The following is a 115,343-nucleotide window of genomic DNA, read 5'->3' as shown; positions in this document are numbered from 1 at the left end:
AATCATCAGAATAAACTTAAATTCAATTAATTCTCTCTTTACAAAAAACAAGGATTCTTTATGTCAGATATCAAACACGCAAAACTTTTAATTTTAGGCTCAGGCCCTGCTGGTTATACAGCTGCCATTTATGCAGCACGTGCAAACTTAAAACCAGTATTGGTAACGGGTTTGCAACAAGGCGGCCAGCTTACCACAACAGATGAAATCGAAAACTGGCCAGGTGATTTTGAGATGACTACTGGTTCAGGTTTAATGCAACGTATGTTGCAACATGCAGAAAAATTTGAAACAGAAATCGTCTTCGATCATATCAATCGCGTCGATTTATCCTCTCGTCCATTCAAACTTTTTGGCGATGTGCAAAATTTTACTTGTGATGCGTTAATTATCGCAACAGGCGCCTCTGCACGCTATATTGGCTTACCGTCAGAAGAAAACTACAAAGGCCGTGGCGTTTCTGCTTGTGCAACCTGTGATGGTTTCTTTTATCGTAATAAACCAGTCGGTGTAATTGGTGGTGGAAATACTGCGGTAGAAGAAGCGCTTTACTTAGCCAATATTGCAAGTACAGTGCATTTAATCCACCGTCGCGATAACTTCCGTGCGGAAAAAATCCTTATCGACCGTTTATACAAAAAAGTAGAAGAAGGAAAAATCGTTCTTCATACCGACCGCACTTTAGATGAAGTGTTGGGTGACAACATGGGAGTAACCGGATTACGTTTAGCCAACACAAAAACTGGGGAGAAAGAAGAACTCAAATTAGATGGTTTATTCGTGGCGATTGGTCACTCGCCAAATACGGATATTTTCCAAGGACAATTAGAATTGAATAATGGCTATATCGTTGTAAAATCTGGTCTTGAAGGAAATGCAACAGCTACTTCTGTGGAAGGCGTATTCGCAGCAGGCGATGTAATGGATCACAATTATCGCCAAGCCATTACCTCTGCGGGAACTGGTTGTATGGCAGCCTTGGATGCAGAACGCTATTTAGATTCTCAAGAGGTATAAATTCTCTAACTAATTCCCCTCTTTTAAAAGAGGGGAACTTTTTCTATATCACGATAAAACTATGAACAAACTTCGCCAAAAATATTTACAAAAATGGCTTCGCGCACAACAAGAACCTATCAAAAAATTAATGCGCGCAAACATTGTCTTAGCTACGCTTTCTACACTCATTTTAGTCGCGCAAACTTATTTTCTTGCGACTTTGCTCGATAAACTGATTATGCAAAATGTGCCTCGTGATGAACTCATTCCTTATTTTATTGGATTAATTGCTTGTTTTGGATTGCGCGCTGTCATTTTATGGATACGAGAAAAAATTGGATTTCAGAGTGGCAAAATATTACGTCGTCATATTCGCCAAAAGATTCTCGATAAAATTCATCTCGTGGGACCTGCCACAATTAACCAAAAACCAGCGGGAAGCTGGGCAAGCCTCATGCTAGAACAAGTAGAAAACCTACATAATTTCTATGCCCGTTTTCTGCCACAGCAAAGTCTTTCAGTCATTGTTCCCCTTGTGATCTTAATTGCTGTCTTTCCATTGAACTGGGCTGCAGGTTTAATTTTAATGATCACCTCGCCACTTGTTCCCGTCTTTATGATCCTTGTTGGTATCGCTGCAGCAGACAGTAGCCAAAAAAATATGGATACCCTTTCTCGCCTCAGCGCCCAATTTTTAGATCGCTTACGCGGTTTGGAAACCTTACGTCTTTTTAACCGCACTTCTGAACAAACAGCGCATATTGAAAATGCCACTGAAGATTTCCGTGAAACCACAATGGATGTGCTAAAACTCGCTTTTCTCTCTTCTGCTGTATTAGAATTTTTTACCTCTATTTCCATTGCCCTCATGGCGGTCTATTTTGGTTTTAGCCACTTAGGTCAAATTGAATTTGGTACCTATAACACCCCACTTACACTTTTCACAGGTTTCTTTTGTTTAATTCTTGCACCTGAATTTTATCAACCCTTACGCGATCTGGGCGCTTATTACCACGACCGCGCAGCGGGTATTGGTGCCGCAGATGCCATTGTTGATTTCTTAGAATCCGATTATTTAACCGTTCATCAAAATGAAAAAACAATTTCTTTGGAAAGTGCGGTTGAAATTTCTGCCGAAAATTTAGTGGTACTTTCGACACAGGGTTCAGCATTAACCAAGCCGTTAAATTTCCAAATTCCAGCAAATCACAATGTTGCGCTTGTAGGACAAAGTGGCGCAGGGAAAACCTCATTAATGAATGTAATTTTAGGCTTTTTACCTTATGAGGGTTCTCTCAAAATTAATGGACAAGAACTTCGCGAAAGCAATCTAGCTGACTGGCGCAAACATATTGCCTGGGTAGGACAAAATCCATTGTTATTACAAGGCACAATTAAAGAAAATCTTCTGCTTGGTGATATTCAAACAAGCGATGAGAAAATTCACCATGCTTTAATCCAAGCCCAAGCCACCGAATTTATAGATAAACTCGGTTTAGATTATGAAATTAAAGATGGAGGATTAGGCGTTTCTGTGGGACAAGCGCAACGTCTTGCTATTGCACGTGCATTATTACGCAAAGGTAGCCTACTATTACTTGATGAGCCAACAGCCAGTCTCGATGCCCAATCTGAAAGTCTCGTCCTTCAAGCATTAAATGAAATGAGTTGCTACCAAACAACATTAATGATTACACACCGCATTGAAGATTTAAAACAATGTGATCAAATTTTTGTCATGCAGCAGGGCGAAATTGTCCAACAGGGGATTTTTGCTGAATTACAAAATGAAGGTTTCTTTGGAGAACTTCTTGCACAACGAAAACAGGATATCCAATAATGCGCACATTACTTCCGTTTATACGTTTATTTAAATTCGCCAAATTTCCTCTTATTTTAGGCTTGGTGCTGATGATTTTAGGATTAGGATCCAGCATGAGCTTACTTACCGTTTCAGGCTGGTTTTTAGCCGCTACAGCCATTGCAGGACTAGGCACTCTATTTAACTTTTTCTACCCTTCAGCCAGTGTGCGAGGTTTAGCTATCGGACGAACCGTCATGCGCTATTTTGAAAAAATAGTGACGCATGATGCAACATTCCGAATTTTGTCAAAATTACGCGTACAAGTATTTGAAAAAATCATTCCTTTAAGCCCAGGGGTATTAAATCGTTATCGTAACAGCGATTTGTTAAATCGTTTAGTATCCGATGTGGATACACTTGATAGCCTCTATTTACGTTTACTTGCGCCATTTTTCACTGCTGCATTTGTAATCATTGCCATGACGATTGGACTTAGCTTTGTCAATATTCCACTCGCACTTGGTTTAGGCTTATTTTTGTTAATTTTATTAATAATTATCCCAACTGTTTTCTATCGACTAGGTCAGGAATTTGGCGAACTCTTAATCCAAGCACGCGCGACCTATCGAACCCAGTTTTTAGAATTTATCCAAGCACAAGCCGAGCTTTTATTATTTAATGCAGAAGATAAATTAAAAGAGAAAATGACAGCCACAGAAAAAACATGGCAGGAAGATCAAGCCAAAGAAGCAAAATTAAGTGGATTTTCTACCGCGCTTGTTCTGTTTCTAAATGGTTTGTTGATTTCTGGCATGCTATGGTTTGCAAGTAACGCCGATTTTGGCACAGATGAATACCGCACGGCTTATATTGCACTGTTCACTTTTGCTGCGCTTGCCGCCTTTGAGATCATCATGCCATTGGGTGCTGCATTTTTACATATAGGTCAAGTGATTGCTGCAGCAGAGCGTGTAACCGAAATCATTGAGCAAAAACCGCTTGTTAAGTTTAATGGTAATGAGGAATTTGAAACAAAAGTGCGGTTGATTTCTACGAAGGATTTAAGTTTTTCCTATCCAGGGCAAGAAACGCTTGTATTAAAAAATCTTACATTAGATTTAGAACAAAGCCAAAAAATTGCTATTTTAGGCAAAACTGGAAGTGGGAAATCTTCACTCCTTCAACTTTTAGTGCGCAATTATGATGCGAATCAAGGTAAGCTTTTATTAGCAGAAAAACCAATTTCAGCCTATTCAGAAGAGACATTACGCCGCCAAATTTGTTTTTTAACTCAACGTGTTCACGTATTCAGCGATACACTTCGTCAAAATTTACAATTTGCAAGTGCGGATAAAATTTCTGATGAAAAAATGATTGAAGTGCTACATCAAGTTGGTTTAAGCAAATTACTTGAGCAAGAAGGAAAAGGTTTAAATCTTTGGCTTGGTGATGGTGGTCGTCCTCTTTCTGGTGGGGAACAACGCCGTTTAGGTTTAGCACGTATTTTACTCAATAATGCGCCAATTTTATTATTGGATGAACCGACAGAAGGCTTAGATCGCGAAACTGAACGTCAAATTTTACGTTTAATTCTGCAACATGCCGAAAATAAAACCCTAATTATGGTCACTCACCGTCTAAGTTCAATTGAACAATTCGATAAAATTTGTGTAATTGATAACGGAAGATTAATCGAAGAAGGAGATTACAATAGCTTAATCAAAAAAGAAAATGGTTTCTTTAAAAGATTGATTGAGAGGGTATAAGAAAAGGAAGTTGGGCGGAAACCTTCCCAGCTTCTTCTCGGCACACAGTAATTCCGACTTTGGCTGCTTCCTTCCGGACCTGACCGAGTAAACCAGACACCGTTGCGAGAGACCGAGAAGGTTTCCATTGATATCGCAGAGCGACTGCGGACTATTATGCAAGAATTACCATATTATTGCAAAGATTAATTCTCTTTAATTACAAAAGTGCGGTTAATTTGCTGAGAATTTACACCATATTCCAGGAGTTTAATAATATGAACTATCTTCAATACTATCCCACTGATGTCATTAATGGCGAAGGTACACGTTGTACTTTATTTGTCAGTGGCTGTACCCATGGTTGTAAAGGTTGCTACAACCAAAAAAGCTGGTCATTTTCAGCAGGTGTATTATTTGATGAAGCGATGGAACAACAAATTATTAATGATTTAAAAGACACTCGCATTAAACGCCAAGGGTTGACGCTTTCAGGTGGCGATCCACTTCATCCCCTCAACGTAGAAACATTATTGCCATTTGTGCAACGCGTAAAACGAGAATGTCCCGATAAAGACATTTGGGTTTGGACGGGTTATAAGCTGGATGAACTAGACGAACAACAACGTGCTATGTTGCCTTATATTGATGTGTTAATTGATGGGAAATTTATTCAAGAACAGGCTGACCCAAGTTTAGTTTGGCGGGGTTCAGCAAATCAGGTTATTCATCGATTTAAACTATAATATTACCGATACGCCATTATTGCGTCTTTTTATTTCGCTCTAAAGATTTATGCTGAATCTGCACTATTTTTCCTTTTGCCTGAAAATATTCTCCAAGTTGTTGTGCTATATAAACAGAGCGATGTTTCCCACCAGTGCATCCAATAGCAATAGTTAAGTAACTTCTATTATTTTTTTCTAAAAGCGGCAACCATGTTTCTATATAATTTCGTGTAAGATAAATAAATTCATTCACTTCTGTATGACTATTTAAAAATGCCGCCACAGGCGCATCTAATCCTGTCATTGGGCGAAGTGCCGGATCCCAATGTGGATTGGGTAAGAATCGCACATCAAAAACATAATCTGCATCAAGCGGAATACCATATTTAAACCCAAAAGATTCTATAATAATTTTAAGTTCTTTTTCGCCATACCCACAAATAAACTCTCGTAATTTTTCTGCAAGCGTATGTGTCGAAAGATGTGTCGTATCAAGAATGAAATTAGCATGTTGGATTAGTGGCTCTAAATATTGATATTCTGCATCAATCGCAACTTCAAGGGACAGATCTTGAACAGAAAGTGGGTGTAAACGCCGAGAATCACTATATCGACGAATCAACGTACTGCGATCCGCCTCTAAGAAAATAATCCTAACCTGATGATGATTTTGTAATGTTGAAAGTGTTTGCTCTAACGTCGTCGCAGAATTTGGAATATTACGAATATCTAGACTAATCGCTACTGAAGATTGTGACTGAGAAAGAATCTGAGTTAATTGAGGTAGTAAATCAAAAGGGATATTATCCACACAATAATAGCCCATATCCTCCAAAGCGCGTAGTGCCACAGACTTTCCCGCACCAGAACGTCCGCTAATAATGATAATATCCATATGCCCTCCCACTCTTTATTTCTTATTCATTATTCTCAAAAGAGATATTTTCTGAGCTATCTGAAATTTCAAAAACCTGCCAAATTTCCTCTGCACTTTTTGCTGAACGTAACTGCTTCAAAAGATTTTTATCCGTTAGTCTTTCAGTTAAGAAAGATAAAATTGGCATATAGGTTGCGCACTGATTTTCAGGTACCAATACCGCAAATACAAGATCAACAAATTTACCATCTGATGAATCGTAATCAATCGGTGTATCTAATTGCATAAATACAGCTATTGCTTTGTCTGATAATGTTACAGGAATTTTAGCTTTAGGCATGGCGATACCATTTCCTAAACCTGAATTACCTAATTTTTCCCGTTCAAAAAGACATTCCAAACAAACTTGTTCACCTTTCTCATCATTAACTTGCTCAATGACAAAATGCGCAATAGATTCAAATAATCGTTTTTTACTGGAAAAACTTACCCCCTGACGAATATTCTCAGGGCTTAATAACTCGGTAACGTTCATCTTTATAACTTAAACTGATCACCAAGATAAACACGTTTAACATGCTCATCATTCATAACAGCCTCAGGCGTACCTGTCGCAATAATTTTACCTTCTCCAACAATATAAGCGCGTTCACACACATCTAAAGTTTCACGTACATTATGATCAGTAATTAGCACACCTAATCCGCGATTACGTAAATCAGTAATAATTTTCTTAATATCAGATACTGAAATAGGGTCAACACCAGCAAAAGGTTCATCTAATAAAATAAATTTAGGATTAGCGGCTAATGCTCGAGCAATTTCTACACGACGACGTTCCCCACCAGATAAAGATTGGCCGAGACTATCTCTAATATGACTAATATTAAATTCTTCGATTAATTCATCCGCTCTTTCACGGCGTTGCTCAGCGGTTAAATCTTTACGAATTTCTAAAATAGCCATCAAATTTTCATAGACGGTTAAACGACGAAAAATAGACGCCTCTTGGGGTAAATACCCAATACCTCGCTGGGCGCGATTATGCATTGGAAGTAAACTAATATCCTCACCATCAATCACAATCTTACCTTGATCTTGGCGAACGAGTCCCACCACCATGTAAAAAGTCGTCGTTTTTCCCGCACCATTCGGCCCAAGTAATCCCACAATTTCATTTGAATTAACTTGAAGACTAACATCAGATACCACTTTACGGCTTTTATAGCTTTTCGCTAAATTCTCAGCAATCAAAACTGACATGATTACTTCCCTTTCGCTTTTTGTAATTGAGACGGAATTAACACAGTAGTCACTCGTGATTTCGCACCACCATTGGCTCTAAGTTGCTGTTTCTTCACATCATAAGTGATAAGTTCACCATTAATTTTACTATCTAATTGTTTCAACTCAGCATTACCTGTCAATGTTAAAAACTCCGTACCAAGATCATAGTGCACCTTATTAGCCTTCCCATCAACAGGTTTCCCATCGTCAAGTAATTGATGAAATGTAACAGGGCTACCAAAAGCATCAACAGTTTCTTTTTTACCTGAGTTTTCTGGTGGACGTGTAATCACAACCTTACTTGCTTTAATTAAAATCGACCCTTGAGTTATCACAACATTATCCGTAAAAGTCACTACACTCTTTTCCATATCCAACGCTTGATTATCCGAAACGATATTAATCGGTTGATTGGTATCATCTTTAAGCGCAAAAGCCGATATGGATGTCATCATTAACGTTGTGAGTAAAAATATTTTATTATTTACGAACTTCATAATATGTTTTCACCTGTTCTTTTAAAGTAGCAACTTGTTGACGTAAATTGCCAACCATTTTTAATCCTGTTGAACTAAAATTTTGTCCATTAATCTTGACCATTGAGTCTGATGTCATATCCTGTGTTTTCAAATTGACAATTGCCATCTGAGTTTCTACACGCTGCAAATGAGAAGTTGGTTCCAAACTTTCCGCCACAACATCTCCCTCTAAATACAGCATTTCATCTTTTGTGAGCTTGGCTTTTTTAGCACTCAATTTCCAACTCTGTGATGCCAAAGCATGAGCAACATCCTTTGCTTGACTAGTATTAGATGAATTAACATCGAATAAATAGACTAATGGCATCTCAAAATCAGTATGTCCATCTACAGTATAATGTTTCACATTATCCGCAAGAGAAACATATTGTTTTTTCCCTTCTGGTGAAAACACTGTTGTTTCCATTTTATTGCCAATATAATCGGGGCTATCTGGCTTTTTCACCAAATTTGATAAATCAGGTGCATCCCGATTCAGTGAATAAAACCAACCTAGTAAACCAAAAGCAATAATACTTAAAATTACATTCCAACGAATATTCATTTTTTCTACTTTATTATCTGGATAAGTGCGGTTAAAAATATTGATAGCACTTGATTAAGTGCTCACAAAGCTAATCTTCCAGCATCAATGATTTCAGCATTTGATAAATATCTCGATATGCTTTTGAAGGTTTATTTTGTTCCCGCTCTTTCTGTGCAGAACGAATCAAATTACGTAATTTCTGGCGATCAGCTTCTGGATAATTATTTAATAAATTCGTCAATGCTATATCACCATTTTCGATCAACTCATCACGAATTTTTTCAATTTTATGTAACATCGCTTGCTGCTGATTATGCTTATTTTCGATTTTATCTAACGCTTCACGAATTGGGGCAACATCAATACCACGAAATAATTTTCCAATATATTGCAATTGACGACGGCGAGCCTCTTTTTGTAAACGCTGGGCAAGCTCAATGGCATCAAGCAAAGATTCATCAAGGGGAATTTTAGCTAAATTTGCTTTGGTTAAATTCACAATTTTTTCGCCAAGTTGCTTTAAATCTTCCGCATCTCGCTTAATTTCACTTTTACTTACCCAAATAATTTCTTCTTGCGCCTCATCTTCCCAATCAAAAGCTTCTTTTTTCTTACGTTTCGCCATTTTTTGTCCTTTATAAAAATTGGGGCGCATTTTACCATAAACTTTGAAAATAAGATAAAATGTTGCAAATTTTTAACAGGAAAAAACAATGAAAGCACCCGAAAATCAAACCGCACTTTTAAAAGCGCAGGAGCAAGAATTACGTCACGCTGTTAGTTTTGCAGTTGAATTAGCCCAAAAAGCTGGAGCCAGTGCAGAGGTGGCTGTAACCAAAGTAAGCGGCTTATCTGTTTCAACACGATTGCAGGATATTGAAAATGTGGAATTTACCAATGATGGCGCACTAGGTATTTCCGTTTATTTGGGACAACAAAAAGGTAATGCTTCTACCTCTGATTTAAGTGAAAATGCCATTAAAAATACTGTAGAAGCGGCACTTTCTATCGCAAAATATACATCACCCGATGATTGTACAGGACTTGCTGATGAGCAATTAATGGCCTTTGATGCGCCTGACTTAGCACTTTACCATCCTGCTAATATTGATGTAGAAAAAGCAACAGAACTTGCTCTCCGTACAGAAAAATCTGCTCTTGAAGCAGATAAACGAATCGTAAATAGCAATGGTGCAAGCTTTAATTCTCACACGGGTGTAAAAGTATATGGTAATACCTACGGTATGTTACAAAGCTATTTATCCAGTCGCTATTCATTATCTTGCTCAGTCATTGGGGGTGTAGAAGGTGCATTAGAAAATGACTACGAATATACAATTTCCCGTGAGTTTGATCGACTTCAATCACCGACTAGGGTCGGTGAAACTTGTGCGAGAAAAGTAGTTTCACGCCTAAATCCACAAAAGCTTAATACATGTGAAGTACCCGTCATTTTTTTAAATGATGTTGCAACTAGTATTATTTCGCATTTAGCGGCATCAATAAGTGGCGGTAGTTTATACCGAAAATCAAGTTTTTTACTTGATCGACTAGGAACATCCATCTTACCTGAATGGTTTAATATTAGCGAACGCCCCCATTTATTACGTGCACTGGCTTCAACGCCTTTTGATAGTGAAGGAGTCCGCACACAAAATCGTGAAATTATTGAGAATGGTATATTAAAAACCTATTTATTGACCAGTTACAGTGGAAAAAAACTCGGAATGCCAAGCACAGGTCATGCTGGTGGGATTCACAATTGGCTTATCCAACCAAATTTAACCGGAGGATTAACCGCACTCTTACATAAAATGGACAGAGGTCTATTAGTAACGGATGTTATGGGACAAGGAGTAAACCTTGTGACAGGTGATTATTCTCGAGGTGCATCAGGATTCTGGATTGAAAACGGTGAAATTCAATACCCTGTCGCTGAAATTACAATTGCAGGTCAATTACAGGATATGTTGAAAAACATTGTTGCCGTATCAGATGATATAGAACATCGTTCAAACATACAAACTGGCTCAATTTTATTAGAAAAGCTGAAAATTTCTGGAAACTAAAAAATATTTAATATTGATAATTATTCTTATTGACAGAGGTTAAAATTCTGATAAGATACCCACCATCTGTTAAGCGATTGCAGGTTGCTCCAACAGGTAGAGTAGAAAGTAAATTCGTTAGGGTTCAAAAGGCTGAAGATTAATCTTCAGCCTTTTTTATATTTCATCTTCCATCTCTAAATCTATCTTAAAAGAATCCAAGTTATTTATATTGAAATATGGAATAACACTCAGCGAGAAATTCTGATACACATGGCATAACGATCAATTTTTTTGTAGAATAGCAAACGATTACATTCCTTTTAAATTCACAAGGACATTTTATGAAAAAACACCATGTTGATGTTTTAATTGCAGAAAGCGATGTTCACTCTCGTATTGCAGAGCTTGGGGCCGAAATAACAAAACATTATCAAGAAAAACAAGTCAATAACCTTGTTGTTATCGGACTTTTACGTGGCTCATTTATGTTTATGGCTGATATTGTACGCCACATTCATTTACCTATAGAAATTGAGTTTATGACTACTTCCAGTTATGGAACAGGGATGACAACAAATCATGATGTGCGTATCACAAAAGATCTTGATGGCGATATTAAAGGTAAACACGTATTAATCGTAGAAGATATTATTGACACGGGTTACACACTTGAAAAAGTACGTGATATTTTGAATTTACGTGATCCTGCAAGTCTTGCTATCTGTACCTTGCTTGATAAACCCTCTCGTCGCGAGGTTGAAGTGCTGGTAGAATGGATAGGTTTTGAAATTCCGGATGAATTTGTGGTGGGATATGGTATCGATTATGCACAACGTCACCGTAATTTAGGCTATATTGGCAAAGTGGTTTTAGAAGAATAATGCTCATCAAGCAAGTGCGGTCAAAATTTATAATGAATTTTGACCGCACTTATTTTTTAACGTTTCGCTTTCTTAATAAACTTCATCAAACGTTTACGCTTACGCAATTGGTTCGGGGTAAGTTTATTTTTACGCCCCGCAAATGGATTCGAACCTTCTTGGAAAAGAAGACGAATTGGCGAGCCAATAATTTTCAAACTCTTACGATAATAATTAGATAAATAACGTTTATAAGAATCCGGTAATTTATCCATTTGGTTACCGTGAACCACTATAATCGGCGGATTATAACCGCCTGGGTGAGCATATTTTAATTTAATTCGACGACCGCCAATCATCGGTGGTTGGTGTTCATCCGTTGCCATTTGCAAAATACGAGTTAAAAGCGAGGTCGTCATTTTTTGAGTCGCACAAGCATACGCTTCTTTAATCGAATCAAAAAGATTACCCACACCACTTCCGTGCAATGCGGAAATAAAATGCACGCGAGCAAAATCAATAAAATCTAAACGACGATCAAGCTCAGATTTAACGCGGTCTTTCACATCTTGATCTAAACCATCCCATTTATTCACAACGATCACTAAAGAACGACCTGCATTTAAAATAAAGCCGAGCAAAGATAAATCCTGATCAGAAATGTTTTCTCTCGCATCAATAGTCAGTAATACAACATTAGCATCCTGAATCGCTTGCAAGGTTTTTATCACGGAGAATTTTTCAACAGCCAAATGCACCTTACCGCGCTTACGCACACCCGCCGTATCAATCAACGTATATTGCTGCCCATCACGCTCCATTGGAATATAAATACTATCGCGTGTCGTGCCTGGCATATCGTAAACCACCACACGATCTTCACCTAAAATACGATTGGTTAAAGTGGATTTACCCACGTTTGGACGACCAACAATGGCAATCTTAATATTTTTATCTTGCTCTTCTTCTGATTCTTCTAACGCCTCATCAAGCAATGCCGTATCTTCTTCTGAATCAAAATCGAATTCTTGTTCCCATTCGTCTTGTTCTTCCTCAGAAGTGCGGTCATTTTCATCGGAGTTTTCCATTTGCTCCGCAAAAGGCGCAAGTACTTGTTCCATTAACTGAGTGACACCACGGCCTTGTGAGGCTGCGATTTGCTCAATTTCTCCTAAACCTAACTGATAAAATTCAGCACAATGAGAATCCGCATCGATACCATCGGTTTTATTTGCCACCACAATCGTCGTTTTGTTTTGACGTTGACGTAAGTAATTAGCGATACCAATATCCGCTGCAGTTAAACCCGCTCTAGCATCCACAAGGAAAAGAACAATATCGGCTTCATCAATAGCAAGCAAAGATTGCTCCGCCATTTTTTCTTCTACGCCCTCTTCGGTTCCATCAATACCGCCAGTATCAATAACAATAAACTCATAACCAGCAATATGAGCATGGCCGTATTTTCTATCACGAGTTAAACCAGGAAAATCAGCGACTAACGCATCTCGTGTACGAGTAAGGCGATTAAATAATGTGGATTTTCCCACATTCGGGCGACCAACAAGGGCCACAACTGGAGTTGCCATAAAAAATCTCTTATTTTGTCAAAAATGGCGGCCATTATATCGGAAGTTAAAGGATTGGTAAAAAATGATTTCATAAAGAAAATAAAAAGCCACAGGATACAATCCTATGGCTTTCTAAACACTGTTTATTTATCTATAACCTAACGTTATAATAATGTCGCTTTCAAGTCATCACCTTGAAAGCGAGTGTTGCGCTTTTTCGCAACGTTTGAAGAGGATAAGAAAATGATTAAAGTCATTATCCTTGTCGTACTACTATTATTAGTGAGTTTACCGACTTACTAATAACACGACATACTAGGGAGTAGCAGCTCCCTAGTTCTTCAAATCTTAAAAGATTACTTTATTTTTGTCAAGGATGAAGCAAATTTCAGATACAAAAAAAGCACCGTTAGGTGCTATCTTTATTTATCTTAATTGGCGGAATGGACGGGACTCGAACCCGCGACCCCCTGCGTGACAGGCAGGTATTCTAACCAGCTGAACTACCACTCCGAGATAAGATATTAATTTTAAATTGGCGGAATGGACGGGACTCGAACCCGCGACCCCCTGCGTGACAGGCAGGTATTCTAACCAGCTGAACTACCACTCCGCTAAGTGGTGCGTATCATAATGACGAACATAAATCTCGTCAATCTTTTTTTATGATTTTTTTATTGTATGATTAAATCCTAAACGATTAGTGAATAACCTCTTTGTCTAAACGTTTATCCCATAAACAATTATCACCGCTTTTTTTATTAATCATTTTAATAAATTCTAAATGCGCCAATAATTCATCTTCACTCGGTTGTAATACTTTCAAATTATGCGAAATATTCACCGCACTTCGTAAAGCTGCATTTTTATTACCTGACATGGTTCGAATAAAATGTGATTCATTCACATCATTTTCATCAAACAAACTAGTTTGGCCGCCTGTCATTGCCAAATAAACATCAGCTAAAATTTCAGCATCTAGCAACGCCCCGTGTAGCGTACGTTTACTATTATCAATATTCAAACGGTCACAAAGTGCATCTAAGCTATTACGCTTGCCTGGATACATTTGACGCGCCATCTGTAGCGTATCTGTAACTAAGCAAATTTCATCAGTTTTCACATTAAGATTCAACTTACGAAACTCATAATCCATAAACCCCACATCGAAGGGCGCATTATGAATCAATAATTCTGCGCCTTTAATATAATCCAAAAATGGCTGTGCAATCTCATTAAATGAGGGTTTATCTGCCAACATTTCATCTGTAATGCCATGAATTTTAATTGCTTCAGGATCAACAGGACGATCAGGCTTAATATAAAAGTGAAAATTATTGCCAGTATAACGACGATTAATCATTTCTACCGCACCAATTTCAATAATACAATGTCCTTCATAATGCGCCCCTAATTGATTCATCCCCGTTGTCTCGGTATCCAGTACAATTTGGCGATTTGGATTAACCATTTGTTCAACCTATTTCTTTCCTTTAAAATGAGGGCCATTTTACACAACAACCCTTTTGTTATGCAAAAACAGATTGAAATTTTTACTGACGGCTCCTGCTTGGGCAATCCTGGCCCGGGAGGAATTGGCATTGTCTTACGCTATAAGCAACATGAAAAAACCATTTCCAAAGGCTACTTCAAAACTACAAATAATCGTATGGAACTTCGTGCTGTCATTGAAGCATTGAATATTTTAAAAGAGCCCTGCCAAATCACACTTTACAGTGATAGCCAATATATGAAAAACGGGATCACAAAATGGATTTTCAATTGGAAAAAAAATAATTGGAAATCAAGTCAAGGCAAGCCTGTAAAAAATCAAGATTTATGGCAAGCGCTGAACGAAGCCATTCAACATCATCAAATCAATTGGCAATGGGTAAAAGGCCATGCAGGACATCGTGAAAATGAAATCTGTGATGAATTAGCCAAAAAAGGGGCTGAGAACCCAATATTGGAAGATGAAGGATATTTTGAGACCTCAATATAAATACACAATAAATACACAGCTTCGATGTATTTTTATACCACTTCACTTAAGCAAACGATCACTAAAGCATTCATTTGAATACAAAATAAACAAAAATAGATAAAAAATGTGATCTTGATCAGATTTTTGGAAATTAAGCCTATAGGAGTGATTGACACAAAAAAAGGAATTTGGAATGATTTGCACGTCTATTTAGGCGGTTGGACTGCCATATAGGGAAAAAGTTCAATCATAGATAGTAAAACAACCATAAGGAATACAAATTATGAAAAAAACACTTGCAGCATTAATCATTGGTGCATTTGCAGCTTCAGCGGCGAACGCGGCAGTAATCTATAATAATGAAGGTACTAAAGTTGAATTAAACGGTTCTTTACGTATCAACTTAGAAAAATCTAACCAAGATGGTATTAATAAATCAGGGAACTTAAAACGTCATACTCATTCAGGATTGAAAAATGATGGTTCTCGTTTTGAAATTAAAGTACGTCATGATTTAGGTGATGGCTATTACGCATTAGCACGTACTGAAGTACGTTTTGATGGTGATGAAAAAGGTCTTAAAAAGAAAGACAACGATGGTTTTGGTAATTTAACTACGAAACGTGCTTATGTTGGTTTAGGCCACAAAGAATTTGGTCAAGTAACTTTTGGTCGTCAAGTAACTATTGTTGATGACGTAGTAACAGCAGAAGACAAAACATACGGTCTAATTGAACCAGATGATTACGTATCAAAAGCAGGAAAATCTGTTGTTCGTTACGACTACTATGGTATTGAAGGTTTACAATTAGGGGTTGGTTACCAATTTGCAGAACAACGCAAAGATAATAATGAAGTACTTGAAGGTTCTGTTCAAAACTCAAACCAATTTGGTGCTTTATATGAAAAAGATGGCATAATTGCTAAAACTGTGTTTGGTAGAACAAATTACAAAACTGGCAATACAGAAACTAAAGAACATAGAGATGGCGTTGTTGCTAGCTTAGGTTACGAGTTCAATGGTGTAACTCTTTCTGTGGATAGTGGTTACGCAAAAACCAAATTTAAAGATACCGATAAAAAAGAAACTCGTTTCTTTGTATCACCAGGTTTCCAATATCAAATTACTGACTTAAGTAAAGTATATGGTAACTATAAATATGAACAAGTTAAAAACACAGATAGTTCTAAAGATAAACAACACGGTTTCTTACTAGGTATTGACTATAAACTTCATAAACAAGTAGTAACCTACTTAGAAGGTAAATATCAAGTTACTAAATCTTATGACAAAGATGGTAAATACGTAGACGATAGCAAAGTTAAAGATAAAGCTATTGGCGTAGGTATCCGTGTATACTTCTAATTAGTTGATTAAAAACTACTGTATAAAAGGCGAATCAAATGATTCGCCTTTTTTATGTAATAAAAAATCTATTTATAACGAAAGTGCGGTAATAAAATAGTATTTTATTACCGCACTTTTTCCTATATTTTCACAGGCTTAACAATTTCGCTCGGATAGCACCCTAAAATCTTTAAATAATTACTATAATTTTTCAGCTCTTCCAAGGCTTGTTGCGTATCAGGATGATGAATATTCGCCTCAATTTCTAAATAGAACATTTCTTCCCATGGTTTACCATAGATTGGGCGAGATTCTAATTTTGTCATATTAATGTGGTGTTTTTTAAATACCAATAAAGCATCAACTAATGAGCCCACCTGTTGTGAAGTCGTCATCAACAATAGGGTTTTTGTTGGGATCTGAGAAGAAACCTCTCGAGGTGTCTTAGCAACCACAATAAAACGTGTAATATTATTTTCTTGATTAGCAATATTCGTTTTCAGAACATTCAAACCATATAATTTTCCACCGTCTTCATTACCCAATGCCGCAATATTAGGTTTATTCAAACTTGAAACTAATTGCATCGCATGGGAACTACTTTCGCAATATTCAATATGAACACGCTCAAGACTGTGAATAAATTGGCTACATTGTTGAATAACTTGAGGATGGCTATATAAGGTATCAATTTGGCTTAAATCTGTCATATCATTGACTAATACGCAATGTTTAATTGGATAAGCCAACTCTCCCACTAATGAAAGCTCCGTATGTTGAAGTAAATCATAAACTTCATTAATCGCACCCGAAGTAGTATTTTCTAAAGGAAGGATACCAAAATCAGCCTCACCATTTTGTACTTTTTCAAATACTTGCTCAAAAGATTGACAGCCTAATTCAATAAATTGTTTTTGGTAACGTGCCGCATAATTCCTTGCCGCAAGATTAGAATAAGACCCACGTTTCCCTAAAAATGCAATATGTAAATTTTGGCTACGCTGTTCATTTAATTTATTTTGTAGGTAAACTTGCTGCGTTAATACTGAATCTTCAATGATTTTTTGAAAAATTGATGTGATATATTGAGCCTCAAGTTGATAGTTCTCATTTTCAGCAAATTGAATCAATTCTTGCAAAAGTGCTTGTTCACGCTCAACATCTCGTAAAGCCTTTTGAGTGACTTCTTTGCTTCTTACAACATCAAAAGCTAAGCGATGACGTTCTGACAGCAACTTCAACAAACTACGATCAATTTGTGTAATTTGTTGCCGAATTTCTGATAATTCTAATGCCATAATGTTTTCCTATAAAATCTTCCCGAAATTAACCGCACTTTTTCGCTTTACAATTAAAATGCGTACTAAATAAAAAAGCTATACTTCTTATCAGAAATATAGCTTTTTCAACAAAAAAAGAACTAAATCAATACTTGAACAGGCGCTACATACCCTTGCGGTACTTGAGCTTTATCTTCAAAGGTGACAAATTCCCACGCTTCTTGATTAGCTAAAACGGCGCGAAGCAATTTATTATTCAAACCATGTCCTGATTTATAAGCTTTGAAATCACCAATGATGTTATAGCCTGCCATGTAAAGATCGCCGATCGCATCTAACATTTTATGGCGTACTAATTCATCTTTGAAACGTAATCCATCCTCGTTAAGAATACGATAATCATCTAATACGATGGCATTATCAAGGCTACCACCTAATGCCAAACCTTGAGATTGAAGATATTCAATATCCTTCATAAAACCAAAGGTTCTTGCTCGGCTTATTTGATGAACAAATGCTTGAGCCGAAAATTCCATATCATAATTACGTACGTTTTTACCAATCGCAGGATGATCAAAATCAATAGTGAAATTTAAACGAAAACCATTATAAGGCTTAAATTCAGCCCACTTATCACCGTCTTCTACACGTACATATTCTTTAATACGAATAAACTTCTTCGCTGCGTTTTGTTCTTCAATACCCGCATCCAATAACAAATAAATAAATGGGCTCGCACTCCCATCCATAATAGGAATTTCTGGAGCATCGACTTCAATAATAATATTATCAATACCAAGGCCTGCTAACGCAGCATTTAAATGCTCAACTGTTGAAATACGCACACCTTGCTCATTTATTAAGGCAGTACAAAGCATAGTATCACGCACAGAATTAGGATCAGCTGGAAATGCCACAGCTGGATTTAAATCTGTACGGTAATATACAACCCCTGTATTTGGCATTGCAGGGCGTAAAGTTAATGTTACCTTTTTGCCACTATGCAAGCCTACACCAGTGACCTTAATGCTTTGTTTTAATGTTCTTTGTTTAATCATATTATTTACCCTTAATTTCAGGCAATACTACATCAATTTGATGAATTTTCATCACGTTGTGCTGCAGGGTTAAAGAAAGCATTGTTTTTAAACATATCTAAACGATCTGTAATAGGTTTATCAAGCGGACGATGATATTCCTCTTCTACTGTTTTAGTTTCTTCAACCGGTTCCGGACGACGAATATCTGGCACAATATTTACATCTTGTGGCTGGCGCACTGGGCGAACAACTTGAATTGGCTCATTAACTGAGATATCTCCTAATCCTGTTGCAACAATAGTCACTCGGATTTCGTCCGTCATTTCAGGCACTAAGCTGGTACCAATCACGACAGTAGCATCTTCAGAAGCAAAACTACCCACCGTTTCACCGACAATATTAAATTCTTCGAAAGAAAGATCCATACCAGCAGTGATATTCACCAAAATACCTTTTGCATTTGAAAGATCGATTTTCTCTAATAAATCATTACGTACGGCAATACGAGCGGCTTCTTCAGCACGCCCTTCACCCGCAGAACCAACAGCAGAACCAAAGCCAATCATTGCTTGTCCCATTTCTGACATAACAGTTCTTACATCAGCAAAGTCTACGTTGATTAAACCTGGTGAGGTAATCATATCTGAAATACCCATTACAGAATTACGTAATACATCGTTTGCTGCAGCAAATGCATCAATTAATTTAGCGTTTTTAGGGAGAACTTTTTGAATTTGTTGATTTGGGATAATAATCATTGAATCAACATATTGTGCTAAATCTTTAATACCCAATTCAGCAAATTGCATACGTTTTTTGCCTTCAAAAGCAAACGGCTTAGTAACAACCGCTACAGTTAAAATACCTAATTCTTTTGCAATTCTCGCTACAACAGGCGCAGCCCCCGTACCTGTACCGCCCCCCATACCAGCTGCAATAAAGACCATATCTGCACCTTCAAGCATTTTACGGATTTCTTCTTGATCATCTTCCGCTGCTTTACGGCCAATATTTGGATTTGCCCCTGCACCTAAACCTTTAGTCGTCTCTCCACCAATTTGTACAGTTTGTTGAACATGGCTTTTACGTAGAGCTTGTGCATCAGTATTTACTGCATAGAAAATAATGCGGCCATGCTCTTCCGATGTTAATGTGCTTTCCCCTAAGTAGGTACCACCCATTTCTTGTTTCACCATATTCATAACCATATGGTTAACGGCATTACCGCCACCGCCTCCCACACCTACGACTTTAATCAGTGCGCCGGACTCGTTAAAATTGTCGTACTCAGGGTACTCAGGGTATAGCATTGATGTTCTCCGTTATGATCAGACAAACTGACCCAATATATAAAACCTAAATTCTCTTTATTGTAGATGAAAAATCAAAATAATCAAAATTCTGACCGCACTTTATTGACAATTTTTTTAATTCCTTGCCAAATTGGCTGCCAAACACCACTCTCTGAATCATCACTACCCGAAATTAAATCATCATCACTATTGCTTTGATTATATTGTAATAATCCTACTACTGTAGAATATTGTGGACGACTCACATAATCCGTTAAACCAGTAATATTTAACGGGCTACCAATACGTACTTGGCAATTAAATACATCTGAAGCACATTCTTTTAAATCTTCAATTTGTGCGCCACCACCGGTAATCACAACACCTGCAATTAATTCAAATTTAATATGTTTTGCTTCTAATTCTTTCTTTAATTTATCTAATTCATCTTTTACTACACCTAAAAGTTCAGTATAACGAGCAGATGTAATTAAGGATAAATCACTTTTAGTTAAAGAACGAGGTGCTCGACCACCAATACTTGCCACTTCAATTTTTTTATCGCCATGTAAACGTGCTGGATAAAATGCACTTGCATAATTAACTTTAACACGCTCAGCTTCTGCACGTGAAATGGTACAAGCGTGTGCAATATCATTTGTCACAATATTCCCAGCATAAGGAATTACCTTACTAAAACGCAAAGCACCATTAGTGTAAACCATGACATTCATTGTACCTGCGCCAAAGTCAATTAAGCATACCCCTAAATCTTTTTCATCTTCAGTTAATACTGAATGGGTAGCAGCAAAACCAGAAAATACAACTTTATCAACCTGTAAACCACAACGTTCAACAGCTTTTTTTAAGTTATTTTGCCAATCTTGATGGCAAGCAATTAAGTGCACTTGAGCTTTTAATCGAACACCTTGTAAACCAAGAGGATTCTTGATATTAAATTGACGATCTACTGCATATTCTTGTGGAATAATATGTAATAAAGATAATCCTTCTGGCAATTTAATCGAACTTGCAGTGTGAAGTGCCGCATCAATTTCATCTTGTGTTACTTCGCGATCAGAAATAGGTACAAAGCCGCTTTCATTTAAGCTTTGAATATGCTCACCTGTAATTGCTAAAGTCACACTCATAATTTGGCAGTCTGCCATGGATTCAGCGCCTTCAATCGCACGTTGAATCGAATTGACGACAGCATCAAGATCAGTAATACTGCCACGATCAATACCTTTTGATGGGCAACTTCCCATCCCAAGAACATTTACCACGCCATCAGGGAAAACTTCCCCAACAACTGCGACAACTTTTGACGTGCCAACTTCTAATCCTACAATCGTTTTTGCTTCCACACCTTTAACCATTTTTGCACCTAGTTATTTTTATTTATCTGCCATACCTACAGCAGCACCTGCCGTATATCGTAAATCTACATAATCTATTTTTTTATTTTCAGGTACATCAATTTGTGGATAAATCGTTACAAAGCGCTCCAGTTTCGATTTCCACTCACCTCTGCCTAATCTTAACACAATATCATTATCAAGCGTAACCTGCCATGCACCACGCTCATCAATTGTCATGCCTTTTGCCATTAAATTCTTGGCTTTAAAATCAGCATAAATTTGATTCCATGCCTCCAAAACTTTTAAGCTTTGATAATCTGGCCCTCCTAAATAAGGTAACGTTTGCTTATTCAACCTTTCAAAAGGAAGCTGAAATACAACACCATCTTGTGTGACTAACTGGTTATGATTCCAAAATGCTACAGGCTGATATTCAGTTACCCAAATGCTTAAACGATTTGGCCATATTTTCCGAACAACTGCATTCTTAACCCAAGGCAAAGCTTCTATTTGAGCCTGAATAGGCTCAACATCCTGTCCCCAGAAGCCTTTTAACGATCCCATTTTTAATAGGCTTTCTTTTATATCTGCATCTGTCGTAAATGTTTTCTGCCCCATAAGTGCAAATGCCCCCATGGGTTTGTCATCCATTTTTTCTAAAAGTGTTTGCCAATTAATATATACGCTAAACACAAGCAAAGCGCCTAACAAAGCAAAGAAAGCCCGGATGTGAAAATAATACTTGGACTTTTTTTCGCCAAAACGAATATTCTGTGGTGTATTCCCTTTCAGAATGTTCATATTATGCACTTAACTCCAAAATTTTCACGACAAGTTGCTCAAAAGAAATCCCGACTGTCGCAGCTGATTTAGGAAATAAACTATGACTAGTCATACCTGGGTTTGTATTCACTTCCACTAAACGGAAATTGCCTTTTGAATCACACATGACATCAATACGGGTCCAACCACGACAACCTACTGCATCATAAGCACGTTTCACTAATAGCGCTAATTCTTGTTCACGTTCAGGCGTTAAGCCTGCAGGACAAAAATATTGTGTATTATCTGAAATGTATTTTGCCTGATAATCATAAAACTCTCCTTCAGGTACAATACGAATAGCAGGTAAAACCTTTCCATCTAATACCGGTACAGTTAACTCATCTCCAGCAAGCCACTCTTCAATTAAAATTGTATTATCAAATTTAAGGGCAAATTCTACCGCACTTTTTAGGGCTTCTACGGTTTTCACTTTTGTTAATCCCACACTAGATCCTTCTAAAGACGGTTTTACCATTAATGGTAAGCCCAGTCTTGCCACAACCTCTTCAGAATTAAGATTATTAAAAGTTTCACGCGTAACCACTTCCATTTCAGCGACAGGTAATCCAAACGCCCTCCATAGCATTTTTGTACGCATTTTATCCATCGTCAACGCAGAAGCCATCACGCCACAACCAGTATAAGGCAAACCAATTTGCTCTAATAAACCTTGCATTGTGCCATCTTCACCACCACGACCGTGTAAAATATTAAATACTCGATCAAAACCATCATTTTTAAGATTTGCAACTGGGTATTCTTTAGGATCTACTGGATGAGCGTTATACCCCTGATTCAACAAAGCTTCTAATACTGCTTTCCCCGATTGAAGAGACACTTCACGCTCAGCAGATGTACCGCCTAGTAATACAGCAATTTTTTCTTTTTTTAAGTTCATTTTTTATCCTGTTCGTCATTACCTAGGGAAAATATATCCTAGATTTCTTTCTATTCTATTTCATGAGAAATATAGCTGTTCCTCAACAGAGGATGATTATAAATAACCAAGAGCCTATATTAATTTTTCCAAGATTCAGCCAAACCACGAGAAATTTTACTCACACTTCCCGCACCTTGCGCTAGAATTAAATCACCGTCTTGAATAATTTGATCAAGCACATCGCCTAATTGTGATGTATCAGAAACTAAAATTGGATCAACTTTTCCCAAATTACGAATAGAACGGCAAAGTGATTTACTATCCGCACCGACAATTGCGGCTTCTCCTGCTGCATAAACATCAAGCATAATTAACGCATCAACTTGAGAAAGTACCTGAACGAAATCATCAAATAAATCTCGAGTACGAGAATAACGATGAGGTTGGAAAATCATCACAATTCGTTTATCGCCCCATCCTTCTCGTGCAGCTTTAATGGTTACACCAACTTCTGTTGGGTGATGTCCATAATCATCTACTAAACGTACTTTTCCATTAGGACGAATAAATTCACCTAATTGATCGAATCGACGACCAGCCCCTTGGAAATCAGCTAATGCTACTAAGATGGCTTCATTATCAATGCCTTCTTCTTTTGCTACCGCCAATGCTGCCGTTGCATTTAAGGCATTATGTTTACCTGGCACATTTAATAATACATTGATACGTTCACCATTTGGACAAATCACTACATAATGCCCTTGGAAACCAGTCTGTTCATAATCTTCAATGCGATAATCCGCATGCTCACTGAATCCATAGGTAATTACTTGACGACCAACTTTTGGCACAAGTTCCATTAATACAGGATCATCAGCACACATCACGGCTAAACCATAGAATGGTAAATTATGTAGAAACTTCACATAGGTGGCTTTCATTTTCTCAAAATCGCCTTCATACGTATCCATATGATCGGGTTCCATATTAGTCACCACTGAAACCATAGGTTGCAAATGTAAAAATGAAGCATCACTTTCATCCGCCTCCGCAATTAAATAGCGACTCGCACCAAGATGCGCATTTTTACCCGCAGATTTTACCAATCCTCCATTTACAAAGGTTGGATCAAGTTTTGCCTGGGTATAAATCATGGAAATCATAGCAGTAGTAGTCGTCTTCCCGTGTGTTCCTGCAACAGCAATACCATGACGAAAACGCATAATTTCAGCTAGCATTTGTGCGCGTTGAATAACTGGGATACGTTTCTCCTTAGCAGCAATAAGCTCAGGATTATCTTCATGAATCGCACTTGACACAACAACAACACTTGCGCCTTCTATATTCTCTGCCGCATGACCAATATAAATTTGCGCCCCAGCTTGCACTAAACGTTGAGTAACAACGCCATCGGCAATATCTGAACCAGAGATTTGATAGCCCTCATTTAATAAAATCTCAGCGATACCACTCATTCCCGCACCACCAATACCAATAAAATGGATTTGTTGTACACGGCGCATTTCAGGAATAATTTTTCTAATTTCTTCGTGGGAATGTTTCATTTATATTTCCTTTTTGACCTATTGGCAAAATACTAAAGTGCGGTTAAAAACTCACAATGTTTTTGTTATTACTTTGAATTTTCAATGATTACATCTGCAACTCGTTGCGCTGATAATGGTGTTGCCATTTCTTTTGCTTTGATTGCCATTTGCAATAAATTTTCACGTGAGAAATTTTTTAAATAGTTCACCAAAATATCAGGCGTTAAATCAACTTGCTCCACAATTTTTGCGGCACCAACATCAGCCAAATATTTAGCATTCAAATATTGCTGGCGATCTTTATGTTGGAAAGGTACAAAAATAGCTGCTGCACCAACTGCAGCAATTTCGCAAACCGTTAATGCACCTGAACGACAAATCACCACATCTGCCCAAGAATAAGCTTCTGCCATATCATCAATAAACTCTGTTATTTTAACTCGATGAGCATTTTCTGCATAAAGCGCTTTCACTTCATCTACTGCACCTTTCCCTACTTGATGGCGAATATCTAATTTATTCTCGAGTTTAGAGAAAACTTTTGGTAACGTATGATTCAATACTCTCGCCCCTTGGCTTCCCCCTACAACTAAAACGCGTAATTTATCTCCACGTTCAGAAAAACGAATTTCAGGATTAGACATCTGAAATAAATCTTGTCTAACAGGATTCCCAACAACCTCTGCATTTGGAAAAGCCGTTGGAAAAGCCTGCAATACCCGCTTCGCAATTTTAGCTAACCATTTATTCGTTAAACCCGCTATCGCATTTTGTTCATGCAAAATTATCGGTACACCACAAAGTTTTGCAGCAATACCGCCAGGACCTGACACATACCCTCCCATGCCAAGCACGGCATCAGGTTTCTCATGTTGAATAATTTTTTTTGCTTGTAGGATTGCGCGTAAAATAGCAAAAGGTGCAGTAAGTAAGGCTTTTAAGCCTTTACCACGCAATCCTGAAATTTGAATAAAATAAATTGGAATACCGTACTTAGGTACAAGCTGGGCTTCCATCCTATCTTTTGTACCTAACCAACAAATATCCCATCCTTGTTTCTGTAAAGTTTGTGCGACAGCTATTGCTGGAAAAACATGTCCGCCAGTCCCACCGGCCATTACTAATAATTTTTTATTTTTCATCTTTATGTCTCTAATCATCACGCAAACGTGCCTGGCCAGCTCGGAGTAGGCGATTTTCATGATCTATACGTAATAAAATACCAATCGTTGCTGACATAATAATAATACTAGAGCCACCATAGCTGACAAGAGGGAAAGTTAAACCTTTAGTTGGTAACATACCAAGAGCCATACCTAAATTGACAAATCCTTGGAAAAAAATCCAAAAGCCAATTCCTAATGCAAAAAAACCTCGAAAACGTTGCTCTAATATCAAAGACTCTTTACCAATTTTCAAAGCGCGAAATATAAGTAATCCCAATAAAGTGACAACAATAATAATACCAATCAAGCCAAACTCTTCGCCAATAATCGCCATGATAAAGTCTGTATGCGCTTCGGGTAAATAATCTAGTTTTTGAATTGAATTACCCAGTCCCTCACCAGTAATCTCACCTCGACCAAATGCCATAAGAGAATTAGTTAATTGGAAACCTGTACCGTATGGATCTTTAAAAGGATCTAAAAAACCTGTAAATCGTTTCAAACGATAAGATGCTGAAATAATCAACCATGCACCTAGTACCCCCCCTGTAGCCACTAATAAAACAAATTGAAAAAAGTGTGCGCCAACAATAAATAGCATACAGAAAGTTATTACAAAGAGCACCACGGTACTTCCCATATCTGGCTGAACCAACAGGAACATCCCCATTACACCCATAACAATAAATGGCTTCACCGCACTAAATTTACGACCACGTACTTCATCATAACGACGAGTAAAATAGCTTGCTAAAAAACAAGTTAGGGCTAATTTTGCAAATTCTGCAGGCTGAAAATTCAAAATACCTAAAGAAATCCAACGTTTAGCACCGTTTACCGAAGTGCCAATAAATAACACAGCTACGAGCAATACTACCGCAACCCAGAAAATTTTTGCATGCCATCTTTCTAACCTTTCAGAAGGTAAATACAACATGCTGTAGCAAGTTGCTAAAGATAAGCAGACATAGAGTGCATCACGTTTGGCAAAGTAAAACGGATCATTGAATAGTCTTGAGCTATAAGGAATGGAAGCGGATGTCACTGCAATAAGACCAATCAAAAGCAAAATTACAAATAGCCAGAATAGAGCACGATCATATAATAGTCCTTGTGGGGTAATACGAGTCCACTCATCGTAATTTTTTTTGAGCTTTTGTAATAATTCCATATATTCTATACGTTATTAAGTTGAGCCAAACGTGTAAATTCTTCACCACGTTTTTCAAAAGAGGTAAACTGATCTAAACTTGCACAAGCAGGAGACAATAATACCATATCACCTACACACAATATAGGGCGTAAAAATTCAATTGCCTGCCCCATTGTTTCAAATAAGTGACTTTGTGGAGAAAGTTTCGCTAATTGTGAACCATCTCGACCAAAACAATAACAAATAATGTGTGGTTGATTAATTAATTCAGCTAATTCTGAAAAATCAGCTCCTTTTCCATCACCGCCTAACAACAAATGCAATTTGCCTTCCACATAAAGGCCAGATAATGCGGCAACTGTACTCCCCACATTTGTTGCTTTAGAATCATTAATCCAACGAATGCCATTAGCCTGATACGCTAATTGAAAACGATGGTCTAGCCCTTTGAAATGACGAAGTGCGGTACGAATTGAATCTAAATTAATACCAACAGCTTGTGCCAATGCCGTTGCCGCCAAAATATTCATATAATTATGGCGACCGACTAATGTTGCTTCTTCACAAGGCAAAATTACTTCATCTTTTGCCATTAAGTATTGCTTGCCGTTTTCCGTTTTTAGCCAATAATCTGCTGACTTTTCCGCAAAAGAAATGGTTTGTTTCGCTTGATTTTCATCTTCACCAAAAGTCAGCTTATCCTCATTATTCAAAACGCCGACCTCAGCATTATGATAAATGCGTAATTTTGCTTGGCGATAATCTTCTAAATCCACATAACGATCCATATGATCTTCAGTCACGTTTAAGACAGTTGCAGCCGCAGATTTTAAGCTGTAAGTTGTTTCAAGCTGAAAACTAGACAGCTCTAATACATAAAGTTCACAATCTTCATTCAACAATGACAAAGCGGGAATCCCAATATTTCCCCCCATACCAACTTTCACACCAGCAGCTTTCGCCATTTCATAAACCAAGGTAGTCACAGTACTTTTTCCATTTGAACCGGTAATCCCGACAATTGGCTTCGTCGCCGCACGGCAGAATAATTCAATATCACCAATTACTTCTACGCCAGCTTTAAGTGCGGTTTGAATTTCAGGTGTTTTTACCGCAAGCCCTGGGCTGATAACGATCATATCGCTTTCCAGTAACCATTCCTGATTTAAACTACCAGTATGAAGAGGGATATTTTGAGGAAGTTTATCAACACCAGTAGGATTTTTTCGGGTATCAATCACTCGAATATTAGCCTGTTGGGATAAGAGATAATCCACGCAAGAAAGACCTGTTTTGCCAAGCCCGATGATAGTAATATTTTTGTTTTGATAGGCGTTCATTTTCTTTCTTCTTAATTGCTATAAATTCTAAAATTATATTATGGATGGAAATATAAATTTCCTTTACTAACGTAAAAAGGTCGCCCTTTCAAAAACTGAAAGAGCGAACCTAGCTATATTTATTAACGTAACTTCAAGGTTACCAATCCCATCAACACCAACATTAAGGAAATAATCCAAAACCGAATAATGACTCTTGGCTCTGGCCATCCCTTCAATTCAAAATGATGGTGAATCGGTGCCATTCTAAAAATGCGTTGTTTGCGTAACTTATAAGATCCCACTTGCAAAATAACAGAGAGCGCTTCAACAACAAACACCCCGCCCATTATCACAAGCAAAAATTCCTGACGAACTAGGATTGCCACGACACCAAGCGCGCCGCCTAATGCAAGGGAACCTACATCGCCCATAAAGACTTGTGCTGGATAAGTATTGAACCATAAGAATCCTAGCCCTGCACCAACAATGGCTGTACAAAATACAACCACCTCAGAACTATATTTAATGTATGGGATGTGCAAGTATTCTGCGAAATTCACGTTACCCGTCGCCCATGCAATTAACGCAAACGCACCTGCGACAAGCGCGGTTGGCATTATCGCCAATCCATCCAAACCATCTGTTAAATTCACCGCATTACCGGTTCCAACAATCACAAAGTAAGACAACACAATATAGAACAAACCTAATTGAGGCATAATGTCTTTAAAGAATGGAATCACTAAACGGGTGGCATCAGTGTCGTGGCCAAGCCAATAAAGCCAAAGGATTGCCACTAATGCCACAACAGACATCCAAAAATATTTCCAACGCGCAATCAAACCATCCGTGTTTTTACGGGTAATTTTACGGAAATCATCCACAAAACCAATTGCACCATATCCAAATAATACAAATAAGCAAACCCAAATATAAGGATTAGCAAGATTTGCCCATAATAACGTACTTACGCCAATAGAGAATAAAATCATCACTCCGCCCATAGTGGGGGTGCCTTTTTTTGCAAAGTGACTTTCAGGACCATCATTTCGCACTTCTTGGCCAAACTTTAAGATCTGTAAACGTTTGATCACTTTTGGACCAATCCAAAGTGAGATAAAAAGTGCGGTTAATAATGCAAGAATTGCACGGACGGTAATATAAGAAATCGCATTAAATGCGGTTTCATAACGAATAAGATATTCAGCAAGCCAGACTAACATTTAATTTTATCCTTTAATGAATAAATCACATCTTCCATTTTCATTGAGCGCGAGCCTTTTCCTAGCACCACGACTTTGTTATTTTGTTGTAATTGTGTTTCAATCAATGGCACAAGAAAATCAACCATTTCCACCTTATCAGTAAAATGCTTACCCGAAACAGCCTCAGAAATAACCGCACTTTCGTTGCCATAAGAACAAACTAAATTTAAATTTGCCGAGTTGGCATGTTGTCCTACTTCACGGTGAATAGCGAGAGAGTTTTCCCCCAACTCTTTCATATCACCGACACACAAAATACGGAAAGCTTCATAACTTTTTAGGACATCAATGGCAGCACACAGAGAATCTTTATTTGCGTTATAAGTATCATCTAATAACAATAAATTAGGCGTTACTTGAATTGGGAATAAACGTCCTTTCACTTGTGAACGTTGTTCTAATCCAGCTTTTACATCCGTAAGGGTTGCACCGACATTCATCGCAAGTGCGGTAGCAGCCAAGGCATTTTTTACATTATGTTCACCAAGGTAAGGTAAGTTAATCTCCATTTCACCTTGTGGGGAAATAAGTGTAAAAGTGGAGCCTTGAGCAGTATGATGAATATTTTTTGCAGAATAATCTTTACCGTTGAAATATTGAATTTCATGTTCACCGATTTCTTTTTGCCAAAAATCTAAATGGTTATGTTCTGCATTAATAATCGCCACGCCATTCGATGTTAAACCACGATAAATCTCACCTTTAGCTTGTGCAACGCCCTCTAAAGAACCAAAGCCCTCTAAATGCGCAGGCGCAATATTATTAATCAATGCGGCATCAGGTTGAGCTAATTTTGTGGTGTAATCAATTTCACCTTGATGATTTGCACCAAGTTCGATCACAGCGAAACGATGTTTTTCTGTTAAGCGAAGAAGGGTTAAAGGCACACCAATATCATTATTAAAATTACCATTGGTAAAAAGTATTGCTTCCGAATCACCAGCAGTATGTTGCAAAATACTCGCCGTCATTTCTTTTACCGTAGTTTTACCAGAAGACCCTGTCATCGCGACAGTACGCGGATTAATTTTCTCACGTAACCATTTTGCAAGTTCGCCCAAAGCAATTCGAGTATCCTTAACCACCAGTTGTGGAACAGAAATGGAAGAATTTTCTTGCTGAACAACAACGGCTACCGCACCTTGTACTACCGCTTGTTCAAGATATTGGTGAGCATCAAACTTTTCGCCTTTCAACGCAAAAAATAAACTATTTGATACACTTTTTCGGGTATCTGTATTAATTTCTTCAACTTGCACATTTTTATCGCCAATTAATTTAGCTTGAAGAATCTGTGCTAATTGTTCAGTAGAGAGTTTAATCATAATTTAATTGTTATTATTTTACTTTAAAAAATCATGTGCTACATCTTGATCAGAAAATGAAATCACTTCATTACCAATAATTTGATAATGCTCATGACCTTTACCCGCAATTAAAATTACATCATTTTCAATAGTACTTTCAATTGCAAATTGGATAGCTTGTTCTCTATCAGGAATAATACCCACTTTATCCATATTAATAAAACCAGAAACAATATCATCCTCAATTTGTTTATAAGGCTCTGATCGCGGGTTATCTTTTGTCACGATAACTTTATCAGCAAATTGTTCTGCCACTTTTGCCATTAATGGACGTTTACCTCGATCGCGATCACCGCCACAGCCAAAAATGCACCATAATTCACCTTGACAGTGCTCCCGTGCTGCAAGTAATGCCTTCTCTAATGCATCAGGGGTGTGAGCATAATCAACGATGACCGTTGGCTTGTTTGGATACTGAATCATTTCCATTCTTCCACATACTCCTTTCAAAGATTTCGCCGTAGCGAGTAAATTTTCCAATGGGTAACCAAATGATAATAACGTGGTCATCACTAATAACAAATTGCTTACATTGAAAGCACCGATTAATGGACTATGCAATACGCCATTACCCCAGCTAGATTCAAAAGTAATCTCTGCGCCTTGAGCATGATAGTGGATATTTGTTGCCTTCATCCATTGATGTGAGTTTGCTTGGAAATCGGTGCTTGTACTAACTGCAATCGCATCAGGCAATTCACTTAACCATTGGCAGCCAATCTCATCATCCACATTAATCACTTTAATTTGCGTATCTAATTCGGTGAATAAGCGTTTTTTAGCGGAAGCATAATTTTCCATTGTTTGATGATAATCAAGATGATCACGAGTTAGATTTGTAAAAATAGCGGCCTTAAAATGTAATGCTTCTACTCGATATTGGGCTAAACCATGTGATGAAACCTCAATTGCAGCGAAATCGGCTCCATCTTGTCTAAATTTGGCAAGGGAAGACTGAAGTTCTACCGCAGACCCTGTCGTATTCTTAGCCTCAACTACGGCACCTAAAAGTCCATTACCAATTGTTCCCATTACTGCCGCACGATGGCCTAATAGCTCCGCCCATTGTGCTAATAATTGAGAAATAGTAGTCTTGCCATTTGTCCCAGTTACGCCAACAAGCGTTAATTTCTTAGAAGGCGAATCATAAAAAATATCTGCCAACAACGAAAGATGGCGTGCAAGTTGATAAAACTTAACTACTGGCACATTCCCAATAAATATTACTGTTAAATGCTCGCTAGATAATTCCGTCTCAGAAAGCACCGCACTTGCACCAAAGTGAATAGCCGAATCAATAAATTGATTTCCATCGACTTGATGTCCTTTTATTGCTACAAAAAGATCCCCTGTTTTAACTTTACGGCTATCCAATACCATATTATGGAGTTCTATCTCATCCTTTAATTCAGGTAAATCAAAAAGTGCGGTGAGTTTTTTCATTATTTTTCCTTAATTCATTTTTTCATTCTTACGCTCACCAACATATACAATGCGTTTCGCACTTTTCATTGTTTTTTCTGTTGGTTCCGCATCTTGTGGAATTCCGTTAGCACGTAATGCATAACCCATAATACTAGAGAACACAGGAGCTGAAACCGCACCACCATAATATTCCCCAGCTTTTGGATCGTTAATCAAAATGACTAAGGCATAACGTGGATCACTAATTGGTGCAATCCCCGCTGTGAATGCAACGTATTTATTCACATAATGACCATTCTCTAATTTACGTGCTGTACCCGTTTTTACACCAACACGATATCCTTCAACCATCGCTCGCTTATTTTTAATCGCTACTTTTTCTAAAATACCGACAATATCCTTCGTGATTTTTTCAGAAAAAACTCGTTTCCCTATTACAGGTGGATCAACTTTTGTAATAGAGAGTGGACGATAAATACCGAAGCTACCAAGCGTTGCATAAGCTCTAGCTATTTGGAGTGGTGTTGCAGTAATACCATAACCATAAGAAACCGTTGCACGTTCAATATCCGCCCAACGTTTACGATTGGCATTTAAAATCCCAGCCTGTTCACCAATCAATCCCAAATCTGTCGACTTACCTAAACCTGCATTTTGATAGGTTTCCATCAAGGCACTTGGGGGCATACGTAACGCAAGGCGACTTACACCACGGTTACTTGAATTAATTAATATTTCATCTAATGTTTGTTGCGCACGTGGTGCTACGTCTACAATTTCTTTTCCACTTACTGTAAAAGACCCCGTATTAATAACTTCATCACGACGAACTACACCACGTTGAAGTGCAGTTAACACAACTAAAGGCTTTACAGTAGAACCCGGCTCAAAGGTATCCGTAATAGCACGATTACGCATTAATTCTGATTTAACGCCAACACGATTATTCGGGTTATAGGATGGCGCAGTAGCCATGGCTAATACTTCTCCTGTACGAACATCAACTAATACAGCTGTACCTGATTCAGCATTATTTTCTGATACCGCTTTTTTAATTTCACGATACACCATAGATTGTAATTTTTCATCAATACTTAACGTAACATCTTGCGCATCATATTTTTTTTCATCAGAAATGTGTTCAACAATGTTACCTCGCTTATCTTTACGTACTGTGCGTGAACCATCTTTCCCCACAAGCATGGTATTAAAACTTTTCTCTATCCCTTCTATACCATTCCCATCAATATCAGTATAACCAACTAAATGTGCAGCTTCTTCTACACGTGGATAAAAACGACGATGTTCAGTTTCTAAGAAAACGCCTTTAACGTTTAATTTTTTAATATAATCTGCTTTATTTGACTCTACTTGACGAGCCAAATACAAATAACCTGATTTTGAATTTTTCTCAATTTTTTTAATCAAGTCATTGCTACTCATTCCTATCTCTTGTGCTAATGCATTAATACGCTCTTTATCCGCTAAAGCATCTTCTTTTAACATCGTTTTGGGATCAGCTACTATTGCACTCATCGGGACACTTACTGATAATAATTGCCCATTACGATCTAAAATTGAACCACGCACTGAAAGAATTTCATCTTTACGTAACGAGCGTTTATCTGCCTCGCCAGATAAGGTATCAGCATTAATAGATTGGACATAACCAGCACGAGCTACCAATGCACACAAACCAAGAAAAACAAAAAATACCGAAATAATATAACGTCCACGCATAAAACATTTATCAAACACCATTTTCGGTTTGTTATGTTTCACGGCTTCAGGTGCGGTTAATTTTCTAATTGTTTTTTTAGACTTATTTGATTTACGAGAAGAATTGAATTTAACCATCTTTTTACCTATTATTCTCTAATCTCAACTTCTTGTTCTGTCGTTAAAGGTTTCATTTTTAAAGTACCTACAGCAATAGATTCTACTCTTGTGCTATCCCCTTCAGTCGCTTCCTGCACCTGTAAATTTCGATATTCATTTTCAAGCGCTTGCCGTTGTAAAATAAGTGCACCATTTTCAGAAATTAACTGACGTGTTTTATGCGTCACCCAAATAGCGCCCATTGCGGATACCAAAATTGCTATTAATAAGAAAACAATTAACTTATTTGAAGAAAATAAATCTTCAACTAAAATCTGCTGTAACGGATAACGAGGTTTATTATTTTCAGACATCACTAAATTCTCTCCGCTACACGCAATACTGCACTTCTTGAACGAGGATTTGCTTGAATTTCCGCCTCACTTGGTTGAATTGCTTTACCAATTAGTTTTAATTTCTGATTACGTTGAATTTGGTCTTCTCGCAATGGTAAACCTTTAGGGATATCCTCACCTTTACTTTGTTTTTTCATAAAATGTTTCACCATTCTATCTTCCAAAGAATGGAAACTAATAATTGATAAACGCCCTTCTGGCGCTAACATGTCTAAAGCAGAATTGAGTACACTTTCCAATTCGTCTAGTTCTGAATTGATGAAAATACGAATGGCCTGGAAACTACGAGTCGCAGGATGTTTATGTTTATCTTTAAAAGGTACCGCTTGTGAAATAAGCTCAGCTAATTGACTAGTACGTGATAAAAATTCTGTGCCATTTTTGGCCGCACTTTTGTTGTAATCAACAATAGCAGTGGCAATACGTTTAGCAAAACGCTCCTCGCCAAAAGTTTTCAAAACCCAAGTTAAATCCTCAACCGATACTTGTTTTAACCATTCTGCTGCTGATAAACCTTGAGTCGTGTCCATACGCATATCAAGTGGGCCATCTTTCATAAAACTAAAACCACGTTCTGCTTCATCAAGCTGGGGAGATGACACGCCAAGATCAAGCAAAATACCATCAATTTTGCCAACCAAATTTAATTTTTCACAAATTTCAGGAATATGAGAAAAGCTGTTATGTTCAATCTGAAAACGTGGGTCTTGAATTTTTTGAGCTTCAGCAATGGCTCTAGGATCGCGGTCAACGCCAATAAGACGACCATTTGGGGATAATTTAGAAAGGATTAAGCGAGAATGTCCACCACGGCCAAAAGTACCGTCAATATAAATTCCATTTTCCTTCAATGCCAAGCCATTCACGGCTTCGTGAAGTAAAACTGTGATATGTTCAGGTGAAGAAAAGGAATTTTCGGTATCCATAAATACAATATAAAAGTAAAAAACGGTGAATCATTTTCTATAATGAGAAATCTTTCAGAGCCTCAGACGCAAAGTCTGCACTTGAACCAATTTCCATATCTTCTTCAATTTGAGCATGCCATTCTACAGCACTCCAAATTTCAAATTTATTAAGTTGTCCTACTAACATTAAACCTTTTTCTAATTTTGCATGTTGGCGTAATGGTCCACTAAGCAAAATACGGCCCTGAGCATCCATCTCACATTCAGTGGCATGACCAAGCATTACTCGTTGCAAACGGCGTTGGGTAGGATCAAAATTAGAAAGTTCGAGAAGTTTTTGTTCGATTTTTTCCCATTCATCAAGGGGATAAAGTAAAAGACAAGGTTGGCGAATATCGACGGTACAAACCATTTGCCCTTGGTTCTTTTCAAGAATTTCAGAGCGATAGCGGGTTGGGATCGCTACGCGTCCCTTAGAATCTAAATTAACCGCTGTTGCACCACGAAACATATTACGCCTTCAAAATTAAACTTATTTTGAGAAATTTTTCTAAAAATCTCCACAAAACACCACTTTTCTCCACATCTACGTAAGTTTATAATTTGTTTGCTTAAGTTGCAAGCGATTATCCCTGATATAACCCTATTTTTTATCAAAATAAAAAGCCGTTTGAGAAAATATCCCAAACGGCTTTTTTCAACCAGATGTTCTTAATTAATTATTCACATAAGCTTCTTCGTCACGATCACCGAATGGTTTAAGTAACGTAAAGAATAATATGATACATACTACTGTTGTTGCCAAACCTAAATATACTGACAATTGATAATCTAAGTGGAAACCAATTGGATTGTAATATAAATAAGTTGCACACACTGTGGTAATAAACCAAGCAGGAATAGAAGCAACCCAATGGAATTTATGATAACGATATAAATATGCAGCTGCTGTCCATAACATTACCATTGCTGTCATTTGGTTTGCCCAAGTGAAATAACGCCATAATACGCTAAAGTCAATGGTTGAAACAAAATAGCCTAATACGAATAGTGGTACAGCAATTAATAAGCGTTTAGATAATGAACGTTGGTCAATATGGAAAATTTCCGCTAATTGTAAACGAGCAGCACGGAATGCGGTATCACCAGAAGTGATAGGTAAAACAACCACACCTAACACAGCAAAAATACCACCAACAAAACCTAAGAAATGTAATGAACTGTCATATACAACTTTAGATGGTGATCCTGCAGAAATTGCATCTTGTAATGCTTGTGGATTTTCATAGAATGCGAGACCAACCATACACCAGATTAGCGCAATTACACCTTCAGCAATCATTGCACCGTAAAAGATAAAACGACCTTCTTTTTCATTTTCAGCACAACGCGCCATTAAAGGAGTTTGAGTTGCGTGGAAACCAGATAATGCACCACAAGAAATAGTTAAGAACAACAATGGCCAAATTGGAACATCACCCTTCACTTGGAAGTTTTGTGTGAATTTCTCTAAAGTTAAACCTTGACCATCTGCATTGATAGTACGGAAGAACTCAATAGGATCAACAGCACTAAAGTGTGCAGAAACTAAGCCATACACCATACCCACAGACATAAATAGCAATAATGCGCCAAAAAGCGGATAGATTCGACCGATAATTTTATCGATCGGTAATAAAGTCGCAAGAATATAGTAAGCAAAGATAATAATCGTCCAAACTGCAACAACAGTTGCTTTATCCATTCCCCATACTTTGATACCACCGGCTTCAACTGCATGATGAACAGCTTCAGCATCACCTAATTGTAACGCTCCTTGAGATGCGCCCAATAAGTCCATGGTAATCGTACCCATTAATTGAGCTGGGCTTGATACAAACACAACACCTACTAATAATAAAAGTACAAGCGCTAATGTGTTAATAAATACTTTTACAGGGCGACCTAAGAATTTACCGGCTAAATATGGCATTGTTGCACCACCATGACGGATACTCAACATACCGCAGAAATAATCATGTACTGCCCCAGCAAAAATACAGCCTAGTACAATCCATAACATCGCGACAGGTCCGTATAATGCACCAAGAATAGGGCCAAAAATTGGGCCAGTACCAGCAATATTCAACAATTGAATTAACCAAATCTTAGTTTTTGACATTGGCATATAATCCACACCATCATTTATTTGATAGGCTGGTGTTTGACGTTTTGGATTAATGACAAAGATTTTTTCGATAATTTTTCCATAAATAAAGTAACCAAGAATAAGAATGGCTACACAAAAGAAAAACCACAACATAGAAATACTCCTCAAAAGATGGGTAATAATATTTAGATATACTCTAAATTAGCGGCCGTATTCTATGTCAAATTGATAGAAATCAAAAATTGAATTTAAGAGTTTTTTTAAAATTTGTGACTTTTATCACATTTATTAATAACACTATTTACATTAAAAGAATAAAACAGATTGATACTCTCAAAGTTAAATACACCCTCCACAGCTCCCGCAGCGCCAATCGGCCTGATTTACTGCTTGATAAAATGCTCTCATTATATTTTCCTCTAAAGGAATATTATGCTCAATAAATACATCAGAAAGCCATTCAATATTTTCAACAATCCAATCATCCTCACCCAATCCCTCGCGATAAAGCTCATCTTCAGGATCCATAAAATTATAAATATTTTCTGTTCCCATATCTTTATCTTGGCGCTCTCGAGGTAACACGACGGGTAAACCAAGATATTTAATTTCCCAATGTCCCAAACATAATGTATGTCCCTTAGATGACCAGTTAACTTGGAATGGATTATTATTCATGTTGAATTTTTATAGAAAAAGTTGAAATGTGTAATGAGTATAGAATGAAGTAAAGAAAATTCCCATACTAAGTACCGGGTATTATTTCAACTAAAATTCACTTATAAATGACACTTAGGCTAATATTTTGCCCAAAACAAAGTGCGATTAAAAATATTTCTTTTTTAACCGCACTTTGATCTTATGAAATTATCGTTTAAACATTCCGCCTAAACCACCAAGACCGCCCAAGCCTCCGCCCATTAAGCCTTGCATTCCACGCATCATTTTAGCCATGCCACCTTTACGCATTTTCTTCATCATACGTTGCATTTCATCGAATTGTTTAAGTAATTTATTGACATCTTGCACTTGAGTGCCAGAACCTAATGCAATACGACGACGGCGAGATCCTTTGATAATATCTGGGTTGGCACGTTCTTTTAAGGTCATAGAGTTAATGATCGCTTCCATTTTGACAAACATTTTGTCATCCACTTGATTTTTAACGTGATCAGGCAAATTTTTTGCACCGGGTAATTTCTCAAGCATAGACATCATGCCACCCATTTTTTTCATCTCGATAAGCTGTTCTCTGAAATCATCTAAAGTGAAATCATCGCCTTTCTTGAATTTCTGCGCCATTTTTTCTGCTTTTTCACGGTCAACAGAACGTTCAAGATCTTCAATCAGTGAAAGCACATCGCCCATACCCAAAATACGGGAAGCGATACGGTCTGGATGGAACGGCTCAAGCGCTTCTGTTTTCTCACCCACACCCAAGAATTTGATTGGTTTACCAGTGATTTGACGAATTGATAACGCCGCACCACCGCGTGCATCACCGTCCACTTTTGTCAAAATAACACCTGTAAGCAGCAATGCTTCATTAAAGGCTTTTGCCGTATTGGCTGCATCTTGACCAGTCATCGCATCTACGGTGAAAAGGGTTTCGATTGGATTTAACGCTGCATGGACTTGCTTGATTTCATCCATCATTTCTGTATCAACGTGCAAACGCCCTGCCGTATCCACAATCAATACATCGTAGAATTTCAGTTTTGCATCAGCAAGTGCCGATTTAGCAATATCAACTGGGTTTTGTTTAACATCCGATGGGAAAAAATCCACGCCAACGGACTGAGCCAAAGTTTCAAGCTGCTTAATCGCAGCTGGGCGATATACGTCGGCAGAAACTACTAACACTTTCTTTTTATGGCGTTCACGCAAGAATTTTGCTAATTTACCCACGCTGGTGGTTTTACCCGCACCTTGTAAACCCGCCATTAAGATAACCGCTGGTGGTTGAGTTGCTAGGTTTAAACTCTCATTCGCTTCACCCATGGCTTTTTCAAGCTCACGCTGAACGATTTTTAAGAACTCTTGCCCCGGCGTTAAGCTTTTATTGACTTCTTCCCCAAGCGCGCGTTCTTTTACTTTTGCGATAAATTCACGCACCACAGGTAAAGCAACATCTGCTTCAAGTAATGCCATACGCACTTCGCGTAAGGTTTCTTTAATATTATCTTCCGTTAAACGGCCTTTTCCCGTGATATTGCGTAAAGTTTTAGAAAGGCGATCCGATAAATTATCAAACATAACTCGTAATCCTGTTTTTTTCTAAAAAAATTGCCTTGATTATACCGAAATTTAGGCGTTTTTCATCATTTCAAATAAATTTATAGCGAATTGTGTGTGAGAACGATAAAATACGAACCATTCCCAAACAGAGAAAAGAAATTATGTGGTTTGCTATTTTTTCGATTTTATTTTATCTAATTAGTGTGTTGATGATCGCTCCTTTACTTACGTCCGTAGAAAACACACAACATTCTCCGAAAAAAACACCGTTGTTTTTTACCTCACTTTTTGCGATAGCATTACACGGTATTACGCTTTTCCCTTCCTTGAAGGAATTAGCTGAAGAGCATACATTCACATTAATTCAAATTAGTTCATTAATGAGTGTTAGCATCTCTGCCCTTGCAGTATTTGCTATTTTATCAGTGAATTCTATCTGGTTCGTTTTACCTATCGTCTTTGCCTTTTCAATTTTTAACTTAATTTTGGCAACATTTATACCAAGTCATTTTATTCAATTACTCAATCAAGATTCTGCGATGTTATTTCATATAGGCTTATCAATATTTACTTATGCCGTATGCTTTATTGCCATGCTTTATGCAATCCAACTCAATTGGATTGATCGTTCATTAAAAGCCAAAAAAACCAACTTTTCTCCGATTATACCTTCTTTAATGACCGTAGAACGTCATTTTGCAAGGGTATTTGCTTTTGGTGAATTATTATTAACACTGACATTAATTTCAGGTATTTATCATTCTATCAATGCATTAACTGCGGAAAATATTCACAAAGCACTATTTTCATTTTTTGCTTGGATAGTCTTTGGCATCGCACTTTTTGGTCATTGGAAAAAAGGATGGCATGGAAAAAGGATGATAATTTATGCAATTTCAGGTATTATCTTACTCACGATTGCTTATTTTGGCAGTCGGCTGATTTAAAAATAAGGGCGAATTCAAATTCGCCTTTATTATTCCATAGGGCATAACTTATTACATAAACTTAATTAGCTAGACTAATTTATGCTTCAATAAATTACGCCCTATGATGTGATTAACGAACAAAAGGATTTTCCCTTGGACAATATTCCCCTTAGTACTTTATTTATTATTCTCATTATCTGTTTAGTGTTATCTGCATATTTTTCTGGCTCAGAAACCGGACTACTCTCTCTCAATAAATATCGTCTTCGTTTTCTATCCGAACAAGGCAATAAAGGCGCACAAAAGGCAGAAAAACTGTTAGAAAAGCCAGATACCTTGTTAAGCTTTATTCTTATTTTTAATAACCTTGTGAATATCAGCGCATCAGCGATTGCGACCATGATTGGTATGCGTTTATACGGTGATGCGGGCGTGGCGATTGCAACAGGTTTGCTCACTTTCGTGATGCTTGTATTTTCTGAAATTTTCCCCAAAACGGTGGCTGCAATGCACGCGGAAAAAGTCGGTTTTGTTTCCAGCCACATTTTGACGGTATTACTTAAAATCTTCTATCCGTTAGTTTGGCTGATGAATATTTTTACCAAATCATTAATGCATTTGGTGGGATTAAAACCCGATATGCAAAAACAAGTAATTAGCCGTGAGGAACTTCGTAGTATCGTATCAGAAGCGGGTGAAGCGACACCTGATGAACAACATCCACAAATGTTGCTTTCTATTTTAGATATGGAAACTGTCACCGTTGATGACATTATGGTTCCGCGCAACGAAATTGGCGGCATTGATATTGATGATGACTGGAAAGCCATTATGCGCCAACTCAATCACGCAGCACATAACCGCGTTGTGCTCTACAAAGGCAGCCTTGATGAACAAGTGCTTGGTATTTTGCGCGTGCGTGAAGCATTCCGCTTACTGCTTGAAAAAAATGAATTTACCAAAGAAACCTTAATTCGTGCCGCTGATGAAGTGTATTTCATTCCTGAAAGCACGCCATTAAAAACTCAACTTGCGAATTTCCGTGCAAATAAAGAGCGCATTGGCTTAGTGGTGGATGAATACGGCGATATTAAAGGGCTTGTAACTTTGGAAGATATTTTGGAAGAAATCGTTGGTGATTTTACCACTTCCACCGCCCCAAGCATTGACGAGGAAGTAACGCAACAATCCGACGGTTCCATGATTATTGATGGCTCTGCCAACCTACGCGATCTCAACAAAATGTTTAACTGGGAATTGGATACTGAAGATGCCCGCACGTTTAATGGTTTAATCCTAGAACACTTAGAAGAAATTCCCGATGAAGGAACAGTTTGCGAAATTGATGGCTTGCAAATTACCATTCTTGAAGTGGGCGATAATATGATTAAACAAGCGAAAGTCGTCAAACTTTAATAATAAAAACTCAAACAAATTGAACCGCACTTTTGACTTAGATCATAAGTGCGGTTCTTTTTTTGCGCATTTTTTAGAAAACATTTTTATAATTATTTATAGGTATATCTTAATAGAAAAAGAAAGATATGGAACACGAATATCAACGGGCGGTGACTCGCGTGTGCGTACAAACGGCACTGCTCTTGTTACAACATGGGGCAGAAAGTACCGTGGTGGTGCAAATGGCGCAGCGTTTAGGCATAGCACTTGGCGTAGAAAACGTAGAATGTGCGCTTACGGCAAATGCAGTGGTGCTGACGACCTTATCTGATAATCATTGCATCACCACCGCACGAAAAAATACGGATAAAGGCATTAATATGCAAATGGTTACTGATGTTCAGCGCATTGTGATTGCCGTTGAACATCATTTGTATGACTTAGAAAGCGCACAAAGAAAACTGGATCAATTAAAACCGCTAAAATATAACCGATGGTTAGTGGTATTCATGATAGGCTTATCTTGTGCAGCATTCGCCCATTTATCTGGCGGAGACTGGGTGATTTGTGGCATCACCTTTGTGGCTGCAGCCATTGCAATGTTTGTGCGACAAGAATTTTCTAAACGGCACTATAATCCTCTAATTGTCTTTTCCATCACCTCTTGTGTCGCCTCGCTGATTTCCGGCGTGAGCTTAAAATATAACTTAGGCAACGATCCTCAAATTGCTTTAGCGTCTAGTGTGTTATTACTGGTGCCGGGGTTTCCGCTGATTAATTCTTTGGCAGATATATTAAAAGGTTACGTCAATATGGGATTAGGCCGTTGGACGATTGCGACAGTTCTCACTTTTGGCGCATGTCTTGGCATTGTATTCGCTTTAAGCGTATTACATATTACAACTTGGGGGCATTAAAATGTTATTAGATATAACAATATTTATATTGAAATTACTCGATGATATGTTATTTGCCGCAATTCCAGCTGTGGGCTTTGCTTTAGTATTTAATGTACCGCCCAAGGCCTTAAAATATTGTGCAATTTTAGCCGCACTTGGGCATGTGACACGCACATTATTACTGCATATTAATATGCCTATTGTATTTGCCACTTTCTTTGCCACTTGCGTAATTGGTTTTTTAGGCGTGCATCTTTCCCATCGTTATTTAGCCCACCCCAAAGCCTTCACAGTTGCCGCAATTATCCCGATGATCCCCGGTGTTCATGCCTATAAAGCAATGATTTCAATGGTACAAATTCATCATTTCGGCTTTTCTGATGCTTTATTTGAACAAATGATTAGCTCCTTTATTAATACCAGTTTTATCCTAGGAGCAATAGTATTTGGATTAGCTTTGCCTGGATTATTGTTTTATCGACAAAAACCTGTGGTGTGACACTAAAATAGTTCAACAAAAAACCGGCCTAAGCCGGTTTTTGTACTATTCTTGTGATTTTTTCTTAAGGTATTCATAAAGCTCATCTTTAATCCGTAATTTTTCTTTTTTCAAAGCCTCAATTTCCATATGAGTGGCGAGCTGAATGTTTTCCTGCATATTCTTAATTTCATGATCTAATTCGTTATGCTTTTCAAAAAGACGATCGAAATAAGCATCATTACTTTTAAGTTTGGTGATTAATTCTCGGTATTCGGGAAACATAGCATTGCTCCTATAGTGGTTTTAACTGGTTTCAGTTTACTACATTCGCCCCAAATAAACAGAAAACAATCTTAAAAATTTGACAACGATCACAAAATTTATTTTTCTCAAATAATCCTTTACTCTTTTGCTTTTTTATTTCTTCCAGCACCTAAAATCAGCATCGCTAACAAACTAAGGATAATTCCCAAACCAGCACCAATACCCGTTGAGATAACATAAGGTTTCTCTGCCATCACAAGATTAGGCTGTTGAACAAAATGAAATGCCACCAAATTATTATCTAACGGTTGAACAGATTGCATCATTTTCAATTTGTTTTCCCAAGAAACATCAATTTTGGCGTCGGCAGCATTTTTCACTTGTTCGAATAACGATTTCCATTTTGTAATCAATTCATTATTTAATGTTTGGCGCGCTTGATTATTCACATAACGAATATATTCCACAAAAAGTTGATCTACTTCTTCACGCTCAAAAGAAGACAGGGTTAATTGATCAAGATTATTTTCTTGGGAAAATTTAAAATGTGAGGCAATTTGCTGAATCGTTTGATTTTCAACTTTAGCTCTTGCTTTCACAAAATCAGATTGATTTAAAAACGCCATTAATTGAGCGGGAGAACTCAGAATTTTTGTAAATTCATGATAGGCAGAATTGGTCGCTTTGCGTTCAATCTTTGTGGCATCCACTGCATCCGCATCACCGCTAACTAAACTATATGTAGAAAAAAGAGAAAAATAATTACCCAATTCACTCATTTTTGGTGTTTCAAATTGCGCACTAACCTGCCATTTTGTCGGATGAAAATGAGCCCCAGCAAAACCAAGCCCACCACCAATAATCATAAATAGAAAAGAAAGAATAAATTTTCTCATAACCCACCTAAAAATTTGATTAAATTAGCGCGAATTTTAGCACAAAGTGCGGTGTATTTTTCTTTATTTTCAGAATCTCGCTTTTCACTAGGCTTTTAACTGGTTTATTTCAACAACGTGCGATAGAATAAAACCATTTTCATTTCAACGAAAAAAGTAAGGAAATACCATGATCGATCCAAATTTACTCCGTAATAATTTAGCGGAAGTCGCAGAAAAATTAAAAATAAAACGTAACTTTATTCTTGATACAGAAAAACTCACCTCATTAGAAGAACAACGCAAGAACTTACAAGTCACCACAGAAAACTTACAAGCTGAACGTAATACTCGTTCCAAAGCCATTGGCGCTGCTAAAGCACGCGGTGAAAATATAGAACCATTATTGGCTGAAGTGGATAATATGGGCAACCAATTGACTGAAGCAAAAGCACAACTAGATGCGGTACTTGCGGAAATCAATCAAATTGCATTAAGTATTCCAAATCTACCAGCAGATGAAGTGCCATTAGGCAAAGATGACACCGAAAATAAAGAAATCTTACGTTGGGGTACACCGCGTACATTTGATTTTGAAGTGAAAGATCATGTCACTTTAGGTGAAGAAGCAAATGGCTTAGATTTTGCCGCAGGGGCTAAATTAGCGGGCGCTCGTTTCGCTGTGATGAAAGGTCAAATCGCCAAAATGCACCGTGCATTAGCGCAATTCATGTTAGATCTTCATACTGAACAACACGGCTATTTAGAAACCTATGTGCCTTATTTAGTGAATCACGCCACACTTTATGGTACAGGGCAATTACCAAAATTTGGCGAAGATTTATTCCATACTTTAGCCTTAGAAGGCGAACAACCTTACGCATTAATTCCAACTGCAGAAGTGCCCGTCACTAATTTAGTGCGAGACGTGATTATTGATGAAGCAGAATTACCAATAAAAATGACCGCACATACCCCATGTTTCCGTTCAGAAGCAGGTTCTTACGGTCGTGATACTCGTGGTTTAATTCGTATGCACCAATTTGATAAAGTGGAAATGGTACAAATCGTTGATCCAGATAAATCAATGGAAGCACTTGAAGAATTAACCAGTCACGCAGAAAAAGTATTGCAATTATTAAATTTACCATACCGTAAAGTTTTACTTTGCACAGGCGATATGGGCTTTGGTTCTTGCAAAACTTACGACTTAGAAGTTTGGGTGCCTGCACAAAATACTTATCGTGAAATTTCTTCTTGCTCAAATATGTGGGATTTCCAAGCCCGCCGTATGCAAGCACGCTGTAAAGCAAAAGGCGATAAGAAAACGCGCTTAGTACACACATTAAATGGTTCTGGCTTAGCTGTTGGTCGTACTTTAGTAGCCGTGCTTGAAAACTATCAAAATGCCGATGGTTCAATCGCTGTGCCAGAAGTGTTACGTCCATATATGGGCGGATTAGACGTTATCGGAAAATAATCCTTCTATAAAATAAAAAAGCGTGGATTTTAAAATTTCCACGCTTTTTTATTAAGCTATTTCAACAACGACATCGGATTCTGATTTAGGGTTTAATTCCCCCACTTCATATAAATCAATCCCCGCTTCTTTGGCTATTTCAATGACCGTTTGAACGCTATTAGGCTCAACTGCCACTAATAAACCGCCTGATGTTTGAGGATCACACAAAATCGCTTTTTGTTCTTCTGTCAATACCCCAACTTTATGCCCATAACTGTCAAAATTACGCCCTGTTCCACCAGGTACGCAACCTTGAGCAATATAATCTTTTACACCGTCCAAGGTTTTAATTTTGTCCGAAAAAACTACCGCACTTAAATTTGAACCTTCACAGATTTCAATTAAATGACCAAGTAAACCAAATCCTGTGACATCTGTCATTGCTGTTACGCCCTCCACTTGGGAGAATTGGCTGCCAATAGAATTCATTTGGCACATAGCGACCGTGGCTAAACCTTGATGTTCTAGCTTAAGTTTTCCTTTTTTCTCCGCCGTCGTCAAAATACCAATACCAAGCGGTTTCGTCATATAAAGCTTACAACCTGATTTTGCAGAAGCATTACGTTTCACTTTTTCAGTGTCAATCACACCTGTCACGGCTAACCCAAAAATAGGTTCAGGCGAGTCAATGGAATGTCCTCCCGCCAAAGCAATACCCGCTTGATGGCAAGCAAAGCGACCACCATCAACGATTTTCTGTGCAACTTCTGCAGGTAATACATTAGTTGGAAAACCTAAAATTGCAATGCCCATAATCGGCTTACCGCCCATGGCAAAAATATCACTGATGGCATTAGTTGCGGCAATTCGTCCAAAATCAAAAGGATCATCCACAATAGGCATAAAAAAGTCGGTGGTACTGATAATTGCAGTTCCATTACCAAGATCATACACCGCTGCATCGTCTGCTGTTTCATTGCCGACGAGCAAATTTGGATCATAAAATTTTTCCAGTTCTGAATGTAAAATTGTCCCTAACACCTTAGGCGAAATTTTACAACCTCAACCCGCACCATGACTGTATTGCGTCAGCCGAATTTTTTCTTCCATTTTTATTTACCTTGTTGAATATCCATTTTTGAGAATATGACTTTCAAACCCTATTCTTAATCATAAAGATCTTCGCCATCTTTCCTTGTACGCAATAATTGCAAAATCCAAACATATTGCTCTGGCGCTGGCGTAACAAAAGATTCTATTTCTTCGTTCATTGCTCGAGCTGATTGTTCAGGATCATCACTTAAATTCATTGCTGAATGAATTTCCATTTCATATTTACCAGTTTCAGCGTTATAACGAGGAAACATTGGAATGACCACGGCTTTAGAAAGTTTTGCCATTTTATTTAATCCCGGCAATGTCGCTTTATAAGTCCCAAAGAAATCAACAAATACGCTTTGCTCGGCTCCAAAATCTTCATCGGGTAAATAATAACCCATTTCGCCTTTACGGACATGATTTAAAAAAGGTTTAATACCATTTTGGCGGGCATGCATTTTTCCACCGAAACGTTGACGTGTAATCGTCCAAAGCCAATCCACCAATGGATTACGGTGTGGATTATACATAGAAGTCATTGGCATGCCTTGAGTGTGCAAAATAATGCCCGAGGCATCAATCGCCCAGCCATGTGGCACCATAAGAATAATATTCTGGCCTTCAGCTTTTGCCTGTTCGATATGTTCAAGACCAATAAATTCGCTACGTTTTTGCAAATGTTTCTTTGAACGGATAGCAATCTCACCAATACCAAACATAACTTGTGCAACAACCGCAAACATTTTATCAATGACTTGCTCACGTTGTTGTTCAGTCCAATGAGGGAAACAATATTGCAAGTTAGTTTGTGCACGCGTACGCTGTTTCTTTGCTTTATGCCCAATCCATACACCTAATTTTCCAGCAAATTTATCGCGCAAACGAAAAGGCACAAATGCTAACAACAATAAAAAGAAAATACCGAGCCAAATTCTCCAATATTGAGGCTTTAAATACGACCATGAAAAGTGCGCTTCATAGCCCACTCTCGCCGTCAAACGTAAATTTTGTTGATTATCCGACATAATAAAATGAAATTAATTTTAACCGCAATTTTGAGTGCTTTCCGAACTAAAAATGAAACCAGCCTTGATCGTAAACCATTTTAGCCGTCATCATAAAAGACATGATAACAACCATAGGTCGAATCAAGGTTTTACCTTTCGTCATCACCATTTTGGCGCCTAAATTTGCGCCTAAAATACTCCCAGCCATCATCACGAATCCCACTTTCCAAAGAATTTGTCCCCCCAATAAGAAAAGCGCAAAAGAAGCAAGATTCGAAGTGAAATTCATCACTTTTGCATGTGCCGTCGCTTTCGGGAGATTAAATCCTAGCAAAGTAACACAGGCTAAACTCATGATTGAGCCAGTTCCTGGACCAAAGAAACCATCATAAAAACCTAAAAATGGGCTAACTAAAAGACCAAATAACATGTAACTTAAACGCTGTTTACGATCTTCATAACCTAATTTAGGGGTAAATAAAAAATATAGACCAATAGCTAAAATCAAAAAAGGCAGAATTTTTTTGAAAATTGCTACATCAATTGATTGAATTAACAATGTACCTAAGGCAGAACCTAAGAAAACCCAAATCAAAATAAACCAAATATCGCGTAAATTGACCGCTCTTTTTCGCAAGAAATAAAGGCTTGCTGATAATGCGCCTCCCATAGCTTGCAATTTGTTAGTGCCTAACGCCATTGCTGGTGGCATACCTGTCATGAGCAACGCTGGAATGGTGATTAATCCACCACCGCCAGCAATTGCATCGATAAATGATGCGACAAAACCAACACAAAACAATATTGCTAAAAGATCAATGCCGATATCCATATTAATTTACCTTAATTCTATTCTAACCATTCACTCCGATTCGGTGAGTTCAAAATTTGTTGGCACAAAAACGGCTCAGGTGGTGTAACTTTAGGTTTGCTCACTGAAGCACCTGGTTTTGGTGGTTCAAACCAAGAATATAATTCGTCTCCACAACCATCACCGGCAGGCACTGGGGCTTGATTTTCACAATAAGGCGCATCTGCTGGGCAAGTTAAACGAACATGAAAATGAGAGTCATGTCCATACCAAGGACGAACTTTGTGTAACCAATCACGATCATTGCCAGCGGTTTGGCATAATTTTACCTTAATCGCAGGATTAACAAAAATACGTGTTACGCTTGGATCTTGCGCGGCTAACTTGATTAACATCGCATGATTGCTATTCCACACTCGCTCATCTACTCGTTGTGTATTTCTATCCACAACTAATAAACCTTTGCCATCAGAGTTCAGCGCATCGGCGTCTGACATTTCACCCATTCTTAACCAAATATCTGCATCTAATCCCATCTGATGGCTAGCATGGCCAGTTAAAAATCGTCCGCCACCAGGCATGGCAATATCGCCTACTAACATCGTTGGCAACCCAGCAGCTTTAGCGCGTTGTCCCAAACGTTTAAGATACTGAATCATATTTGGGTGGCCATAATAGCGATTGCGATTCATACGAATCACTTGGTAACCTTCCCCTTTCGGCGGTAATGCTTGCGCCCCAATAATACACCCATTGGTATAACTACCAATAGGTTTTGCTTTCCCATCGTCACTTGGAATGGGACGTTTCACTTTTTGCCAATCTAGAGGAGAGGCAACAACGTTAATAGAGAAAAGTGCGGTAAAAATTATGGATGTTTTTAATAAAATTTTATTCATTCTAATATTATCATCAATAGTTTCATCGTCGATAAATATACCCACGATAAAAAATAACTCCCCTTTGAGGAACATTCATTGCTCAAAGGGGTAACATCAAAGCTTATCTATGAGATAGCGACCTAGCCTTAAATATCACATTAAGATCACTTACACTGCGCCTTAAAACGTAATAAATGATCTAATAAGACAATCGCCATCATGGCTTCTGCGATGGGTACAGCACGAATACCCACACAAGGATCGTGTCGACCTTTTGTTACAACCTCTACGGCTTCACCATTAAGATTGATTGAACGACCAGGAATAGTAATACTTGAAGTCGGTTTTAGTGCAATCGTGGCGATTATCGGTTGACCAGAACTAATTCCCCCTAAAATGCCACCTGCATGATTGCTTTCAAATCCATCGGGGGTCATTTCATCACGATGTTCACTTCCACGTTGCTCAACCACCGCAAAACCATCACCAATTTCGACGCCTTTTACTGCATTAATTCCCATTAATGCATGGGCAAGATCCGCATCTAAACGGTCAAATACTGGCTCACCTAATCCGACTGGAACATTTTCAGCGATAACGGTAAGTTTAGCGCCAATAGAATCCCCTTCTTTTTTAAGTTCACGGATCAATTCATCGAATTTTTCTACCGCACTTTCATCAGGACAAAAGAATGGATTGCTGTTTACCTTTTCCCAATCAATGTCTCCGATGGTCTGCGGAGCAATTTTCACATGACCAATTTGACTTAAAAAACCCCGCACTTCAATACCAAAATGTTCGCGTAAATATTTTTTCGCAATCGCTCCCGCTGCAACCCTCATCGCTGTTTCACGTGCTGACGAACGCCCACCGCCACGGTAATCACGGATTCCATACTTTTGCTGATAGGTAAAATCTGCATGACCTGGGCGGAAACGATCTTTAATATCACCATAATCTTGCGAACGCTGATCACCATTTTTAATGATCATCCCAATACTTGTGCCTGTCGTTTTTCCCTCAAACACACCAGATAAAATTTGAACTTCATCATCCTCACGACGCGGCGTAGTATATCGAGATGTCCCTGGTTTACGACGATCTAAATCTGGTTGAATATCTTTCTCAGATAATTCGAGATTTGGCGGTATCCCATCAACGATACAGCCTAATGCAATACCATGTGACTCCCCAAAGGTTGTCACACGAAAAAGTTGTCCGATTGTGTTACCTGCCATATTATTTCTCTTTAATTAGTTTTAGTTAATTTTTCCATATTAATAAATGGAATCTCTTCACCCGTGTCGTTATTTTTAATAAAGATATCCAATTGATTGAAAGCAATGTCTATATTATTTTCTTTAAATAATTGATTTACACGGCGATTTAATAAATCTAGCGTATCATTACGATCTGAAACCTGTCCGACATAAACTCGTAACTCATGGTCTAAAGTGCTTGCACCAAAATTTAAAAACAACGCTCTTGGCTCAGGCTCTTTTAAAACGCTCGGCAATTCATTAGCAGCTTGTAACAACAAACGTTTTACTAATTCTAAATCGGAGTTATAAGCAACCCCCACAGATATAACTAAACGAGTAATGGTATTTGATAATGCCCAGTTCGTCACTTGCCCTGTTACAAACGATTTATTCGGCACAATCACTTCTTTTCTATCAGGATCAATCATTGTAATTGCACGAATACGGATTTTCGCTACCGTACCGGTGACACCATTTATGGTAACGGTATCGCCCACTCGAATTGGGCGTTCAAACAATAAAATAATCCCAGATACAAAGTTTGCAAAGATTTCTTGCATACCAAAGCCCAAACCAACTGAAAGGGCTGCAAACAACCATTGCAATTTAGACCACGACATGCCTAATGTAGCAAATGCCCACGCCCCGCCAACCGCAACTAAAACATAAGTTAATAATGTAGTAATAGTATAAGGCGTGCCTTGTGAAAGTTTAACCCGTGAGAAAATTAGTACTTCTAAAATACCTGAGATATTGCGTACTAACACATAAGTAATCCCTACAATAACCAAGGCAACGAGAAGATTAAATAAAGTGATACTTTCCATCACTGTGCCAGCTTCAGTAGTTGTTGTTTGCTGCCATAAGGTAACTTCACGCAAATAACTTGCCACCGTTACAAGATCTGACCAAACATAGTAGAAAATGCCAAACAAAGCAGTCCAAATGAAAAGATCCGCAAAACGCAATAATTGGCTACGCACTTCATTCAGCGCTAAGCCTTCTTCTTTTTCATTAAGAACAAGCTCATCGGATGTTGATCCTTCATTGATGCTTGCCCGTTTCTGATTACGTTTTTCTTCTAAACGGCGATGAGCCAAGCGACGAGAGGATACAGTAATACCACGATAAATCACTTGACGAATTAACCACCACACACACCATGCGATATAAGAATTAATCAGATGCTGTATTAAATTCAACGCAGTGTAATAGTATCCCAAGGCAACTAATATCACTAAGCCAACAGGAATAATCTGTAAACCGAATTGAACGATTTTGACAATAATGTGGTTATGGCTTTTTTTCTCATCTTCGTAAGAACGTAACACATTTTTGAAACGTGGGGCGATGATAATAATGCAGAACAGCAATGAAACTATTGTATTCACCTGTCCAATCACATCATTTGCTAACCCATAATCGGTCACGTTACTAAATACTGATGTATTCAGTAACAACACAACCGCTACAACAATACGTTTAATTACACTTTGAAAACGCACCGCACTTTGTTGAGAAAATTCAAAGTGATGGACAAAAATCCCATTTGGGCGGAATAAAGAAAGCCAAAACGTGAAGAACCACCAATAGCCCGCCATACTAAACGACCAATCCCAAAACTCAGTTGGATTTTTCACAAAAAAGAAACCAATCATTTGACAAATGGCTAAAAACCATAATGTCCCTGAAAGAGTTAAAAATGCAGTCAATAATATAGCTAATGGAGTATTCCATTGATTGTCATATTTCAAACGATTAATTTCACTATTAATTTTGGCTAAACGCTGTTTAATACGTTCTTTAAAGCGAAAAATCGCACCGCCTACAACAAACAGAGCAAAGAAATACATCAGCAAATAAGGTAAATTACTATAGTTGGTTGGAAAACCAATTTTCTTCACAATACCATCTACTTGAGCAACAAATATATGTGGTAATTCACTAAACCAATCTAAATTAATAGGATTATTACTTTTAACCCAAAAACTTTGTTGATCTAATTTAGCTTGGACTTGATCACTTATTTGAGTAATTTGCTGCTGAGTAAGCTCTAATGAAATAGCTAAATTAAGCTGGCTATTCAATGATTTAATTAAGTCAGATAAAACTTTCCGACGCTCAGTTAATAAATTCGTTAATTGAATCTTCTCTGTATTACTAAATTTTTCGCCTTCATCTGATTCTACTTTAAGAATATAAGCATCTAAATCGTAAAGCTCATTACGTTTTTGAGTAATATCAAAAATCTGAACCCTCAAATCCGCAATTTGTTTTGATAAACCTTGAATATTTAAATTAGTTGGTAATTTTTGTTTTTGTTGCTGAATAATACGAGAAAGTACCAATGTACCTTGTAAAGCGCTAATTTGTTCATCAATCGTATGTTGAGTTTGAGTAAGACTCTCCAACACATTACGCATTCTCAAGTCATCTTGCGTCAAGATATTAGTTTTCTCAGTTTGTTGTAGCAAATATTGACTCAAGTCCGCATTACGCGCCAATTCTTTCTGAATATAGGCATTTTTTGCACTATTTAGTTGCTGTTGCTGAACTTGTTCCACTTGGTTTTGAGTTTGCGCTAAGTTTTTCTGATTAATCACTTCTTGGATCGCCACAATTTGTTGCTGTAGCACCTGTAAACGAGCATTTAACAAATCATAGCGACTTTGATAAAGCAATGTCAGCTGATCACTATTTTTCAATAAATCTTGGTTGTAAGCGTTTTTTAAATCAATCAGCTGTAATTCTATTTGATTTTTTTGACGTAAAGTTTTTGTAAGATTGCTATCGGCTAATTGTTGATTAATTTCTTGTGTACGTTTCAAATTCTCAGTAAGACTGGTTTGTGCACGCTCAGATACAGAACTTTGCCCCGCTAATTGAGTATTCGCTTTACTTAGTGCTGTTTGCGTTTCCTGCTGTTGAGCACTAAGTTTGCTTAATGCAGCCTGTAAATCTGCTAAATTTTGTGCTTGATAATCGACTGATTTAGATTGTTCTAACTGCTTCTTAAACGCTAATAAATCCGCATTATTTTTTTTAATTTCACTGTCAGCATGGGCTAAAACATCATGTAAATCTTCATTATTTTTTTGTTGAGTTTGAATGAGTTGCAATAAATCTAAAGAGGTTTGCAATTCATTAATAAGTGCTGTTTTTGCACCACCATCAGCCATTTTTTGCACATCAGCCAAATCTGCGGTGAGCTCTTGCTCCGTAGGTAATAATATATTGCTTTTATTTGCAGCCAATGCTGGATGCACCATCGCCCAACCAATTAAAGCTGTAGCTAAAAGTGCGGTGAAAAAACGTGATGTTTTCATAATTTACCTGTATTTTTTATTGTTCGTTTATTTGTTTTGCTAACCAATCGGCAAGCACTTTACGTGATATTTTTATTGCGCCAGCAGATAGATCTACTGGCAATTCATAATAAGCTATTGGCTGTTTAAAACGAGCCAATTTATCTTGTAAAAATTCAGTGAGTTTTTCGACCGCACTTTGATTAAAGGGTTCATTCAAAGCAACAATCGCAACTGGGCGATAGCCAAATTCATGATCGGCTTTAGGTAAAACAAAAACTTGTTTCACCATAGAATTTTTCAGCATCACTTGCTCTATTTCTTCTGGCTGAATATTTTCACCGCCAGAAATAAACATATTATCAAGTCGTCCGATAATAACCAGCTCGCCCTCTTGCAAAATACCTTTATCTTTTGTCTGAAGCCAGCCGTCACTACTCGTTAATGGAAAAATTTGTCGTTCTTTCCAATACCCCATTGCCAAACCCGCGCCTTTTAGCCAAACTTCATCGTGCACCAAACGATATTCTCGACCTAATAACGGTTGGCCTACGCCTTGTTTTTCATCAGATTTTTTGGCAAAAACCGTAGACGCCATTTCTGTCATGCCATAACCAGAATACGTTTCGATACCATATTTCACCATTTTTTGTGTAAGTTCTGTCGGAATATGCGCACCGCCCAGTAAAATATGGCGTGTAGCAAATGAAATGCTCGGATTTTTCTGTAAATAATCTAATAAACGCTGTAATTGTGTTGGTACAAGAGAAACGTGAGTCGCCTCCAATAATGAAGCGTAAAAATCCGTTTTCGGAAAATGCAATTCAGCACCACAACTCAACCAACGCCAAACAATACCTTGTCCTGAAACATGATATAACGGCAAGGAAAGTAGCCAAGAATGTTCGCTATCAAACTTCATCAATTCGCATACGCCCTTCGCATTATCTAAATGCGCTTGAACATTATGTACTACCGCTTTTGGCAAACCTGTCGAGCCAGACGTGAGCGTCATTGTCGCAGGGCGAAAGAAATCAGCTTTTTGGATTACAACATCGGCTTTTGGCAAATCCCTCAAATCTTCATCATAAAAACAAAAATCGATGTGATGAACTTCACACAACTCAGCAATTTTTTCTTGAGGGAAAGCCGGATTAATACCTAGAATTTTTGCACCAAATTGGATTGTGGCAAGATATAAAAATAAAATGTTTTCTGTATTTTTTCCAATAAAAGCAACCGCACTTTCAGGATTTACACCTTTATTTTGTAAAAAGGAAACAGTTTGGTTCACTTTCTCGGCTACTTGCGCCCAATTAAAAATATCGCCCTGTGCAGTGCGCAAGGCGATTTTATGAGAAAACTTAGGTTGGATAGCAAATGCTTGCCAAGGATACATCATTAATTTACCGTGAAATATGCCCGCACTTCGTCAATTAAACTTTCAGGCAAATCCATTGATTGCATTGCGCCTTCCAACATCAGCATTTTACGACCGCTGTTTGTATTAGTAATAACCCAATAAGGCGTATCTGGAATTTGTTTGGGTTTTGTATGATTGCCGGTCATTAACAATGTCGCTTCATCACGCGCAAAATAAACTCGAGTACGGCCTTGTAAAGATTCTGTGGCTTGTGCAAAACTCTCAGGATTAGTGCGATAAAGCACGCGTAGAATAGCTAAGAAACGCGTAACAGCTTTGCCTTCTTCTTGAAATTCTGTCGAGTTCAACAACGTTTGAACTTTTTCTACGATCTGATTAATCGCAGTTATCGGCTGTTTTTTGGTCGGTTTTACACTTTCTGACTTAGCAGGTTCAGTCAGTACTTCCACTTTTGATTCTGTTTTTTCGTTATTTTCAGCCGGAACAAATGTTAAGTCATCGGCGAAAACACTCGCATGTGCCGGTAAATTAAGCAAACGGCGTAAAATATCCGAAGCACTTTCCCCAATAGAGCGGGTTTGGCTCGCAATGTATTGGTATAATTCTTCATCAACTTCAATGATCTTCATTTTTTTCTCTCTGTTTGCTAGAATTTTTTTAATTATAGCGACTTCTTTACAAATTCTCACGCAAAAATTATGGCAAATTCATTGCTCAATTATCAATTTAATCAAGTAAAACAAACGATTAATTCTCCAACTTTAGTTTTTATTCATGGTTTGTTCGGGGATATGAATAACCTTGGCATCATCGCCAGAGCTTTTAGCGAAAATTACAATATTTTACGCGTAGATCTGCGCAATCACGGACATAGTTTTCATTCGGAAAAAATGACTTATCAACTTATGGCTGAAGATGTTATTGCAGTCATTCGCCACTTAAATTTACCCAAAGTGATATTAATTGGCCATTCTATGGGGGGAAAAACCGCCATGAGAATCACCGCACTTTGCCCTGAATTAGTCGAAAAATTAATTGTAATTGATATGTCTCCCCTGCCTTACGAAGGATTTGGACATCAAGATGTGTTTAATGGCTTATTCGCTGTAAAAAATGCAGCCCCTCAAACTCGTCAAGAGGCAAAACCACTCTTAGAAAAGGAAATTGACGATCAGGATGTTGTGCAATTTATGCTGAAATCTTTTGAGCCCAGTTCACCTAATTATTTTCGCTTTAATCTCACCGCACTTTTCAATAATTACGCTAACATTATGGATTGGGAAAAGGTACATGTACTCACGCCGACGCTGTTTATTAAAGGCGGAAATTCTTCTTATATAAAAATAGAGAATAGCGACAAAATTTTAGAACAATTTCCTCATGCGACGTCTTTTACTATTAGTGGTTGTGGGCATTGGGTGCATGCTGAAAAGCCTGAATTTGTTATACGTGCGATAGAGCGGTTTGTAAATAAGAATTAATTAATTTAAATGAGAATACTTTTGTAGTATACTCCCACATAATTTAGGGTATATCCCCTATTTATAATCAATTCATTAAATTTTAAAAGGAAAGAAAAATGGCAGTTGTTGGTCTATTTTATGGCAGTGACACAGGCAATACCGAAAACATCGCGAAAATGATCCAAAAACAATTAGGTAATGACTTAATCGATATTCGTGATATTGCCAAAAGTAGCAAAGAAGATATTGAAGCATACGATTTCTTACTTTTCGGTATTCCGACTTGGTATTACGGTGAAGCACAAGCTGACTGGGATGATTTTTTCCCAACGTTAGAAGAAATCGATTTTACAGATAAACTCGTAGGTATTTTCGGCTGTGGCGATCAAGAAGACTATGCTGATTATTTCTGTGATGCTATCGGCACCGTGCGTGACATCGTAGAACCGCACGGCGCAATCATTGTGGGTAACTGGCCAACTGAAGGTTATACTTTTGAAGCATCAAAAGCATTATTAGAAGATGGGACTTTCATTGGGTTGTGTATTGATGAAGATCGCCAACCTGAACTCACAGCAGAACGTGTAGAAAAATGGTGTAAACAAATTTACGATGAAATGTGTTTAGCCGAGCTCGCTTAAAATTTTTCACATAAAAGGAAGGGAACTTTATGTCTGAAGAAAACATTAAATTACTTAAAAAAGCTGGATTAAAAATTACTGAACCTCGTTTAACCATTCTTGCTTTAATGCAAAATCACAAAAATGAGCATTTTTCTGCAGAAGATGTATATAAGATTTTACTTGAACAAGGTAGTGAAATTGGGCTTGCAACGGTTTATCGTGTACTTAATCAATTTGACGAAGCACACATTTTAATCCGTCATAATTTTGAAGGAAATAAATCAGTATTTGAATTAGCTCCGGTCGAGCACCACGATCACATTATCTGCGAGGATTGCGGAAAAGTATTTGAATTCACTGATAATATTATTGAGCAACGCCAACGCGAAATTAGCGAACAATATGGTATTAAATTAAAAGCTCACAGTTTATACCTTTACGGTAAGTGTAGTGACATCAATAAATGTGATGAAAACTCAAATAAATAATCTCAGCAAGGCGACTAAAAGTCGCCTTTATTTTTTCCATTTATCAATTTCAATAAAAATACCCAATCACTTCTCTAACCAACTTCATTGGTCAGTTTTTGAATCTAAATGTGATTCTATAGGCAATAAACTTGTTATTGCTTACGCCAAATTGTTCCATTCGCACCATCTTCTAATACGATGCCCATAGCGGTAAGCTCATTACGCGCAGCATCTGCAGCTGCCCAATCTTTAGCTGCACGAGCTTCGTTGCGTTGTTTAATCAGTGCTTCAATTTTTGCTACTTCATCATCGTTAGAACCTGCTTGTAAGAATTTCTCTGGTTCTTGTTGAAGTAATCCTAAAATCGCCCCCAATTCACGCAAACGAGCGGCAAGTCCATTGGCTTTCTCAGAATCCTCTGTTTTTAACTTGTTAATTTCACGCGCCATTTCGAATAAAACAGAAAGTGCATTTGGCGTATTAAAATCATCATCCATTGCTTCACGGAAAGTTTCTACAAAATGTTCTCCGCCAAAAGCAACCGCACTTTGATCCGTTCCGCGTAAAGCCGTGTATAAACGTTCCAACGCACCTTGCGCTAAATTCAAGTTTTCTTCGCTGTAATTGAGCTGGCTACGATAATGTGCCGTTAATAAGAAATAACGTACAGCCTCTGCATTATAGTGATTTAATACATCACGAATAGTGAAGAAATTGCCGAGGGATTTCGACATTTTTTCTTTATCCACCATAATCATGCCGGAATGGATCCAATAATTCACATATTGACCACCATGCGCACAGCAAGATTGTGCGATTTCATTTTCGTGGTGAGGAAACATTAAATCAGAGCCACCACCGTGAATATCAAAATGTTCACCAAGTTGTTTGCAGTTCATTGCAGAACATTCAATGTGCCAACCTGGACGCCCTGCCCCCCAAGGAGAAGACCAACTTGGTTCGTTTTCTTTCGACATTTTCCAAAGCACGAAATCCATTGGATTTTTCTTGATTTCATTGATTTCAATACGTGCACCAGCTTGTAATTGCTCAAGATCTTGACGAGATAATTTGCCGTATTCTTTAAAACTTTCCACATCAAACATCACATCGCCATTATCCGCAACATAAGCATGTCCGCGTTTAATTAATTTTTCCACAATTTCAATGATTTCAGGAATATGATGAGTCGCGCGAGGTTCAAAATCAGGACGTAATACATTAAGTGCATCAAAATCTTTATACATTTCTTGCACCATGCGATCCACTAGCTGATCACAGGTTTCTTTGTTTTCTAACGCACGTTTAATAATTTTGTCATCTACGTCCGTAATATTGCGCACATAAGTTAAATCGTAACCCAAAGAACGCAAATAACGGGCAATCACATCAAAACACACAAAAGTGCGTCCATGACCGATATGGCACAAATCATAAACAGTAACGCCACAAACATACATTCCCACTTTATTTTCGTGGATAGGTTTAAAGATTTCTTTTTCTCTCGTTAAGGTATTGAAAATTTTTAGCATTTTTAAGCTCGTAAAATGAAATAAAAACAAACCGCACTTTTATAGCACTTTTACCTCGATTGTGGAATAATACGACCCTTAATTTTTCAGAAGGAAAACAAAATGGTTACGTTACACACAAACTTTGGCGACATTAAAATTAAATTGGATTTTGATAAAGCTCCAGTTACAGCAGAAAACTTCTTAAATTACTGCAAAGACGGCTTTTATAATAACACAATTTTTCACCGTGTTATTGATGGCTTTATGATTCAAGGCGGCGGTATGGAAAGCGGTATGCGCGAAAAAGCAACCAAAGCACCAATCCAAAATGAAGCGAACAATCATTTAAGTAACAAACGTGGAACCATTGCAATGGCGCGCACGTCAGATCCACATTCAGCGACAGCACAATTTTTCATTAACGTGGCAGACAATGATTTCTTAAATTATCGTTCAAAAGAAATGTTTGGCCGCGAAGTCGTTCAAGAATGGGGCTATGCAGTATTTGGTGAAGTGGTTGAAGGGATGGATGTTGTCGATAAAATCAAAAAAGTGAAAACAGGCAACAAAGGCTTTCATCAAGATGTTCCAACTGAAGATGTAGTGATTACATCGGTTTCAGTAGAATAATGGTGAATGGCGGATGAATTCCGCCATTTTTTATCGACCTAAAGGAAAATGCTCATGCCTTTCTTCGACACTCACACGCATCTTGATTATCTCCAACAATTTACTGGGGAGCCTTTATCACAGCTTGTTGATAATGCTAAGCAAGCCGATGTGCAAAAAATACTGATTGTGGCAGTGAAAGAAGCTGATTTTAAAACAATCCAAAATATGACCGCACTTTTTCCTGATAATTTGCGCTATGGGCTTGGGTTACATCCTCTTTATATTCAAGAACACGCCGAAAATGATTTGATTCTGTTAGAACAAGCCTTAAAAAATCGTGATGCAAATTACACGGCGGTGGCAGAAATTGGTTTGGAACGCGCGATTCCCGATTTGCTCACCGATGAACTTTGGGCAAAACAATGTCATTTTTTTGAAAGCCAACTTTATTTGGCAAAGCAATTTAATTTACCCGTCAATATTCACAGTCGAAAAACCCATGATCAAATTTTTACTTTTTTAAAACGTATTCCATTATCTAAACTTGGCGTGGTACACGGTTTTTCAGGAAGCTACGATCAAGCAAAACGCTTTGTTGATTTGGGTTATAAAATCGGGGTTGGCGGCACTATCACTTATGAACGCGCCAATAAAACTCGTCAAGCGATTGCAAAACTACCACTTGATGCCTTAGTGTTGGAAACAGACAGTCCAGATATGCCAGTATTTGGTTTTCAAGGCCAACCTAATCGACCAGAACGTATTGTGGAAAGTTTCAAAGCCCTTTGTGCCTTAAGAAATGAACCTGCTGAATTGATTAAAAAAGTCACATGGGAAAATGCTTGCCAGATTTTTTCTTGATCCACGTCACATTACTGAAATTATTTTGAATTAAATACTAGAAAAAAGAAACTGAGCATAATAATATCCGCCTCGTAGAAAGTTTTTCTCAACACACAATAAGGATATATTATGTCGCAAATCTATACTCAGGTGAGAAAGTTAGCGGAACAGTTTATTGAGCCTTACGCCGACGAACTCGATCAAAAAAAAGAATTTCCTGTTCAGGCATTTAAGGAATTAGGTAAAGCCGGTTGGTTTTCACTTTTAATTCCGAAAGAATACGGCGGAATGGGATTAACCCTGAAAGAACACGCTGAAGTCTGTATGGCATTAGCTGAAAGTTCAGCCTCTGCTGGTCTCTGTTACATGATGAGTAACGTTGCAGTGAATTGTTTAAATCTATTCGGCAGCGATCAACTCAAACAAAAAATCTTTTCTGACATTGTTCAAAATCAAACCTTTGCCGCACTCGCCTATAGTGAATTAGGCACAGGTACTCACTTCTATATTACCGATGCAACCGCACAATTTAATGCTGAACATGCAGTATTCAATGGCTTAAAATCCATGGTGACATCGGGCAATTATGCTTCTTATTATTTAGCGCTTTTGCCTTCCGAAAATGGCGAAACTATTGATAACTGGGTGCTTCCACTTGGCACTCAAGGCTTAACTTTTGAAGCCGATAGCTGGAATGGCTTAGGTATGCGTAGCAATGTCTCTTGCTTTATGCGAATGACCGATATGCCATTAGATCGTAGCTGGCGCATTGGCGAAGTTGGCGCAGGCGCAGAACAAGTATTTGGTGGCATTGCACCTGCCTTTATTTGTGGCTTAGCTGCTGTCTATAGCGGCGTATGCAAAGCCGTGCTTACTGAGGCAATTAAACATTCAACACACCGTAAATACACATCTGGCACTGCATTAGCAGAAATCGAAACCGTGCAAATTCACTTAGCTAAAATCTATGCAAACACAAACGCTGCTGCATGTGCCACACGAGATGCGGCTCGTGCAGCCACAGAAGGTGATGCAGATGCATTAGCTAAATTATTAGCTGCCCGAATTCTTGCGAGCGAAAATGCGATTACCCTTGCACAAATTGGTATGCGTATTGGCGGTGGTAAGGCCTATAACAAAATGGGGCCAATGGAACGCTATTTACGCGATGCATTAGCAAGTCAAGTGATGGCGCCAAGTGTCGATGTGCTAAATATTTGGTTAGGTAAAGCCATTACAGGTCAACAAATTCCATAAAGTGCGGTGAAAAATGAGTGAGAAATTAAAAATTGGGGCGGTCATCTACGCCCCACAAGTGACGGTTATTTGGGGAATTATTGCAGACTTTTTCGAAAAAGAAGGTTTCCCTATTGAACCCGTGTACTTCAAAAACTACAAAGGGCAAGTTAATGCGTTACTCAATAATGAAATTGATGTGGCATGGAACTCTCCCCTAGCTTGGTTAGATGGTTACTTACGTAGTGGCGGTAAAACCTTAAATGGTGCCATGCGTGATACCGATCAAGATCGTCAAAGCTATTTAGTTGTTAATGATCCAACTATCCAATCTATTGAAGATTTAAAAAATAAAACTATTGCTTTTGGTGCAATTGATTCCCCACAAGCGCGGTTAATTCCAATCGAGTTTTTACATCAACATGGCTTGGAATTTGGTCAAGATTATGTAGAAAAACGCTTTGATGTAGGTGTTGGTTTGCACGGTGATCATGTAGGCGGTGAATTAGATGCAGCCAATGCATTAAAAGATCGCCAAGTCTCTGCAACATGGATGTTAGATTTCAACTTTGAACGTTGGACAAAAGATGGCACGCTCGATCCAGCAACAGTCCGTGTACTTGCAAAAACACCATCATTTGATCATTGTATTTTTAGTGGGCGCGTGGGATTAGATGAAACCAAATTCAATGCATTCACCGAAACCTTGTTCAAAATGGATTACAACAATCCAGAACATAAAGAAATGATGGATTTGGAAGGATTAAAACGTTGGGTTGCGGGCAGAACAAAAGGTTTTGCTCAATTACAAGCTGCCAATGAATATTTAAAATTCTTTTAAGATCAATATGTCATGATGGGCGTGTAATAAACGCCCATCATTGTGGATTTTCTATGAAACCTTTCACTACTTCCCTTTTAGGCTCTATGCCTCGCAGCCAAGCACTTTTAATGGCGCGTAAAAAACATGCACTTGGAAAAATAACCACAGCAGAACTTAATCAACTAGTTATTCAAGAAACAAAACAAATTGTCGAACTTCAACAACGAACTGGCATTGATATTATCACGAGTGGCGAATTACTTCGCGACAATTACCTTTCTTTTATTGCACAAAAAATTCAAGGTGCAACCTTAATGAGCATGAGTGAAATGCTCGATCACATTAAAGAAAAGCAAATTTTTGAGTCAATGCTAGAAACCTTGGATGTTCCCGCACTTTCCATAAAAAATGCTATTTGCGTAGGAAAAATCAGCTACAAACAATCTTTAGTCGCAGATGAAATGTTGCTATTGAAAAATCTAACTAAGCAGCTAATTAAAGCAACCTTGCCAGGGCCTTACTTAATGGCTCGCTCCATGTGGCTTTCGCCTGTGTCTGGGCAACATTATTCATCAAAAGAAGAAATGGCAAAAGATGTTGTTGCTATCTTAAAGCAAGAAATTGATCATTTGTGTGAGCTAGGCGTAAGCGTAGTTCAATTTGATGAGCCTGTTTTGACAGAAGTTATTTTTAGCCATCATCAAACACGTTCATTTATGTGTGCGGCGTTAAGCGAAAAACAAGATTTTGCAGCAGAACTACAGTTTGCAAAAAGTTTAATTACTCAAATCTTTGAGTATGCAAGAAATAAAAATATCAAAACGGCATTACATGTATGCCGTGGCAACTGGAGCAAAGATGAAAGCGTATTACTGCGCGGACCTTATACATCATTAGTGGATTTATTTGAATCGGCATTACCTGACATTTTAATGCTCGAATTTTCTACGCCAAGAGCGGGAGAATTAAGTTCATTGTTAGAAAGTGAAATCTTAAGACAAAAATGTATTTTAGGCTTAGGCGTCATCAATCCTCGTTCTGATGAGGTGGAAACCGTAGATCAGATTGTTCAACGAGCGGAAAAAGCTTTAAATTACCTTCCACCAGAGCAAATTTGGCTAAATCCAGATTGTGGATTTGCCACTTTTTCTAACCGCCCTTTAAATGGTTTTGATATTATTGAAGCCAAACTTAACGTATTAAATGAGGCAAAATCAATATTGAGGGAACGTTATGTATAACGTACCTGAAAGTGAATGTTTTACAGCGAAATATCGAGCCGTATTACGCGGAGAAGAAATTAAATTATTCACACCGAATGACAGTATTTCGCTCTATTCACAAGTCAATTTCGATAACCAATCATTACAAAAAAGTGCGGTGGATTATTTTGCCGTTTCTATTCTAGGTGGCATCTTGAGTAGTGTAAAAGCGCATTTTGCTCAACAACGTGCTGACATTGTAGAAATGGAAGGAAAAATTTGGCTCAACCTCGCCAATCCTTTAACCTTACTGGGTGTTCGCGGTTATAATGAACAACCCCAAATAACAGATTGTAAAATCAAGATTTTTATTTCATCTGATTTAGATGATCAAACATTTGCTCACCTCACTCAAACTGCATTAAGAAATTGTTTTATCTATAACACATTAAATAAAACGTTTTCTTTTACCGTCTTGTTTGAGCAAGTGTTGTAATTCATTATATTAGTCAAAAATACAACTTAAACACCATCGATATTTTTCTAATTTGAAATAATTATTACTTTTTGATATAATAAATGAAATTTTGGAAACAATCCTTCATATTCTACTGAGCGTTTCCTTCAAAATCGCACTTCTCCGTGCTGTCATTTGCGATGGTTCCATCGCACCATTTAGGGCTTAAGGCCTTGTTTTATTTAATCTGATTTTATTTTTATTCACTTAATTTTTAAGGGGAAAGCGTTGTCTTTATCTAAATTTATGGAAAAGCAAACGTCGTTCAATCCTTTGGTGATTGGTACAACGTTATTTTTTGTGGTGTTACTTGTCGCAATGATTTTAATCGCACCGGAACAAACACAAACTTTATTAAATGCCGCCAAATCGGGCATTTTTGCCAACTTTAGCTGGTTTTACGTATTAGCATTCTCAGTATTTTTGGGCTTTTTAGTCATTTTATCGGTCAGTAGCCTAGGTAATATCAAATTAGGCAATGATGAAGAAGAGCCTGAATTCGGTTTTCTCTCTTGGTTGGCAATGTTATTTGCTGCCGGCATGGGTGTAGGGTTGATGTTCTTTGGTGTAGCCGAACCCTTAACGCATTATTTATCTGATATTACCGCGGGTACAGCAGAACAAAAACAACAAGAGGCCTTGTTACACACCTTATTCCACTGGGGAATTCATGCGTGGGCGGTGTATGGCACGATTGCGTTGGCATTGGCTTACTTTGGATTCCGTTACAAATTACCTTTGGCATTACGTTCTTGTTTCTATCCGTTATTGAAAGAGCGTATTAATGGCAAGTTAGGCGATCTTATCGACATTATGGCGTTACTTGCCACCTTATTTGGTGTTATCACGACATTAGGTTTTGGAGCATCACAATTGGGTGCAGGCTTACATCAATTAGGCTGGATTAGTGAAAATAACTTCAGCTTGCAAATTATTGTGATTGCTGTGGTGATGACTTTGGCGACATTTTCCGCGATTTCTGGCGTAGGAAAAGGGGTAAAAATCTTAAGTGAGCTGAATTTAACACTAGCTTTCTGTTTGTTGATTTTCGTGTTAGTGGCGGGACCGACACTTTATTTATTATCTGCTTTTAGCGACAACATCGGAACTTATCTCAGCAATTTAGTACAATTAAGCTTCAAAACCTATGTGTATGAACAAGAACATACTGACTGGTTTAGCGGTTGGACAATTCTATATTGGGCATGGTGGTGTTCTTGGGCGCCATTTGTAGGTTTATTTATTGCGCGTATCTCGAAAGGGCGTACCATTCGCGAATTTATTTTTGGCGTGCTGGTAATTCCTAGCATGTTCGGTATCTTGTGGTTTACCGTATTTGGTAATACGGCCATTTGGTTGAATGATGGTGAAGCTGCAGGTACGTTAGGACAAATGATTTCCTCACCTGAAACGTTGCTTTTTAAATTCTTAGATTATTTACCGCTTTCTGGTGTGACCGGTTTAGTGAGTTTGGTGGTGATTTCTTTATTCTTTATCACCTCGGCAGACTCCGGTATTTATGTATTAAATAACATTGCATCACGCGATAAAAGCCTTGCAGCACCTCGTTGGCAGGCCGTGATGTGGGGTGTATTAATGTCAGTCGTCGCAATTGTTTTAATGCAATCAGGTGGCTTAGCTAATCTACAGACAATGACCTTGTTAGTGGCGTTACCTTTCGCAACGTTGATGTTATTGATGTGTTTTAGTTTATGGAAAGGCTTGAATGCGGACAAAAAATATTTTGATACCAAAGTTAATCCAACCAGTATTTTCTGGACAGGGGATAAGTGGAAAGAACGCTTGGAACAAATGATGAACCAAACGCAAGAAAAAGATATTTTGCGATTCCTTAAGCATACGGTATTACCGGCTATGCGAGAATTACGCCAAGAATTGATTAGCAAATATGACTTGAGCGTGCAAATTAACACGTTATTTGATCAAGATGAGCCTGCAGTCGAGTTAGTCATTCAGAAAGAGTTGATGCGAGACTTTATGTACGGGGTAAAATCTATTGGTCGCGAGGTATCAGAGCAATTAATCAATGATGATAACTTGCCACATATCCAACATAGTTGGACCTATGAGCCATACACCTATTTCTTTGATGGTCGAGTGGGTTATGATGTGCAATATATGGATCAAGACGAATTGATTGCTGATATGTTGAAACATTATGAACGCTACTTAAGTTTGTTAGATGATGTGGGGCAAGAATTGATGGCGCATGAGCAAACAGAACTGGCTGAATAATAAGACTAAAGTGCGGTTGAAAATAACCTTCTTTTTGACCGCACTTTTAAAATTACCTCTTGAGACCAATGCATAAAAAGAGTATATTCAAGCCCAAATTTTCAATTTAATTCTAACGGAGTTTTTCTATGTTTGGTTTATCCCCAGCACAAATGATTATTTTATTAGTCGTGATTTTATTAGTATTTGGTACTAAAAAGTTACGCAATGCGGGCTCTGATCTTGGTGCAGCAGTAAAAGGTTTTAAAAAAGCAATGTCTGATGACGAGCCTAAAAAAGATGCTGAGTTTACCCAAATTAAAGACGCTACGACAACCTCTGAAAAAACTGAAACTGTAAAAAATAAAGAACAGGCATAACCGTGTTTGATATTGGTTTTTCCGAACTTGTTTTATTGATGCTGGTGGGCTTAGTGGTGCTAGGCCCTAAGCGTTTGCCCGTGGCTATTCGTACAGTTATGGGTTGGGTAAAAACCATTCGCGGCTTAGCTGCCAATGTGCAAAACGAATTAAAACAAGAACTAAAATTACAAGAATTACAAGATAGCATTAAAAAAGCTGAATCTTTAAATTTACAAACACTTTCTCCAGAATTAAGTAAAACGGTAGAAGAATTAAAAGCACAAGCAGATAAAATGAAATCCGAGCTGGAAGCCAAAGCTGCTGAAGCAGGCACGACAGTAGAAGAACAAATCAAAGAAATTAAAAATGTGGCAGAAAATGGGGACAAATCCAAAGATGCTGTAGTAGCAGTGGATTCATCAGAAATTTTGCCGAAAGAAGAAAATCAACTCACTGATTTAACCACGCTTGATGCTCACGAGCAGGCAGAACTCACGGAACGCCTATCTGATTACTATCCCCCTGATGATATCGAAGTCATACCTGTATCGAAATCTCAATCGAAAAAATCTGAATTATAGGGAATTTGTATGAGTAATGTGGATGAATCTCAACCCCTAATTACACACCTTGTTGAATTAAGAAACCGTCTTTTACGCAGTGTGATTTGCGTTGCATTGGTATTTGTTGCGCTCGTTTATTTTTCAAATGATATTTATCATTTTGTTGCAGCTCCCTTAACTAACGTTATGCCAAAAGGCGCAACAATGATCGCAACAAATATTCAAACCCCCTTCTTTACACCTATTAAATTAACGGCAATCGTCGCAGTATTTATTTCCGTTCCTTATTTGCTCTACCAGGTTTGGGCATTTGTTGCACCAGCTCTATACCAACATGAAAAAAGAATGATTTACCCATTGTTATTTTCAAGCACTATTCTTTTTTATTGTGGGGTGGCTTTTGCTTATTATGTAGTGTTTCCTTTTGTATTTAGCTTTTTTACCCAAACTGCACCTGAAGGTGTCGCAATTGCCACAGATATTAGTAGTTATTTAGATTTCGCATTGGCATTATTTTTAGCTTTTGGCGTCTGTTTTGAAGTCCCAATTGCTATTATTTTACTTTGTTGGACAGGTGTAACAACGGTAAAAGCCCTTTCTGAAAAACGCCCTTATATCATTGTCGGTGCATTTTTTATTGGAATGATTCTAACCCCACCCGATGTATTTTCACAAACGCTACTTGCTGTACCAATGATTCTTCTATTTGAATTAGGTTTATTAGTTGCTCGTTTTTATCAGCCAAAAGAAGATGAAAGTGCAGTTGAAAATACTGAAGAACCAAATAAAATGGAATAATAAATTGGGGGGCATCGCCCCCTTTCTCATTATATAAGAAAAAGGACTATAATATGACTCAACAAATTTTTACAGGATTTCCTACCCGCCGCCTACGTCGTTTACGTAAACATGATTTTAGTCGTCGTTTAATGGCTGAAAATAAACTCACCGTAGACGATCTTATTTATCCGGTATTTATTCTTGAAGGTGAAAACTATCGTGAGGCTGTTCCCTCTATGCCAGGTGTTGAACGTCTAACTATCGATCAACTTCTTATTGAAGCAGGTTTACTAGTTAAATATGGTGTTCCTGTCATTTCATTATTTCCTGTAATTGAACAAGATAAAAAATCTCTAATGGCAGAAGAAGCCTATAATTCAAACGGTCTAGTACAACGCGCAGTTCGAGCATTAAAAAATGCTTATCCAGAATTAGGGGTATTAACAGATGTTGCACTTGACCCTTATACAAGCCATGGACAAGATGGAATTATTGATGAAGACGGCTATGTTCTTAACGACATCACCTCTGATATTCTTATCAAACAAGCTATTTCTCATGCTGAAGCAGGCGCTGATATTGTTGCGCCAAGTGATATGATGGATGGTCGTATTGGCCGTATTCGACAAGCATTAGAAGAAAAAGGATTTATTAACACACAAATTATGGCATATTCTGCCAAATATGCTTCTAATTATTATGGACCATTTCGTGATGCTGTCGGCTCATCAGGTAATTTAAAAGGCGGTGATAAAAAAACTTATCAACTTGATCCTGCAAATGGAGATGAGGGTTTACAAGAAGTCGCATTAGATCTACAAGAAGGCGCTGACATGGTCATGGTAAAACCTGGTATGCCATACTTAGATATGGTGTATCGCGTAAAAACACATTTTGGCGTACCCACTTTCGCTTATCAAGTTTCAGGTGAATACGCAATGCATATGGCAGCCATTCAAAATGGCTGGCTAAAAGAAAAAGAATGTATTATGGAATCACTACTTTGCTTCAAACGAGCTGGTGCCGACGGAATTTTGACTTATTTTGCAAAACAAGTCGCAGAATGGCTTTATTTAGAAGGGAAAAATAAGTAAAACCATAATATTATGATTAATAATTTAGATTTTATTTAAAAAAAAGCAAGAAAATTTAATTTTCTTGCTTTTTTTATTCTCTTTTTATCTTTTTATCACAATAAATATTGCAATATTAAGTCTCTCGTTACATATTGTCATTAAGCCCCATCTAGAGGGTGATTCAAATACATACAGAAAAATACAACATCAATAGAGGAAACACATTATGACAATAATTACATCATTAGACGAATTTCTTGGGAAAATCGCTCAAAGAGATGCTCACCAACCTGAATTTTTACAGGCTGTTCGTGAAGTCTTCACTTCAATCTGGCCTTTCTTGGAAGCAAACCCTAAATACCGTTCAGAAGCTTTATTAGAGCGTTTAGTTGAGCCAGAGCGAGCATTCCAATTCCGTGTGGCATGGACTGATGATAAAGGCCAAGTTCAAGTAAACCGGGCTTTCCGTGTACAATTCAACAGTGCAATTGGTCCTTTTAAAGGGGGAATGCGTTTTCATCCATCCGTTAACTTATCGATTTTAAAATTCTTAGGTTTTGAACAGATCTTTAAAAATGCCTTAACCACATTGCCAATGGGTGGTGCGAAAGGGGGATCAGATTTTGATCCTAAAGGAAAATCAGATGCTGAAGTGATGCGTTTCTGTCAAGCTTTAATGGCCGAATTGTATCGTCATATTGGCCCAGATACAGATGTGCCCGCCGGTGATATTGGTGTAGGTGGTCGTGAAGTCGGTTATCTTGCAGGCTATATGAAAAAATTATCAAACCAAGCGGCTTGTGTCTTTACCGGTCGTGGTCTTTCATTCGGTGGGAGCTTAATTCGTCCAGAAGCAACCGGTTATGGATTGGTTTATTTTGCCCAAGCAATGCTTGCTGAGAAAGGGGATAGCTTCCAAGGTAAAACGGTTTTAGTTTCCGGTTCAGGTAACGTGGCACAATATGCGATTGAAAAAGCGATGGAGCTTGGTGCGAAAGTCGTAACCTGTTCAGACTCAGCAGGTTATGTGTATTTGCCTGAAGGATTTGATCGTGAAAAATTAGAGGCTTTATTAGAGCTCAAAAATGTAAAACGTGGTCGAGTAGAAGAATTTGCAAAACAATTTGGTCTTCAATATTTTGCAGGCAAACGCCCTTGGGAAGTGAAAGCCGATATTGCTCTTCCTTGCGCAACCCAAAACGAATTAGAGATTTTAGATGCGAAAGCCTTGATTAAAAATGGTGTGAAATTAGTCGCTGAAGGTGCAAACATGCCAACTACTATCGAAGCAACAGACGCATTCTTAGAGGCTGGTGTATTATTTGGTCCAGGTAAAGCAGCCAATGCTGGTGGCGTAGCGACCTCTGGCTTAGAAATGGCACAAAGTTCCCAACGCTTATATTGGACAGCAGAAGAAGTTGATGCCAAATTGCATCGTATTATGTTAGATATTCATTCTAACTGCAAAAAATATGGTTCTATCGCAGGTCAACAAAATATTAACTATGTGGTAGGAGCGAATATTGCAGGTTTTGTTAAAGTTGCGGATGCCATGTTGGCACAGGGTGTATATTAATTCAACACATATAACGTAAATGTCTCTTATTAACCGCACTTTAATTAGTTAAAGTGCGGTTATTTCTTGTCGCTTAATTTGATACTACATTTCTATATCTGGAAATAACATTTTAATAACGTTCTTAGTCAATCTTCTTGATTTACCTTGATAAGGGAAAATATGCATCATCATCATTGGATTAAAATTAGCTTCAATTACTCCCCAGGAGTTTAAGGATGGTTCAGCTTGTTTTGTTAAATCAGGAATAATTAAATCGACCCCGCAAACTTTAGCCCCCATTGCATGAGCAACTCCTACAGCAATCTGTTTATAACTCTCGTGCATTTTATCAGTCATATCAATAGAATCCCCTCCCGTACTGATATTAGAATTAGCACGTAACTGCACAATTTGGCCGGCCTGAGGTACACTATCTGGTGTTAATCCTTGTTCTTTTAACTGTAATAATTCTATGTCACCTAAAGCGATCTTTTTGAGAGGTGAGCGAGAACCATCTCCCCGTAAAGGATCCGCATTTTTTATCTCGACCAATTCACGCACCGTGTTCTTTCCATCACCTATAACATTTGCAGGCACACGCAACAACACTGCAAGCGTTTCATCCCCCAAAACAAAGAAGCGATATTCTGTACCAACTAAATAATCTTCAACCATCACTTCTTTATCTTCTCGAAAAGCAATTTCAATCGCTTTGACAAAATCATCTCGATGTGTCACACCCTGTTTGAAAATTGTGATACCTAAACCATAATTTGTGGATTTTGGTTTAATAACAACAGAGCGTCCTTCAAATAAAGCATAATGTGCAACGGCCTGTTCAATCGATGTAAATTCCAAGCTTTTTGGTACATTAAAACCAGCCTTTGATAATACTTTCTTTGTCACTACCTTATTTTCCATAATCAATGGAGAGATATATTGATCATGGCTAGTCATATTACCATTTTTAACATATTCAAGGTGTTCACCAAATTTAAGCGCAAGAAATTGATCATTCTCATCTAAAATTTCAGTCGTAACACCTTTTTGAATTAAATCAAATAATAAAGCCTGAGTGGAGAGTTCCATATTATCAAATGAAGATAAAGCATAAAAACGTTTAAAAGCTAGAGCTTTATATTGCTTCGCAAGTTTTACCCCCAAGGCTTTATAACTTCCCTCCTGCTCAATCGCTTTGAGCAATTTTCCATTTACTGTTAGACTTGGTTCTGCCAATTGCACCAATTTTTCTTCCGAAATTTTAACCGCTCTTTCATCTGCATTGATAATTTTCAACATATCAATAATTTGGCTTAATATTGCTTCACCTTCTTCTCTAAATGCTGTTTGCTCGCGAGGATCTTCAAGAGATACTTGATATAATCTTTGTTTACCAAGCTCTACTTCTTTTTGACCACTTGTCTCATCAAGCCATAACATTCCTAATAAGAAAATATGAATAAATTTTGCATCATCTAGACTGATACCATATGGCTCAAGTGGATTCAAATCAAACAAACGAAATTCTGCATATTGAACGCCTTTTTCTAGCAATTCACGAGCTTTTTTCGAACCTCGTAAACGAACATTAGAATAAAATTCTTTTTCTGCAATCAAATGACCAGATTTAACTTGAAACTCTAATGTTTCTACATAATTTTCAAGGTTATCATGATTCACCACAACATTAGATGAATTAACGTAACCATAGGGACTAGAACGTAAACTACGTACTAACTGCCCCTCTTTCAAAGGAAAATTCAGTACACCATTTCGAGAAAAATAATTTGCTTCCACTGTCGGACTTGCTGCAAGTAAATAGACTAAAATCCACTGATAGCGTAGAAAATTATTAGCCAATTTCATATATAAGGCATTTTGAAAATCTTTAAGATGAGTATATTCATCTTGCAACAAGAATATAGCTTTCACAAATTCAGATGACAGTTGGAAATTGTAGTGAATTCCACTTACCATTTGCTTGTATTTACCATATTGTTTAGACAGATGCTCGCGATATTCAACATCTTCCTGTTTATCAAGCTGCGCCTCTTGAATCTCATTTTCTGGTGGTAATCCCGCTGGCATACTAAATGGGAAAATGTATTCATTTTCAGGTAAAGAACGCAACACCACCTCATGAATTGCAGAAAGCCAACGTAGGCTATCTTCCAGTTTAGTATTTGGTGGCGTAATCAACTCAAGCTGGCTTTCGGCAAAATCTGTTTGAATATAGGGATGATAAGAACGATTACCAAATACACGTGGATGAGGCGTCGTTACAATATTTCCCTTATCGTCAATACGTTGACTTTCCTTTTCTAAACCAAATTGACCTTGCTGAAAAAGTAAACCTAGTTGATATTGTTTAACCCATTGTTGTAATTTCATTATGTCCTCTTTCAAATAAAACTTTTGTTGAAATAATATCACACTAAAAGAGTCTGCTTTATGTTGAAATGGAACTGAATAGATGGTTTAGTTATATAAAAATTAACTAAATAAACTAAAAGGGCCAAGTTCCTCAAATAACAGAACTCAGCCCTTAAATTATTTTTAATCTTCTATTTCATCCGTTTTCTCATTCGAATATTTATCATTTCGACCACAACAGAGAATCCCATTGCAAAATAAATGTAACCTTTCGGGATGTGAATATCTAAACTTTCCGCAATTAAACTAATTCCGACTAAAATTAAGAAGGCTAAAGCCAGAATTTTCAACGTTGGGTGTGTATCCACAAAATCGCCGATTGGTTTTGCCGCAAACATCATCACCCCCACGGCAATAATAATCGCAAAAATCATAACAGGAAGATGGCTTGCCATACCTACCGCGGTAATGACAGAATCTAAAGAAAATACAATATCTAGCACAGCAATTTGAATTAATACACCAAGATAACTCACTTTGTTTTTGCTTTCCGATTCATGGTGTTCTTGATGATTTATCGCCTCTTTAATTTCGCCAGAACTTTTTATAATCAGGAATAAACCACCGATTAATAAAATCAAATCACGCCCAGAAATTTCTTGATTAAACACAGTAAATAACGGTGCAGTAAGCTTCATCATCCAAGCAAGTGACATTAAAAGTAAAATTCTTGTTATCATTGCCAAACCAAGTCCAACAATACGACCAGACTGGCGTTGTCGTTCAGGTAAACGTCCAACTAGGATGCTAATAAAAATGATATTGTCGATCCCTAAAACGATCTCCAACGCGGCAAGTGTCGCAAGTGATACCCACGCCTCAGGATCGGTAATCCATTCAAACATAATTTTTCCTATAATAGAGTTAAATAAATCCGAAAGTGCGGATCATAATGGCTTTATGATGAAAAGCAATCGTTATTTACATTTAAGAGATAATTGATTAATCGTTTTTGAGCGTTTCAAAAATCGTTTCGGCAAGTTTAAGGGAAATTCCAGGCACAGAGGCTATTTCATCTAAGGTTGCCTTTTTCACACCTTGTAAACCACCAAGATATTTCAGTAAAGCCTGACGACGTTTAGCGCCCACACCTTCAATGGTTTCTAAACCACTTTGTGTAAAGGCTTTTTGACGTTTTTTACGGTGTCCGCTTATTGCGTGATTATGGCTTTCATCACGGATGTGTTGAATCAAATGCAATGCCAAACTATCATCAGGCAAATGAATTTCGCGGTCTTGTTTGCTGATGATCAGCACTTCCTGCCCTGCTCGACGATCCATACCTTTTGCTACGCCAATTAAGTGCGGTCTATTTTTATCCCATTTTACTTGAAGATGTTGGAATACTTTCATCGCACGATTTAACTGTCCTTTTCCACCATCAATAAAAATAATATCGGGAATTTTATCTTCTTCTAAATCACGCTCATAACGTTTCTGTAACGCTTGTTCCATCGCAGCATAATCATCCCCGCCAGTAATGCCTTCAATATTAAAACGACGATAATCAGATTTTAGTGGACCTTCTTGATTAAAGACAACACAAGATGCTACCGTTTGATTTCCCATCGTGTGGCTTATATCGAAACATTCCATACGCTTAATTTCAGGAAGATTTAACAGATCACACAACGCTTGATAACGCTCCGACATTCGTGAAGATTGTTTAAGTTGTACATTTAAAGCCGCTTTAGCATTAACTTGTGCGAGCTGTAAGTATTTACTCTTATCGCCTTTTACGCTTTCTTGAATTGTCACTTTTCTGCCTGCTTGATCCGTAAGAAGTTGCTCAAGCTCTGGTTTTTCAGATAATTGACGATCGACAATAATGCTATTCGGGATACTTCGTCCTTGATGACCTTGTAAATAAAATTGCCCTACAAAAGTTTCGGTAAGTTCTGATAAATCTGTATTGGCGGGAACCTTCGGGAAATAACTGCGATTGCCTAGCACTTTTCCTTGACGAATAAACATCACTTGTACGCAGGCTAAACCATGTTGGTAAGCGATAGACATAATATCCATGTCATCTAAACGCTCATTGGATACAAATTGTTTTTCTATAACTGAACGCACCGCTTGAATTTGATCGCGATAACGAGCAGCCTGTTCAAAATCTAAATTTCTGCTTGCCTGCTCCATTTTACCGATTAAATAATCTAACACCTGTTGATCTTTGCCTTGTAAAAACAAGCGCGCTAATTCAACTTGCTGATTATATTCTTCATCAGAAACATATCCCTGTACACAAGGCGCAGAACAACGCCCAATTTGATACTGCAAACAAGGACGAGAGCGGTTGGAATAAACGGAATTTTCACATTGGCGAACAGGGAAAAGTTTTTGCAAAAGCGATAAAGTTTCACGCACAGCCCCCGCGTGAGGATAAGGCCCGAAATATTCGCCTTCAAATTTTTTAGAACCACGATAAGAAGTAATTCTTGGGTGGCGTTCTTTGGTTAATAAAATAAATGGGTAGGATTTATCATCACGCAATAATACATTATAGCGAGGCTGATAAAGCTTGATGAAATTATGCTCTAGCAGTAAAGCTTCCGTTTCAGATGAAGTTAGCGTGGTGTCAATATGATGAATTGACGCCACCAACGCTTCTGTTTTTTTACTGCTCAGATTTTTACGAAAATAGCTTGAAAGACGTTTCTTTAAATCCTTTGCTTTCCCAACATAAATAACCTGATCTTTATCGTCATACATACGATAAACACCAGGTTCGTGAGAGACATCCGCTAAGAACTTTTTAGCATCAAACATTTTAATTCGCCGCTAAAATTGCCCGCACTTTTTCCAAATCTTCAGCGGTATCGACCCCCACAGCAGGCACTTCTTTCGCAAGTTCAACATGAATGCGTTCGCCATTATATAACACACGAAGCTGCTCTAGTTTTTCTAGATTTTCAAGTTGAGTCGGTGCCCATTGCACATATTGCTTTATGAAACCCGCACGATATGCGTAAATGCCAATATGACGTAAGTAAGCGTCCGCAAGCTGTACTTTCTGAACATCCTGTAAATTCATAAACTGATCACGATCGTAAGGAATAACCGAACGGGAAAAATACAGTACATAGCCATCTTTATCTGTTAACACTTTCACTGCATTTGGATTGAATAATTCCTCAGCATCATGAATTTTTACTGCAAGGCTTGCCATATTGACGTTAAATTTAGCTAAATTATCTGCTACTTGTCGCACAATAACGGGTGGAATCAAAGGCTCATCGCCTTGAATATTGACAATGATTTCATTGTCAGGAATCGCTAATTTTTCTACAACTTCCGCTAAACGTTCTGTACCAGAATTATGATTAACCGAAGTCATACACACTTCAGCACCAAAACGTTTGGCAACATCAGCAACATTTTCATTATCAGTGGCAATAATCACTCGGCTCGCTCCAGACTGCAATGCTTTCTCAAATACATGTTGAATCATTGGCTTACCTGCAATATCAGCAAGAGGTTTTCCTGGCAAACGACTTGATGCAAAACGAGCGGGGATAATCACGGTAAATGACATAATTTATTCCTTATTCTTTAATATTTCAGCTTTATCGGCAAGCAACACTGGCACACCATTTTTAATAGGATAAGCAATCTGTTCATAACAACAAATTAATCGTTGATTTTCTTGATCATATTGCAATCGAGCTAAACAACGCGGGCAAGCAATCACTTCAAGCAACAGAGGATTAATCTTTTCTGACATTTCTGTATTGCTCCACAAGTTTGTCTATTTTGGTCCAAAAGAGCAGTAAACTTTCACGTTGTTTTTCAGCCTCAAGAATCTCCGCATCCACAGGAACATACCACCAATTATCTTTCGCAAAAGATTGGCATTTTACGGCATCTTTTTCCGTCATAAAGAGCGGTTGATTTTCTGCAAGTTTTTCTAATTGAGATGCCTCAAAATGTTGATGATCTTGAAATGCTTGAGTTCGCTCTAATTGAATCCCTAAGTTTTCTAACATAGTAAAAAAACGCTGTGGATTGCCAATCCCTGCGATGACAACACCCGATTGAAATTCATTTAATTGGCGTTTTTCATTGGTTTTTAAATTAATCGCGAAATGAGGCACAAGACACATAACTGCATCTGAATACTGATTTTTTCCACCATTAGTGATTACAAAATCTACGGATTTTAATCGACTTGGTAATTCACGCAATGGGCCTGCTGGCAATACAAAACCATTTCCCAATGCGCGCTCAGCATCCATTACGACAATTTCTAAATCACGCTGTAATTTATAATGCTGTAAACCATCGTCAGAAATAATAATATCGCACTCTGCTTGGCTTAAGAGTAATACAATCGCTTCCTGGCGATTCGGGGAAATCACAACTGGCGCATTGGTGCGTTTAGCGATCAATACAGGCTCATCGCCACCTTCAATCGGATTCGTATTTTCAGTAACGAATAACGGATACGTTTTAGATTTACTGCCGTAACCACGAGAAATCACACCTACGCGCAGACCTTGTTTTTTTAATTCTTCCACAAGCCAAACAACCACGGGCGTTTTGCCATTTCCACCAACAGACAAATTTCCCACAACTATCACTGGTTTTGGTGCGCGATAAGAAGACTTGAGCCCCAAAGAGAATAAGGCGCGACGAATTTGGCTAATCAACCAAAACAATAAAGAAAAAGGCGATAAGAGCCAAATAAGTTTGGAGTTGGAATACCAGAAGGGCATAGAAAATCCTTTCTAATAAGTGCGGATAAAATAACGCGAGTTTTTCAACTCGCGTTTTCGATAATTAATAAATTAACCACTAAACTGCATACTGTGTAATTGTTTATAGGCGCCATTTTGTTCAAGCAATGCCTTATGGTTACCGCGCTCACGAATTTCTCCGTGATCAATCACAAGAATTTCATCCGCATTTTCAATTGTTGATAAACGATGAGCGATTACGATAACAGTACGGTCCTTCTTCAATTCATCTAATGCAGATTGAATTGCTCGTTCTGACTCTGTATCTAGTGCAGATGTGGCTTCATCTAAAATTAATACTGGAGAATTACGCAATAAAGCACGAGCAATCGCTAAACGTTGACGTTGGCCACCGGACAGGCTCGCACCGTTTTCACCAATGACCGTATCAAAACCTTGTGGTAATTTTTCGATAAACTCTAAAGCATAAGCCGCTTTTGCTGCAGCGATAATTTCTTCGCGAGAATACTTATCTTGTGCTGCATAAGCAATATTATTCGCAATGGTATCATTAAATAAATGTACTTGTTGAGAAACCACAGCGCAGTTTTCACGTAAATTAGATAAACGATAATCTTGGATATTTACGCCATCCAGTAAAATTTCACCTTGATCAATATCGTAAAAACGCGTCACTAAATTAGCGATGGTTGATTTACCCGATCCAGAACGCCCCACTAGGGCTACGGTTTTTCCTGCTGGCACGCTGAAAGAAATATTATTTAATGCAAGTTCCTCTTTTCCTTGATATGCAAAACTCACATTTTTAAATTCTAGCGCACCTTTCGCTGGTTCAGCTTGGTAAGTCCCATTATCTTTTTCTGGTTCTAAATCTAAAATGGCAAATAGCGTTTGACACGCTGCCATTCCACGTTGGAATTGAGAGTTTACATTCGTTAAAGATTTTAATGGACGCATCATCGCCAACATAGATGAGAAAACCACCGTAAAAGAACCCGCACTTAGGTTATCTTCCGCAATCAACGGAGTCGTCGCTAAAAACAATACTGCCGCCAAAGCAAGAGAAGCAATAATCTGCACAACAGGATCGGAAATGGAGTCTGCGGTGACCATTTTCATACCTTTACGACGCATATTGTTACTCACTTTATTAAAACGCTCTTCCTCTACAAGCTGACCACCAAACGAAAGCACGACTTTATGTCCTTTCAACATTTGCTCGGTCGTTGCAGTTAATTCGCCCATTGAATCTTGTAAATTCTTACTCAATTTACGGAAAATTTTTGACACGATAGTGATCAATACCGCAATAATTGGCCCGATAACAAATAAAACAAGCGTTAATTCCCAGCTTGTATAAAACATTACGACCAATAGCGAAATAATATATGCCCCTTCTCGCACAATAGTAATTAAGGATCCTGAAGAAGAACTTGCAATCATCTCAGAATCATAAGTAATACGAGAAAGTAATTTGCCTGTTGAATTTCTGTCAAAGAAACTCACTGGCATAAACATCAAATGTTTAAACAAGCGGCGACGCATTGTCATGACAACTTTGCCTGATACCCACGCCAAACAATAATTAGAAATAAAGTTGGTAATGCCGCGTAAAATAATCATTCCAACGACGACAAAAGCCATAATTTTCAAAAATGAATTATTTGCCTTGCCAAAACCATCGTCCAACAAAGGTTTTAACAAGTAAATCAAACCTGAATCAGCCAACGCGTTCAAAACTAATGCTATGCCCGAAACAACAAGCCCCGCTTTAAAAGGTTTAATTGTTGGCCATAAACGCTTAAAAGTTTGTAAGGTTGAAAAATCATTTTCTTGTAATTTTTGCTCTTGCATAATCGCTATCTAATGGTAAAAATTGCGCGCATTGTACCTTTTATTCGTTCGAGAATCCAATTACACGCGCATACCAAGGGGAAAATTCTGTGCGCGCTTGTTGGATTTCTAATCGGTCTTTAAAGAAATTTACCCTTACTTGCCCTGAAATTGCGGTATTTTCTACCGCACTTTTATAGCGTTGAAGCCTTTCTATAACCGAATAATGGGGGAATTTCCACGAATTCCAACGTCCACTAGAAATAATGGCTACATCTGGTCTAACCTGAGAAAGCAAGTATTCACTTGTCGATGTTTTACTCCCGTGATGCCCTACTTGTAACACATCAATTTTGCCTAAAGTTCGGGCAAAAATTTGCTCATTTTTTACTTCAGCATCGCCAGTCAACAAAACGCTATGCTTTCCATCATCAACTAAAATCACACAAGAATGGGGATTATCTGCTCGCTCCACAATAGAGTGTGGTGAAAGTATTTGAAAATGTAGCCCTTGCCAATCCCAATCACGTCCAGCAGTACAAAAAGTGCGGTGATTTTCCCCATAGTTTTTTCGTGAAGGAGTAATAAATTCCACATTCCGATACGCCTTTAAAATTATCGAAGCACCACCTGCATGATCGTTATCGTCGTGGCTCAAAATCAATTTTTCCAAAGTAATCCCTTCTCGTTGCAAATAAGGCAAAATTTCTAATTCAGCCATATTTCCCCCTTGCCATGCAGGGCCTGTATCATAGAGAATCCCTTTACCATTTTTTACAATCAAAGTAGCTAAGCCCTGCCCCACATCTAAAGTATCTACCTGCCAAATTGGCTTGCTTAGTTGCTTGAACAACAAAATCATAAAACACAGCGACATAATGCCGAAAGAACATCGCAAAACGTTGATTCGATCATTTTTTAGCAAAGGTTTACTGAGATTTAATGTAAAAAATCTTGCTCGTTTTATTTGTTTGGTTGATGATGAAATCTCGGGTTCTCGGTAAACACTCCAAATAATTAGCATAAAAATTCCTGCACAAAGTGCGGTTAAAACCAGCGCTAAATTTAATGAAACATTAAACCAATTTCCTTGAAAAACAGAAATTAACCAAGTGATTCCTTCCGCTAGTTTGTTTGCAAGTTGCCAAGAAAAACAAGCTCCATTAGTAAAAACAGCAAATAAAATCAAGGGTACGAGGAAAAAACTATAAAGTGGTACGGCAATAAGATTGGCTAAAAATCCACTCAACGATAAGCCATTAAATAAAAAAAGCTGCAAAGGCGTAAAAAAGAGCAATAACCCAAATTGCAAATGAAATAAACTTAAAATCCACCGCACTTTTGGTGAAAAGGATTGATTTTTCCATTGAAAAAGAGAAAAAGGCACATAACGATACCATAGGATCAAACAAGCAACGGCTCCACAAGAAAGCCAAAAACTGACCGAAAGTGGCATTAATGGATCGCAGAAAAGCAAGAATCCGACAACCAGCGTAAAAAGCTGAAGAGGCGAATAATGTCGCCTCATTATTTGAATGAAGAAAACAAAAACAAGTGCTGAAATGGCACGAAAAGTGGGTACGCTAAAACCAGCCAAATACGCATAAATTAAAGCAAATAAAACACCAAAAACTAAAGGAAAATAAGGATGAATAAAACGGGTGGGGAAAAATACTTGCACAACACGCACCAAGTAAAATCCAATCCCCATAGCCAACCCAATATGTAAGCCAGAAATAGCAATAAGATGCGCGGTATTGGTTTGTTGGTAAATTGACCAAGTGGTTTTATCTAACCACGCTCGTTCGCCAAAAGCTAACGCGATCAATAAACCTTGTAGAGATAATCCTTTCGTTTGCTTCTTTACTTGTTGCAATTTTTCTGCTCGCAATGATGAAATATCAGCAATTTTCACCGCACTTTTTACGGTTCCAACAGCCATAATCCCCTTTGAAAAATACCATTGTTGCCGATCAAATCCACCAAAATTTAATCGCGCAGAAAGTGGCCGTAAGGAAATTTCCGCTTGCCAAATTTCCGATAATTGAGGCACTTCTTTTGCCTTCCAATTTAAAAAAATTCGTTGCTCTCGTAAGTTATCCGCCAATGTTGCTGTGGCGATAATAGTTTGATAATCCTGTTGGTGCAAAATTTCTTGAATCTCAAAAGTCACCACTTGTTTTTGAGCGGTAACGCTTTGAGCCTGTTGTAACAAGCTGAATGCGGAATGATGTGTATACCCTAGAGAAACAACAAAAAAAGCAAGAAAAACTAAGAAGTTTCTGCGTACAAAGATAAAAAGAAAAATCAAGGTAAGCGCAATAACCAGCGCAACTTGCCAAGGCAATAGCAATGACTGTGGTAGAAATAACAACGTTAAATCCGCAACAATCAACAAGATAACCAAAGTTATTAAGTTTAATTTCATTTTTATAGCTATTTTAGGCTTATCGTTCTAAGCCTAAAATAGATTCATCTCAATGTGCAAAAGGTTGCTGACGTTTCTGCGATCTATATCGCAAAAATAAATGTTTCAGGAAAATTTACTTGCTAAAAAAAACAACTTCTGATATTTATAGCGCCCTCAAAAATTGGGTTCCTAAAAGTGCTGTCAGGAACAAACTAAAATAACAAGACAGGAAGTCGTGAAGTTCACGCTTAAATTCTGTATGTATTAGGAGTGAGAGATGTCAAAAGCATCGTTGAGCTTGCTAGATTTAGCAGGCGTAAAGCCTTATCAAATGAAAAAAGATGAAGAATATATGAGTGAAGATCAAATTCTTCATTTCAGAAAAATTCTTAATGCTTGGCACGAGCAAATCGTGGAAGAAGCTTCTCGCACCGTTGCACATATGCAGGATGAAGTGACCAATTTCCCCGATCCCGCAGACCGAGCAACTCAGGAAGAGGAATTCAGTCTAGAATTACGTAATCGCGATCGCGAACGTAAACTAATGAAAAAAATTGAAGCAACCCTGAAAAAACTTGATACCGATGATTTTGGTTACTGCGATTGTTGTGGTGAAGAAATTGGCATTCGCCGTTTAGAAGCACGCCCAACAGCAGATCTTTGCATTGATTGCAAAACTTTAGCTGAAATCCGCGAAAAACAAGTCGCTGGTTAATTGATTCTATTGAAAAATACAAAAGTGCGGTTAAAATTAGCCGCACTTTTTTGCATTTAAAAATGCGGAAAAATCCCCTTGCCTTTTCTTTACAGAAAAAGAGCTAAACCATTTATTTCCAACTAAAAAAACGGAGTAAATTATTCTTACTTATATCAAAAATTTGTTTGGCAAGAAGACAAAAAAATCAAAAGAGGTTGCCAAAACAAGTGCTCATTCTAAACGAGTTGAGCGTTCCAATACTCAAATGCCAAAAGCGCGGGCAAAAAAATCAGAACAAACACACCGCTACGATAAAAATGTAATTAAAGCGGCTCAATTTGATATTTCACCGCGTGATTTTAGCCGTAATGCACTCACCGTAGTGGAAAAACTGCAACGTCAAGGTTTCGAAGCTTATATCGTCGGTGGATGTATCCGCGATTTATTGCTCGGTAAAAAACCAAAAGATTTTGATGTTGCAACAAACGCCCGTCCTGAGCAAATCCAAAATATTTTCCAACGCCAATGCCGTTTAGTGGGTCGCCGTTTCCGATTAGCACATATTATGTTTGGTCGAGATATTATTGAAGTTGCCACTTTCCGTGCCAATCACAGTGATGCTCGCAATGAAAATCAAGCGAAACAGAGCAATGAAGGCATGTTACTGCGCGATAATGTTTACGGTACGATCGAACAAGATGCAGAACGCCGAGACTTTACGGTCAATGCGCTGTATTACAATCCGCAAGACAATACCTTACGTGATTATTTTGATGGTATTCATGATCTCAAAGCGGGAAAACTACGCTTAATTGGTGATCCAGTTACGCGTTATCAAGAAGATCCTGTACGCATGCTACGCTCCATTCGTTTCATGGCAAAACTTGATATGTTCCTTGAAAAACCGAGCGAACAACCAATTCGTGAACTTGCGCCTTTATTAAAAAATATTCCGCCAGCTCGCTTATTTGATGAAAGTTTAAAATTATTACAAGCAGGAGAAGGGGTAAAAACCTATCGCTTATTACGCCAATATGGTTTATTTGAACAACTTTTCCCTGCATTAAGCCCATATTTTACAGAGAAAGAAGATAGCTTTGCAGAACGCATGATCGTCACCGCACTTACTTCTACGGATGAACGTGTTGCGGATAAACTTCGTATTAATCCTGCATTCTTATTTGCAGCATTTTTCTGGTATCCATTACGCGAAAAAGTGGAAATATTGAAAAATGAAGGCGGTTTAAATAATCATGATGCTTATGCTTTGGCGGGGAATGAAGTTTTAGATTTATTCTGCCGTACTTTGGCTGCACCTCGTCGTCATACTGCTGTCATTCGGGATATTTGGTTCTTACAGCTACAATTATTAAAACGTACTGGTTCAGCACCAATGCGCACCATGGAACACCCAAAATTCCGTGCTGGCTTTGATTTACTGGCTATGCGTGCGGAAATTGAAGGTGGAGAAACGATTGAATTAGCCAAATGGTGGCACGAATATCAATTCAGCAATGGTGAACAGCGCGAACAGTTGATACACGAGCAACAACGCCTACATCCCAAACCAAAGAAAAAATACTACCGCCCACGCCGTCGTAAAACAACGCGCTCATCAGAATAAGGGAAGAGATGATTACTGCATATATTGCCCTTGGTAGCAATTTGAATACACCAGTAGAACAATTACATTCTGCGCTTAAAGCGATAAGTCAGTTACCAAACACACATTTGGTAACGACGAGCGCTTTTTATAAAAGCAAACCACTCGGCCCACAAGATCAACCCGATTATGTGAATGCCGTTGCAAAAATTAAAACCGACCTTAGCCCGCTTGCACTATTAGATGAATTGCAACGCATTGAAAATGAGCAAGGTCGAGTACGTTTACGTCGCTGGGGTGAGCGTACGTTAGATTTGGATATTTTGCTTTACGGCAACGAAATCATTCAAAACGAACGCCTAACAATTCCTCATTATGATATGCATAATCGTGAGTTTGTCATTGTGCCGTTGTTTGAAATCGCATCGGATTTGGTCTTACCTAACACTCAACCACTAGCAGATTTGGTCAAGCAATTTGATGACCATGAAATGATAAAATTAAATCCCTAGAAATTTCACCGCACTTTTATGAACCTCAAAAGTGCGGTAGAATCTGCCCACATTTTTCTTCATTCATGACCCGTTATGGAAAGCTTAACTCAATATATCCCTGATGAATTTTCTATGCTCCGCTTCGGCAAAAAATTTGCGGAAATTCTTCTAAAATTGCATACCGAAAAAGCAATTATGGTTTATCTTAACGGTGATCTTGGGGCAGGAAAAACAACGCTGACACGCGGAATGCTGCAAGGTATCGGCCATCAGGGTAATGTAAAAAGCCCAACTTATACGCTGGTTGAAGAATACAATATTGCAGGCAAAATGATTTATCATTTTGATTTATATCGTTTAGCAGATCCTGAAGAGCTCGAATTTATGGGCATTAGAGATTATTTTAATACGGATAGCATCTGCTTAATTGAATGGTCTGAAAAAGGCCAAGGCATATTGCCGGAAGCGGATATTTTAGTAAATATTGATTATTACGATGATGCACGAAATATTGAATTAATCGCACAAACAAACTTAGGTAAAAATATTATAAAAGCATTCTCTAATTAATTTATTTATGAAAACTAAAATTTTATTTTCTCTTTTTTTCTCAACGTTTAGCTTCTCTCTTTTTGCAGCCCCAATTACGATTGCAATTGACCCAGGTCATGGAGGAAAAGATCCAGGTGCAATCAGCCGAAACTTGGGCATTTATGAAAAAAACGTCACCCTTTCGATTGCAAAAGAGTTAAAAGCCTTACTCGATAAAGATCCAAATTTTCGTGGCGTATTAACACGAAGCGGTGATTACTATATTTCCGTGCCTGAACGTTCAGAAATCGCACGTAAATTTAAAGCGAATTATCTCATTTCCATTCATGCGGATTCATCTGAATCACCTGAACGTCGCGGTGCATCAGTCTGGGTGTTGTCAAACCGTCGAGCCAATGATGAAATGGGTCAATGGTTAGAAGACGATGAAAAACGCTCCGAATTACTCGGTGGCGCAGGAAAAGTGCTTTCACACAATAACGATAAATACCTAGATCAAACTGTGCTTGATTTACAATTTGGTCATAGCCAACGTACAGGTTATGAACTTGGCAAGCATATTTTAAGCCATTTTTCAAAAGTGACGACCTTAAGTCGCAGTGTTCCTCAACACGCAAGTCTTGGCGTTTTACGTTCGCCCGATATTCCTTCCGTATTAGTGGAGACAGGTTTTCTATCAAATTCTGATGAAGAACAAAAACTTAACTCACCAGCTTATCGCCGTCGTATCGCCTATATGATTTATGAGGGATTAGTGGTTTTCCGCGGCGGAAAAGCTAAATCTTTCATAAGTGATGATATTGTTCAGAATAGCAAACAAAGTGATACAAAAAATACTGAAAAAAATGACCGCACTTCCGATAAAAATACCAATGAGAACAGCGTAAAAGATAGTGGACTTCGCCACACCGTCAAAAATGGGGAAAGTTTAGGAAGCCTTGCGAATAAATATGATGTCAAAGTGGCGGACATTGTGGCGTTAAATAAATTAAAACGCGAAGCGCTTTGGATTGGTGAAACCATCAAAATTCCAGATAATGGAAAAACTCAAAAGGCACAAGATGAAAAAATAAATTCATCAAAAAATAAAGAAAGTGCGGTGAAAAAAGCAGAGAAAACGACTGAGAAAAGCAATACTTTAAAAGTAGAAAAATCAGAAAATAAAACGGATAAAAATAAATCCTCAAATAAAACGAAAAAAGAGGAAACCTCATCCAATAAAAAATCTGATGAGAAAAAAGAAATTCCGCTTTACCATGTCATTCAAAAAGATCAGACAATCTATGCTGTATCGCGAGAATACAATATTTCAGTTAACCAAATTTTAAAACTAAATCCAAAATTAAAAGATGGTAAAGCCCTGAGCGGACAAAAAATTAAATTAAGAGAAAAATAAATGCCAATTAAAATTCTTTCCCCACAACTTGCTAACCAAATTGCTGCTGGTGAAGTGGTAGAACGCCCTGCGTCTGTGGTGAAAGAATTAGTGGAAAATAGCCTTGATGCAGGTGCAAATAAAATCCAAATCGATATCGAAAATGGTGGGGCAAATTTAATCCGCATTCGTGACAATGGCTGTGGCATCCAAAAAGAAGAATTAAGCCTGGCTCTAGCTCGACATGCTACTAGCAAAATAGCCGATCTTGACGATTTAGAAGCCATTTTAAGTTTGGGTTTTAGAGGTGAGGCATTGGCAAGTATCAGCTCTGTATCTCGCTTAACGCTCACCTCTCGCACCGAAGCGCAAACTGAAGCGTGGCAAGTTTACGCGCAAGGCCGTGATATGGAAACAACGATCAAACCTGCATCACATCCTATCGGCACAACAGTTGAAGTCGCCAATCTTTTTTTCAACACGCCAGCTCGTCGAAAATTTTTGCGCACAGACAAAACAGAATTTGCTCATATTGATGAAGTCATTCGCCGCATTGCTTTAACAAAATTCAATACGGCATTTACATTAACGCATAATGGGAAAATCATCCGTCAATATCGTCCTGCTGAAACGCTTAATCAGCAACTAAAACGTGTCGCCGCTATTTGTGGGGATGATTTTGTCAAAAATGCCTTACGAATTGATTGGAAACACGATGATTTACATTTATCAGGCTGGGTAGCCACACCAAATTTTAGCCGAACTCAAAATGATTTAAGTTATTGCTATATTAATGGTCGAATGGTGAGAGATAAAGTGATCAGCCATGCTATTCGACAAGCCTATGCACAATATTTACCAACCGATGCTTATCCTGCGTTTGTGTTGTTTATTGACTTAAATCCACATGATGTGGATGTAAATGTTCATCCAACCAAACATGAAGTGCGATTTCACCAACAACGTCTCATTCATGATTTCATTTACGAAGGCATCAGCCATGCTCTAAACAATCAAGAACAGCTTAATTGGCACACAGAGGCAAGTGCGGTAGAAAATCCCGAAGAAAATACGGTGCGTGAACCCCAACCGAATTATAGCATTCATCCTAATCGTGCAGCTGCGGGGCAAAATATCTTTGCGCCACAATATCATGAGAAATCACAGCAAAATCCACCGCACTTTTTTAATACACCAGTGTTGCCAAATCATGTAAGCACTGGTTATCGAGATTACCGTTCTGATGCACCGAGTAAAACAGAGCAACGTTTATATGGTGAATTGTTACGCACATTACCGCCTACAGAGCAAAAGGATATATCGAATACAGCACAACAAAATATTTCAGATACACCTAAAATCATCTCAACTGAAATAATTGAGTGCCCATCACATCTGCGCGCCCTTTCACTTATTGAGAATCGCGCGCTGTTATTACAACAGAACCAAGATTTCTTTTTGCTTTCATTGGAAAAATTACAACGCTTGCAATGGCAATTAGCTTTACAACAAATACGCATTGAACAACAGCCCTTATTGATTCCCATCGTGTTTCGCCTAACTGAATCACAATTTCAAGCATGGCAACAATATTCAGATGACTTCAAAAAAATTGGCTTTGAATTTATTGAAAATCAAGCACAATTACGCTTAACCTTAAATAAAGTGCCAAGTTTATTGCGTACACAAAATCTACAAAAATGCGTGATGGCAATGCTGAATAGAGAGGAAAATTCATCACCATTTTTAACCGCACTTTGCTCAGAATTAGAATGCAAAGCCTTTAATGCTTTAGCGGATGCACTTAATTTATTGAGCGATACAGAACGTTTACTCACGCAAACAAATCGCTCGGCATTTACCCAGTTGCTAAAACCTGTTAACTGGCAGCCTTTATTAAACGAAATTTAGATTCTTCATGAAACCAACCGCAATTTTTTTAATGGGCCCAACAGCCTCAGGCAAAACAGATTTAGCTATTCAACTACGAAGCGCGCTTCCAGTCGAAGTGATTAGTGTGGATTCAGCTCTCATTTATAAGGGAATGGATATTGGCACAGCGAAACCATCAAAAGAAGAACTTGGCCTTGCGCCTCATCGATTGATCGATATTTTAGATCCGTCAGAAAGCTATTCCGCAATGAATTTTCGCGCCGATGCGCTACGCGAAATGGCAAATATTACTGCACAAGGCAAAATTCCATTATTAGTGGGCGGCACGATGTTGTATTACAAAGCCTTAATCGAAGGGCTTTCTCCCTTGCCTTCTGCTGATGAAAATATTCGAGCTAAGCTTGAACAAAAAGCGGCTCAACAAGGTTGGGCAGCATTACATACAGAACTCGCCAAAATCGATCCTATTTCTGCCGCTCGAATTAATCCAAGTGATTCTCAACGAATCAATCGTGCTTTAGAAGTTTTTTACATCACAGGAAAATCACTCACAGAGCTGACGGAAGAAAAAGGCGAAGCCTTGCCTTATGATTTTGTGCAATTTGCAATTGCGCCACAAGATCGTCATATTTTGCATGACCGAATTGAACAACGCTTTCATAAAATGATTGAACTGGGTTTTCAAGCTGAAGTGGAGAAACTTTATGCGCGTGGTGATTTAAATATTAATCTACCTTCAATTCGCTGTGTAGGCTATCGTCAGATGTGGGAATATTTACAAGGCGATTACGATCACGAGGAAATGATTTTCCGTGGTATTTGCGCTACGCGCCAACTTGCAAAACGCCAGCTCACTTGGCTGCGCGGTTGGAAAACACCAATACAATGGCTGGATAGTTTGCAACCTCAACAAGCGAAAGAAACCGTATTACGTCACTTAGATTCTTATCAAAAAGGTTAGAAAAAATGACCGCACTTTCTGCCCTCATTGAACAAAAATTACAATCTATTGGTACAATCCTGTGCCAATCTTTTCCAGAACTTTCCCCAGAAAAAATTCACGAAACCATTCAACAAAATTCAAATCATCCTGAAATGCCTGTTTATCAATTAGGCTATGCTATGGCAATGTCTGACTTTGTGGAAAAAGTTTTGCAAAAATACCCGCACTTAGTGAAACAATGGTGGGAAAAATCGCCCTGTTTTGCAGATTGCTCTGACTATACTGAACGTTTGAATAGAGAGTTAGCCAATGCACATAATGAAACCGCACTCTATCAAACATTACGCCAATTCCGTAACATTGAAATGGCAAAATTAAGTTTTTGTCAAAGTTTGAATCTTGCCACTGTAGAAGAAATTTTTGTTCAGCTTTCACAACTTGCAGAAAGTTTAATTATCGCTGCTCGCGATTGGCTTTATCATCAAGCCTGTGCGGAGATGGGCATACCAATGGATGAACAAGGCAATCCGCAACAACTTTATATTCTAGGAATGGGGAAACTAGGCGGCTTTGAACTCAATTTTTCCTCGGATATTGATTTAATTTTCACTTATCCATCACAAGGGGAAACATCCATTGAGAATGCGAATGCTCGACGTTCTGTGGATAATGGAAAATTCTTTACGCGTTTAGGACAACGCCTTATTTCTGCCTTAGATGAATTTACCTCTGATGGTTTTGTGTATCGAACCGATATGCGCTTGCGTCCATTTGGTGACAGCGGTGCGCTTGTTCTCAGCTTTGCCGCAATGGAGCAATATTATCAAGATCAAGGTCGAGATTGGGAACGCTATGCCATGATCAAAGGGCGAATATTGGGCGCACAAACAAAGGATCCCAACGTTTCAAAATTACAAAAAATGTTACGCCCTTTTGTGTATCGCCGCTATATTGACTTTAGTGTGATTCAATCTTTACGCGAAATGAAAGGCAAAATTGAGCGAGAAGTACGCCGTCGTGGTTTGAAAGATAATATTAAATTGGGTGCAGGGGGGATTCGTGAAGTCGAATTTATCGTGCAAGTATTTCAACTCATTCGAGGCGGGCGAGAAATCAATCTACAACAACATTCACTCTTAAAGATCTTGCCTGAAATTACCAAACTAGGATTAATTACCGAGCAACAATTCCACGATTTACGTGAAAGTTATATTTTTTTACGCCGAGTAGAAAACATTCTACAAGCTATTAACGATCAACAAACTCAAACACTACCAACCGATGAAATAGATCAAATTCGTTTAATCGAGGCATGTAAAACATTCACCTGTTTAAATGAAAATAATCAAACTATTGAAAAACATTATCCAATAGAAAATTGGGACAATTTTTACCGCACTTTGCAACAAAAACAAGAAAAAGTGCGGGCAGTATTTACTCAATTAATCGGTGATGAACAAGATGAGCCTTCACAAACTGATAGCCAATGGCAAGATTTTTTAGAATTAGATTTTGAGGATATTGAACAAACATTATTAGAGAGTGGTGTATCAGAAAATAATATTGATGACGTTTTAGAAAAGCTTGCTCAATTCAAAGACAGCCTAAATCACAGAGTGATTGGTTCGCGTGGGCGTGATGTTTTGAGTCATTTAATGCCAATAGTACTTGCACTTATTTTTGAACAAGAAAATTACCGCACTTTGCTCCCCCGAATTCTGAACATTATTGAAAAAATTTCGAGTCGCACGACTTATTTAGAATTATTATTGGAAAATCCTCGTGCCCTTCAGCAAGTTATTGAACTTTGTGCGCAGTCTCAACTTATTTCAGAACAACTGGCTCGCCACCCTATCTTATTAGATGAATTGCTTAATACAGAGGCGCTACGCCATCCGTTACCATTTACCCTATATCCTGCAGAGTTACACCAATATTTACTTCGTTTACCACCTGATGATGAAGAACAGCTTATTGATGCTTTACGTCAATTTAAACAAGCAACCCTATTAAAAGTGGCCGCAGCAGATATTTTGGGAGCATTACCAGTGATGAAAGTGAGCGATCATTTAACCTATCTTGCCGAAGCGATTATTGAAGTCGTTGTGAATCTAGCTTGGAAACAAGTTTCCTCTAGATTTGGCATACCTGAACATTTACAAAATGATGAAAAAGGATTTTTAGTGATTGGTTATGGAAAACTGGGCGGTATTGAACTCGGTTATAAATCCGATTTAGACCTAGTATTTTTGTACGATGCCGTAGAAAGTCAAACAACAGGTGGCAAAAAAGTGATTGATAGCAATCAATTTTACCTGCGTTTGGCACAAAAGATTGTGAGTATTTTCAGCATAAATACTTCCGCTGGCGTACTTTATGAGGCAGATATGCGTCTACGCCCGTCTGGCGATGCTGGCTTAATTGGCTGCTCTCTTTCTGCATTTGCCCATTATCAATTAAATGAAGCTTGGACATGGGAAAAACAAGCTCTTGTGCGTGCTCGCCCTGTATTTGGTGAATCATCTCTTAAAGCTAAATTTGAGCATATCCGCCAACAAGTACTTTCTGCATCACGAGATATTGAACAATTAAAACGAGATGTTGTGGAGATGCGAGAAAAAATGTTCACACATTTGTCCCATTCAAAAGATGGTGAATTTAATCTTAAAACAGATCGCGGCGGTATCACTGATATTGAATTTATCGCTCAATATTTAATGCTTGCCAATGCCCCTCAAAACTCACAATTGACAAAATGGTCAGACAACGTACGTATTTTCGATGATATGGCAGAGGCTCAAATTATTAGCCAAACAGACTGCGACACATTAAAACAATGTTATGTTGATTTACGCAATGCTATTCACCATTTAAATTTGATAGGTAAATCCTCCGTTATGGATGAAACTGAATTTGTCAAAGAGCGGTCATTTATTCAAACATTTTGGGATAAGCTATTTAGTTCATAAAATAGTAATTAAATCCCATTTTAATGAACTAAATCTAACATTTCCTGTGCATTGGCTAAGGCTAATTCGGTAATTTCACTTCCGCCCAAGAGTCTTGCCAAGGCTGGTACACGTTCAGCTTGTGAAAGTGCGGTCATTTGTGTTTCAGTTTTATTATCAACAGTAAATTTTTCTACATTGAACTGATGATGGCCATGACAAGCAACCTGTGGCAAATGAGTTACGCATAATACTTGGCAGCGTTCACTTAATTGACGTAAAAGTTTTCCGACAACACTTGCTGTTTTTCCGCTAATGCCCACGTCCACTTCATCGAAAATTAACGTTGGAATAGCCGATTGATCAGAAGTTAAAACTTGAATCGCTAAAGAAATACGAGAAAACTCCCCCCCAGAGGCAATTTTAGCTAACGGTTGAGGTTGTTGACCTAAATTACTACGCAAAGTAAAAATCACATTATCCGCACCGTTTGATCCCACTTTATCTAAATCAGTATTCAACTCTACATAAAATTCTGCATTTTCCATTGCAAGTTGTTTTATTGACTGCGTGACATCCTGCGCTAAGCGAGCTGCAGATTGCTGACGACTTGCAGTTAATACTTTAGCTGTTGCTTGCATTTGTTCAAATGCGAGTTTTTCTTGCTCAATCAACATATCTTCACTTTCAGAAAAATCTAAAAGTGCGGTTAATTCTGCTTTTAATTTTTTGTGATGTTCCACAAGATCTTCAGGCTTAACTTGATGTTTACGAGCAAGTTGTAAAGCCTGACTAATTCTTTGTTCGATTTCCTGTAAAAGTTGAGGATCTTGCTCGATATTACTTGATAAATTTCGCACTTCACTGGTTGCTTCTTGCACTTGAATCAACGCATCATTCAACATACTTTGCACTTCAGCATATTGCGGATCAAGTTCAGCTAATTCATCAATATATTGTGTCGCACGATAAAGCAAACTATCGATATTTACCGTGTCATTTTCACTTAAAATTTGTAGGGCTGATTGAGAAAGTTGGGTTAGCTGTTCGCTGCTAGATAAACGACGTTGTTCATCTTCTAATTCCAAATATTCATTTGGTCGAAGATTAAATTCATCTAATTCATCCACTTGATACTGTAAAAGTTGTTTACGTGCTTCATTTTCTGCCACTTTTTGTTGAAAGGTTTTAACTTGATTTTGAAGATTTTTCCATGCCTGATAATCTTCACGCATTTTCACAAGTAATTCAGGATGAGCGGCAAAATTATCAACTAACTGAAGCTGATAGTCATTTTTTAGCAATAATTGAGAAGCATGCTGCCCATTAATATGAACAAGATATTGACCAATTTCTTTTAATTGAGACGCGGATACAGGAGTACTATTAATAAAAGCTTTAGAACGTCCGTCGGCATTAATCACACGACGCAAAATACACTCAGTGGGATTATCTGGATCTTGCAATTCTTGCTCATTCAACCATTGATAAGCAGGATTATGCGATTCTAGTTGGAAAGTTGCACAAATTTCTGCACGTTCTTGCCCTTCGCGTACCATTGAGGTTTCTACTCTTTGTCCGAAACATAAACCTAAAGCATCAATGGCAATAGATTTACCTGCCCCAGTTTCCCCAGTAATAACAGACATTCCTTTCGCCAATTCGATATCAAGCTGGCGAACAATCGCAAAATTATTGATAGTAAGTTGAGTAAGCATAGCAAAATCCTTTAACTGTATATCAATCATATTACAACTGATTCAATTTACAGTAAAGGATTTTTTTACAGTATTTTACTGATACATTTCCACTAGGCTTTTTATAAAAATCAAAATGATTTCAGCCAACCTAATTTGGTACTTAATACATTGTAATAATTATAATTTTTTAGATGAAGCAATCGGAGTTTATGCTCACTTTTTTGAATATGAACCACGTCATCAGGCGTAAAAGGTAAGGCTATTTGACTATCACAGCCCACTTCCAATTGAGATGTATTATGCTCAGCAAAACGAATCGATATTTTGCTATCACCATCAATAACAAGAGGACGAGAAGTTAATGTATGTGGAAACATAGGCACTAGCGCAATCGCATTAAGATTCGGTGTCAAAATCGGACCACCAGCGGAAAGAGAATAAGCCGTAGAGCCTGTTGGAGTAGAAACAATTAATCCATCAGAACGTTGTGAAAATGCAAACTTATCATTGATATACACATGAAAATCGATCATATGCGCAATTTTTGCAGGGTGGATAACCGCCTCATTCACTGCATTCCCAGTCGATACAATTTCACCTGCACGCTCAATTTTTGCTTCCAATAAAAAACGTTCTTCCACGAAGAATTCTCCACGCTCTAAACAAGCTTCAAGTTGAGCATAAGCATTTTTCGGGTCAATATCTGTTAAAAATCCCAAATTACCACGGTTGATACCAATCAATGGAATATCATATTTTGCTAATACACGAGCACGCCCCAACATATTGCCATCACCACCAATCACGATAACCAACTGCGCTTGGCAACCAATTTCATCAAGTGTTGCAAGATTTTCTGCGGGAAGCCCCAGTTTTTCAGCAACATCTTTTTCCATCATTACTTGATAGCCACGTTCCGTTAACCAGTGAAACAAATTTTTGTGCATTTGTAGGTTAATGTCATTTCTAGGTTTTCCTACAAGCCCAATGGTTTTAAAGGAACGATATAAATTATTCATAAAATAAACCGCACTTGAATTTAACATTTTCGTCATTATATAGTTTTTTGTTAGACTATAGCTAACGACTATGGCGAATTTTGTATTTACGGAGAAAAAAATGTCAGAACAAGAACAAAAAATTGAAACCCCAGAAGTAGAAAAGCAAGAAGACGCTGTTGTGGAAGAAACACAACAAACAGAGCCTTCTCAAGAACTTGATCCTTTAGAAGAAGCGATTGCGCGAGTGCAAGAGCTTGAAGAACAGCTAAAAACTCAAATAGAAGAAGCGGCAAACAAAGAACAGGATATTTTACTTCGCTCTCGTGCTGAAATTGAAAATCTTCGTCGTCGTACTGAACAAGACGTAGAAAAAGCACATAAATTCGCATTAGAAAAATTCTCAAAAGACATTTTGAATACTATCGATAACCTAGAGCGTGCACTTGCCACTCCAGCAAATAAAGAAGATGAAAGCGTAAAAGCCTTATTTGACGGCGTAGAACTGACCTTAAAAGAATTAGTTTCAACCGTTGGTCGTTTTGGTGTAGAAGCTGTGGGGGTTGTCGGTGAAGCATTTAATCCTGATTTACATCAAGCCATTTCAATGCAGCCTGCTGAAGGCTTTGAAACCAATCAAATTAGCGTCGTATTGCAAAAAGGCTACACCTTAAATGGTCGAGTCATTCGCCCAGCAATGGTAATGGTGGCCGCTTAAGCCATAAGATAAAAAAGAGCGGTCGATTTTTCGGCCGTTTTTTATATCCATAAATAAAAATTATATGATTAATTTTATTGTTCCCCCTCCCCTTCCGTTTTAAAAATGAAAACTTTGATCTCGCTCACAAAATCAAAAAATATTTGAGAAAAGTTCTCAACAACTTAATTTGATATTTTTCTAATAAAATCAATCTCTAACAAAATCCTCGTATGATAAAAGGCCTAAAAACACTACATATTGTGTGTTGATTATCTTTTTAGATCTATATATAGTGCACTCCGCATTTCAAAAACACTATATATTGGAGCTATATCATGAGTAACTTTGGAGTCATCAAGCGCGATGGTTCTCGTGCAGAGTTTGAGATTCAACGTATCATCAATGCCATTAAAAAAGCCGCAAGTGCGGTCAATATTTCCGATGAATTTTATTGCCACCAAATTGGGCAAGAAGTAGGAAATGAAATTTTCACCTATCATCAAGGCGAGATTGATATTAATCAGATTCAAAAAATCGTTGAAGATAAATTGATGGCAAGTCGTTATCCCGAGGTTGCTCGTGCGTATATCGAATATCGTCATGATCGTGATTTAGCCCGCGAAAAACGTAGCCAGCTAACAAAAGAAATTGAAGGTTTGATTGAACAAAGCAACGTAGAATTACTTAATGAAAACGCTAATAAAGACGCGAAAGTGATTCCAACACAACGTGATTTGCTTGCTGGGATTGTGGCAAAACATTATGCAAAGCACCATATTCTTCCCCGCGATGTAGTAGAGGCTCACGAAAAAGGTGAAATTCATTATCACGATTTAGATTACGCACCGTTCTTCCCGATGTTTAACTGTATGTTAGTGGATCTAGAAGGCATGCTTTCTCGTGGTTTTAAAATGGGTAATGCAGAAATCGAACCCCCTAAATCCATTGGCACCGCTACTGCAGTGACTGCACAAATTATCGCCCAAGTCGCTAGCCATATTTACGGCGGCACAACCATTAACCGTATTGATGAAGTGCTTTCCCCTTATGTGCAAATCAGTTACGAAAAACACCTCAAACATGCCCAAGAATGGAATGTGCCTGATGTTGAAGATTATGCCAAAGCATTGATTGAAAAAGAATGTTTCGATGCCTTCCAATCTTTAGAATATGAAGTTAATACACTACATACTTCGAATGGGCAAACACCATTTGTGACCTTTGGTTTTGGTTTAGGTACAAGTTGGCAATCCCGTTTAATTCAGCAAGCTATTTTGAAAAATCGTATTCGTGGACTCGGAAAAAATCATAAAACGCCAGTCTTTCCAAAACTTGTTTTCACCATCAAAAAAGGCTTGAACCAAACTAAAGGCGATCCAAATTACGATATCAAACAACTCGCATTGGAATGTGCATCAAAACGTATGTATCCAGATATTCTCAATTACGATCAGGTTGTCAAAGTCACGGGCTCTTTTAAAGCCCCAATGGGATGCCGTAGCTTTCTAGGTGCATACGAAGAAAACGGACACGAAATTCACGATGGGCGTAATAATCTTGGCGTGGTGAGTTTAAATTTACCGCGTATCGCGTTGGAGTCTAAAAACGAAGAAGATTTCTACCGCACTTTAGATGAACGTTTGGCTATTGCGAAAAAAGCATTAATGACGCGAGTTGCTCGCCTTGAAAATACCAAAGCTCGCGTTGCTCCCATTCTTTATATGGAAGGCGCATGCGGAGTGCGGTTAAAAGCGGATGAAAATGTAGCACAAATTTTCAAAAATGGACGCGCCTCTATTTCGCTCGGCTATATCGGTATTCACGAAACCATTAATGCGCTCTATAACAAAGGGCATATTTTTGATGATGGACAATTACGCGAAAAAGGCATTGCAATTGTTCGCCACCTTAGCGAGGCAGTTAAACGCTGGCAAAAAGAAACAGGCTATGCCTTCAGCCTTTACTCCACACCAAGTGAAAACTTATGTGACCGCTTCTGCCGTCTAGACACTAAAAAATTTGGCGTGATTGAAGGCGTAACGGATAAAGGCTACTACACAAATAGTTACCACTTAGATGTAGAAAAGAAAGTGAATCCTTACGATAAACTAGATTTCGAAATGGCATATCCCCCACTCGCTAGCGGCGGTTTTATTTGCTACGGTGAATATCCAAATATTCAACACAACTTAAAAGCATTGGAAGATGTGTGGGATTATAGCTACGATCGCGTGCCTTACTACGGCACAAACACACCGATTGACGAATGTTATGAATGTGGTTTCACTGGCGAGTTTGAATGTACCAGTAAAGGTTTTGTTTGCCCGAAATGTGGCAATCACGATAGCACAAAAGTGTCAGTCACTCGCCGCGTATGTGGCTATCTAGGCAGCCCTGATGCCCGCCCATTTAATGCGGGAAAACAGGAAGAAGTGAAGCGGAGAGTGAAACATTTATAAAAGTGCGGCTAAATTTAGTCGATAACTTAGGACATTTCTTGAAAAATAATAGGGCGTGCAATACGCCCTTTATTACTCCTATATTACTCCTATTAGCTTTCGATATTTTTATCAATAATAAATCTATATCTACCTCAATCCCTTTCGAACAGGGCAATGTCTTTCGACTTAAGAAATTCTGCTACTTCAATTTTGTTGTCATGGATGTAATTGAATATCATAGTAAAAACAAAATCGGGTACAGGTCGAGATTTATCACTACCAGCTTTACGTTGCCAACAGTTTACTTGGGATTTTGTGATTGAATAACCTTGCTCTTTCATGTAATCAATGAATGATTCGACATTATAAGAAAAAGGGGTCATTCTAAATAATTTAGCAAATATTGTATTTTTATCCATATTTTTGTAAATGTTCAAAATCATTGTTAAAACTCCTAAATTATAACTGTTTAAAAAGAAAATAGCCCTATAAATAACACGTAGGGCATTAATTATTTATGTATTGGCCTAGTTGAAAGACATTGCCCTGTTCCAAAGAGATGAAAATTAAGTTTTTACTTCTATCTTAAAATTATTGCTAGCTTTGGCATTCTCCAAAATCTCCGCTAAAATAACCGCACTTTTATCGTCTCTTCAAGCAAAGCAATATGTCAGATATTCTCAATAACCTTATTCATCTTCTTAAACTTGAAAAAATTGATGATTTAATCTTTCGCGGTGAAAGCCAAGATTTAGGTTTTCGCCAAGTATTTGGCGGGCAAGTTGTAGCTCAAGCGTTATCTGCGGCAATGCAGGTGGCGCCAGAAGATCGCATTTTACATTCTTGTCATGCCTATTTTCTTGCTCCGGGAGACAGCCAATATCCGATTATTTACGATGTGGAAACCTTGCGTGAAGGGCGTAACTTTTCTGCATTACGCGTAAAAGCCATTCAACATAAAAATACTATCTGTCATGTAACCGCTTCTTTCCAAGTGCCGGAAAAAGGTTTTGAGCATCAAAATACAATGCCAAATATTGGCGCACCTGAAGACTTTACAGATGAAAATATGATGCTACAAAAAGTGGCTCAAACCTTGCCAGAACCACTCAATGAAAAATTTGCAGCAGAGCGTCCATTTGAGGTACGTACCAAATATTTGAATAACCCATTTAACGGGACAAAATTGCCAGCCGAGCAATATTCTTGGTTTAAAACCAATGGTGAAACGCCGCTTGATATAAAAATTCAGCAATGTTTATTGGCTTATTTTTCCGATTTTCACTGTATTTTGACCGCACTTCATCCGCATGAAAAAGGCTTTTTACAAAAAGGAATGAAAGTGGCAACTATTGATCATAGTATTTGGTTCCATCGTCCGTTTGATTTAAATCACTGGCATTTGCACGCAATTGAAAGCAATAATGCGTTTGGAGGGCGAGGCTTGGCACGCGGGCAAATTTTCTCGCAAGATGGTCAATTAATCGCGACAACACAACAAGAAGGCTTGATCCGTTTTAACGAATAAGAGAGAAAAAATGACCGCACTTATTACACAATTTTGGCAACAAGTTGAAACCGCACTAAAAACAGCGAATCCACAAGAAAAATGTCGTTTAGTCAATGATCTCTACGATAATCTTCTGCCACAAATTCAGTTGATTAAATTAGACGATTTTCCCGAAGTCGTGCCGCAAGATAATATTGCCGCTTTTCCTAAAAAACCACTCTTAGTTGCACCGAAAGATGTGCCAAAACGTTCTTTTGCCACAGAAGAAGGCTATGCTGCCACATTGCACGCTATCGCACATATTGAGTTTAATGCGATTAATTTAGGCCTAGATGCAGCTTGGCGATTCGGACGTAATGCACAAGAAGAACTAGGAGAAGGTTTGGCCTTTGTGAAAGATTGGTTGCGTGTCGCTCGTGAAGAAAGCACGCACTTTTCCTTAGTCAATGAACATTTGAAAACATTGGGTTATCAATATGGTGATTTTGAAGCTCATGCTGGATTATGGGAAATGGCGCAAGCCACCGCTCACGATATTTGGGAACGAATGGCGTTAGTTCCTCGTGTATTAGAAGCACGGGGCCTCGATGCAACACCTGTTCTGCAAGAGAAAATCGCACAACGTAAAGATTTTGCCGCAGTGAGCATTTTGGATATTATTTTGCGCGATGAAATTGGCCATGTATATATCGGCAATCATTGGTATCACGCACTTTCTAAAAAACGTGGTTTGGATGCGATGAAGTGCTTTACTGAGCTATTACACAAATACCGTATTGTAATTTTTAAAGGTGTCATTAATACCGATGCTCGTATTCAAGCGGGTTTCACGCAGCATGAGTTGGATTGGATTTATGAAGTGGAACAAACATTAAAATCTTACATGAAAAAATAAATATCTTGATGTCTTAGACTTTTTTCGTTTATGCTATTTCTTATTTCCTCATAATGATCTTCAAACTGGAAAACAGAACGCCCAACCCAGTCATCATAAAATAACTACAACAAACAGCCACTCAAATTAAAATGAGTGGTGATATAAAAAAGCCATACAATTTTTAACTGTATGGCTTTATAGAACATAAAATTAAATGTGTTGATTAATAAAATTTGCCAATTGTGTTTTTGGTAATGCCCCAACTTGAGTAGCAACAACTTGACCATTTTTGATCAATAATAATGTTGGGATACTACGAACACCAAATTGTGCTGGCGTTGTTTGGTTATCATCCACATTCATTTTTACAATTTTTACTTTACCTGCAAATTCAGGAGCAAGCTCATCTAAAACAGGCGCAATCATTTTACAAGGACCACACCACGGTGCCCAAAAATCTAATAATACAGGGATATCTGAATTCACAACGATACTTTCAAAGTCAGCATCATTAATATGTAATACTTCGCTCATTTTTATTTCCTTATTTTATGAATAATGTTCAAAACGAGAACATTTTTGATTTACTAGTGGAATGAAGAATAACACTGTTTTAACAAATGTAAACTTATTGTTTTAATTGTCAAAAACTAAATAGCAAGTAAAATCTCACTTCATCCTTATTATTTCAAATTAGAAAATGCCTGTAATAAATCAGCCTTAATATCTTCTACATCTTCAATACCGACTGAAAAACGCAGCAAGGTATTAGTAATCCCACGAGCTACACGCTCAGATTCTGGAATATCCATATGAGTTTGAGTGGCAGGATAAGTAATAAAACTTTCTGTGCCGCCTAGACTTTCAGCAAAAGTAATCAATTTAATGGATTTTAAGAACATATTAACCCAAGCTTCATCTTGCAAACGGAAAGACAACATCCCACCTTTATTTGGATAAAGCACAGATTCCACTTGTGGTTGAGCTTTTAAAAACTCCGCAATAGCTTGCGCATTTTCTTGATGACGTTTCATACGCAAAGAAAGGGTTTTCATACCACGAATAGTCAGCCAAGAATCAAAAGGTGAAAGCACCGCACCTGCACCATTTTGAATATAAGCAATGCGATCACAAAGTTCTTGTCCTTTCGCAACAATTAAACCAACAAGTGCATCATTATGGCCAGCAATATATTTAGTCCCGCTGTGAATCACCACATCTGCGCCTAAATCCAATGGACGAGAAAGCACTGGTGTTAAAAACGTATTGTCCACGATCAACATCAAGTTATGTTTTTTCGCAAGTTTTGCAATTTCAACCACATCACATTCTTCCATTAAAGGATTTGACGGAGTTTCAATAAAAATCGCTTTCGTATTTGGATTAATTGCCGCCTCAATTTCAGAAGTAGATGCTGTATTGACATAAACAGGCTTTACACTATTGTTATTTTTATAAGAGAAATCTAATAGTCGATAAGTACCACCATACACATCGCTAGAAACGATCCATTCATCTGGGCCAGTGAAAAGCGTCATCAAAACTTGAATTGCAGCCATACCAGAAGAAAAAGCAAAACCACGATCTCCATTTTCTAATTTAGCTATCGTTTCTTCTAATACTGTACGAGTTGGGTTTTTAGTCCGCGTATAGTCAAACCCTGTACTCTCACCAATTCCATGATGCCCATAAGCCGTAGAAAGAAAAATTGGCGCAGAAACTGAACCAGTTCGCTCATCACTTCGATTACCAGCTTGCGCTAATAAGGTATCAATTGAATATTGTTGTATCATAACATCCTCTAAAAACAATAAAAATTCACCGCACTTTCATGCTATAAAATATACTGAACATTTTGGCATAAAGGGGAAAGTGATAAAAGTGGAAATTATATAATTGCATAAATTTCTATTTATTCATCATTTTATGAGAATTATTTAAACAAAGTGAATCTTTTTTAAACGGTTAAAAAAATTTTTTCACTCCATGATTGACAGCTTTTTAAATTTCCGTAAAATGCGCACCACTAACAGCGAATGCGGGAATAGCTCAGTTGGTAGAGCACGACCTTGCCAAGGTCGGGGTCGCGAGTTCGAGCCTCGTTTCCCGCTCCAATTCGTGGCGTGTTAGCAAAGCGGTTATGCACTGGATTGCAAATCCATGTAGCTCGGTTCGACTCCGGGACACGCCTCCATAATACGCAAATGTTAGTTGTCTATATGCCCGAGTGGTGGAATCGGTAGACACAAGGGATTTAAAATCCCTCGCCTTTCGAGGCGTGCCAGTTCAAGTCTGGCTTCGGGCACCATTTAAACACCAATCCAAAGATTTTAAAATTTACTTTAAAATCATCTAATTGGGTCGTTAGCTCAGTCGGTAGAGCAGCGGACTTTTAATCCGTTGGTCGAAGGTTCGAATCCTTCACGACCCACCAATATTAAAAACTTACAACGCTTAAAATTTTATCTTGCGATTACACAAAAAATACTAAATATATTATTCATATTCTATTAAAAATGAAAAAAAATAACTGCACTTAGTTTCCTAATATACAGTTATCTTCGTATTAGCCAGAGAAATTAACGTACCTGACCTAATGGAATTTCAGCATCCGGTTCATTTGTAATCCGATTACGTAAATCACGACGAATCACTTCAATAGTCCAGAACCAGAAAATATGTCCCACTAATTCAGAAATATGTTCATATAATGGCCAGTCTGCAACTGGCGGTGTTAAACCTAATGCAGGGAAAGTAATATAGTGAACACAAATATTGGCAATAATACCAGCTCCGATACCCTGCCAAAATTTAATTTTAGGGAAGCGTTCTGCAACTATACAATAACCAATAGCAAATACTAAAGAGAAAATAATATGCGTGACACCAATCCAGTTAAATGCATGATCCGCAAATGTAAATGCAGCTTGAGTCGGGTCAATACCAATGTAATCACGTAAAAAAACATGTGGTGGATTTAGAAATGCACGTGAACATACAGAAAGAATTTGGTCTTGACTTAAACCAGTCACATCCACTTTACAAGCTGCAGCAAAGAAATCAATTGGGCTGCGTGGTGGAAATGGATGCTCAGCTCCCCATTTTACAAATGCAGAAATAATTCCTGCGATGATGCCTACAAAAATAGCTACGCCATAACGACGACGATTTGCAGGGCTTTGAGTAAAAATACCTGACATATTTTGCTCCGAAATTAAGAAAAAATAACCGCACTTGCTATACAAAACTCAGCCATAACCAAAATGCGACACAAATTTTGTTTTAATAACAAAATTTAGGTAGAAATGTTAAAGAATTTAAAAGATTAGTCAAGTGCCAACTATAAACAACAAATAATTTCACTTATAATGACCCAAAATATTCATTGAGAAGTACTATGTTAGAAATGTTAAGAAATTGGTATATACGCCGATTAAGCGATCCTCAAACAATGGGGTTACTTGCTATTTTATTGTTTGGCTTCCTTGCTATTTATTTTTTTGGAAATCTAATCGCACCGCTGCTTATTGCTATCGTATTAGCTTATTTGCTCGAAATGCCAATTCGTTTCTTAAACTTACGTTTACGCTTTCCAAGGATCATGGCCACTATTCTTGTCTTTGGTAGCTTTATCAGTATCGCTACCATATTCTTTTTAATTCTTGTACCAATGCTTTGGAATCAAAGTATTTCCTTATTAAGCGATTTACCAGCGATGTTTAATAAACTCAATGAATGGTTACTTAATCTACCAGAGCATTATCCAGAACTCATTGATTATTCTATGGTAGATTCCATTTTTAATTCCGTGCGAGAAAAAATTCTTGGTTTTGGTGAATCAGTGGTGAAACTGTCGTTAACATCAATTATGAACTTAGTTTCTCTCGGTATTTATGCTTTCTTAGTACCACTAATGATGTTTTTCATGTTAAAAGATAAAAAAGAACTTTTACAAGGGGTGAGCCGCTTTCTGCCAAGAAACCGTCATTTAGCTTTCAAGGTTTGGATAGAAATGCAACAACAAATTTCTAATTATATTCATGGTAAATTATTAGAAATTTTGATTGTAACTTTAATTACTTATATTATTTTTCTTATTTTTGGCTTGAATTATCCACTTCTCTTGGCATTTGCTGTAGGGCTTTCAGTGTTAGTGCCTTATATTGGAGCTGTGCTTGTCACCATTCCAGTTGCCTTGGTCGCATTATTCCAATTTGGTGTAAGCCCAACATTTTGGTATATCATCATTGCTTTTGCCATAAGTCAACTTTTAGATGGCAATTTACTTGTTCCTTATTTATTCTCTGAGGCAGTAAACTTACATCCATTAGCGATCATTATTTCAGTATTAATTTTCGGTGGATTGTGGGGGTTCTGGGGCGTATTTTTTGCCATTCCACTAGCAACTTTAGTGAAAGCCGTTCTAAATGCTTTACCTGAAGATTAATATGAAATATTCAGATAAAGGAATAATTTAAAACAGTTTATTTCATTACTACGCGTTTTTAATTACCCTCTAGGATGAAATCTTTCATGCAATCGTTTTAATCGCTCTTTTGCCACATGAGTATAAATCTGTGTTGTGGATAAATCTGTATGCCCTAGCAACATTTGCACCACGCGTAAATCCGCACCGTGATTCACTAAATGGGTGGCAAAAGCATGGCGAAGAACGTGAGGGGAAAGTGCATCAGCATCAATATCTGCGAGAATGGCATAATGTTTTACACGATGCCAGAAAGTTTGACGAGTCATTTGCTGTGCACGTTGACTTGGAAAAACAACATCAGAACTCTGCCCATTTAATAGAACAGGGCGACCATAAAGCATAAATTGACGAACCCAATAGGCAGCTTCTTCCCCCATTGGCACAATACGCTCTTTGTTCCCTTTACCAATCACTCGCACCACGCCTTGTTGCACGCTCATGTTTTCAATCGTAAGCGAAACTAACTCCGTTACACGAAGCCCCGTTGCATAAAGCAACTCTAACATAGCTTTATCACGCAATTCCAAAGGAACTTCCACATCTGGCGTATTGAGCAAATCTGACACTTGTTGCTCAGTTAAATATTTTGGCAAGCGACTGGGTAATTTAGGCGAACTTAGTACCGCACTTGGATCATCTACTCGGTATTTTTCCCGATATAAATATTGGAAAAGTTTACGCATTGCACTTAACGTTCGCGCGGTGCTCGTGGCTTTGTAACCTTTCTCCAAACGTTCGCCCAGAAAACCTTGCAAATCAACAGCATCTAAAGTTTCCAAAGACAAGTCGTTTTTATCCAACCAATCACAAAGTGCGGTTAAATCCAAACGATAAGATTGAACGGTATTTTCTGAGAGACCTTTTTCAATCCAATATTCATTAAGAAACAAATCAATGAGCGCAAGATTTTTCATATTACTTTTCTACAAAGAAAGTGATGTGTCCTATTTATGCTGAACAATCAAAAAGGCATTTAACTTGCGTGGAATCACAAAAAATGCTGCTGCCGCGATGATACTCATAAATACAAATGTCATCGCTGGCGACGTTGGATAAATCATACCTGCAATCGCGGTGAAAATGGCAATGAGCACACCATTCGATAAACCATTATACAAACCTTGTAACTTCGCAATATGACTTTGCGGTTGCGTAGTGATATAGCGAACAATCGCATAATGGCACACGGCATAAGTCAAACTATGCATAAGTTGCAATAAGAATATCAACCAAAAATCTTCAATATATCCCATTACAGCCCAGCGTCCGATGCACGCAAGCGCAGAAATATAAAGTAGCACACTGATAGAAATATTTTGAAATAAGCGACGAGAAAAGAAAAATAATACAATTTCCGCTAATACGCCAATGCCCCAAAGTAAGCTCGTTTGAGAAACAGAGATCCCAATACTTGTCCAATAAATTGTGCTATAAACATAATAAGCCGCATGAGAGCCTTGAATCAGCCCCACTGCAATCATGACTCGCAATGTAATAGGATTTTTCAGTAACGCAATAAAACCAATATTATTTTGATCGCCACTTTCAGGTATTTCATCTTTTGGGGGAATGGTCGGTTTTAAAAGCTGAATGATAGTATAGAAGGATAAAAGTGCGGTTAAAATCCACACGATATTTTGCTCACCTACCCAGCCAATCATGCCACCAAACACTACTACACCAAGAATAAAGGCAGCAGAGCCAATCAAACGTACTTTGCCATAATCCAAGCCGATTTGTCGTTGCCAAGTGGATGCCAACGAATCTCCAATCGGCATTCCCGCTGAATTCACAGAGGCATATAAACCGATAGCAATAAATAACAGCCAAAAATTATGCGCAACTAAGCTCATTGCCGCCATAATAATGGCCGATGCTAACGCCAATAGACGTAAGGAACTAATAATATGATTGGCTTTTTTAATCAGCGATGAAAAAAATAATCCGCCCGCAAATCGAAAAATATAAGCACTCCCGATAACTAAACCAATCATTTCTTCACCATATTGTTGTGATTTCAACCATGCGGGGAAAAACGGCAAAAACACACCATAAGCGCAGTAGTAACCTAGAAAGCTCAGTGCGAGCCAATAAAAAGGACGAACTTGCATCAGAATAAAGTTTCCATTTCTTGTGAACGAGACAAACAAGCCTGCATAGCTTGCTCTATTGTTTGATTAAAATGTTGTGCGTCAAATACTGCTAACGCTGCCGCAGTGGTGCCACCTTTCGAGGTGACATTTTCACGCAAAGTTGAAAGTGCAATTTGCGGATTTTCTATCACCATTTTTGCTGCACCAAGCATGGATTGCTGCACTAATTCACGCGCAGTTTTTTCATCTATATTCATTTTGATTAAGGCTTGCTGCATCACTTCCAGCATTAAAAAGAAATAAGCGGGGCTACTTCCTGAAGCAGCGGTTACTGCGTGCATTTGAGTTTCATCATCCACCCAAACCGTTCTTCCCACAGTTCCCAATAAATCTTGTGCAAAAGTGCGGTAATTTTCACTCGTATTTTTTGGTGCAAATAACCCCGCCATGCCTTCCCCCACTAATGCGGGCGTATTTGGCATGACGCGCACTATTGATTTTATACTTGGAATTAATGCGTTCAAGCGTTCAGTTGAAATACCCGCAGCAATGGAAATTAATAATTTATCAGAAAAATCCACCGCACTTAGCGACGAACAAACTTCAGCCATCATTTGAGGTTTTACCGCAAGCAACACAACTTCCGCTTTGGTTGCACTTTCCACATTATTTTCTGACGTTGCCACGCCAAGATTAGCAAAAAATGCTCTTTTTTCCTCATTCGGATCATTCACAATAATTTGCTCGGCAGGATAACCTTGTTTCAACAAGCCAAGAATAATAGCCTGCGCCATATTGCCGCCGCCAATAAAGGCAATCAATTTGTGTTGCATCGTTTTTCCTACTTTTATGGGCTATAATGCCGCACATTCTACCCTATATTGAAGGAAGTGTTACGATGTGGTTCAAAAATTTAATGACTTATAGACTGACTAAACCGCTAGATTGGGATCTTGCACAGCTACAAACTCAACTGGAAGATTGTCAATTCCATCCTTGCGGTGCTCAAGATCAAAGTAAATTTGGATGGTCAGCTCCATTACGAGGCGCTGATTTACTCTATTTTTCTGTTGGAAAACAAATTCTATTAATCGCCAAAAAAGAGGAAAAAATCTTGCCAGCAAATGTGGTCAAACGTGAACTTGATGAACGCATTGAAAGCCTTGAACAAAAAGAAAATCGCAAACTTAAAAAGGTAGAAAAACAAACATTAAAAAATGATGTCGTGATGAATTTATTACCTCGTGCGTTTAGTAAAAATCAGCATACCGCGCTATGGATTGATACAGAAAATAATCTTGTTCATGTTGATGCAGCATCGAGTAAACGCGCGGAAGATGCGCTCGCATTACTGCGTAAATCCTTAGGTTCGCTCCCTGTTGTGCCTTTAGCCTTTGCTAATGAACCCAGCACGATTTTAACGAATTGGATCCTTCAAGATAGCTTACCGCATTGGTTACTTGCATTAGAAGAAGCCGAGCTTCGTGGCAGTCAGGAAGACAGCGTTATCCGTTGTAAAAAACAACCATTAGAAAATGAAGAAATTCTCGCACTTCTGCAAGATGGCAAAAAAGTAGTGAGCAAATTAGCCTTAGAATGGGAAGATACCTTAACTTTCGTTTTTAACGAAGATTGCACCCTCAAACGTTTAAAATTTGCAGATAGTGTACGAGAAAAAAATGATGATATTCTGAAAGAAGATTTTGCACAGCGTTTCGATGCAGATTTTGTACTGATGACAGGTATTTTAGCCAAACTCACCGAAAATTTATTAGATGAATTTGGCGGAGAAAAAACTAGATTATAAAGATATGCGGCTAAAAAATGCCGCAATTTTATTTTTTAATGTTAGTAAATAACTTTCCTATAAAAATGCTCACTACAAGCATCACGAATGCTGGCACTAACCATGCCATTCCCTCTGATGAAAGAGGAAAATCTTTCAATAATATGTTAATGCTTTCAGGTAACATTTGTACATTATTCAAACTGTCACATAAGCTAAAGCATAGCGTGACAATTAAAGAACTATAGTAAGTCAATTTGATTGATGGTAATTTATCACGTAAAAATTGCAAAAACACTAATACAATCGCTATAGGATAGATCAATAATAGGGCCGGAATCGTAATACGAAGCAAATCAGTTAAGCCATATTGAGAAACAGTAATTGTCATTGCAGTAAAAATTGCTACCCAAAACGGATAAGAAAAACGTACTGAAAATTTCGCAAAATAATCAGCAGCAGCACTCGTTACACCAACAAGAGTAGTTAAACTTGCTAGTACGATAATTCCCGCCATAATCCAAGTACCTGCTGAACCAAACAATGCCCCCACATAACGTGAGAAAACTTGTCCCCCATTTGTTACACCTTCAGCAACCGAGGCACTTGTTGCACCAAGGTAAAAGAGTGAAAAGTATAATCCAGCAAGCAAAATGACTGAAACAAAACCTGCTGAAATGGTATATTTCACAATATCTTTTGTATGAACCACATTTTTTGCGGCAAGTGCACGTGAGACAATTCCTCCAAATGCAATGGCAGCAAGCACATCCATAGTTTGATAACCACTTGTTAAACCGATGAATAAAGCCTGACCTGACTCATAAGCTTTTGTGGGAGCCTGAATCTCGGATAATGGAGAAATAAAAACTGTCACCGCTACCACAACTAATAACACCAATAATGCAGGCGTCATAAATTTACCTACACTTGAAATAATCGTATTTGGACGAATCATAAATCCCATAGCGATTAAGTTAAAAACAAGAGAAAAAACAAATCTAACTGTTGAATTATCCTCCATCAATCCTAAAGGTAACCATGCCATTTCATAAGCAACATTTGTAATTCGCGGCATGGCAAAGGTAGAACCAATTGTTAAATATAAAATAACAAGAAAAGCAGTCCCTGCCCATTTAGGTAAATCTTTCGTTAATTCTTCTCCTCGCCCTAAAATAGAAACAATAACCAATGTAATAAAAGGCATAAAAACACCAGTTAATACAAATCCAAAAGAGGCGCTAGCCCAATTGTACCCGGCAGTAAAACCTTCCATTGGTGGAAAAATAATATTCCCTGCTCCTAAAAATAAAGCGAAGATCATCATCCCCAAAACAATAATATCTTTACGTGAAAACATAATTTCTAACCCTAAAATCGAAAGGAGTGCATTCTACAATAATTTGTTACAATGCACATAAAATCACTATTTAATAATACGAAAAATGAGATATTCATCACAATATAATTCATGTTATCAGCAATTCATACAAAATGCTGGCAAAATCTTTCTCTCGCTCCCCATTTCATATAAAAATATGCTAGTATGCGATCTTTGTTAATTTTTTGTTATTGATTTTTGAAGGGGGATTACGTGTTACAACTTATCCAGCGATTTTTAAAATTAGAATCTGCCGGTGGAATTTTATTACTTTTATCTGCTGTAGCTGCAATGTTATTGGCCAATTCACCATTAAGTGAACAATATAATAACTTCTTAAATTTACCCGTAAGCATACAAATTGGCCATTTTGCAATCGATAAAACATTAATTCATTGGATCAATGATGGCTTTATGGCTGTATTTTTTATATTGGTCGGTATGGAAGTCAAAAAAGAATTATTTGAAGGCTCACTTTCTAGCTATCAACAAGCTATTTTCCCTGCTATAGCCGCAATAGGAGGAATGATTATTCCTGCTATCGTATATTGGTTTATTGCTAAACAAGATCCTAGTTTAGTGAATGGCTGGGCGATTCCTATGGCAACAGACATAGCCTTTGCTCTTGGCATTATGGCGTTGCTCAGTAAACAAGTTCCACTTCCACTCAAAATTTTCTTGCTAGCGCTCGCTATTATAGACGACTTAGGTGCTATCGTTGTCATAGCCCTATTCTTTTCACATGGATTAAGCGTGCAAGCACTCTTCTTTTCAGCTATCGCTATTATCGCATTAGTTTTATTAAACCGATTCAAAGTTTCTGCACTATGTGCCTACATGGTTGTTGGGGCAATTTTATGGGCTTCCGTTTTAAAATCAGGCGTTCATGCAACATTAGCTGGCGTAATTATTGGCTTTTGTATCCCATTGAATGGGAAAAATGGTGAAAAACCACTACATGATTTTGAACATATCCTCGCACCTTGGTCGTCATTTATTATTCTGCCTCTATTTGCTTTTGCTAATGCTGGGGTAAGCTTTGAAGGACTCGATTTCACAATGCTCTCTTCCCCGTTATTATTAGCTATTGCACTTGGCTTAATTATAGGCAAGCCAGTAGGTGTTTTTAGCTTTAGCTATATCTCCGTAAAATTAGGTTTAGCCAAATTACCTAACGGTGTTAATTTTAAACAAATTTTTGCCGTTGCGCTTTTGTGTGGAATTGGCTTTACAATGTCAATGTTTCTCGCAAGCCTTGCATTTGAGGCTGACGCAGGTGAAACTATAAATACTCTATCAAGATTAGGTATTTTATTAGGATCAACTATTTCTGCCATCATCGGCTATTTTTGTTTAAAACAAACGACAAAGCCTTAGCATTATAATTGCAAAGTGCGGTGATTTTTTACCGCACTTTATAACACAATACCACTATCCGCCTTTGTAAAATTCATTACAAATAAACTTTTGAAAGTACGCACATGATACTCCCCTGTTAAAACACGACGAGTAAACGCATGATAACTTTCCATATCTTTAACATGTAATAGCAACATAAAATCATAATCTCCAGAAATTTCATAACAACTGACAACATCTGATTCTTGTCTCATTTTACGCTCAAACTGCTCTTGATAATAAGAATGTTGATTGTTCATTTCCACCATCACAAATACACTAATTGTCCGCCCTACAGCTTTAGGAGAAACAATAGCCACTTGTTTAGTTATCACGCCTTTTTCTATTAAAAATTGAATTCGTCGTTGGCAAGTTGCAATAGAACTATTAACATTTACAGCCAATTCTTTTAAAGGTATTGTTGCATCTTGTTGTAATGCATTTAGAATATCTCGATCTAATTTATCAAGGGAATTCATAAAAATTTTTCTCACAAATCTGGCTAAATAGATAAAATTTATCACAAAACCTCATAAATTGAGAATTTTTATTTCTATAACAACCTATAATAATTTCATCTTCAATGATGGAGTTTTCAATGAAATTAATGACTCAAGGCATATTGCTTTGCATCTTTTCTCAACTTTTATTTGGTGTCCTTTATTTATTCAGCTTATGGTTACAACCATTAAGTGGAACTGACGTTTTCGCGTGGCGAATGGTAACAATGATATTTGGTCTATTATTGATTTTATTTCCAACAATTGGTTGTAAATCAATTTTACATTTAATAACCAACATACTTGGCTATAACTGGAAACGTTGGATACTTTTCTTACTCGGTACATTTGATGCAGGAAGCCAATTTTGGCTCTTTATGTGGGCTCCGCTTAATAACGAAGGTGTAAATATTGCTATGGGATACTTCCTTTTTCCGCTTGTGATGGCTCTATTTGGAAGAATTTGGCTTAAGGAACAATTATCATCCACTCAAAAAATTGCTTTATTACTTGCCGCTTGTGGTGTATTCCATGAACTCTGGCATACACAAAGTTTTTCATGGACAAGCCTTTGGGTTTGTGCAGTATATCCCTTCTATTATTTAAGTAGAAAAGCCATGAAAATTCCTGCCTTGCAAGGCATTACCCTTGATGTAATCTTAATATCCATTCCTTCTGTCATTTATTTATCTTACCAAAGCGATAGTTTGTCTTTGATTCTTAATAATTTTCACTACTGGTACTTATTACCAGCACTAGGAATTGTCAGTGCAGTTTCACTTTCTGCAAATTTAAAATCTAGCCAGCAAATTCCTGTTAGCATTTTTGCCGTATTAAGCTATATCGAACCAGTCTTATTATTTCTAGTTGCAGTATTTATTTTAAATATTCCAATGACGATAAGTGACTACTTCACCTACGTTCCTATTTGGCTAAGCTTAGGCTTGTTAGGATTAAATGGATTAATAAAAAAGCGAGGTAATTATTAATTACATTATATGATTGCTTACTATCAGCTTTGTTCCTTTATAACAATAAAATTCCCCTTATAGGATCATTTCACACTAGCCTGTTTTAATCCTTTCGGCTAAAATCTCGCCATTTCTATTTTAATGAGGAGAAAATCTATGAACTTCCCGAAAATAGCTGAACAAGTGATTGAAAAACTTGGTGGTAAAAATAACATTGCTACAGCAGCTCACTGTGCAACACGTTTACGTATCGTATTAAACGATGAAAGCAAAGTGAATAAAGAAGGTATCGAAGCAATTGAAGGGGTAAAAGGCCAATTCTCTGTGGCGGGTCAGTACCAAATTATTTTTGGCTCAGGTACGGTCAATAAAGTTCATGAACAACTTACTAAACAACTTGGTATTGGTGATGTAAGTAAAGCTGAAGTTGCAGAAGCAGCCTTAGGCCAACAGAATTTACTACAACGTATAGTAAAAGGTTTAGCCGATATTTTTGTCCCAATTATTCCAGCTATCGTTGCTGGAGGTCTATTAATGGGACTTTATTCAATGCTAACCTCTATCGGTTTCTTTTGGGATAATCATTCTGTTGTCACAAAGTATCCTGAAATATCTGATTTAGTTGATTTCATCAATACAATTGCAAATGCACCGTTTGTATTCTTACCTGTATTACTTGGTTTTTCAGCAACACGTAAATTTGGTGGAAATCCCTTCTTAGGCGCAGCATTAGGTATGCTTTTAGTCCATCCTTCATTATCTGATGGCTGGAATTATGCAAAAATATTGATGGAAGGAAATATTAAATACTGGAATGTATTTGGTCTTGAAATTGAAAAAGTTGGCTATCAAGGAACAGTTATTCCAACAATTATTTCGGCTTGGGTATTAGCAACATTAGAAAAGAATTTCCG

103 protein-coding genes, 6 tRNA genes and 1 other RNA gene (1 of these 110 only partly in view) are annotated in these 115,343 nt (G+C 37.8%); 50 read left to right on the top strand and 60 right to left on the bottom strand.

What is annotated here, in order from left to right; all coding sequences use genetic code 11:
* Nucleotides 1-60 precede the first annotated feature (60 nt).
* The 3 genes from trxB (at nucleotide 61) to cydC (ending at nucleotide 4,569) form a co-directional block, all read left to right on the top strand.
* Nucleotides 61-1,017, top strand: a complete 957-nt coding sequence (gene trxB, locus LIX50_RS01110; RefSeq protein WP_048954100.1) for a thioredoxin-disulfide reductase — start codon at nucleotides 61-63, stop codon at nucleotides 1,015-1,017.
* Between the two features lie 61 nt (nucleotides 1,018-1,078).
* Nucleotides 1,079-2,839, top strand: coding sequence for a heme ABC transporter permease/ATP-binding protein CydD (cydD, locus tag LIX50_RS01105; RefSeq protein ID WP_048954101.1), 1,761 nt, complete (start codon nucleotides 1,079-1,081; stop codon nucleotides 2,837-2,839).
* Complete coding sequence (gene cydC / locus LIX50_RS01100) at nucleotides 2,839-4,569, top strand: heme ABC transporter ATP-binding protein/permease CydC (RefSeq protein WP_048954102.1); 1,731 nt, start codon at nucleotides 2,839-2,841, stop codon at nucleotides 4,567-4,569. The genes cydD and cydC overlap by 1 nt, the downstream gene beginning before the upstream one ends.
* A gap of 20 nt (nucleotides 4,570-4,589) precedes the next feature.
* On the opposite strand, the gene ffs is transcribed toward cydC, so the two are convergent.
* Nucleotides 4,590-4,688, bottom strand: an RNA gene (ffs, locus tag LIX50_RS01095) — signal recognition particle sRNA small type.
* A gap of 138 nt (nucleotides 4,689-4,826) precedes the next feature.
* Here ffs and nrdG point away from each other — a divergent pair.
* Complete coding sequence (gene nrdG / locus LIX50_RS01090; protein ID WP_048954103.1) at nucleotides 4,827-5,294, top strand: anaerobic ribonucleoside-triphosphate reductase-activating protein; 468 nt, start codon at nucleotides 4,827-4,829, stop codon at nucleotides 5,292-5,294.
* A gap of 16 nt (nucleotides 5,295-5,310) precedes the next feature.
* Here the strand turns inward: nrdG and rapZ are convergent, their stop codons facing one another.
* The 6 genes from rapZ to yjgA all read right to left on the bottom strand — a co-directional run bounded on the left by rapZ (nucleotide 5,311) and on the right by yjgA (nucleotide 9,130).
* A complete protein-coding gene (rapZ, locus tag LIX50_RS01085; RefSeq protein ID WP_048954104.1) occupies nucleotides 5,311-6,171 on the bottom strand; it encodes an RNase adapter RapZ in 861 nt (286 codons plus the stop codon).
* Nucleotides 6,172-6,193: 22 nt separating this feature from the next.
* Nucleotides 6,194-6,688 carry a PTS IIA-like nitrogen regulatory protein PtsN gene (gene ptsN / locus LIX50_RS01080; protein ID WP_048954105.1) on the bottom strand — a complete coding sequence of 165 codons (495 nt, stop codon included), beginning with the start codon at nucleotides 6,686-6,688 and terminating at the stop codon, nucleotides 6,194-6,196.
* A gap of 2 nt (nucleotides 6,689-6,690) precedes the next feature.
* Entirely contained in the window at nucleotides 6,691-7,416 is a 726-nt protein-coding gene (lptB, locus tag LIX50_RS01075; RefSeq protein ID WP_048954106.1) for an LPS export ABC transporter ATP-binding protein, read from the bottom strand.
* 2 nt (nucleotides 7,417-7,418) lie between these two features.
* The gene (gene lptA / locus LIX50_RS01070) at nucleotides 7,419-7,937 is read right to left on the bottom strand and encodes a lipopolysaccharide transport periplasmic protein LptA (RefSeq protein ID WP_048954107.1); all 519 of its coding nucleotides are present in this window, start codon (nucleotides 7,935-7,937) and stop codon (nucleotides 7,419-7,421) included.
* Nucleotides 7,921-8,523 (bottom strand): LPS export ABC transporter periplasmic protein LptC, encoded by a 603-nt coding sequence (lptC, locus tag LIX50_RS01065; RefSeq protein ID WP_048954108.1) that lies wholly within the window; start codon nucleotides 8,521-8,523, stop codon nucleotides 7,921-7,923. The genes lptA and lptC overlap by 17 nt, the downstream gene beginning before the upstream one ends.
* Before the next feature lie 70 nt (nucleotides 8,524-8,593).
* Nucleotides 8,594-9,130 (bottom strand): ribosome biogenesis factor YjgA, encoded by a 537-nt coding sequence (gene yjgA, locus LIX50_RS01060; protein ID WP_048954109.1) that lies wholly within the window; start codon nucleotides 9,128-9,130, stop codon nucleotides 8,594-8,596.
* Between the two features lie 88 nt (nucleotides 9,131-9,218).
* Between yjgA and pmbA the strand changes: the two genes are divergently transcribed.
* Complete coding sequence (gene pmbA / locus LIX50_RS01055; RefSeq protein WP_048954110.1) at nucleotides 9,219-10,574, top strand: metalloprotease PmbA; 1,356 nt, start codon at nucleotides 9,219-9,221, stop codon at nucleotides 10,572-10,574.
* Between the two features lie 323 nt (nucleotides 10,575-10,897).
* Nucleotides 10,898-11,437: a hypoxanthine phosphoribosyltransferase gene (hpt, locus tag LIX50_RS01050; RefSeq protein WP_048954111.1), complete on the top strand. Its 540-nt coding sequence runs from the start codon at nucleotides 10,898-10,900 to the stop codon at nucleotides 11,435-11,437.
* Nucleotides 11,438-11,493: 56 nt separating this feature from the next.
* On the opposite strand, the gene der is transcribed toward hpt, so the two are convergent.
* On the bottom strand, nucleotides 11,494-13,005 hold the full coding sequence (der, locus tag LIX50_RS01045) for a ribosome biogenesis GTPase Der (protein ID WP_005630139.1): 1,512 nt from the start codon (nucleotides 13,003-13,005) through the stop codon (nucleotides 11,494-11,496).
* A 225-nt stretch (nucleotides 13,006-13,230) separates the two neighbouring features.
* Here der and LIX50_RS09570 point away from each other — a divergent pair, with 225 nt between their 5' ends.
* Complete coding sequence (locus tag LIX50_RS09570; protein ID WP_371316032.1) at nucleotides 13,231-13,290, top strand: hypothetical protein; 60 nt, start codon at nucleotides 13,231-13,233, stop codon at nucleotides 13,288-13,290.
* Between the two features lie 133 nt (nucleotides 13,291-13,423).
* Here the strand turns inward: LIX50_RS09570 and LIX50_RS01040 are convergent.
* The 3 genes from LIX50_RS01040 to dnaQ all read right to left on the bottom strand — a co-directional run bounded on the left by LIX50_RS01040 (nucleotide 13,424) and on the right by dnaQ (nucleotide 14,458).
* Nucleotides 13,424-13,500: transfer RNA gene (locus LIX50_RS01040), tRNA-Asp, on the bottom strand.
* A 23-nt stretch (nucleotides 13,501-13,523) separates the two neighbouring features.
* Nucleotides 13,524-13,600: transfer RNA gene (locus LIX50_RS01035), tRNA-Asp, on the bottom strand.
* A gap of 87 nt (nucleotides 13,601-13,687) precedes the next feature.
* Nucleotides 13,688-14,458, bottom strand: coding sequence for a DNA polymerase III subunit epsilon (gene dnaQ / locus LIX50_RS01030; RefSeq protein WP_048954112.1), 771 nt, complete (start codon nucleotides 14,456-14,458; stop codon nucleotides 13,688-13,690).
* Between the two features lie 60 nt (nucleotides 14,459-14,518).
* Here dnaQ and rnhA point away from each other — a divergent pair, with 60 nt between their 5' ends.
* Together rnhA and LIX50_RS01020 are read left to right on the top strand one after the other, a co-directional pair.
* Nucleotides 14,519-14,989, top strand: coding sequence for a ribonuclease HI (gene rnhA, locus LIX50_RS01025; RefSeq protein ID WP_048954113.1), 471 nt, complete (start codon nucleotides 14,519-14,521; stop codon nucleotides 14,987-14,989).
* 265 nt (nucleotides 14,990-15,254) lie between these two features.
* Nucleotides 15,255-16,337: a porin gene (locus LIX50_RS01020; protein ID WP_048954114.1), complete on the top strand. Its 1,083-nt coding sequence runs from the start codon at nucleotides 15,255-15,257 to the stop codon at nucleotides 16,335-16,337.
* 122 nt (nucleotides 16,338-16,459) lie between these two features.
* Here LIX50_RS01020 and LIX50_RS01015 read toward each other — a convergent pair whose 3' ends face one another.
* The 20 genes from LIX50_RS01015 to ffh all read right to left on the bottom strand — a co-directional run bounded on the left by LIX50_RS01015 (nucleotide 16,460) and on the right by ffh (nucleotide 39,789).
* Nucleotides 16,460-17,617: a chorismate mutase gene (locus LIX50_RS01015; protein WP_048954115.1), complete on the bottom strand. Its 1,158-nt coding sequence runs from the start codon at nucleotides 17,615-17,617 to the stop codon at nucleotides 16,460-16,462.
* A 122-nt stretch (nucleotides 17,618-17,739) separates the two neighbouring features.
* Nucleotides 17,740-18,657, bottom strand: coding sequence for a UDP-3-O-acyl-N-acetylglucosamine deacetylase (gene lpxC / locus LIX50_RS01010; protein ID WP_048954116.1), 918 nt, complete (start codon nucleotides 18,655-18,657; stop codon nucleotides 17,740-17,742).
* A gap of 32 nt (nucleotides 18,658-18,689) precedes the next feature.
* Nucleotides 18,690-19,949, bottom strand: coding sequence for a cell division protein FtsZ (gene ftsZ / locus LIX50_RS01005; RefSeq protein ID WP_048954117.1), 1,260 nt, complete (start codon nucleotides 19,947-19,949; stop codon nucleotides 18,690-18,692).
* An 83-nt stretch (nucleotides 19,950-20,032) separates the two neighbouring features.
* Nucleotides 20,033-21,310, bottom strand: a complete 1,278-nt coding sequence (gene ftsA, locus LIX50_RS01000; RefSeq protein ID WP_048954118.1) for a cell division protein FtsA — start codon at nucleotides 21,308-21,310, stop codon at nucleotides 20,033-20,035.
* An 18-nt stretch (nucleotides 21,311-21,328) separates the two neighbouring features.
* The gene (locus LIX50_RS00995) at nucleotides 21,329-22,093 is read right to left on the bottom strand and encodes a cell division protein FtsQ/DivIB (RefSeq protein ID WP_048954119.1); all 765 of its coding nucleotides are present in this window, start codon (nucleotides 22,091-22,093) and stop codon (nucleotides 21,329-21,331) included.
* A gap of 1 nt (nucleotide 22,094) precedes the next feature.
* Complete coding sequence (locus tag LIX50_RS00990) at nucleotides 22,095-23,015, bottom strand: D-alanine--D-alanine ligase (RefSeq protein WP_048954120.1); 921 nt, start codon at nucleotides 23,013-23,015, stop codon at nucleotides 22,095-22,097.
* Between the two features lie 119 nt (nucleotides 23,016-23,134).
* Nucleotides 23,135-24,562 carry a UDP-N-acetylmuramate--L-alanine ligase gene (murC, locus tag LIX50_RS00985; protein ID WP_048954121.1) on the bottom strand — a complete coding sequence of 476 codons (1,428 nt, stop codon included), beginning with the start codon at nucleotides 24,560-24,562 and terminating at the stop codon, nucleotides 23,135-23,137.
* 68 nt (nucleotides 24,563-24,630) lie between these two features.
* On the bottom strand, nucleotides 24,631-25,686 hold the full coding sequence (gene murG / locus LIX50_RS00980) for an undecaprenyldiphospho-muramoylpentapeptide beta-N-acetylglucosaminyltransferase (RefSeq protein WP_048954122.1): 1,056 nt from the start codon (nucleotides 25,684-25,686) through the stop codon (nucleotides 24,631-24,633).
* Nucleotides 25,687-25,696: 10 nt separating this feature from the next.
* Nucleotides 25,697-26,881, bottom strand: coding sequence for a putative lipid II flippase FtsW (gene ftsW, locus LIX50_RS00975; protein ID WP_048954123.1), 1,185 nt, complete (start codon nucleotides 26,879-26,881; stop codon nucleotides 25,697-25,699).
* Between the two features lie 5 nt (nucleotides 26,882-26,886).
* A complete protein-coding gene (murD, locus tag LIX50_RS00970) occupies nucleotides 26,887-28,203 on the bottom strand; it encodes a UDP-N-acetylmuramoyl-L-alanine--D-glutamate ligase (RefSeq protein ID WP_048954124.1) in 1,317 nt (438 codons plus the stop codon).
* A gap of 122 nt (nucleotides 28,204-28,325) precedes the next feature.
* Nucleotides 28,326-29,408, bottom strand: coding sequence for a phospho-N-acetylmuramoyl-pentapeptide-transferase (mraY, locus tag LIX50_RS00965; protein WP_048954125.1), 1,083 nt, complete (start codon nucleotides 29,406-29,408; stop codon nucleotides 28,326-28,328).
* Nucleotides 29,402-30,775 (bottom strand): UDP-N-acetylmuramoyl-tripeptide--D-alanyl-D-alanine ligase, encoded by a 1,374-nt coding sequence (gene murF / locus LIX50_RS00960; protein ID WP_048954126.1) that lies wholly within the window; start codon nucleotides 30,773-30,775, stop codon nucleotides 29,402-29,404. Before murF ends, mraY begins: the two co-directional genes overlap by 7 nt.
* An 18-nt stretch (nucleotides 30,776-30,793) precedes the next feature.
* Nucleotides 30,794-32,260: a UDP-N-acetylmuramoyl-L-alanyl-D-glutamate--2,6-diaminopimelate ligase gene (murE, locus tag LIX50_RS00955; protein WP_048954127.1), complete on the bottom strand. Its 1,467-nt coding sequence runs from the start codon at nucleotides 32,258-32,260 to the stop codon at nucleotides 30,794-30,796.
* 9 nt (nucleotides 32,261-32,269) lie between these two features.
* Entirely contained in the window at nucleotides 32,270-34,099 is a 1,830-nt protein-coding gene (locus LIX50_RS00950; RefSeq protein ID WP_048954128.1) for a penicillin-binding transpeptidase domain-containing protein, read from the bottom strand.
* Between the two features lie 11 nt (nucleotides 34,100-34,110).
* Complete coding sequence (gene ftsL, locus LIX50_RS00945; RefSeq protein WP_048954129.1) at nucleotides 34,111-34,434, bottom strand: cell division protein FtsL; 324 nt, start codon at nucleotides 34,432-34,434, stop codon at nucleotides 34,111-34,113.
* Between the two features lie 2 nt (nucleotides 34,435-34,436).
* Nucleotides 34,437-35,402: a 16S rRNA (cytosine(1402)-N(4))-methyltransferase RsmH gene (gene rsmH, locus LIX50_RS00940; protein WP_048954130.1), complete on the bottom strand. Its 966-nt coding sequence runs from the start codon at nucleotides 35,400-35,402 to the stop codon at nucleotides 34,437-34,439.
* A 37-nt stretch (nucleotides 35,403-35,439) separates the two neighbouring features.
* Entirely contained in the window at nucleotides 35,440-35,895 is a 456-nt protein-coding gene (gene mraZ / locus LIX50_RS00935) for a division/cell wall cluster transcriptional repressor MraZ (protein ID WP_048954131.1), read from the bottom strand.
* A 204-nt stretch (nucleotides 35,896-36,099) separates the two neighbouring features.
* Nucleotides 36,100-37,686, bottom strand: coding sequence for a carbon starvation protein A (locus LIX50_RS00930; protein WP_048954132.1), 1,587 nt, complete (start codon nucleotides 37,684-37,686; stop codon nucleotides 36,100-36,102).
* A 186-nt stretch (nucleotides 37,687-37,872) separates the two neighbouring features.
* Entirely contained in the window at nucleotides 37,873-38,211 is a 339-nt protein-coding gene (locus LIX50_RS00925; RefSeq protein ID WP_048954133.1) for a hypothetical protein, read from the bottom strand.
* 189 nt (nucleotides 38,212-38,400) lie between these two features.
* Complete coding sequence (gene ffh, locus LIX50_RS00920; RefSeq protein ID WP_048954134.1) at nucleotides 38,401-39,789, bottom strand: signal recognition particle protein; 1,389 nt, start codon at nucleotides 39,787-39,789, stop codon at nucleotides 38,401-38,403.
* 143 nt (nucleotides 39,790-39,932) lie between these two features.
* On the opposite strand from ffh, the gene LIX50_RS00915 reads away from it, so the two are divergent.
* The 4 genes from LIX50_RS00915 (at nucleotide 39,933) to LIX50_RS00900 (ending at nucleotide 43,496) form a co-directional block, all read left to right on the top strand.
* The gene (locus LIX50_RS00915) at nucleotides 39,933-40,718 is read left to right on the top strand and encodes an inner membrane protein YpjD (RefSeq protein ID WP_048954135.1); all 786 of its coding nucleotides are present in this window, start codon (nucleotides 39,933-39,935) and stop codon (nucleotides 40,716-40,718) included.
* A 135-nt stretch (nucleotides 40,719-40,853) separates the two neighbouring features.
* Nucleotides 40,854-42,116, top strand: coding sequence for an HlyC/CorC family transporter (locus tag LIX50_RS00910; RefSeq protein WP_048954136.1), 1,263 nt, complete (start codon nucleotides 40,854-40,856; stop codon nucleotides 42,114-42,116).
* A gap of 128 nt (nucleotides 42,117-42,244) precedes the next feature.
* Complete coding sequence (locus LIX50_RS00905; RefSeq protein WP_226385851.1) at nucleotides 42,245-43,015, top strand: threonine/serine ThrE exporter family protein; 771 nt, start codon at nucleotides 42,245-42,247, stop codon at nucleotides 43,013-43,015.
* A gap of 1 nt (nucleotide 43,016) precedes the next feature.
* Nucleotides 43,017-43,496, top strand: coding sequence for a threonine/serine exporter family protein (locus LIX50_RS00900; RefSeq protein ID WP_005628250.1), 480 nt, complete (start codon nucleotides 43,017-43,019; stop codon nucleotides 43,494-43,496).
* A gap of 45 nt (nucleotides 43,497-43,541) precedes the next feature.
* Here LIX50_RS00900 and LIX50_RS00895 read toward each other — a convergent pair whose 3' ends face one another.
* On the bottom strand, nucleotides 43,542-43,760 hold the full coding sequence (locus LIX50_RS00895; RefSeq protein WP_005628252.1) for a YdcH family protein: 219 nt from the start codon (nucleotides 43,758-43,760) through the stop codon (nucleotides 43,542-43,544).
* 119 nt (nucleotides 43,761-43,879) lie between these two features.
* Nucleotides 43,880-44,638, bottom strand: a complete 759-nt coding sequence (locus LIX50_RS00890) for a hypothetical protein (protein WP_048954138.1) — start codon at nucleotides 44,636-44,638, stop codon at nucleotides 43,880-43,882.
* Nucleotides 44,639-44,807: 169 nt separating this feature from the next.
* Between LIX50_RS00890 and serS the strand changes: the two genes are divergently transcribed.
* Nucleotides 44,808-46,097 carry a serine--tRNA ligase gene (gene serS / locus LIX50_RS00885; protein WP_048954139.1) on the top strand — a complete coding sequence of 430 codons (1,290 nt, stop codon included), beginning with the start codon at nucleotides 44,808-44,810 and terminating at the stop codon, nucleotides 46,095-46,097.
* A 51-nt stretch (nucleotides 46,098-46,148) separates the two neighbouring features.
* Here serS and selD read toward each other — a convergent pair whose 3' ends face one another.
* The 8 genes from selD to seqA form a co-directional block, all read right to left on the bottom strand.
* The gene (gene selD / locus LIX50_RS00880; RefSeq protein WP_080351587.1) at nucleotides 46,149-47,189 is read right to left on the bottom strand and encodes a selenide, water dikinase SelD; all 1,041 of its coding nucleotides are present in this window, start codon (nucleotides 47,187-47,189) and stop codon (nucleotides 46,149-46,151) included.
* Between the two features lie 56 nt (nucleotides 47,190-47,245).
* A complete protein-coding gene (gene lpxM / locus LIX50_RS00875; RefSeq protein ID WP_048954141.1) occupies nucleotides 47,246-48,202 on the bottom strand; it encodes a lauroyl-Kdo(2)-lipid IV(A) myristoyltransferase in 957 nt (318 codons plus the stop codon).
* 46 nt (nucleotides 48,203-48,248) lie between these two features.
* On the bottom strand, nucleotides 48,249-49,016 hold the full coding sequence (locus LIX50_RS00870) for a TSUP family transporter (protein WP_048954142.1): 768 nt from the start codon (nucleotides 49,014-49,016) through the stop codon (nucleotides 48,249-48,251).
* Nucleotides 49,017-49,033: 17 nt separating this feature from the next.
* Nucleotides 49,034-49,894 (bottom strand): penicillin-insensitive murein endopeptidase, encoded by an 861-nt coding sequence (gene mepA, locus LIX50_RS00865; RefSeq protein ID WP_048954311.1) that lies wholly within the window; start codon nucleotides 49,892-49,894, stop codon nucleotides 49,034-49,036.
* A 146-nt stretch (nucleotides 49,895-50,040) separates the two neighbouring features.
* On the bottom strand, nucleotides 50,041-51,114 hold the full coding sequence (gene aroC / locus LIX50_RS00860) for a chorismate synthase (protein ID WP_005638748.1): 1,074 nt from the start codon (nucleotides 51,112-51,114) through the stop codon (nucleotides 50,041-50,043).
* 11 nt (nucleotides 51,115-51,125) lie between these two features.
* Complete coding sequence (gene mscK / locus LIX50_RS00855) at nucleotides 51,126-54,464, bottom strand: mechanosensitive channel MscK (RefSeq protein WP_048954143.1); 3,339 nt, start codon at nucleotides 54,462-54,464, stop codon at nucleotides 51,126-51,128.
* Between the two features lie 16 nt (nucleotides 54,465-54,480).
* The gene (gene menE, locus LIX50_RS00850; RefSeq protein ID WP_048954312.1) at nucleotides 54,481-55,842 is read right to left on the bottom strand and encodes an o-succinylbenzoate--CoA ligase; all 1,362 of its coding nucleotides are present in this window, start codon (nucleotides 55,840-55,842) and stop codon (nucleotides 54,481-54,483) included.
* Nucleotides 55,843-55,844: 2 nt separating this feature from the next.
* Complete coding sequence (gene seqA, locus LIX50_RS00845) at nucleotides 55,845-56,456, bottom strand: replication initiation negative regulator SeqA (protein ID WP_048954144.1); 612 nt, start codon at nucleotides 56,454-56,456, stop codon at nucleotides 55,845-55,847.
* A 69-nt stretch (nucleotides 56,457-56,525) separates the two neighbouring features.
* On the opposite strand from seqA, the gene LIX50_RS00840 reads away from it, so the two are divergent.
* The 3 genes from LIX50_RS00840 (at nucleotide 56,526) to fur (ending at nucleotide 58,401) form a co-directional block, all read left to right on the top strand.
* Nucleotides 56,526-57,308 (top strand): alpha/beta fold hydrolase, encoded by a 783-nt coding sequence (locus LIX50_RS00840; RefSeq protein ID WP_048954145.1) that lies wholly within the window; start codon nucleotides 56,526-56,528, stop codon nucleotides 57,306-57,308.
* A gap of 98 nt (nucleotides 57,309-57,406) precedes the next feature.
* The gene (fldA, locus tag LIX50_RS00835) at nucleotides 57,407-57,931 is read left to right on the top strand and encodes a flavodoxin FldA (protein WP_005646497.1); all 525 of its coding nucleotides are present in this window, start codon (nucleotides 57,407-57,409) and stop codon (nucleotides 57,929-57,931) included.
* Between the two features lie 29 nt (nucleotides 57,932-57,960).
* Nucleotides 57,961-58,401, top strand: a complete 441-nt coding sequence (fur, locus tag LIX50_RS00830; protein WP_048954146.1) for a ferric iron uptake transcriptional regulator — start codon at nucleotides 57,961-57,963, stop codon at nucleotides 58,399-58,401.
* A 134-nt stretch (nucleotides 58,402-58,535) separates the two neighbouring features.
* Here fur and cysS read toward each other — a convergent pair whose 3' ends face one another.
* Nucleotides 58,536-59,915, bottom strand: a complete 1,380-nt coding sequence (gene cysS, locus LIX50_RS00825) for a cysteine--tRNA ligase (protein WP_111407185.1) — start codon at nucleotides 59,913-59,915, stop codon at nucleotides 58,536-58,538.
* A gap of 102 nt (nucleotides 59,916-60,017) precedes the next feature.
* Between cysS and LIX50_RS00820 the strand changes: the two genes are divergently transcribed.
* The 12 genes from LIX50_RS00820 to gdhA all read left to right on the top strand — a co-directional run bounded on the left by LIX50_RS00820 (nucleotide 60,018) and on the right by gdhA (nucleotide 71,722).
* Nucleotides 60,018-60,527, top strand: coding sequence for a peptidylprolyl isomerase (locus LIX50_RS00820; protein WP_111407184.1), 510 nt, complete (start codon nucleotides 60,018-60,020; stop codon nucleotides 60,525-60,527).
* A gap of 54 nt (nucleotides 60,528-60,581) precedes the next feature.
* Nucleotides 60,582-61,370, top strand: coding sequence for a TatD family hydrolase (locus tag LIX50_RS00815; protein WP_111407183.1), 789 nt, complete (start codon nucleotides 60,582-60,584; stop codon nucleotides 61,368-61,370).
* Nucleotides 61,371-61,481: 111 nt separating this feature from the next.
* A complete protein-coding gene (locus LIX50_RS00810) occupies nucleotides 61,482-62,609 on the top strand; it encodes an acyl-CoA dehydrogenase family protein (protein ID WP_111407182.1) in 1,128 nt (375 codons plus the stop codon).
* A 13-nt stretch (nucleotides 62,610-62,622) separates the two neighbouring features.
* Nucleotides 62,623-63,429: a phosphate/phosphite/phosphonate ABC transporter substrate-binding protein gene (locus LIX50_RS00805; protein WP_111407181.1), complete on the top strand. Its 807-nt coding sequence runs from the start codon at nucleotides 62,623-62,625 to the stop codon at nucleotides 63,427-63,429.
* Nucleotides 63,430-63,482: 53 nt separating this feature from the next.
* Nucleotides 63,483-64,652, top strand: coding sequence for a cobalamin-independent methionine synthase II family protein (locus LIX50_RS00800; protein ID WP_048954152.1), 1,170 nt, complete (start codon nucleotides 63,483-63,485; stop codon nucleotides 64,650-64,652).
* The gene (locus LIX50_RS00795) at nucleotides 64,645-65,109 is read left to right on the top strand and encodes an OsmC family protein (RefSeq protein ID WP_048954153.1); all 465 of its coding nucleotides are present in this window, start codon (nucleotides 64,645-64,647) and stop codon (nucleotides 65,107-65,109) included. The genes LIX50_RS00800 and LIX50_RS00795 overlap by 8 nt, the downstream gene beginning before the upstream one ends.
* A 249-nt stretch (nucleotides 65,110-65,358) precedes the next feature.
* Complete coding sequence (locus LIX50_RS00790) at nucleotides 65,359-67,386, top strand: BCCT family transporter (RefSeq protein ID WP_048954154.1); 2,028 nt, start codon at nucleotides 65,359-65,361, stop codon at nucleotides 67,384-67,386.
* Nucleotides 67,387-67,514: 128 nt separating this feature from the next.
* Nucleotides 67,515-67,745, top strand: coding sequence for a twin-arginine translocase TatA/TatE family subunit (gene tatA, locus LIX50_RS00785; protein WP_048954155.1), 231 nt, complete (start codon nucleotides 67,515-67,517; stop codon nucleotides 67,743-67,745).
* A 2-nt stretch (nucleotides 67,746-67,747) separates the two neighbouring features.
* Nucleotides 67,748-68,308, top strand: coding sequence for a Sec-independent protein translocase protein TatB (gene tatB, locus LIX50_RS00780; protein ID WP_048954156.1), 561 nt, complete (start codon nucleotides 67,748-67,750; stop codon nucleotides 68,306-68,308).
* A 9-nt stretch (nucleotides 68,309-68,317) separates the two neighbouring features.
* Nucleotides 68,318-69,088: a twin-arginine translocase subunit TatC gene (gene tatC, locus LIX50_RS00775; RefSeq protein WP_048954157.1), complete on the top strand. Its 771-nt coding sequence runs from the start codon at nucleotides 68,318-68,320 to the stop codon at nucleotides 69,086-69,088.
* 53 nt (nucleotides 69,089-69,141) lie between these two features.
* A complete protein-coding gene (gene hemB, locus LIX50_RS00770) occupies nucleotides 69,142-70,164 on the top strand; it encodes a porphobilinogen synthase (protein WP_048954158.1) in 1,023 nt (340 codons plus the stop codon).
* Nucleotides 70,165-70,372: 208 nt separating this feature from the next.
* Nucleotides 70,373-71,722, top strand: coding sequence for an NADP-specific glutamate dehydrogenase (gdhA, locus tag LIX50_RS00765; protein ID WP_048954159.1), 1,350 nt, complete (start codon nucleotides 70,373-70,375; stop codon nucleotides 71,720-71,722).
* An 84-nt stretch (nucleotides 71,723-71,806) separates the two neighbouring features.
* Here gdhA and gshAB read toward each other — a convergent pair whose 3' ends face one another.
* From gshAB to LIX50_RS00725, 8 genes are all read right to left on the bottom strand, one after another.
* A complete protein-coding gene (gene gshAB, locus LIX50_RS00760; protein WP_048954160.1) occupies nucleotides 71,807-74,095 on the bottom strand; it encodes a bifunctional glutamate--cysteine ligase GshA/glutathione synthetase GshB in 2,289 nt (762 codons plus the stop codon).
* Between the two features lie 173 nt (nucleotides 74,096-74,268).
* Nucleotides 74,269-74,982: a TerC family protein gene (locus LIX50_RS00755; protein ID WP_048954161.1), complete on the bottom strand. Its 714-nt coding sequence runs from the start codon at nucleotides 74,980-74,982 to the stop codon at nucleotides 74,269-74,271.
* Between the two features lie 97 nt (nucleotides 74,983-75,079).
* Nucleotides 75,080-76,909 (bottom strand): excinuclease ABC subunit UvrC, encoded by a 1,830-nt coding sequence (uvrC, locus tag LIX50_RS00750; protein WP_140523054.1) that lies wholly within the window; start codon nucleotides 76,907-76,909, stop codon nucleotides 75,080-75,082.
* 1 nt (nucleotide 76,910) lies between these two features.
* Nucleotides 76,911-77,675 (bottom strand): 3-deoxy-manno-octulosonate cytidylyltransferase, encoded by a 765-nt coding sequence (kdsB, locus tag LIX50_RS00745; RefSeq protein ID WP_048954163.1) that lies wholly within the window; start codon nucleotides 77,673-77,675, stop codon nucleotides 76,911-76,913.
* A gap of 3 nt (nucleotides 77,676-77,678) precedes the next feature.
* Nucleotides 77,679-77,852, bottom strand: coding sequence for a Trm112 family protein (locus LIX50_RS00740; protein ID WP_181153955.1), 174 nt, complete (start codon nucleotides 77,850-77,852; stop codon nucleotides 77,679-77,681).
* Nucleotides 77,848-78,855, bottom strand: coding sequence for a tetraacyldisaccharide 4'-kinase (gene lpxK / locus LIX50_RS00735; RefSeq protein ID WP_048954164.1), 1,008 nt, complete (start codon nucleotides 78,853-78,855; stop codon nucleotides 77,848-77,850). The genes LIX50_RS00740 and lpxK overlap by 5 nt, the downstream gene beginning before the upstream one ends.
* Nucleotides 78,856-78,927: 72 nt before the next feature.
* Nucleotides 78,928-80,691, bottom strand: a complete 1,764-nt coding sequence (msbA, locus tag LIX50_RS00730) for a lipid A ABC transporter ATP-binding protein/permease MsbA (protein ID WP_048954165.1) — start codon at nucleotides 80,689-80,691, stop codon at nucleotides 78,928-78,930.
* A 40-nt stretch (nucleotides 80,692-80,731) separates the two neighbouring features.
* Nucleotides 80,732-83,098 carry a DNA internalization-related competence protein ComEC/Rec2 gene (locus LIX50_RS00725; protein ID WP_048954166.1) on the bottom strand — a complete coding sequence of 789 codons (2,367 nt, stop codon included), beginning with the start codon at nucleotides 83,096-83,098 and terminating at the stop codon, nucleotides 80,732-80,734.
* Between the two features lie 259 nt (nucleotides 83,099-83,357).
* Between LIX50_RS00725 and dksA the strand changes: the two genes are divergently transcribed.
* The 8 genes from dksA to glnE all read left to right on the top strand — a co-directional run bounded on the left by dksA (nucleotide 83,358) and on the right by glnE (nucleotide 93,606).
* Nucleotides 83,358-83,795 (top strand): RNA polymerase-binding protein DksA, encoded by a 438-nt coding sequence (dksA, locus tag LIX50_RS00720; protein WP_005627987.1) that lies wholly within the window; start codon nucleotides 83,358-83,360, stop codon nucleotides 83,793-83,795.
* A 247-nt stretch (nucleotides 83,796-84,042) separates the two neighbouring features.
* A complete protein-coding gene (pcnB, locus tag LIX50_RS00715; RefSeq protein ID WP_048954314.1) occupies nucleotides 84,043-85,401 on the top strand; it encodes a polynucleotide adenylyltransferase PcnB in 1,359 nt (452 codons plus the stop codon).
* Nucleotides 85,402-85,409: 8 nt separating this feature from the next.
* Complete coding sequence (gene folK / locus LIX50_RS00710) at nucleotides 85,410-85,892, top strand: 2-amino-4-hydroxy-6-hydroxymethyldihydropteridine diphosphokinase (RefSeq protein ID WP_048954167.1); 483 nt, start codon at nucleotides 85,410-85,412, stop codon at nucleotides 85,890-85,892.
* Nucleotides 85,893-85,967: 75 nt separating this feature from the next.
* Nucleotides 85,968-86,444, top strand: coding sequence for a tRNA (adenosine(37)-N6)-threonylcarbamoyltransferase complex ATPase subunit type 1 TsaE (gene tsaE / locus LIX50_RS00705; protein ID WP_005635434.1), 477 nt, complete (start codon nucleotides 85,968-85,970; stop codon nucleotides 86,442-86,444).
* A gap of 7 nt (nucleotides 86,445-86,451) precedes the next feature.
* Nucleotides 86,452-87,822, top strand: a complete 1,371-nt coding sequence (locus tag LIX50_RS00700) for an N-acetylmuramoyl-L-alanine amidase (RefSeq protein ID WP_048954168.1) — start codon at nucleotides 86,452-86,454, stop codon at nucleotides 87,820-87,822.
* Nucleotides 87,823-89,712 carry a DNA mismatch repair endonuclease MutL gene (mutL, locus tag LIX50_RS00695; RefSeq protein ID WP_048954169.1) on the top strand — a complete coding sequence of 630 codons (1,890 nt, stop codon included), beginning with the start codon at nucleotides 87,823-87,825 and terminating at the stop codon, nucleotides 89,710-89,712.
* 7 nt (nucleotides 89,713-89,719) lie between these two features.
* Nucleotides 89,720-90,655, top strand: a complete 936-nt coding sequence (gene miaA, locus LIX50_RS00690; RefSeq protein WP_048954170.1) for a tRNA (adenosine(37)-N6)-dimethylallyltransferase MiaA — start codon at nucleotides 89,720-89,722, stop codon at nucleotides 90,653-90,655.
* Nucleotides 90,656-90,660: 5 nt separating this feature from the next.
* The gene (glnE, locus tag LIX50_RS00685) at nucleotides 90,661-93,606 is read left to right on the top strand and encodes a bifunctional [glutamate--ammonia ligase]-adenylyl-L-tyrosine phosphorylase/[glutamate--ammonia-ligase] adenylyltransferase (protein WP_048954171.1); all 2,946 of its coding nucleotides are present in this window, start codon (nucleotides 90,661-90,663) and stop codon (nucleotides 93,604-93,606) included.
* A gap of 20 nt (nucleotides 93,607-93,626) precedes the next feature.
* Here glnE and recN read toward each other — a convergent pair whose 3' ends face one another.
* Entirely contained in the window at nucleotides 93,627-95,303 is a 1,677-nt protein-coding gene (gene recN / locus LIX50_RS00680) for a DNA repair protein RecN (protein ID WP_048954172.1), read from the bottom strand.
* Between the two features lie 110 nt (nucleotides 95,304-95,413).
* Nucleotides 95,414-96,304: an NAD(+) kinase gene (locus LIX50_RS00675; protein ID WP_032825633.1), complete on the bottom strand. Its 891-nt coding sequence runs from the start codon at nucleotides 96,302-96,304 to the stop codon at nucleotides 95,414-95,416.
* Nucleotides 96,305-96,404: 100 nt separating this feature from the next.
* Between LIX50_RS00675 and grpE the strand changes: the two genes are divergently transcribed.
* From grpE to LIX50_RS00655, 4 genes are all read left to right on the top strand, one after another.
* Complete coding sequence (grpE, locus tag LIX50_RS00670) at nucleotides 96,405-97,001, top strand: nucleotide exchange factor GrpE (protein WP_048954173.1); 597 nt, start codon at nucleotides 96,405-96,407, stop codon at nucleotides 96,999-97,001.
* Nucleotides 97,002-97,318: 317 nt separating this feature from the next.
* Entirely contained in the window at nucleotides 97,319-99,442 is a 2,124-nt protein-coding gene (gene nrdD / locus LIX50_RS00665) for an anaerobic ribonucleoside-triphosphate reductase (protein WP_048954174.1), read from the top strand.
* A gap of 649 nt (nucleotides 99,443-100,091) precedes the next feature.
* The gene (gene tesB, locus LIX50_RS00660; RefSeq protein ID WP_048954176.1) at nucleotides 100,092-100,952 is read left to right on the top strand and encodes an acyl-CoA thioesterase II; all 861 of its coding nucleotides are present in this window, start codon (nucleotides 100,092-100,094) and stop codon (nucleotides 100,950-100,952) included.
* A 10-nt stretch (nucleotides 100,953-100,962) separates the two neighbouring features.
* On the top strand, nucleotides 100,963-101,829 hold the full coding sequence (locus LIX50_RS00655) for a ferritin-like domain-containing protein (RefSeq protein ID WP_048954177.1): 867 nt from the start codon (nucleotides 100,963-100,965) through the stop codon (nucleotides 101,827-101,829).
* 192 nt (nucleotides 101,830-102,021) lie between these two features.
* Here LIX50_RS00655 and trxA read toward each other — a convergent pair whose 3' ends face one another.
* Complete coding sequence (trxA, locus tag LIX50_RS00650) at nucleotides 102,022-102,345, bottom strand: thioredoxin (RefSeq protein ID WP_048954178.1); 324 nt, start codon at nucleotides 102,343-102,345, stop codon at nucleotides 102,022-102,024.
* 149 nt (nucleotides 102,346-102,494) lie between these two features.
* Nucleotides 102,495-103,604, bottom strand: a complete 1,110-nt coding sequence (locus LIX50_RS00645; RefSeq protein ID WP_111407156.1) for a methionine biosynthesis PLP-dependent protein — start codon at nucleotides 103,602-103,604, stop codon at nucleotides 102,495-102,497.
* 245 nt (nucleotides 103,605-103,849) lie between these two features.
* Between LIX50_RS00645 and LIX50_RS00640 the strand changes: the two genes are divergently transcribed.
* From LIX50_RS00640 to LIX50_RS00625, 4 genes are all read left to right on the top strand, one after another.
* Nucleotides 103,850-103,925: transfer RNA gene (locus tag LIX50_RS00640), tRNA-Gly, on the top strand.
* Between the two features lie 6 nt (nucleotides 103,926-103,931).
* Nucleotides 103,932-104,005, top strand: a tRNA-Cys gene (locus LIX50_RS00635).
* A 27-nt stretch (nucleotides 104,006-104,032) separates the two neighbouring features.
* A tRNA-Leu gene (locus tag LIX50_RS00630) sits at nucleotides 104,033-104,119 on the top strand.
* Between the two features lie 50 nt (nucleotides 104,120-104,169).
* A tRNA-Lys gene (locus LIX50_RS00625) sits at nucleotides 104,170-104,245 on the top strand.
* A gap of 145 nt (nucleotides 104,246-104,390) precedes the next feature.
* Here LIX50_RS00625 and LIX50_RS00620 read toward each other — a convergent pair.
* Nucleotides 104,391-105,011, bottom strand: a complete 621-nt coding sequence (locus tag LIX50_RS00620; protein ID WP_111407155.1) for a YagU family protein — start codon at nucleotides 105,009-105,011, stop codon at nucleotides 104,391-104,393.
* Between the two features lie 197 nt (nucleotides 105,012-105,208).
* Between LIX50_RS00620 and LIX50_RS00615 the strand changes: the two genes are divergently transcribed.
* Complete coding sequence (locus LIX50_RS00615; RefSeq protein WP_048954180.1) at nucleotides 105,209-106,258, top strand: AI-2E family transporter; 1,050 nt, start codon at nucleotides 105,209-105,211, stop codon at nucleotides 106,256-106,258.
* A 62-nt stretch (nucleotides 106,259-106,320) separates the two neighbouring features.
* Here the strand turns inward: LIX50_RS00615 and xerD are convergent, their stop codons facing one another.
* Genes xerD through proC form a run of 3 tightly spaced genes read right to left on the bottom strand, consistent with a single transcriptional unit; the run spans nucleotide 106,321 to nucleotide 109,226 of the window.
* On the bottom strand, nucleotides 106,321-107,214 hold the full coding sequence (gene xerD, locus LIX50_RS00610; RefSeq protein ID WP_048954181.1) for a site-specific tyrosine recombinase XerD: 894 nt from the start codon (nucleotides 107,212-107,214) through the stop codon (nucleotides 106,321-106,323).
* A 30-nt stretch (nucleotides 107,215-107,244) separates the two neighbouring features.
* Entirely contained in the window at nucleotides 107,245-108,411 is a 1,167-nt protein-coding gene (locus tag LIX50_RS00605; RefSeq protein WP_048954182.1) for a 3-phenylpropionate MFS transporter, read from the bottom strand.
* Nucleotides 108,411-109,226 (bottom strand): pyrroline-5-carboxylate reductase, encoded by an 816-nt coding sequence (proC, locus tag LIX50_RS00600; RefSeq protein WP_048954183.1) that lies wholly within the window; start codon nucleotides 109,224-109,226, stop codon nucleotides 108,411-108,413. Before proC ends, LIX50_RS00605 begins: the two co-directional genes overlap by 1 nt.
* Before the next feature lie 65 nt (nucleotides 109,227-109,291).
* Between proC and rdgC the strand changes: the two genes are divergently transcribed.
* Nucleotides 109,292-110,200, top strand: a complete 909-nt coding sequence (gene rdgC, locus LIX50_RS00595; protein ID WP_048954184.1) for a recombination-associated protein RdgC — start codon at nucleotides 109,292-109,294, stop codon at nucleotides 110,198-110,200.
* A gap of 28 nt (nucleotides 110,201-110,228) precedes the next feature.
* Here the strand turns inward: rdgC and brnQ are convergent, their stop codons facing one another.
* Nucleotides 110,229-111,539 (bottom strand): branched-chain amino acid transport system II carrier protein, encoded by a 1,311-nt coding sequence (gene brnQ / locus LIX50_RS00590; RefSeq protein WP_048954185.1) that lies wholly within the window; start codon nucleotides 111,537-111,539, stop codon nucleotides 110,229-110,231.
* 234 nt (nucleotides 111,540-111,773) lie between these two features.
* On the opposite strand from brnQ, the gene nhaA reads away from it, so the two are divergent.
* On the top strand, nucleotides 111,774-112,937 hold the full coding sequence (gene nhaA, locus LIX50_RS00585) for a Na+/H+ antiporter NhaA (RefSeq protein WP_065264513.1): 1,164 nt from the start codon (nucleotides 111,774-111,776) through the stop codon (nucleotides 112,935-112,937).
* Nucleotides 112,938-112,975: 38 nt separating this feature from the next.
* Here the strand turns inward: nhaA and LIX50_RS00580 are convergent, their stop codons facing one another.
* A complete protein-coding gene (locus LIX50_RS00580) occupies nucleotides 112,976-113,437 on the bottom strand; it encodes an Lrp/AsnC family transcriptional regulator (protein ID WP_048954187.1) in 462 nt (153 codons plus the stop codon).
* A 119-nt stretch (nucleotides 113,438-113,556) separates the two neighbouring features.
* On the opposite strand from LIX50_RS00580, the gene rarD reads away from it, so the two are divergent.
* Together rarD and LIX50_RS00570 are read left to right on the top strand one after the other, a co-directional pair.
* On the top strand, nucleotides 113,557-114,447 hold the full coding sequence (rarD, locus tag LIX50_RS00575) for an EamA family transporter RarD (protein ID WP_048954188.1): 891 nt from the start codon (nucleotides 113,557-113,559) through the stop codon (nucleotides 114,445-114,447).
* A gap of 138 nt (nucleotides 114,448-114,585) precedes the next feature.
* A protein-coding gene (locus LIX50_RS00570) for a sucrose-specific PTS transporter subunit IIBC (protein WP_048954189.1) crosses the window boundary here: on the top strand, nucleotides 114,586-115,343 show its 5' portion. 661 nt of this gene lie beyond the right edge of the window; the window shows 758 of its 1,419 coding nt (coding positions 1-758); its start codon is at nucleotides 114,586-114,588; its stop codon lies off the right edge, out of view.

Source organism: Haemophilus sp. Marseille-P9675, assembly GCF_916862695.1.
Taxonomy (GTDB): Bacteria; Pseudomonadota; Gammaproteobacteria; order Enterobacterales; family Pasteurellaceae; genus Haemophilus; species Haemophilus haemolyticus_K.
The sequence above is the reverse complement of the archived record's forward strand: the minus strand, read 5'-3'. Positions and strand labels throughout refer to the sequence as shown.

Excerpts from the sequence above, each read along its gene's own strand:
- LIX50_RS00915 (WP_048954135.1), top strand. The coding sequence starts at position 39,933 with ATGTGGTTTGCTATTTTTTCGATTTTATTTTATCTAATTAGTGTGTTG.
- LIX50_RS01015 (WP_048954115.1), bottom strand. The coding sequence starts at position 17,617 with ATGGCATTAGAATTATCAGAAATTCGGCAACAAATTACACAAATTGAT.
- der (WP_005630139.1), bottom strand. The coding sequence starts at position 13,005 with ATGGCAACTCCAGTTGTGGCCCTTGTTGGTCGCCCGAATGTGGGAAAA.
- LIX50_RS01020 (WP_048954114.1), top strand. The coding sequence starts at position 15,255 with ATGAAAAAAACACTTGCAGCATTAATCATTGGTGCATTTGCAGCTTCA.
- msbA (WP_048954165.1), bottom strand. The coding sequence starts at position 80,691 with ATGCAAGAGCAAAAATTACAAGAAAATGATTTTTCAACCTTACAAACT.
- LIX50_RS00840 (WP_048954145.1), top strand. The coding sequence starts at position 56,526 with ATGGCAAATTCATTGCTCAATTATCAATTTAATCAAGTAAAACAAACG.
- pcnB (WP_048954314.1), top strand. The coding sequence starts at position 84,043 with ATGCCAAAAGCGCGGGCAAAAAAATCAGAACAAACACACCGCTACGAT.
- yjgA (WP_048954109.1), bottom strand. The coding sequence starts at position 9,130 with ATGGCGAAACGTAAGAAAAAAGAAGCTTTTGATTGGGAAGATGAGGCG.
- tatA (WP_048954155.1), top strand. The coding sequence starts at position 67,515 with ATGTTTGGTTTATCCCCAGCACAAATGATTATTTTATTAGTCGTGATT.
- glnE (WP_048954171.1), top strand. The coding sequence starts at position 90,661 with ATGACCGCACTTTCTGCCCTCATTGAACAAAAATTACAATCTATTGGT.
- ftsW (WP_048954123.1), bottom strand. The coding sequence starts at position 26,881 with ATGGAATTATTACAAAAGCTCAAAAAAAATTACGATGAGTGGACTCGT.
- LIX50_RS00925 (WP_048954133.1), bottom strand. The coding sequence starts at position 38,211 with ATGAATAATAATCCATTCCAAGTTAACTGGTCATCTAAGGGACATACA.
- murE (WP_048954127.1), bottom strand. The coding sequence starts at position 32,260 with ATGAAAAAACTCACCGCACTTTTTGATTTACCTGAATTAAAGGATGAG.
- fldA (WP_005646497.1), top strand. The coding sequence starts at position 57,407 with ATGGCAGTTGTTGGTCTATTTTATGGCAGTGACACAGGCAATACCGAA.
- rarD (WP_048954188.1), top strand. The coding sequence starts at position 113,557 with ATGAAATTAATGACTCAAGGCATATTGCTTTGCATCTTTTCTCAACTT.
- miaA (WP_048954170.1), top strand. The coding sequence starts at position 89,720 with ATGAAACCAACCGCAATTTTTTTAATGGGCCCAACAGCCTCAGGCAAA.
- ftsL (WP_048954129.1), bottom strand. The coding sequence starts at position 34,434 with ATGTCTGAAAATAATAAACCTCGTTATCCGTTACAGCAGATTTTAGTT.
- mutL (WP_048954169.1), top strand. The coding sequence starts at position 87,823 with ATGCCAATTAAAATTCTTTCCCCACAACTTGCTAACCAAATTGCTGCT.
- lpxM (WP_048954141.1), bottom strand. The coding sequence starts at position 48,202 with ATGTCGGATAATCAACAAAATTTACGTTTGACGGCGAGAGTGGGCTAT.
- lptC (WP_048954108.1), bottom strand. The coding sequence starts at position 8,523 with ATGAATATTCGTTGGAATGTAATTTTAAGTATTATTGCTTTTGGTTTA.
- LIX50_RS00725 (WP_048954166.1), bottom strand. The coding sequence starts at position 83,098 with ATGAAATTAAACTTAATAACTTTGGTTATCTTGTTGATTGTTGCGGAT.
- mscK (WP_048954143.1), bottom strand. The coding sequence starts at position 54,464 with ATGAAAACATCACGTTTTTTCACCGCACTTTTAGCTACAGCTTTAATT.
- lpxC (WP_048954116.1), bottom strand. The coding sequence starts at position 18,657 with ATGATTAAACAAAGAACATTAAAACAAAGCATTAAGGTCACTGGTGTA.
- LIX50_RS00645 (WP_111407156.1), bottom strand. The coding sequence starts at position 103,604 with ATGATACAACAATATTCAATTGATACCTTATTAGCGCAAGCTGGTAAT.
- lptB (WP_048954106.1), bottom strand. The coding sequence starts at position 7,416 with ATGTCAGTTTTGATTGCTGAGAATTTAGCGAAAAGCTATAAAAGCCGT.
- ffh (WP_048954134.1), bottom strand. The coding sequence starts at position 39,789 with ATGTTTGATAATTTATCGGATCGCCTTTCTAAAACTTTACGCAATATC.
- LIX50_RS00870 (WP_048954142.1), bottom strand. The coding sequence starts at position 49,016 with ATGGATATCGGCATTGATCTTTTAGCAATATTGTTTTGTGTTGGTTTT.
- ptsN (WP_048954105.1), bottom strand. The coding sequence starts at position 6,688 with ATGAACGTTACCGAGTTATTAAGCCCTGAGAATATTCGTCAGGGGGTA.
- tatC (WP_048954157.1), top strand. The coding sequence starts at position 68,318 with ATGAGTAATGTGGATGAATCTCAACCCCTAATTACACACCTTGTTGAA.
- mepA (WP_048954311.1), bottom strand. The coding sequence starts at position 49,894 with ATGAATAAAATTTTATTAAAAACATCCATAATTTTTACCGCACTTTTC.
- xerD (WP_048954181.1), bottom strand. The coding sequence starts at position 107,214 with ATGAAAAATCTTGCGCTCATTGATTTGTTTCTTAATGAATATTGGATT.
- rapZ (WP_048954104.1), bottom strand. The coding sequence starts at position 6,171 with ATGGATATTATCATTATTAGCGGACGTTCTGGTGCGGGAAAGTCTGTG.
- rnhA (WP_048954113.1), top strand. The coding sequence starts at position 14,519 with ATGCAAAAACAGATTGAAATTTTTACTGACGGCTCCTGCTTGGGCAAT.
- LIX50_RS00990 (WP_048954120.1), bottom strand. The coding sequence starts at position 23,015 with ATGAACTTAAAAAAAGAAAAAATTGCTGTATTACTAGGCGGTACATCT.
- nrdG (WP_048954103.1), top strand. The coding sequence starts at position 4,827 with ATGAACTATCTTCAATACTATCCCACTGATGTCATTAATGGCGAAGGT.
- murC (WP_048954121.1), bottom strand. The coding sequence starts at position 24,562 with ATGAAACATTCCCACGAAGAAATTAGAAAAATTATTCCTGAAATGCGC.
- serS (WP_048954139.1), top strand. The coding sequence starts at position 44,808 with ATGATCGATCCAAATTTACTCCGTAATAATTTAGCGGAAGTCGCAGAA.
- mraY (WP_048954125.1), bottom strand. The coding sequence starts at position 29,408 with ATGTTAGTCTGGCTTGCTGAATATCTTATTCGTTATGAAACCGCATTT.
- gdhA (WP_048954159.1), top strand. The coding sequence starts at position 70,373 with ATGACAATAATTACATCATTAGACGAATTTCTTGGGAAAATCGCTCAA.
- cydD (WP_048954101.1), top strand. The coding sequence starts at position 1,079 with ATGAACAAACTTCGCCAAAAATATTTACAAAAATGGCTTCGCGCACAA.
- LIX50_RS00800 (WP_048954152.1), top strand. The coding sequence starts at position 63,483 with ATGAAACCTTTCACTACTTCCCTTTTAGGCTCTATGCCTCGCAGCCAA.
- folK (WP_048954167.1), top strand. The coding sequence starts at position 85,410 with ATGATTACTGCATATATTGCCCTTGGTAGCAATTTGAATACACCAGTA.
- LIX50_RS00930 (WP_048954132.1), bottom strand. The coding sequence starts at position 37,686 with ATGTTGTGGTTTTTCTTTTGTGTAGCCATTCTTATTCTTGGTTACTTT.
- LIX50_RS00675 (WP_032825633.1), bottom strand. The coding sequence starts at position 96,304 with ATGAATAATTTATATCGTTCCTTTAAAACCATTGGGCTTGTAGGAAAA.
- menE (WP_048954312.1), bottom strand. The coding sequence starts at position 55,842 with ATGTATCCTTGGCAAGCATTTGCTATCCAACCTAAGTTTTCTCATAAA.
- murF (WP_048954126.1), bottom strand. The coding sequence starts at position 30,775 with ATGATTAAACTCTCTACTGAACAATTAGCACAGATTCTTCAAGCTAAA.
- LIX50_RS00950 (WP_048954128.1), bottom strand. The coding sequence starts at position 34,099 with ATGGTTAAATTCAATTCTTCTCGTAAATCAAATAAGTCTAAAAAAACA.
- hemB (WP_048954158.1), top strand. The coding sequence starts at position 69,142 with ATGACTCAACAAATTTTTACAGGATTTCCTACCCGCCGCCTACGTCGT.
- lpxK (WP_048954164.1), bottom strand. The coding sequence starts at position 78,855 with ATGCCCTTCTGGTATTCCAACTCCAAACTTATTTGGCTCTTATCGCCT.
- grpE (WP_048954173.1), top strand. The coding sequence starts at position 96,405 with ATGTCAGAACAAGAACAAAAAATTGAAACCCCAGAAGTAGAAAAGCAA.
- LIX50_RS00795 (WP_048954153.1), top strand. The coding sequence starts at position 64,645 with ATGTATAACGTACCTGAAAGTGAATGTTTTACAGCGAAATATCGAGCC.
- LIX50_RS00620 (WP_111407155.1), bottom strand. The coding sequence starts at position 105,011 with ATGTCAGGTATTTTTACTCAAAGCCCTGCAAATCGTCGTCGTTATGGC.
- nrdD (WP_048954174.1), top strand. The coding sequence starts at position 97,319 with ATGAGTAACTTTGGAGTCATCAAGCGCGATGGTTCTCGTGCAGAGTTT.
- LIX50_RS00615 (WP_048954180.1), top strand. The coding sequence starts at position 105,209 with ATGTTAGAAATGTTAAGAAATTGGTATATACGCCGATTAAGCGATCCT.
- tesB (WP_048954176.1), top strand. The coding sequence starts at position 100,092 with ATGTCAGATATTCTCAATAACCTTATTCATCTTCTTAAACTTGAAAAA.
- LIX50_RS00995 (WP_048954119.1), bottom strand. The coding sequence starts at position 22,093 with ATGAACATTCTGAAAGGGAATACACCACAGAATATTCGTTTTGGCGAA.
- lptA (WP_048954107.1), bottom strand. The coding sequence starts at position 7,937 with ATGAAGTTCGTAAATAATAAAATATTTTTACTCACAACGTTAATGATG.
- ftsZ (WP_048954117.1), bottom strand. The coding sequence starts at position 19,949 with ATGCTATACCCTGAGTACCCTGAGTACGACAATTTTAACGAGTCCGGC.
- LIX50_RS00605 (WP_048954182.1), bottom strand. The coding sequence starts at position 108,411 with ATGCAAGTTCGTCCTTTTTATTGGCTCGCACTGAGCTTTCTAGGTTAC.
- LIX50_RS00815 (WP_111407183.1), top strand. The coding sequence starts at position 60,582 with ATGCCTTTCTTCGACACTCACACGCATCTTGATTATCTCCAACAATTT.
- LIX50_RS00900 (WP_005628250.1), top strand. The coding sequence starts at position 43,017 with ATGTTATTAGATATAACAATATTTATATTGAAATTACTCGATGATATG.
- LIX50_RS00890 (WP_048954138.1), bottom strand. The coding sequence starts at position 44,638 with ATGAGAAAATTTATTCTTTCTTTTCTATTTATGATTATTGGTGGTGGG.
- rsmH (WP_048954130.1), bottom strand. The coding sequence starts at position 35,402 with ATGGATACCGAAAATTCCTTTTCTTCACCTGAACATATCACAGTTTTA.
- dksA (WP_005627987.1), top strand. The coding sequence starts at position 83,358 with ATGTCAAAAGCATCGTTGAGCTTGCTAGATTTAGCAGGCGTAAAGCCT.
- LIX50_RS00820 (WP_111407184.1), top strand. The coding sequence starts at position 60,018 with ATGGTTACGTTACACACAAACTTTGGCGACATTAAAATTAAATTGGAT.
- LIX50_RS00755 (WP_048954161.1), bottom strand. The coding sequence starts at position 74,982 with ATGTTTGAATGGATTACCGATCCTGAGGCGTGGGTATCACTTGCGACA.
- cydC (WP_048954102.1), top strand. The coding sequence starts at position 2,839 with ATGCGCACATTACTTCCGTTTATACGTTTATTTAAATTCGCCAAATTT.
- tsaE (WP_005635434.1), top strand. The coding sequence starts at position 85,968 with ATGGAAAGCTTAACTCAATATATCCCTGATGAATTTTCTATGCTCCGC.
- trxB (WP_048954100.1), top strand. The coding sequence starts at position 61 with ATGTCAGATATCAAACACGCAAAACTTTTAATTTTAGGCTCAGGCCCT.
- ftsA (WP_048954118.1), bottom strand. The coding sequence starts at position 21,310 with ATGGTTAAAGGTGTGGAAGCAAAAACGATTGTAGGATTAGAAGTTGGC.
- LIX50_RS00655 (WP_048954177.1), top strand. The coding sequence starts at position 100,963 with ATGACCGCACTTATTACACAATTTTGGCAACAAGTTGAAACCGCACTA.
- LIX50_RS00580 (WP_048954187.1), bottom strand. The coding sequence starts at position 113,437 with ATGAATTCCCTTGATAAATTAGATCGAGATATTCTAAATGCATTACAA.
- murD (WP_048954124.1), bottom strand. The coding sequence starts at position 28,203 with ATGAACGCCTATCAAAACAAAAATATTACTATCATCGGGCTTGGCAAA.
- proC (WP_048954183.1), bottom strand. The coding sequence starts at position 109,226 with ATGCAACACAAATTGATTGCCTTTATTGGCGGCGGCAATATGGCGCAG.
- gshAB (WP_048954160.1), bottom strand. The coding sequence starts at position 74,095 with ATGAAATTACAACAATGGGTTAAACAATATCAACTAGGTTTACTTTTT.
- LIX50_RS00700 (WP_048954168.1), top strand. The coding sequence starts at position 86,452 with ATGAAAACTAAAATTTTATTTTCTCTTTTTTTCTCAACGTTTAGCTTC.
- hpt (WP_048954111.1), top strand. The coding sequence starts at position 10,898 with ATGAAAAAACACCATGTTGATGTTTTAATTGCAGAAAGCGATGTTCAC.
- LIX50_RS00805 (WP_111407181.1), top strand. The coding sequence starts at position 62,623 with ATGAGTGAGAAATTAAAAATTGGGGCGGTCATCTACGCCCCACAAGTG.
- LIX50_RS00905 (WP_226385851.1), top strand. The coding sequence starts at position 42,245 with ATGGAACACGAATATCAACGGGCGGTGACTCGCGTGTGCGTACAAACG.
- kdsB (WP_048954163.1), bottom strand. The coding sequence starts at position 77,675 with ATGTCATTTACCGTGATTATCCCCGCTCGTTTTGCATCAAGTCGTTTG.
- uvrC (WP_140523054.1), bottom strand. The coding sequence starts at position 76,909 with ATGTTTGATGCTAAAAAGTTCTTAGCGGATGTCTCTCACGAACCTGGT.
- rdgC (WP_048954184.1), top strand. The coding sequence starts at position 109,292 with ATGTGGTTCAAAAATTTAATGACTTATAGACTGACTAAACCGCTAGAT.
- seqA (WP_048954144.1), bottom strand. The coding sequence starts at position 56,456 with ATGAAGATCATTGAAGTTGATGAAGAATTATACCAATACATTGCGAGC.
- brnQ (WP_048954185.1), bottom strand. The coding sequence starts at position 111,539 with ATGTTTTCACGTAAAGATATTATTGTTTTGGGGATGATGATCTTCGCT.
- pmbA (WP_048954110.1), top strand. The coding sequence starts at position 9,219 with ATGAAAGCACCCGAAAATCAAACCGCACTTTTAAAAGCGCAGGAGCAA.
- fur (WP_048954146.1), top strand. The coding sequence starts at position 57,961 with ATGTCTGAAGAAAACATTAAATTACTTAAAAAAGCTGGATTAAAAATT.
- murG (WP_048954122.1), bottom strand. The coding sequence starts at position 25,686 with ATGAAAAATAAAAAATTATTAGTAATGGCCGGTGGGACTGGCGGACAT.
- LIX50_RS00810 (WP_111407182.1), top strand. The coding sequence starts at position 61,482 with ATGTCGCAAATCTATACTCAGGTGAGAAAGTTAGCGGAACAGTTTATT.
- trxA (WP_048954178.1), bottom strand. The coding sequence starts at position 102,345 with ATGAGCGAAGTATTACATATTAATGATGCTGACTTTGAAAGTATCGTT.
- LIX50_RS00895 (WP_005628252.1), bottom strand. The coding sequence starts at position 43,760 with ATGTTTCCCGAATACCGAGAATTAATCACCAAACTTAAAAGTAATGAT.
- aroC (WP_005638748.1), bottom strand. The coding sequence starts at position 51,114 with ATGGCAGGTAACACAATCGGACAACTTTTTCGTGTGACAACCTTTGGG.
- cysS (WP_111407185.1), bottom strand. The coding sequence starts at position 59,915 with ATGCTAAAAATTTTCAATACCTTAACGAGAGAAAAAGAAATCTTTAAA.
- recN (WP_048954172.1), bottom strand. The coding sequence starts at position 95,303 with ATGCTTACTCAACTTACTATCAATAATTTTGCGATTGTTCGCCAGCTT.
- dnaQ (WP_048954112.1), bottom strand. The coding sequence starts at position 14,458 with ATGGTTAATCCAAATCGCCAAATTGTACTGGATACCGAGACAACGGGG.
- mraZ (WP_048954131.1), bottom strand. The coding sequence starts at position 35,895 with ATGTTTCGTGGTGCAACAGCGGTTAATTTAGATTCTAAGGGACGCGTA.